The following is a 99,837-nucleotide window of genomic DNA, read 5'->3' as shown; positions in this document are numbered from 1 at the left end:
GCGAGCGTCAGTGCGAGCGCGTCAAGAAGCCAGCCAAGAACACCTTCCCGACCAAGAAGCGTGACACTGCGCAGCCGGCCACCAAGGCCAGCTACAAGATCAAAATCTTGAGAAAGGCGCCTTCACCAGCGCAAATGCCCTAACTCACCGGCATTGCTGGTTACAGGGGGGATTGTCCGGGCTGAGTATCAGATTTCCTGAAGCCCCGAGCAGCCCATGTCCCGAGGGGTCGATTTTGCCAATTGCCACGAGAGTGTCAGCAACTCTCTGCCATGAGACTGTCAGTGACGCCTGTCACATCACGTCTCCGGGTCGAGCAGCAGGGTGTCGTGGAGATCGATGGGGATGTTCAGGCTGAAGGCGACCTCGGGGGTGAGCTGGATCGCGGTGGGTTGGCCGTTGGCATCCATACGGCAGGTGATGTAGCCAGCGGCGACGGCGGCCTCCAGCAGTTCGGGATTGCGGATCAGCAGCTCGCGGATGCGCTGGCGGTCACGGTATCCGGCGCGGTAGGCGATGAGGGCCATTCCGGTCATGGGGCCTTGTTGCTGGTAGGTGAGTTGCTGAAGCCGTGTGCGGGCAGCGGGGGCGAGGATGTCGGACGGGACGATGAGCCGTAGGGCGCGGTCGTCGCCGGCGATGAGACGAAGGCTTTGGTGCCCGGGGAGCCGCTGGGCGAGGTGGTCCGTGGCCGTCTGGGTGCGTTCGAGTGGCCAGTTCAGGATGTGAGCGATCTGGTCCAGGCGCATCGGCTGGCCGAGGGCCAGGGCGAGAACGGCGTGAACGCAGTTAGCGTCGCCGGGAGAGTCGGCGGTGGGTGCGGAGCTGGTCGGGTCGGTGCGGTCGTCGGGCGTGTCGACAGGTTGGAGCCAGTCGGGCCAGGGCAGGCCGAGGTGGCTGGCCATGGCTCGGATCGCTCGTACGGGCAGGTCGTCGAGGTCGGCGGCGGTGGCGAACTGGCGGATGCGGTGAACGGGTAAGCCGAGCAGGTCAGCGAGCTGCTCGCCGGTCATGCCGTGGTTTCGGGCCCGGCGCAGGAGCCAGGTTCCGAGCGGCTCGGGCTGCTTCATGTCCATACGGGGGTGCTCAGGTCCAGGGCGTGTGCGTCGCCGACGAGGTTGCGCAGGGCCAGGCGGCGTTGCCTCATCCAGAGGGTTCCGTGCCCGGCGGGGGGCTCGGCGTCGATGGGGCGGGCGTCGCCGGCGGCGGTGGTGGCTGTCAGAGCCCGTTCGGCCAGGACGCGCAGATCTTGGTGCGGTTTGGTGACGCCGAAGAACGGGTCGGTCGACCGGGCGCCCTGCAGGTGGCGGAAGGTGAGGTGGGCCAGCAGCGCGGGCCGGGCGTGGCGGGGGACGGGCAGGGACTCGCCGTTGATCTTTACGGTGGTTGCGGTGGCGGTGATGTCGTCCACGGTCAGCTCGGCGGGGTGCCAGTACCGTTCGCTGTCGCGCCGGTCGAAGGGGAACAGCAGGTAGAGGGTCGCGGCGGCGGCCTGCGCGGTGGAGATGACCCGGTTGATGGCCGCGACCGCGGCGGGGCTCAGGCGGTGGCCCAGCCCGGGCTCGCTGGGCCAGGCCTGGTGGTGCAGCAGCAGCCCGTCGCGCAAGAAAGCCGCTTGGGTGGCGCGCAGCCGTACCAGGGCTTCACCGGCGGTGGCGGATCGGTAGAGGCGGGCGGCCAGGTGCAGGCTGAGCGGCAGCGCGAGCTGGGTGGGTGCCTGATGGGCCTCCCCGATCCTGCGGTGGCTGCTCAGCCAGGCGCGAGCATTGGTGAAGGTGCGCAGCCACAGCTGGTCGACCCGGTTGGCGATGCTGCGATCCAGCGAGCGGATGCAGGCGGCGCGGAAGGTCAGGAAATTGTCGGCGGGCAGGTCGTCGGGGATCAGGTCGCCCATGGCCGACGCGATGGCGGTAGAGGGTGGCCTGGGGCGCAGCCGGTCCAACTCCTGAGGCCCGGAGACGGTGACCTGGACATCGGCCTCGCCGTGCACTGCGGTGATCACCGAGCTGGCAGTGGTGCGGGAGGCGTCGATGAGCCACAACCTGGTGCGGTTCGCGCGGGGCGGGCCGATCAGCTCGCGCAGGTAGGGAGCGAACTGCGGGGGCACGGTGTGGGGGGCAGACCAAGTACGAGAGAAAGGGATAGTCATGTCGCTGACCAGGGCGATCACACGGCCCCAACCAGCGTGCCGCATGGCTCGCCAGCACGTTGGCCACCGGCGCCAGCGCCTGGCAGATGGTTACCCCCAGACCCGACACAGAGCGCCACCCGCGCCTTACACCGCACCGGGGCAACGACGTTCGGGAACCTGGTGCCCACCGAGCCGTCCCGGCTGGGGACGGTCAAAAGACAACGGGGGTCCACCGACGTCTTGGTCAATGGGTGATCACGATCTTGCCGTTGGCCTTGCCCTGCTCGACGTAGGCGAGGGCGTCGAGGTTTCGTCGAAGTCGAAGGTGCGGTCGAGCACGGGGCGCAGCGTGCCGGCGTCATACAGGGCTGCCAAGGCCTTGAGCTGGGCACCGTCGGCGCGCATGAAGAAGAACGAGTACCGGACGCCCAGTCGCTTCGCCCGGCTGCGGAGCTTGCGGCTCAGCACGGCCATGACCGGCTTGAGGAGCGGCTGGCCGAGCTGCGCGGCGAAGGCCGGGTCGGGTGGGCCGACCACGCTAATGGCCAGTCCGCCGGGCTTCAGGACCGTCAGCGACTTCTTCAGGCTGGCCGGGCCCAAGCGAGTCGAGGACGACGTCGTAGCCGTTGAGGACGTCGGCGAAGTCGGTCGTGGTGTAGTCGATGGCTTCGTCGGCGCCGAGGTCTCGGACCTTGTCGATGTCGCGGGTGTGGGCGGTGGTGGCGACGTACGCGCCGAGGTGCTTGGCGAGTTGGATGGCGGTCGAGCCGAGGCCGCCGGCGCCGGCGTGCACCAGCATCTTCTGTCCGGGGCGGACGTCGGCGAGGTCGACGAGGCTCTGCTGAGCGGCGAGCGCCACCAGGGGTACGGCGGCGGCCTCGGCGAAGGAGAGCGAGGAGGGCTTGATCGCGACGTCGTCGGCGTCGATCGCGATCGACTCGGCGAAGGTGCCGATCCGCAGGTCACGTGGTCGTGCGTAGATCTCGTCGCGAAGTCGGCCCCGCCCTGGTCGCGCGGGAATAAAGATCGTGGCTGTGAGTGAGCCTTACCCGGACGAGCTGGTCGACGCGGTGGACCTGTATGTCGATGTCCAGCAGGTTCTGCTCCTTCCTGCAAACGCGGTCCGAGTTGGCGGAGCGGCGGCCGAAGTACCACCGTCTGCTGCTGCGAGGCGTTCGGCGACTGACCGCGCAGTTCAAGCCCGGCGACCCCGCGCATGCGGTGGAGCAACTCGACTGGAGGCGGGCGCAGTTCTTCGCCAACCGCCCAGACGACCGCCCGGCGGCGCGTAAACCTACGGGCTGTGCCGCCGCGGCGTCGAAGGGGGCCGACCGGATCAGGTGCCTGTGCGGCGAGGCCGGCCGTGCCCTTCTCAGCGGTGGTGCGGGCGGGGCAACAAGGCGAACGCGCTCTCCGCTATCGAGGTCAGGCGGGCGGGGCTGTGGCCGTACGCGCCGACGACATCGGTCCCGCGGATGATGGTCAGCAGAAGGTAGGCGAGGTCGTCGGGATCCGCGTCGGGGTCGATGTCGCCGTTGCGCTGGGCCGCTCGCACACACTCGGCCACCGCCGTCCGGACCACGGAGAAGCACTCCTTGGCCAGGCGTTTCACCTCGGGGTCGGAGGCGCCGACCTCCAAGGCCATCTTAGCGGCGAAGCAGGCCGCCCCCGCCCGGTCAGGGGCGGGGGGTACGTCGGCGGCGAGTGGCACCCCATGGACGGCGCGGAGCAAGTACTGGTGCAGTCGTTCCAGGGCACCCTCGTCCGGTCCGGCGAGCATCTTCCGCGGCCCCTGGCTCAGCCGGGCGAAGTAGCCGGTCATCGCCTCCAGCAGCACGCCGTGCTTGCCGTCGAACGCGGCGTAGAGGCTGCCGCGGCCCAGGCCGGTAGCAGAGCTGATGTCGTCGACGCTCGTGCCGTTGTAGCCAGAGGCGCGGAACTGCCGCTCGGCGGCATGCAGGACGTGGTCGCGGTCGAAGCTTCGTGGTCTCGCCATACACCGAAGGTAATGCCGACCCGCCGTACTTGACAACTCAGTACAGAACCGCCTAGGTTTCTGACTGTTCAGTACACAATCGTCCTGGCGACCCCGCACTGGGCACGACGAAGTCATGCCGCAACCGAAGGAACCACCATGCAGACAGCTCCCCCAGTGGCCCTTGTGACAGGCGCCTCCTCCGGAATCGGGCGGGCGGCAGCGCTCGCCCTCGTGGACGCCGGCTTCGCGGTGGTCGGCACGAGCCGCAACGCGGCGAACGCCGGGCCGCTGGCCGGGGTGACGTTCCTCGATCTCGACGTGGCCAGCGACGAGTCGGTCCGCTCCCTGGTCGAGGAGGTGATCGAGCGGTTCGGTCGGATCGACGTCCTGGTCAACAACGCAGGCGTGGGCGCGGTCGGCGCCGGCGAGGAGAGCTCGATCACCCAGGCCAAGGAGGTCTTCGACATCAACGTCTTCGGTCTGATGCGGATGACAAACGCGGTGCTGCCCCACATGCGCGCCCAGGGCAGTGGCCGCGTGGTCAACGTCTCTTCGGTACTCGGTCTGATCCCAGCGCCCTTCATGGCCGTCTACGCCGCCGCCAAGCATGCGGTCGAGGGCTACTCCGAGTCCGTCGACCACGAGCTTCGCGAGCACGGCGTCCGGATGCTGCTGATCGAGCCGGCCTACACAAGCACGAGTTTCGAGGCGAGCAGCCTGGCACCCGACTCGCCCCTGCCGGTCTACGCCGCACAGCGGGAGATCGCCCGAGACGTGCTGGCCACCGCCGTGCGCACCGCCGACGACCCGGACGTTGTCGCGAAGGTGATCGTCGCGGCCTCCACCGACTCCAAGCCCAAGCTCCGCTACACCGCCGGCTCGATGGCCGCACGCGTCAGCCTCCTGCGCCGGATCGTGCCCTCGCGCGCCTTCGACAACCAAATCCGCAAGCTCAACCGGCTGGCCGGCTGACCCCGCAGGACACCCGGCGCCTGAGCAGACGCCCATGTCCAAAACCAGAGACACCGAAGCCAGCATCAGCACCTGTCGTCCGACCGCTCGTGGAGAAGGCTGACACACATGGAGTTCGAACGCGTCGCCTTCGACCTGCCACACGGCACCTTTCACGCGCTGCAGGGTGGTGATCCCGATGGTCAACCGACGCTCGTCTTGCACGGCTTCCCGGACCATCCGCCGACCGCGACGCCCTTCCTCGCCGAACTCGGCCGCCGCGGACGTCACGTCGTCGCACCCTGGCTTCGCGGTTACGCGCCGTCCCCAACCGCGGGGCCGTTCGACCTCGCAGCCCTCACCAGCGACGTGCTCGCGCTGATCGACCGCTGGTCTCCCGGGCGAGCCGTGGAGTTGATCGGCCACGACTGGGGCGCCGCGATCACATACCATACCTGCGTCACCGCGCCGGAGCGGATCGAACGCGCGGTCACGCTCGCATTCCCCCACCCACTCACGTTCCTGAGCCGGCCGCGCCCCGCTCAGCTACGCCGAAGCTGGTACATGGGGCTCTTTCAACTGCCGGGAAGCGGCTTGATGGTCGCCGCCCGCGATCTCGCCCTCATCGACCGCCTCTGGCGTCAGTGGTCGCCCGGCCTCTCGCTCGATCCAGCTCTGAAGGCGGAGCTACACGAGCACCTACGGGCGAGCATGCCCGCGCCCATCAAGTACTACCGGGCGATGCTGCGACCCGGCATGCTTGGGGCGACGCGCCGCCTGTCTCAGCCGATCACGGTGCCCCTGCTGCAGCTCCACGGTGCCGACGACGGCTGCATCCTCCCCCCGCAGGTCGACGACCGACATCGGTTCGCCGCCCCGCACGCGCTGGAGGTCGTCCCCGACGTCGGTCACTTCCTGCACATCGAGGCCCCCGAGGCGATCGCGGAACGGATCGCGGCATGGGCCCAGTAGCGGATCACTCGACCCTCGCAGCGAGACCACCGGGATCGGCGGCGCGAGAGACTCTGACATGGCGTTGCTGCCGACGGCGGGATGGGGCGGATCGCCGCCCGATGACCAGCGATGCAACCTTCAACCCGCTCGGTCAGAACCGTCAGGTAAACGCTGCTCGTCGATGACGGCGACCATCCGCCGTTGCAGAGGTCGAGCTCCCCGAAGAACGTTGTGGCCGCCTTCAGAATCGCGTCCTCACGCAGCCGACGGTTCTCCTCGTTCTCCTCGATCGTGACACCGGGCGCCTCGCCGCCGTCAATCTCGGCCTGGGCGACCCAGCGCCACAACGACTTCTGCCTACCGCGACCTGCTTGGACACCGCCAGCACCGCCACGGTATGTGGTCGGGTACTCGGCACGGTGCTACAGCACCAGCCGGACAGCTCGGGCCCCAGCTCGGGATCCAACCGCTTCGGCATGACATGCATCCCTTCCAACTCAGAAAGAATGCGGCATCAAACCGGCAAGGCCCCGCGAGGAGCATCGACTGCTCCTGGATGCGATCCGGCGCTGGGGCTCGGTGGACGCCGAGCGCGATTGCGCTCCGGTCACATCCGCCGGACCGGGGTCGAGCTGACCCGGCATCCGGAGCTGTTCAACCATGGCTCGCCGTAAGGCTCGGGTCAGAACGTCCTTCTGCTGGCGAGGTAGGCGTGGACTGCGGAGATGACCACGGATCCCTCGCCGACGGCCGATGCCACCCGCTTGACGGAGTCTGCGCGTACGTCACCGACGGCGAACAGCCCGGGTATCGAGGTGGCGAAGCTGTCGTGGGTGAGCACGAAGCCCTTGGCGTCGAGGTCGACGCCGATGTCGTGCAGCCAGGGCGTGCAGGGGTCCGCGCCGATCATCAGGAACAGTGCGGCCGCGTCGAGTCGTACGTCCCGGTCGCGGGCGCGGTCGTGCCAGGTCAGCCCGCTGAGCCGGCTGCTGCCATGGACGGCGGTCAGTTCGCAGCGAGGGTGCACGGTGATCCGCTCGTGGTGGGTCAGGCGCTGCGCCAGGTAGTTCGACATGGTGTCGCGCAGGTCATCGCGGCGGATCAGGACGTGGACGTGGCCGGCGTTCCGCGCGAGAAACAGGGCCGCCTGGCCGGCGGAGTTGGCGCCCCCGACCACGACGGCGTTCCGCCCGGAGACCTGGTTGGCCTCCAGTTGGCTTGCGGCGTAGTAGACGCCACGGCCCTCCAGGTCGGCCAGGCCAGGCAGGTCCAGGCGCCGGTAGCGCACGCCGCTGGCGATGATCACCGCTGAGGCGAGGACGTCATGCTCGTCGTCGAGCCGCACCCGAAACCCGTCGGGCACCTCCGACAGCCCAGTGACTGAGCGGGGTGATAGAAGCCTGGTCCCGAACTTGACCGCCTGCAGCATCGCGGCCCGTGCCAGTTCAACCCCGGACACGCCGCGGTAGAAGCCGAGGTAGTTCTCGATCCGCGACGAGCTGCCGGCCTGGCCGCCGATGGCGACGTCCTCGACGACGACCACGTCCAGTCCCTCCGACGCCCCGTACACGGCAGCGGCCAGCCCCGCCGGTCCGGCGCCCACCACCAGCAGGTCACACCGGGAATCGTCGGCGATGCCCCACAGGTCGATTCCCAGCGCGGTTGCCAGGTCACGCGTGGTAGGCGCCGTCATGACGCGGCGCTGTGCCGTGACAACGGCCGTACCGGTCTCGGGCAAGGCACAGGTCTGCGCCAGCTCCGACCACGCCGACGGGTTCGAGCGCAGCACCGTCCGGTAGGGAATCTGGTTGCGTTCAGCGAAGTCCTGGAGGCGGTGCAGGTCGCGGTCGTCGTCTCCGGCCAGTACCAGACCACCCTCGCCCTTCCTGCTCAGGAAGCGCCGCCGGGCGTCCAAAGCGGACAGCAGGACATCGCTCAGCTCCCCCGAGATCTCCACCAGCCGGCGCAGTTCCTCCACCCGAACCCGCAGGATCGCGGTGTCTTCCATGGCCACGCCCTGGAAGACGGCGCGTTGTCCCATCAGCATGCCCAGCTCGCCGACGAAGTCACCGGCCTCGATCACGAAGACGACCCGGTCCTCCCGGCGGTCCACGAGGAGCACGCCACCGGTCAGCACGAGGTGCAAGTCGGTGGGATCACCGGCGTCCCACAGCAACTCGCCGGGCGCGGGGTGCAGTTCCTCACCGGATGACCGCAACAGGTCCAGGGCGTGTTGGCTCAACACCGGCCAGGCCACCTCATCGACCTCGCCCAGCCGGCGGGACGAGTAATGGGTCAGCTCGTCCGGCACGGGGATGATGCTCATGCTTCTCCCTTGTCTGGCAGGCGAATCACTCCGGTCACGATTCTTCTCCGCTCGTTTTGCCGGCGTCGGCCCCGACTTCCGTTTCCCTGGGCTCAACTCTCGCCACGGCCATCGCCGCCGTGCCCAACCACCACAGCGAGCGTCCTTCGTGGACCTGACCAGTCTGATCGTATGGCCGACCTGCCGTACTTTGACAAGTCAGTACAGAACCGCATAGGTTTCTGACAGTTCAGTACACAACCGTCCTGGGCTCGCCGGACCGGCTTGGTCCGGGCTTGCGGGACCGTGATGCCGCGAAGGCGGCTTGGAGGTTGAACTCATGACACAGGTGGCCCAGCCGCTCTTCGGCGAGGACTCCGCGAGCGATGCGCTGGCCGAGGGGACCGTCGACGTGGTGGTGATCGGCGGGGGCGCCGCGGGGCTGAACGGTGCGCTGATCCTCACCCGCTCCCGCCGCTCGGTCGTCGTGATCGACAGTGGCTCCCCGCGCAACGCGCCCGCGGAGGCCGTGCACGGCTTCATCGTCTTCGACGGCACTCCGCCGTCGGAGATCCTTCGACGGGGCCGCGAGCAGGTGCGCCAGTACGGCGGACGCGTCGTCCAGGGCGAGGTGGTCTCGGCCGAGCCTGCCGCTCCGTCGGCGGACGGGGACCTGCGGTTCACCGTCACCCTGGCCGACGGCCGCAGCGTCACCGCTCGCCGCATCCTGGTGGCCACCGGCCTCACGGATGTGCTGCCGGAGGTGCCCGGGCTCGCCGAGCACTGGGGGCACAGCGTGGTGCACTGCCCGTTCTGCCACGGCTGGGAGGTGCGCGATGAACCCATCGGTGTCCTCGCCACCGGCCCGGCCTCCATCGGCCACGCATTGCTGTTCCGTCAGCTGACCGAGGACCTGACCTACTTCACCCACGGCACCGACCTGGACGAAGACAGCCGCGCCCGTTTCGCCGCCCGTGGCATCCGCGTCATCGACACCCCGGTCACCGAGGTCGTCAACGACACCGGCGGTGCCCTCGCCGGGGTGCGCCTGGCCGATGGTCAGGTCGTGGCCCGCCGCGTCCTCGCGGTCGGCCCGCGGATGCAGGCCCGCACCCAGGGCCTGGAAGGTCTGGGCCTGCCGGTGCAGGACCTGCCGAACATGGCCCGCGGTTTCGCCTCCGGCGCGGCCGGCATCACCGAGGTGCCGGGTGTGTGGGTGGCCGGCAACGCCACCGATCCGGTCGCCCAGGTCGGAGCCTCCGCAGCGGCCGGCGCGCTGGCCGGCGCCGACATCAACAAGGTGCTGGCCATCGCGGACACCGACGCGGCCCTGCAGGGGATCGTCGAGGTAGGCCCAAAAGGGGCCACAAGATGATCTTGAAGCACTGAGATCTCAGCCCGTCACCCGCTCGCCTCACCTTCGTTGGTGAGGAACCGATCTGTTTTCCCAGGTGGAAACCGATCAGTTTCCAGACGGTTTTCAGCCATGCCCAGCAAGCAAGCAGCAGGAGCGTCCCGCCGAGGTCAACGCCACACTCCTCGGCTTCCTCGCCCGCCTCGACGTCTCCACATCCTCGGCTTCCTCAACGGCCGACCCATCCCAATCAGATGAAAGACACGACAATGACGGAGCGCAATCCCGTGGACAAGAACACGACATCGCGACAGCGGGCCCTGGTGGTCGGCCTCGGGATCAGCGGGATCGCCTCCGCGCTGCGACTGCATCGCGCGGGCTGGGACGTGGTGGTGCTGGAGAAGGCCCCCGAGCGGCGCCGCGGCGGATACTTCATCGCGCTGTTCGGGACCGGGCTCGCCGCCGCGCAGCGGCTGGGCATCGCCGATGCGGTGCCGAATCGCTTCGCTCCGGAAGGCGTGAGCTACGACGTCGACCGCACGGGCCGGCGCCGCCGCGGTGTGGGCTACGCCGATGTGTTCGGCGGGTCTCGAATGGTGATGCGGGGCGACATCGAAGACGCGGCCTTCACCGCCCTGCCCGACGAGGTCGAGATCCGTTACTCGACCGTGCCGATCGCGCTGGACCAGTACCTCGACGGGGTGGACGTCGAGATCCGCGACCTGACGACGGAGACGACGACCGTCGAACGGTTCGACCTGGTGGTCGGGGCAGACGGACTGCGCTCGACGGTGCGCCGGCTTGCGTTCGAGCCCGAGCAGAGCCCGATCCGTCGGCTGAACTACATGATCGCCGTGTACGCCCTGTCCGAGCCAGTACCCGGCTACCGCCCCCAGGACGGGCTGATCATGGCCGAGGCGGGCCGATCGGTGTGGGTGTTCTCGTTCGCCGACCGTCCGCCGTCGGTGTTGTTCTCCTACCGCACCGACGACGTGGACGCCGAGTTCACCCGGCCGGCCATCGACTCGCTGCGCGCCGCCTACGGCCCCGAGCCCACCGGCTCCACGCTCGGTTGGCTGCTCGACCAGTTCGAGAAGGCCCCGGACCACCTGTTCGACTCCGCCGAGCAGGTGCACCTCGACCACTGGCACCGCGGCCGAGTCGTGCTCGTCGGCGACGCCGCGTGGTGCCTGACCGTTTACTCCGCCATGGGGGCATCCACCGGCCTGGCCGGGGCGGACCTGCTCGGCACCATGCTGGAACGCCACCCGCACGACGTGCCACGAGCGCTGCAGGACTGGGAGGACCACCTGCGCCCGTTCATCGACCACCACCTCGGCAGCGGTGTGAGCATGCGCGGTTTCTTCACTCCAGGCAACCGCGCCGAGTTGCTGCTTCGGTCCGTGATGATCCGCCTCGCCCGGCTGCCGATCGCCGGCCGGCTGCTCGCCAAGATGATGACCAACAGGGCGCGGATGAAAAGTCTGGATATCGCCGCCGCTGCAGCGTGAGTGGAGTTGTGCGAATGCGAGCGGGAGAACGAGGTCGTCTGGGCCCGCAACTTCGTCGAACGAATGCTCGGACGCAGGTCGCGGGGATGGCCGGGAGGGTCATGTACCGGAGAATAGGCTGTTATCACGTACATGCCTGGACTCTTCGCGGCAAGTGCTAGGCGGGCGGTGCCTGTCATGTCCGGGCTGTCATCGCGGGGCGGCCAGCCAGCACCAAACGCCTCCATGATCAAGCGGCCAGCTCGACGTCGCTGAAGTCGACCTCCTTCAGCAGCGGATCGAATGGATCGGGCCGGTGACGAAGCTCGTCGGTGGCGTACGCGCCGAAGCGGCTGATGTGGGCCCGCAGGTAGGGGGCGATCTGGCCGAGGTGGTCGGCGGTGATGCTCCAGCCTTCGGCGACAAGCTGCCGCACGACGTCGGAGATGTCCAAGGCGTTGTGGAAGACGACCAGGTTGGCCAGCAGGGTGTTGAACTTGATCAGTTTCTCCTGCTCTTCGGGGTCATTGTCGGCCAGCACCCCGCCGAACCCGAGCCACTTGGAGAATCCGTTGTAGGACTCGACCTTGTTGGTCGCCGCGGTCACCCGCGCCCGCAACGCCGGGTCGGCCAGATACCGCAACAACGCCACTGTGCGCACGCTGCGGCCGACCTCACGGAAGGCCTTGTAGATGCGGTTCTTGCGGGAGTTGGAGCGCAGGCGCCGCATCAGCGTGGCCGAGCTGAGGCGGCCCTCGCTGATGGAGATCGCAACCTGCATCAGGTCGGTCCAGTGCTTGTCGATCAGCTTCCAGTCGATGACGTTGCGGCCGCTCTCCCCGAACAGCTGATCGATGTGCGGATAGGCGATCTTCTCAGAGGCGCGGAAAAAGATCAGGTCCTTGAAATTGCGGATACGCGGCATCAGGTCGAACCCGAACAACGTGGCCAGGGTGAAGACCGGGAAGTTCTGACCCTGGGTGTCGGCATGCACGGTGGAGGGCTGGATGTCTGAGGCATTCGCCAGCAGCCCCTCGATCAGGTGCACCGCCTCCCACACCCCGCACGGGATGAACCGGGAGAACAGCGCAACGTAGGTGTCGGAGATGTAGTGGTAGGCGATGCCGCCGAACCCTCCGTACCGGATGCTGGTTTCGGCCAGCAGATTGTCGATGTAGGTGTCCACCTGGGTGCCGTCGGCGGCCACCGTGCTGCCATCCCCCCATGCCTTGACCACGTCCAGCTCGGCGAAGGCGTTGACCACGTCGGCGATCGCCGCGTTCAGCTTCTTCAGGGTGATGTGCCGGTTGCGGACCATGGACAGCTCGCGGGCGGTGACGCCGGCGATGTGCTTGGCCGCCTCGTACGGGCCGATGTTGATGCCGCCGGTGAACACCGCCAGCGAGTACCGCCCCAGCTTGTCCTTGATCTTGGGGTCGGAGCCGGAGGCGGGGCCGAAGTGGCGATACCAGGTGAGCCAGCGGGCGGTGCGCGCGACGATCGACAGCAGCGAGCGTTCGGGCATGCGCCGCTCGATCTCGGCCGCCAGCCGCTCGGCCTCCGCATCGCTGCCCTTACCGCGGCGGCGCTTGAGGGTGGGCACACCACCCTCGTCGATGACCAGGTCGGCGTTGTCGAGGTAGCCGGCGTCCAAATGCGCGGCCGCGCTCAGATGGGCGTCCTTGAGGTGGGCGACGAAACCGGCGGGGGTGTCGGGCAGGCCGACCTTCTCGCAGAAGGCGGCCAGTTTCGGCTGGCATTCGTCCCAGGGCAGCAGGTGGGCGCTCCAGTCAGCGTACTCGTTCGAGCCGAGCACGGCCACGTCGCCGGTGCGCAGTTCCTCGGCCAGGTAGCAGAACACCATGGCCTCGAAGTGCCGCCGCGCGACCATGCCGGGCCGTCTGCGGTCGGTCACCGCGCGCCGCCAGTTGCCCGAGGCGAACGCGATGCCCAACTCCGGGACGTCCTCCTCCACCGGGGGCGGCAGCGGGATGAAGTCGCGCCGCTTGGGTGAGTGCTCGCGGGCGTGCGCCAGCGCGGCCAGTACCGAATCGTCGCTGGAGGTGGCCTTCAGCCGCAGCTTGCCCGCCAGTTCGAACAGCGCAGGCCGGTCCTTCTTGAAGAACCGGTACACCAGCAGCTCGTGGGCGTCGCCGTGGAAGGCGACGACCTCCTCGATGTCGGCCAGCTGCGCGGCGAACCCGCCGGCCTGCTCCACCGCCGCCCGTACGGTCTGCATGCTGTGGGTCTGCACTACGAGCGCCGACAGCATCTCGCCGAGCGCTTGGACCTGCCCGGCGCCTGCCGCGCAAGAGGTCACCGCCTCCATGGCCCGCGCCACCGCCTCGACTCCGGCGGCCGAGGTCTCGCTGCCGGGGTCGAGACGTTCCAACACCTGGCGGTAGGTGGCGATCAGCCGCTCGCTCATCGCGCGCTGGCGAGCGCGGATCTCCTCCAGCTCCGCCTTGGCCCGCTTGACGTGGGAGGCCATCCGCTTGCACAGCATCTCGGCCAGGTCATCTCGGGCCCGCATCCGGGCGGTGTGCGTCAGGCACGCCAGCAACGCCACCTGCTTGACCGGGTCGTAGCGCGACAGAATGTCGACATCCTGGGCGTCGGCCTCACCAGCGAAGTCGGCGATCTTCGACGGCGCGATGCCGTCCAGCCAGGCGTCAGTGTCGCCGAGCGCGTCCACCTGGTCCAGCCATCTCACCTGCTCGCGGAATCGCGACCAGGTGGCCCGCTGGGCGGGCTTCTTGAGCCGGTTGAACGTCGATTTGCCATCCGGCCCGACGACGAGCAGACCTTCCATCCGGGCCCGGCCGGCCTCGCCCATCCGCTGCAGGATCGTGGCGAAGATGGTGGTGTTCACCTCGGCCCGAATGCTGGTGGCCAGGTCCTCCAGCGTCGTGTATCCGAGTAGTTCCAGCCGGAGCCGGAGTAATTCCTCGATCGCGACGTTGATCAGGTCTGCCGGGTTGTTCTTGGCTTGGGCCGCCTTCCGGATCGCCACTGCGGCAATCGCCCGGGCCCGGCCCGCGTCGTACTTCACGCCCTGACGCTGGCGCACCAGCTTGCGATGCGCCTTTGCGCTGCCGGAGGAGCCATGGTCCGGCCAGACATCGTCGGCCAACTCCAGGCAGCGCCGAACGTGGTCGATCACCACCTCGGGGATCTCGTCCGGGGACGGGAAGCGCGCCATCTTCTGGAAGCACTTCAACGCCAGCACCAGCGCGAAGCACGACTCCGGGCTGCCGGTCCGTTTTTCAGCCCAATCCACCTCTTCCGGCGACGGCGTGAAGAACACATGCAGCACCCGCGCCGACGTCAGCCGCTTGAACTGCGGATAGGCGGTCCGCTCGATCCACGTCATCCAAGGCCGTCCCTCGCCTCAATCCCGGCGTCCAGACGCCGAAACCGTAGCGACGACCAACTCCAGCAGATGCCTTGTTCACCAAACCGCAATCAAGCCCAAGCAGAGGGCCACATCATCCGAGGAACACCCCCTCTGACTAGCCGTTCAGCAGCCCCACTGTCCCTTTCTCCCGTACTTGGTCTGCCCCCCGGTGTGGGCGCGGTCGACCACCAGGTGCGACAGCCGGTAGCCGGTGACCCAGGCCAGGGTCTGCTCCCAGGGACGCAGCGGTGCCGGCAGCCGGGTGGGCAGCGACTTGCCGAGCCCTTCCAGGACACAGAACAGGAAGTCCTTCGTCGAGCTGCTGTAGGGGACGGGGCGCAGCACCACGATGCCGTTGTCGGGGTCGCCCAGCTGGCGGAGCCGCTGGTGGGTGGCGGGCAGGTCGCCGGGGTCGCGGATGACGGTGACTTGCACCGGTCCGGCGGCGGAGTGGTCGTCAGCGGGCAGGTCATCGGCGGGCAATGTCAGGGCCTCCGCCGTGCAGCGCGAACGCGTTGGTGACGATCTCCTCATCGATGGCCGAGCGCCCGGTGCGTTGGGCGAGCAGGTGCGCGGTGGAGGAGAACGACGCCCAGTTGCGCCAGATCCCGTGAGCGAACCGGTCGTCGATGTAGTGCAGCAGTTCGTCGTCGGCCGCCTGGTAGATCGGGTGGTAGCCGCGGATTGCCTCGGGGACGATGTCGCGCTGCAGCGGGGTGATGGCCAGGCGTCGCCAGATGCGTGAGGCCAGCATCGGCTCGCGGGAGAGCACCTCCCAGCAGCCGTGTCCGCCGACGTACAGCAGCCCGAACCGGGTGTCGGGGTCGTCGTGCAGGTGCCGCAGCAGTTCGATCCCGTGCCCGGTCAGCCGTTGCGCCTCATCGACCACAATCAGCCGCGGGATGCGGGCCAGCTCGGCGATCAGCTCGCGGGTAAGGTGGAAACGGCTCTTGGACGATCCGTGGCTGCCGGTCAGCGCCAGCAGCAGCGCGTCCACGATCTGGCGCAGCGTGGGCTGGGGACTGAACGACACCGTGCACACGCTCGGCGCTTCCAGCCGTCCGGTGCCGGCCGCCAGCGCCTGGGCGCAGGTCCGCACGGCGAAGGTCTTGCCGAGTCCGGCGTTGCCGTGGATCACCCCGACCGCCTGGTGGGCGGTGATGTCGGTGACCACGTGCCGGGCCAGCTGTAGCTGCGGGGTGGCGATGATCCGGGCGCCGGGCGGCCCGGCTTCGGGAGCCCTCACCATGGGCGTCCCTCCTCGCCCTGGTCCAGGTGGGCCAGATCGACCGGTTCGATGGGACCGATCGGCCCCAGCCCCAGCAGGCTCGCGCTGGATTCGGCTCGCAGATCGGCCTGCGCCGGGGAAAGCTGGCCGGTGTCGGCCGCCGGGATGCGCCGGGCCGACTCGGCGCTCTCCTGGCCGGCCGACAGGGCCGCCAGCCGGCGGCGCCCGCGCTTGCGGGCTGCGCTGCGTTGTGTGGCGGCCTGTTTCTCCTGGGCGCGGGCGGCGGCGTAGAACTGCTCTTCCTGTTCGCCGGTGAGCGCGTCACGCGGGTGGCAGGTGGCCAGGAACTCCCCGTTGAGGTAGACGTGGATCTGCCGGTCATCATGGGGCATGTACCGGATCACCACCTGTTGCCCGCGCCGTTCGCGGATCAGCCCGCCCGCATCGACCCAGGTCAGGTTACGGAAGCGGATCCCGCGCGGGCCGATGGTGCGAGGAGCGGCGGCCAGCAGCAGATGCCGTAGCTGCTGCTCGGGCACGTCGAAGATCGCGGTAGCGTCTTCGGCCCAGGCCTGCGCCGGCGTGCGGCCGTCCAGCTCGCTGTGGCGGTGCTCGGTGTTGTAGGACCGCACCCAATCACTGAAGATCGCCGCGAAGGTTTCCAGCCCCAGCGGGAGCACTGTCTCCTCCCCGGCCGCGGCTGCCTCGGCATAGGCCTCGCGTGCGCGTGCCCGGTCGTCGACCGGGCCGGCCAGCCGTCCGCTCGCCTCCCGGGCGGCGCCGGTGTAGCCGGGCAGCGTGCACAGCAGCATCTGCTCGACGGTCAGAAACGCGCGCTCGATCTTGCCCTTCTTATTAGGCTGATAGCCAGGCATCCGCTGGCATTCGGTCCCCAGCGCCCCGGTCGCCGTCTGCACGGACGCGGCGGCGAACTCCAGCCCCTGGTCCAGACGCAACAGGCCGGGGACGCCGTGCGCGGGCCCGGTGGCCGGATCCTGAAGCATGCCCATGCGTAACGCCGTCAGCACCGTTCCGGCGTGCGGGGCCAGCGCGATCGCCCACCCGATGATCAGCCGGGTGGCGTCGTCGAGGAACATCGTCACCCACGGGGTGACGGCCTTGCCGCGGGGAGGCAGCACCACGATGGGCAGGCTCTTGTGATCGCCCTCCCACACCTGATTGCGGAAGGTCGCCGGTCGTTGCAGGTAGACCAGCTTGGCCCGCCGGGCCCGCTCCCCGCCGCTCACCCCAGCCACGAACGCCGGCGTGAGCTCCTCGGCGAAGGCACGGTACAACGAGCGCAGCGCCACCGGCGGCGCGCCCGCCCACCCTTGCAGCAGTTCGACGTCGATCGGCACCCCGGCGGCCGTCGTGCGTCCGGCGATCGCTGCCGTACGAGCCCGGTGCACCGCCGCGACGTTCCCGCCGAAATCGGTGAACGCCGCGATGTCGGTCGGCGACAAGGTGAACCGCGGCCGTGACCGTCGCGGGCGGCTCAGCCGGCGCCACACCGTCCGCTCGGCCACGCCCAGCCGGGCCGCCGTCGCTTTGACCTCGGCCGTGACGGACCTGCCCTGATCACTCAGCTGCCGCAGCCGATACAGCGCCGCCTCCCACTGCTCCGGGGTCGGCCGGCTCCCGCTCATGCGCTCTGCTGGGCTTTGACCCGGTCCAGGACCCGGTAGACGGTCGCGCGGCCGACAGTGAAGACCTCCATCAGGTCCGCGATGCTGTACTCGCCGGAGGAGTGCATGCGCACCAGTTCGGCCTGCTGGCGGGCCGACAGCTTGGGCTGCTTGCCTTTGAGCTTGCCCTTGGAGCGGGCGATCGCCATGCCCTCACGCGTGCGCATCTTCAGCAGGTCGGCCTCGAACTCGGCGAAGACCGCCAGCATGTTGAAGAACATCTTCGACATGGGGTCGGCGGGGTCGTAGATGTTGCCGCCAAGCGAGAGGCGGATGCCGCGGGCAAGGAGGGTGTCGCCGATGTCGCGAGCGTCGGGGACCGAGCGGGCGAGGCGGTCGAGTTTGGGGACGACCAGGGTGTCGCCGGCGCGTACGGCTGCCAGGGCCTGGTCGAGGCCGGGCCGGCTGCGGTTGGTCCCGGTCAGGCCCTTGTCGAGGTAGATGCGGTCGTCGGCGACGCCGAGGGAAGCGAGGATCTCGCGCTGGGCGGTGAGGTCTTGCAGGACGGTCGAGCATCGGGCGTAGCCGATCAGTTCTCCCACCCGCCGATCGTACCGTTTAGCCCCCCATCACCGGACAGTTTCACGGACTACCTATCTGAGACGACGTCGCCGCAGGTCGCGTCGCCACCGACCAGTGGTGAGACGTGTCTCGTTGAGCGTTCCCCCAACGGACACCGACCCCAGCCGTGCCACGTGGGTGAGCAACCAACATGTCATGGACCGCCAAACCTCGAAGATCGACCTCTGCGTGAGGGATCATCCGCAGATCTTCCTGTACTCCTCTCCAGGGAGATGCCTCTCCCACTCCGCACGGGTGAGTGAGCGTCCAGCCGCCGCGCACACGGCTGTCACGAGGTTGGGAGGGAAGCCGGTCCGCCACAGGTACACGGTCCTGTCGCTGACGGCCGCGACCGCCGTGCCGCCCGGATCGAACGCCACCGTGGACACGCTGAGCGTGGTGGAGAGCGGCAGGCCGAGCCGTTCCCGTGCCGCGACGTCCCACAGCGTGAGACCGTCGAGGGTGTCGCCGGAGGCCAGCACGGTGCCGTCGGGGTTGAAGGCCAGCGCCTCAATCTTGGTGGTTGCGCCGTCGAGCGGCTCCCCGCGGTGCTTGCCGGTGGCCGTGTCCCAGACCTCGATGAGTTCCCGGTTCCCGTTGTTGGTACCGACGGCGAGGGAACGGGCGCCCGGGCCGAAGGCAGCCGCCGACGCCCGCCCTGCGAAGACCATGCGCCCGCCTGCCGGCTTCCCGCTGCCGAGGTCCCACAGCTGCGCGGACTCCACGCCGCTGACCGCCAGCGTCGTGCCGTCCTCACCGAAGGACAGAGCCAGGGGCAAGACCTCCTCACCCACCTCGAAGGGACCGAACGCGGGTTGGCCCGAGGGCAGCCGCCAGACGGTCACCCTGCCTTCGCGGGTCGCGCCCGCGACAAGGGTGCCGTCCGGGCTCACGGCCACGCTGGTGACACCTTCGGATCCGGCCAGGACCTGTCCCGGATCCTTCGGGGTTGAGAGATCGCGCAGGCGCACGGCATCGCCGGCGGTGATCAGTGTCCGGCCGCCGGGCGCTGCCAGGGCGTCGACCTGCCGGGTATGGCCGTCCAGCACGGTCACGCTCTTCCCCTGGTCCCAGAGGTAGACGTCACCGTCGCGCCCGCCGACGGCCACCGTCTCGCCGTCCTGAGTGAAGGTCGAGGAGATGGCCAGGTAGCCGTAGCCGATCCAGTCGGTGTCGATGCGTGCGGTGGCGTCGGGGGTGACGCTCCGGGCGCTCCACCGCCGGACGAAGCCGTCCTCCCCGCCGGTGACGATCGTTCTGCCGCCGTTCGCGAACCTGACCCCGCGCACGGGGTTGTCCAGGTGTGCCTTGAGGGCGGGGCCGCGCTGCTGGAGGCTGTCGGTCTCCCAGTACCGCACGTCACCCTTAATGTCGGCGACGGCGAGCGTGGCGCCGTCTGGGCTGATGCTGATGTCGAGGGGCAGGGCCGGGGAGTCGACCCGCCGTACGAGCTTGGGTTCTTTTTTCATGTCCCACAGCTCGATGTAGCCGAAGAATTCGTTACCGCTGAGTGCCACGGCGGTCCTGCCGTCGGACTTGAAGGCGAGCCGCGTCAGCCCGTGCTTGTAGGACACCCGTTTCCTGGTGACCTTCCAGGACTCGGGGGCGAAGAAGTGAAGGGCGCTCTTCAGCTCCCCCTGCGGGGTCGCCCCGACCACGAGCGTGCGGCTGTCGGGTGTGAAGGCGACCACGTCGATCGCCGTCCGCTCGGTGACCCGCCGCTCCGTGAGCTTCCAGGTCCGCAGGTTGAGCACGTGGACCCTGCCGTCGAGGTCTCCTGCGGCCATGAGGCGCCCGTCGGCGCTGAACGCGAACGTGTGCGCTCTGCTGATGCGCAGGCACTCGTGCTCAGGTAAGCCGTCGGTGGTGCGCCACGCGCAAACCGTCCCCTTCTGGTCGGCCGCGACGAGGGTCCTCCCGCTGTCGGCGAACCCCAGCGTCCTGATGAAGTCGTCGTTGCCGGTCAGCGTGCGATCGGTGGCGCCGGTGCGGAGATCCCTGAGCTGGACGCTCCGGTCGCCGCCCACCGCCAGCGTCGCGCCGTCCGGGCTGACCTCCAGCGTGCTGACCTTGCTCGCGGCCGGGATGCTCGCCTCGAGGCCCGTTGCCAGCATGGCACGCATGCAGTGCCGGGCGGCGTCAGTAGGGGACGTCTCCCAGGCCGCCGCGGAGAGCAGGCCCGCCAGCACCGGGTCGGTGGCACGTACCTTGCCGGCCTCATCCGTCACTTCGCGGGACAAGGCCAGGCGGGCCTCGTCTTGCGCGCGATCCATGAAGTAGCGAACCCCGGCGAACGCCAGCAGCGTGGAGATTATCGCTGCCGCTGCCACGAGCCGTGCCAGCCTGCGCCTGTCGTACCGGTAGGCCAGCCGGGTCGCTGCGCGCCAGGTGACCGCGGGGACGATGTCGGCTCCCTGGGTGTGCTGCTCGGCCTCGTGCCGGTCACCGATGGGCACGATGACTCGGCCGGCCTTGCTGGCGGCGAGCTTGGCCTGGTAGCCGCCCACCGATGCGAGCTCGTCCTGCGATCCGAGGCGTCCGGTGATGAACGTGTCGGCGCGCAGGCGCCGCACGCGCAGGCCGCCAAGCCGCGTGGTGGCTCGCCGGATCTCGTGGAGGACGGCGGCGAAAGCGGCGCCGAGCGAGGCGTCCCTGACGTGGAGGATAGGCCCGGCCTCACCTTCCAGCGACCACAGGACGGTCCCCGCGACCCGCTGCGCGCCGGTGACGGACCAGGCGCGCCCGAGTGCTGCGGTCGCGAAATCTTCGTCGCCGGAGAACAGGCTCATCCTGGCCGGGTCGGGGACGAGCCCGGGCGGCCCGCCAGGGAGTATCGAGGCCCGTAGCCTCCCGCCCGCGCCGCGGCCGTGCGCGTAGGCGAACAGGACGCCGATCTCCTGCTGGGCCCTGCGTGCGGCGGGCGGTCCTGTCAGGTGCGAGAGGAATGTCGCCGCGGTGAGCTTCACCGCCTCCGGCGTCTGGAGTCCGGTCAGCAGGTCGAGGCAGCGCTGGAGGCGCGGATCGGCGGTGGTCATGGTCCACGGCGGGGGGTCGGCGGGCGGCGAACTGCGCGCCTGCTCCAGCCAGCCGACCGCCGACCGCAGGGCGGCCGCCGCCGATTCCGCCGATTCCGCGATCAGGGCCAGCCCGAGCCCGGCGAGCGCGCGTAACGCGCGCACCGGTGCGCCGTCCGGTGCGCCACGCAGGTCGGCGAACAGGTCGTGCAGCCGGTGATCGCCGCTGTGCAGCAGCGTCAGCTCGCCGACGTCCGACTCCCGCACCAGCGCCGCGACCAGCCCGACGATCTCCTGGCCGGGTCCGGCCAGGCGGCGGATGTCCCCGTGGCGCTCATCGTGCTTCAGCCTCGATCACCTCTTTGACAGGACTGCCGGCCACCAGCAGGCCGGCTAGCGCGAGCCAGGGACGCAAGCCGCTCCTGGTGTGGACCGTCCGGATGGAGCGCGTGACCAGCGCGGGATCGAGCGATCCGGCCTCGGCGGCGCCGATCGGCGGCCCGTCCGTGTCGGCCTCGACGAAGTGGCCGGGCGGTACCGGCACCTCCGCATGCCCGTGGAGGTCGTGCCCGTCGACCTCGAGTGCCACCAGGTAGGTCGTGGACTCCGCCGCCGAAGCGATCCTCAACGGGAGGATCATCACTCCGTAGGTCCGCTCGATGAACGCGAGCTCCTCTGGTTGCGCCTCGGCGGAGACGCTGACCTGCAGCAGGCCGAAGTCGGCGATCCTCAGCCGGAACGTGAACGGGCCCCTGGCGAACCCCAGGCTAGTGGCCTCGTTGTCATTGCCCGAGGCGTAGGCGAGGTCGGTGTCGAGCCGGGGGAGGGAGAACTCGTCGAGCGCGAAGGCGAGGAACCGGTTCCCCCGGCGGATGGCGTCCAGCAGGTCGGCTGGTACGGGGTCCCCGGCGTGCCGTACCAAGGCCGTGTCCGCCACGCGGATCGCCTGCAGGTCGCCCGTACGGCGGGCGGCGCGCGCGCTGTCAGCCAGGACGGCGACGGAAATCTCGGGTCGAACCGGATCGGATTCCGGCGGCAGGAACAGCGGCGCGCCGATCAGCGCGGCCCAGTAGCGCCGCAGGAAGGGACCCGACCGGTCGCGGACCCCGGATCCGGCGGCGACCGTGACGGGTGCGTCGATGAGCCGGCTCCAGTAGCGCCAGCGGTACGAGGTCACGGCTGTTGCTCCAGCTCCGTCGCCTGCTGCTCGGCGTCCGCCACCGAGCGCGCCGCGCCGAACTGCCGGAACAGGGCCGGCGCGGCCGATCCCACCAGGACCGCGGCCAGAGATCCGCTGACTTGCTGGGCGAGGAGCGCGGCCGCTCCGGCGCCCAGGCCGATCCGGCTCAGCGCGACCGCCGTGTCGACCAGCGGGTCGAGGGAGTCACGAAGCCCGGGCAGCTTGCCGCGCTTGCCGAGCTTCTGCGAACGTTTCGCCTGTAAGGCCAGCAGGCGCCCGTGGAAGGCGACGAGCTCGACCAGCAGCCCGCCCAGGGCGCCGAAACCAACGACATGCCAGAACTGCATGGGACCTCGCACAGGCCAGAGAAGTCGATCAAGACTAACGCCGGAAGCGGGTCTTTGTCTCTGGCTCATTCAGGTGGCGTCGACGGTTACGGCGTGGAAGCGGGAAGCTGATTCCCCAGGTCAGGGCCTATATGGCGGCTGGTGCCACGTTGGTCAACGGCACCCCAACGTTGCTGAATGCCCCGCGACGCGGGGGGTGGGCCCCGGCCCCCGCTACTGACACTTTCGTGGCGGAAGACCACTGACATCCTTGCGGCAAAACCCACTGACGCTCTCATGGCACTTGGCAGATTTCGCATCCATCTAGCGCTCAATAAGGTTTATCTGCTCGCTTTCTATTTCATTGCGTACATATTCCACTGTTATCCGTATGTCATTGACGAGGTCACGTCCACGGGGGTGGTGAAGCACGCTCGGTGTCAGCGCAGTGCCGCCGCGAAGACAAGGCGGTTGGCACTGGTGTAGGCGTGTTCGCGTTCGGACCATGCGATGCGGGAGGTGATCTGTTCGGGACTGGCCAGACGGTGGCTGGAGTCGGTCAGGCGTTCTGCCCACCAGCGGGCGTTGCGGGATTGGCGGTCGAGGATCGCATCAAGGACGGCAGTACGGCGCGCGGTGGTGAGTCCGTAGGCGTCGGCGAGTATCCGCACTTGGGCGGCTTGCGCGGTGGTCGGCGGCGCGGTGGTCTTGGAGGAGATGCACCACGTCCAGGCCATGTATCCGATGTCCTCGAGCGGATCGCCCGGGGCAGCGGTGTCGAAGTCGATGAAGGCGACTGGTAGCCCGGCGCGGAACACCGTGTTGTTGGGTCCGGGGTCGTGATGGCAGACGACGGGGTGCTCCGCGGTTAGTCCGCTGTTGCGGGTGGCGTCGTGCAACGAGCGAAGAAGCGCCCCAGCTGAAGCGACTTGAGTGTCGCTCCAGCGCTGGAACCTGGCCGGCACCCAGCCGGGCAGGTAGCTGAAAATGTCGCGATCGGCTTCGTCCCGTCCAAGGTAGCGCGGCGCTCCCGTGAACTGGCGTCGCTGGAGGTGTGTGAGCAGCCGGGCGACGAAAGCCGAGGAGTCTTTGGCAGGTCGTCGAACGGTATCAGCGACGCGGACGACGCCTGAGGTGATGCGTCCTCCGGTCAGGGGGACTTCGGCGGGGGTCGGTCGCATCGGTGGGAGTTCTCCTGTTCGTTGCTTAGGTTGCTGTGGCTCTAGGTCGCAAAAGGTGACGGAAGCGTCACTCACAGGCGTCGCAGCGCTGGCCAGTTCGGCTGCACAACTGGCCGACTGAAATACTCAGTCACAAAGGACCATTGCTTGATCGTTGCATTGCAGTCAACGGGCTGCCTGAAGGCATCCCGGTCCGGGATGGGCATCAGCAGGCTCACCCGCTAACAGACGACTGGATACCGGAGGTGTCGTCGCGCCGCAGGCGCGCCTCAAATGAGAACGCCTGAGCCCCGAACGCGAAGCGCTCCCTGGCGAAGACCATGCGCGCCGCCAGGCGCACCCTAGGAAGAACAGCCCGCGCGAAGCGAGGACCACTCGGGGCGGGTGTCAGCAGGCCCACCATCCAGTAGGGCAACGGGTTGGCGCGCCCTGGCCCACCTACCCCTGGGACAGGCGGAGGACGCCCCAGTGGCTGGTGTCCAGGTAGCTGCGGCCCGTGCTGTCGTTCCAGGTCACCGCGCTCGTGCGGGCGGTGCCCGTCGCGTCGTTGACCTGGACGTCGAAGCCCAGCAGCGTGCCCGCCGCCAGGGTGATCGTGGGCAGATCGACGGCCGCCTCGACGACGTACCCGCCGGGCACCGCCTTGGCCGCCGCCTTCACGTGGTCCTTGACGCCTCCTGCGTCGAACGTCCCGCCGACCGTGACCTTGCCCGTGAAACTGACGCGGTACTGCCCGTCGTCGTCCTCGTAGCCCTTGGTCTTGCCGTTGCCCGGGTCCACGAAGATCTCGACGGAGTCCTGCTCCCAGGGGTTCGGGGATTCCTCGCTCAGCGTCGGGTCGGCGACCTGGGCCAGGACGTACAGCGTGGATCCGTTCCACAGCGACCGTACCTTGGCGGTGGCGCCGGACGTGCCCTGGATCCAGGTCCCGGTGCGGATCTCCGGGGCGGCCGACCAGGCCCGGTCCACGACGCCGTCGAGCACGGGCGTGCGGTGGACGGCCGGGGCCGAGGTGAGCTTGACCGCGGCCACCGGTGTCACCTTCCCGGTCCAGACGGCATCGCCGGAGGAGTCATGCACGGTCACGTTCACGTCCGTGCCCGTCCCGACCTGCGCCTCGACCCGGTACCCGGTCGCGGTCGGGCGCACCACCACCTTCCCTCCGTGCTGCCCGCCCGTGGCGCCGCCAGAGGGACCACCGCCCCGCCCGACGACGTACGGCGTGCCGTCCACGGTGAACGTCACCCGGTCGTCCTTGCCGACGGTCGGATCGGTGACCTCGGCGAGCAGGTAGAGCCCCTTGGCGGACGAGCGTGCCTGGAACCCGGCGGACACGTCGCCCACGCGCGCGACCGGCGAGTCCGGCAGCAGGTCCCACTCGAGGTCGCGCCGCCCGTCCACCTTGGGCGTCCCGGCCGGCGCCGCCAGCCTCCGTACCGACGGCGCCAGCCGGGACGGGTCCACGACGCCCCAGTAAGCGGGCTTGGCCTGCAGCTCGTCGTCGAAGAGCAGCGGGGCGTTCAGCCGCGGGATCGGCCACGACTGCAGCCAGCTCACGTCGTCCGACTCGCCCCACACCGTCACGGAGCTGAGCTTCGCGGCCTGCCGCCGGAAGACGTCGAACAGCTCCTTGTACCGGTACCCCTGCTGGACGAGCAGCTCGGGCGGGATCGTGTCGTACGAGGAGACGAAGTCCGTATAAATGCTGACGTCGAGCTCGGTGACCTGCTGGTCCACGCCGAGCGTGGCGAAGCGCTCGATCGTGGCCTCGACGGAGGAAGCGGGCGGGTGCTCGATGTTCAGGTGGAGCTGGTGGCCCACGCCGTCGATCGGCACCCCTTCGTCTTTGAGCCGCTTGACCAGCGCGTACAGGGCCTCGCGCTTGCGGGGGAACTCGGTGTTGTAGTCGTTGATGAAGAGCTTGGCGTCCGGGTCGGCTTCGTGGGCGACGCGGAAGGCCGTGCGGATGAAGTCGAGTCCGGCGATCTCGTACCACTTGGAGCGGCGCAGGCCGTCGGGCTGGTTCTCGTCGATGACCTCGTTGACCACGTCCCAGGCCGCGATCTTGCCCTTGTACCTGGTCACGAGCGTGCGCACGTGCGTTTCCAGGCGCTTGAGCAGCAGCTCCTTGCCGGCGTTCTGGAAGACCCAGTCAGGGGTCTGGCTGTGCCAGGCGAGCGTGTGGCCGCGGATCTCCATGCCGTGCCGGGTGGCGAAGTCCACCAGATAGTCGCCGTCGGTGAAGGCGAACTCGCCCTCCCTCGGCTCGGTGGCGTCCCATTTGAGCTCGTTGCCGGGCGTGACGCCGTTGAAGTGCCTGGCCAGCAGTTCGCCGTGCACGCCGAGCGTGTCGGGCCTGGTGAACGCCGATCCCATGACGAACGGCACCTTGTCCTTGAGCGCGGGGATGTCGTTCTGGATCGGCTTGGGCCGGACGTAGGTCATGGAGAAGTCGTCCAGGTAGAAGGGGAACGTGCCGCTGTCGGACTCGACGTACAGGCCGAGGAAGTCGACGTCGTACGCGAGCGTGTACGTGCCGGACAGCCGCACCCACTCGCCGGCCGGCACGTCCTTCGGCGAGACGACGCGCTCGTAGCTCGGGGTGCCGCCGCTCCTGCGCTCGATCGACAGGCCGAGCCGGCCCGAGGCGGTGTCCGGTCCGAGCCGCACCCACACCGACAGGGCGTACTTGTCGCCCTTGGCCATGCGGCCGAGCACGTTCAGCGCGGGGCCGTCCCAGGAGGCCGACCGGCCGCTCACCGCCAGCGCGCGGCTGCCCGCGTGGGCGGCCGCCGTGCTCGGCTCGAGGGCGGCGGCGGCCCTGGGCGTCCAGTCCTGCGCGGTGCCGTCCTCGAAGTCGTACGTGAGGTCCGCCGCGGCGTGCGCGGGCATCGCGGGCACGAGGCATAACAGGGCGGCGGCCACCAGGGCTCTGAGGGTGCGCACGATGCTCCCGATGAAAGTTTCAGGGAAACGCCGATAAATATCAGGCGGACTGTAGAGGCGGCGCGCTCCGGCGGTCAAGATCGGCCGGAATCTTGCAATCGATTGTTGCAGCAATAGTGCAATTTCACTGCAGAGTATTGACGGAGTGAGGGTATTGGGCACGCATTTCGTGCAACCGATTGCCGCCATTTACTGGGCGAGGTTGCCATGCGACTGCTGCTGTTGCTCCCCCTGATCGCCCTGACGGCGCCACCCGTGGCGGCCACGGGCCACACCACCACCATCGTGGTCGCGGCCGACGGCTCGGGCGATCATGCGACCGTGCAGGACGCGGTCAACGCCGTCCCGGCAGGCAACACCCGGCCGGTCATCATCCTGGTCCGCAAGGGCACCTACCGGCAGCAGGTCGTCATCCCGGCCGACAAACCGCACATCTCCCTGGTCGGCGACACGCGGGACCCCCGCGAGGTGGTGCTCACGTTCGACGCCTCCGCGGCTACGCAGAAGCCGGACGGCTCGGGACCGTACGGCACCTCCGGCAGCGCCTCGTACACGATCAGCGCCCCCGACTTCACCCCCGAGAAGTACCTGGCGGGCGGCGACGGCTGGAGCCCGGTCCGCCGGCACCGCCCAATCCCGCGCGAGCCCGGCCGCGAGGTGCTCCCGCGCGATGACGGCTGGGCGTCGGCCACCACCGGCACCACCGGCGGCTCGGCCGCCCGCCCCGAGGACGTCCACGTCGTCAGGACCAGGGCCGAGCTCGTGGCCGCGCTCGGGAACCCGGCCGGCAACACCCCGAGATCATCTATGTGAAAGGCGCGCTCCCAACGGGTGCAGCCATCAACGAAGCCCTGGGCTTGGCCGCCTGCCTCGGGCCGGTTGGGCCTTCACCCGCGGGCGAGGACCCGGCGGGCGGCCTCGAGTTGCCGATCCTTGCGGGTCTTGAGTGTCCGAAAATACTCTGCGTGCGTATGAACGGCGTCTTGCTGAATGCGTTTCTCCGTCGCGGCCCAGATGGACACAAGATCACTCTTCTTTTTGCACCACACGTCCGTCTCCGCCGCCATGATTTCCTGACGGGAGGGCCGCTCGGTCTTCATCCACCGCTCATCGGTGATGGCCGCGAGCGGGTCTGGGTACGGAAACCCTTTTTTCTGCACGCATGCGCTCCAGGCACGGAAGGCCCGCACGACATCTCCATCACGCTGGGATCGGTCAAAAGTCTGCCTGATAAGCGTGTTGAACAAGGATGCGTCGGTCTCCGGAGTGTCCTGCAAAAGGTGTGCCTGGGCTTTGTCCGAACACCCTTCCACATCATTGGCGGGGTCGCCGTAAGCGGCACGCCGCGCTGCAGGCGACAGTTCCCTCAACCGGTCGTCCCGTTCCGCGTTGTACCGAGCCACCGATGGCCGGTCGAGCGGGGCATGGTAGCCGAAGAACCGGGCGATTTGCGGCTCGATGACGCCGTAACGGCGGCGGTTCTGCGGTTCGATGTCGTCCTCGGCCGGGAGGGGCAAGAGTTTCCACTTCACCCCCTTGCCGCGCATGCAGTCACGGATGAGGAGATCCTGCGCGGCCTCGATCGTCATGATCTCGGCCGGGGAGAAGTTGTACGCGTCGAACGGGACAACGAGCTTTCGCGCTTCTTCCCCCGCGGGCGGAACGTTCGTGACGGAAGCTGTCCTCGTCCCGCTTTCGGAGGGGGAACCTGCCGTCGCCGCCGAGCAACCATTGGCTGCGACGACGAGAACGAGAACAGCGCTACTCAGCCGAACGGGCACGTTGAGCTCCTGTGAAACATGGGCGGAGTGTGGCGGCGATGCCGCTGAGTGCACACTCCGCCCCTTCTGGCGCGACGACTATCTCATCGAGCTCAGCTTGTTGTCGAAGCCGTTGTTGGTGAAGTCCTTATCGTTGCTGTTGCGCTTGGCGGTGTAGCCCACCGGGCCGGCGCAATTCTTGCGGTCATACAGCCGTACGGATCGGTTCGTATTATTTATCATCGAGCTCGCCATGTTGTTCCTGCTGCTGTGCACGGTCCGGCAGGGGCCTTCTGGCCAAAACACCACCAAACGCCCGCCCCAGAAGTTGAAGTCGTCATGCTCGTATATGCAGAACGCAGGACAGTCGGGTGCGGCCGAGCTGGCATGAGCGGTCGCAGTCGAGCCGATCAGGCTTGTGGCGCTCAGCAACAGCGCGGCGACGGCGAGGGTGGTCTTACGCTTCACGTGTCATGCTCCTATCGATTGTTTTATCCGGGGCCTTACCTCTGCGATTCTCAGCTGAGGCAGAAGACGATCCTCGAACGACCTCGTGCATCACGAGATTGACATGTTGATAACGGCGTCGTAGGCGCGACGACGGTGCGCCGACCGTGACCGCGCACCTTCCTGGGCATGATGCCCAAGCTTGCTCGCCGTGGTGATGGTGCCGGCGAGCCGCAGCACATGCTCGCCAGCCCGGCCATGATGTCGGCACGTCTCTCCTGACCATCAGGAAAGCATCGGCCCGGCGACAGGCATCCCTCGCGCCGTCGGCGCCAAGGGCAACGGTACCCCATAATGGAGCACGCGCTCTATTATTGTCCATGCGAACCGCTCCGGACCGCCGTCGGCCACCAGCTGCTCGGCGACGTCCAGGTACCAATCAAGATCGTGAACTCGAGGGCGAGGCACGTCGGCCACAATAACAGAGCATGCGCTCTAGAATTGTGTATCATGGAAGGCGTCGCTCCGCGCCGAAAGATCAGGAGCCTTGATGTTCCGCAAATCTGCGTCGTCCCCGCCCTGCTGGGCGCGGCCATGACCTTGCAAGCGCTCAACTCCGCGCCGGCGGACGCGGGCGCCGGCGGCACGCACTTGGCCGTTGACAACTGCCGGTTCATCGGTTGGCGGGGGTGAGGCGGCCTTCGGAGACGATGGCGAAGAGGTTGAGCGCGGCTTCCCACAGGATGATCCAGCGCTTGCGACCCTTGCCGGTCGGATCCAGGCTCGTGATCGCCATGTAGACGCATCTGAGAGCGGCCTGCTCGTTCGAGGAGTGGCCGCGGGCCCTGATCGCCCGCCGGATCCGGGTGCCCAAGCATCAGCGGCGGTTGCGTCATCCGGGACGCAAGCGGCTCGATAACCGGATGGCCTTGCAAGGACTTGATCGGCGATGCCAAGGGCATCCCGCTGTCGAATGGGGCGATCTACCACGCGTACAGCATCGGTGTGGGCTTCGGCTCCAAGGTCTACGCCGAGAGCAACGCCTTCGCCGACCTGGTGGCCGCGTACAACGCCGCGTACAACGCCGCGAACGGCACGGCCGTCGGTTCGGGCGCAGGCCGGACTCCGGCGCTGTTCACCCGCGTCCACCCGCCCCGGGCGCTGCGCGCCCTCGTCCCCGCGGGAGCCGGAGCGGGCCGCCTTCGCTGAGGCGGGTGTCAGAAGACGGTGCCGTCGTGGTGAGTGACGTAGATGACCGAGCCGGTCACCACCATCGCCAATCCCACCGCGATGCCGATCAAGTCGCCGGTCAGTGCCGCGAGCAGCAGCCCGGCGCAGGCGATGACGAGCCCGACGAGCCTCATGGCTCCACGCTAACTCCCGGTCGGCCCGATCGCACCTGGCCGAATGTTGGCCGAGGCGCTGTTTCGCCATGCCCATCTACCTGGAGATATACAACTCATGTCCGTTTGGTTCATCACCGGCTGCTCCACCGGCCTGGGCCGCGCGCTGGCCACCGCCGTGCTGGAACGCGGCTGGCGCGCGGCGGTCACCGCCCGCGACCCCCGGCAGGTGGCCGGCCTCGTCGCCGAGCACGGCGACCGGGCCGTGGCCCTCCCGCTCGACGTCACCGACAAGGCCCAGATCGCGGAGGCGGTCAAGCAGGCGGACTCCGCCTTCGGCCGCATCGACGTCCTGGTCAACAACGCAGGTTACGGCTACCTGGCGGCCGTCGAGGAAGGCCAGGACGACGAGGTCCGCGCGTTGTTCGACACCAACGTGTTCGGGCTGATCGACGTCACCAAGGCCGTGCTGCCGGGCATGCGCGCCCGCAGGAGCGGCCACGTCGTGAACATCTCCTCGCTCGGCGGCCTGGCGGCGTTCGGGGCGACCGGGTACTACCACGCCACCAAGTTCGCCGTCGAGGGCATCTCCGAATCGCTGGCGGCCGAGGTCGCGGCGCTGGGCATCAAGGTCACGATCGTCGAGCCGGCGGCCTTCCGTACGAACTGGCCCGGGCCTTCCATGCGCCAGTCCCCGGTCCGCATCGACGACTACGCGGAGACCGCGGGTGTGCGCCGTACCTCCACCCTGGCCACCTACGGCCACCAGCCAGGCGACCCGGAGCGCGCGGCGGAGGCGATCATCGCCGCGGTCCAGGCCGGCGAGCCGCCGCTGCGCCTGCTGCTGGGCCAGGCCGCCTACGACATCGCCTGCGCCCGCCTCGACGCGCTCAGGACCGGGTTCGAGGCGTGGCGCGACGTCACGCTCGGCACCGACTACCAGCGGGGCTGACGGACATGACGCAGATCGTCCTGGTCGCCGGCAGCGGCAGGGGGCGTGCCGTGGGAGCACGCCCCCTGCCGCGGCGTCAGCTGGCGTAGGCCTTGACCTCCAGAAGGCCCACGGAGTTGCTGCCGTTACCGGTGAGCAGCACCCGCAGGCGGGTCGTGCTCGTGGCGGTGAAGGTGAGGCTGTTGTAGGCGTTCTTGTTCAGCGTGTACGCCGACGCGCCCGGCACGTCCACGTACGCGCTGCCGTTCCAGTACTGCAGCTTCCACGACGCCGGCATGTCGATCCCCTCGTCGTCGTCGAAGAAGTACACCTCGGCCCGCTTCAGGGACTGGGCCGAGGACCAGGTGAGGTCCACCCACTGCTGCCCCGTCTCCGGCCAGCAGCCCCAGCGCGGGTTGACGGTGTCGTTGGACGACGGCGGGTCGATCCCGTCGTTGACCGCGGCCACGCTCTCCCACGACGAGGTGTACGACGCCGACGGCGTGGCCGACAGCGCCAGGTTGGGGTTCTGGGGCGGTTGCACGCCGCCCCGGTTGTGGACCTTGACCTCGGTGAGCCCGGTCCTGGCGCCGGAGGCCGCCGTGGCCAGCACCCGCATCCGCTGCGCGTTGATCGCGGAGAACTGGACGACGTTGTAGTTGGCCCGCGGCGCGGCCGGGGTCTTGGCCTGGCCGGGCACGTCCACCCAGGCGCTGCCGTTGTGGTACTGGATGGTGTAGGACGCCGGCGCCCGGTAGGTCGAGCTGGCCGGCCGGCTGTCCTTGAAGTAGAGCCGGACCTCGTTGAACGTGCGGGTCGCGCCGAAGTTCAGCTCGTACCAGTCCTGCCCCGCGGTGGTGCCGCCCCAGAACGGCTCGTTGATCGGGAACCCGTCCTTCGCCCCCGCCGTGGAGCTGCCCGAGGCGGTGGTGGAAGCGGTGACGGTGGCGTCGGCGGCGAGGTTGGTGAGGTTGTCGGTCAGGTCGACGCCCGCCTTGGCCAGCATGTCGACCATGCGGGCGCTGGAGTGGACGACCTGGGTGGGCGACTGGAGCCCGGACACGGCCACGTGGTGCGTGACGGTCCCACTGGTGGTGACGTTGCCGGTGGCCGGGTCCCACGTGAACGGCACCAGCGACGACACCGTGGCCGCCCGGCTGCCGTTGATGAAGATCGAGTAGCCCTCGGGCACGCCCGGGTAGCGCACGACGCCGTCAGCCGGGTCGTCCCAGACGATGGTCAGGTCGGCGTTGCGGTAGCGCAGGTTGTTGACGGTGAAGTGGGACCAGCCGATGTTGATCGGCGAGAGCTCCACCTTGGCGTCGTTGCGCGGCCGCAGCCCGGCGACGTCCTCGATCACGGTCCAGTTGCTGCTGCCCAGGATGTTGTGGTGGATCCACGAGCGGTACGTGATCGACGAGCCGTTCCAGTCCGCCCAGAACTCGTTGGCGTCCGGATACTGGGTGTTGCCGTTGATGTACTGCGCCCAGGCGTTCCAGTAGAGCAGCTTCTTGTACCAGGTCGTGTCGATCCACTCGTTGGAATAGTTCCGCAGCACCGAGGAGAGCAGGCGGAACTGCACGGTGGAGTTGATCGTGGAGAAGTTGTTGCTGCCGGTGCCCGAGGCCGCCTTGTCGGCCTGGTTGGCGGTGTAGAAGGGGAAGATCGGATACTGCGCCGGATCGTCGAAGAGGCGCAGGGCCTGCTTGTAGGCGGCGGTGTTGGGGATCGCACCGACGGCGAACGGGTAGTAGTTGTTGATCTCCTTCCACGGCACCCATTCGTTGGTGGACTTCAGCCGGTGCTCGAACAGCTGCCTGTTCGGGTTCCACAGCACGTTCACGATGGCGTTCTGGATCTGCGTGGCCAGCGTGCGCATCTCGTTGGCCTTGGCCGTGTTGCCGATCGCCTCGTACGCCTGCGCGGCGGCCAGCGCCCCGCTGTACTGGTAGGCGGCCTCGGCGCGGTCCATGCGCCCCGACTTCCAGTGGAAGGACACGGCGTCGGCGTCGTTGCCCGTCAGGGCGCCCCAGTCGTACTCGATGAGCTTGTTGTTGTCGGTGTCGTAGTAGGACAGCTGGCCCTTGACGTCCTGCTCGGCGTAGCGGGCCAGGTTCGCGGCGATGGCGGGCTGGCCGCCGTGGATCTGGTAGCTCTTCCAGGCCGCCTCGCCGATGTACTGCGTGTAGCTGTTCGACCAGTTCTCCGGGTCGCCCGGGTTGTCCACGAAGCGGCCGTTCTTGGAGACCTGGCCGACGCTCAGCCAGTCGCCGTACCCGTAGATCGGGTTACGCAGGTACTTGAGGTCGTCGATGTGCATGGGCTGGGTCAGCACGATCGCGTTGTTGTAGCCCAGCGCGCCCTCGACGGAGGTGGGGAACTGGAACGTCTGCCCGGGGATGTCGGCGTCGAGGTGGTTGAAGCGCATCAGCCACCAGCGGTAGTAGATGTTCTTCTTGATGGCCGGCTCGGGCACGTCGATGTAGGGGATGTTGTCGGCCCACCACTTGTTGTAGGCGCGCACGTGCGTGGCGAACGCGGTGGCGGGCGTGTAGCCGGCGTAGGCGTCGTAGTCGGTGCGGGAGGCCGGGATCTCGTTCGTGACGAACCCCATGACGACCTTGACGGTGACCGTCGCTCCCGCCGCGACCGTCACGGACCTGTTGAGGCCGCCGCTGGAGACCGTGAACCCGTCGCCGGTGAGCCTCGGGTAGAGCGTGGTGAGGTTGTTGTAGGCGTTCACCTGGCCGGTCAGCTCGCTGCCGCTGCCGGTGGTGGCGTACGGCGAGGTGGCCCGCAGCTGCAGCGTCGTCGAGGCGGAGCCGCCGTTGGTGATGGCCAGGTTGGCCACGGCCACGTTGTTCTCGGTGATGAACTTCGTCTGGTCAACGGTGATGGAGCCGCTGGTGTGCCGGCTCTTCCAGTAGCTGGGCGCCTGCCAGCGCGAGTTCACCTGCTCGGTGAAGGTGCCGGGGGTGACGGCGACGGTGAAGGCGTTGTTGTTGCTGATGCTCTCCCAGTACGCCGCCTGACCGGCGAAGCCCAGCGTGCCGGGCGTGTGGGTCTTCATGAACAGCGCACGTCCGCGCGACATGAGCCACGTGCCGGCCGGGTCGTTGCCCGAGCGGGCCAGCAGCCGGTCCATCCAGAAGTCGGTGCCGGAGCTCTCGGCGTTGTAGATGGCCTGCATCATGTTGCCGGTCGTGTACGACCCCGGCGGCGTGGGGACGGCCGGGCCGTTGAACGTCGGGAAGCCGATGGTCTGGTCGGCGTGAGCCGGTAACGCCACCAGACCCATGACGAGGAGCAGGGCGACTAAGACACGCCTCATGAGAAGGCCCTCCATTCGAGCACGCCGGTCGAGTATCCGGACTTGGAGGTGATGTTCAGCCGCAGCCGGGTCGTGTTGACCGAGGTGAACGTCGTGGTGTTGAAGGTGTTGCCCGCCACGCCGCAGGAGGACTGGCCGGGCACGTTGACGTAGGCGCTGCCGTTCCAGTACTGCACCTGGCACGAGGCCGGCAGGTCGATGCCCAGGTCGTCGTCGAACCAGTAGGTCTGGATCCTCGAGATGTTCTGGGCGCTGGACCAGCGGTACTCGATCCACTCGGTGCCCTGGTGGTCCCAGTTGCCGTAGGCGCCGTGGCTGTGGTCGGCCGAGTTCGCCGGGGTGTAGCCGTCGTTGACCGCGGCGAGCGTCTCCCACGGCGAGACGTAGGAGGTGGACGGGGTGGCGCTGGCCGCCAGGTTGCCCGGAGTGGTGGGCCCGCCGGTCTGGACGACCTTCTGCATGGTGCCGTCGGCGTTGAAGTAGAGCTTGTCGATGGTCACCGAGCGGCGGAAGTTGCCCCCGCCCGGGGCGGCGGCGTTGTGGTAGACCATGTACCACTGGCCCTTGTACTCGATGATCGCCGGGTGGTTGGTGGTCGAGCTGACCTGGTCGAGCACGACGCCCCGGTGCGTCCACGGACCGAGCGGGTTGCTCGCGGTGGCGTAGCGGATGCAGGCGTAGCCCGGCGCCGAGCAGGCCGAGTCGTTCGCCGAGTAGGCGAGGTAGTAGACGCCGTTGCGCTTGAACATCCAGGGGGCCTCCCAGAAGTTCGACACGCCGCTCGGCGTGACCACCGAGCCCTGGGTGGAGGTCATGTTGGCGTTGAGCTTGACCGCGCGCAGGCCGTAGTAGGAGCCCCAGTACATGTAGACCTGGCCGTCGTCGTCGGTGAAGACGGTCGGGTCGATGTTGAGCGGGGAGGAGTTGGGGGTGCTGTCGCTGATCAGCGGGCCGCCCTTGGCGTCGCGGAACGGGCCGAGCGGGCTGTCGCCGACGGCCACGCCGATGTCCATCCAGCCGGCGCCGTTGCCGTTGACCGGGACGTACCAGTAGTACTTGCCGTCCGCGCCGCGCTCGACCTCGCCTGCCCAGGCGTCGGCGCCCGCCCAGGAGAAGTTCGAGATCGAGAGCTTGGCGCCCTGGTCGGTGAAGTTGGTGGCGTCGGTCGAGGTGAAGACGTGCCAGTCGCGCATGACGAAGTTCGTGCCGCCCGGCGGGGCCTCGTCGTGGCCGGTGTAGAGGTACAGGGTGTCGCCGACGACCAGCGCGGCCGGGTCGGCCGTGTAGATCGCGGTGGTGATCGGCGCGCCCGCGTTCGCGGGCGTGGCATTGCCGAGGATGAGCACGAGTGCCGCGGTGAGGGCCGCTGCCCAGCGTCGTCTCATGAGTTCGCCCCTTACAATCCAGCGATTGCTAGTGTTAGCGCTAACAGGGATCGAAGCGGTCTACCTAAAAGGTTTTCGGGAACGTAGAACGGCTGACCAGGGACTGTCAATCGCCCGCCGCGACCACGCACATACACTGTGAACTGCGGATCTTTGCGTTCACCTTCGCTGATCAGCTAGGGAGTAGCTCAGTTACAGTTTCATATCGCCGAAAAGGCTTTCGATGAACTCATGAAACGTTCATGCAGCACAAAGGGGACGTCAAGGGCCCGCCCCGTACCGTGAGGTTCCGAAGCAACGGAACACCCCTCAGAAGGAAACACAGTGGGACACGATCACGAAGGCCAGCGGGTCAGCCGTCGGAGGCTGTTCGCGGGTATCAGCTCGCTCGGACTCGGCAGCCTGCTGGCGGCCTGCGCCAGCACCGAGGGCACCGCGACCGTCACCACGTCCACGGGAGCGAGCGTCACGCCCACGGCGACCACGGCCAAGGACCTCACCGCGCTGTTCACCGGGGCCGGCACCTGCAAGCTGACCAGCACCACGACGCAGGGCCCCTACTACTTCGACGCCGACAAGATCCGCAGCGACATCCGCGAGGACAGGCAGGGCGTACGGCTGCGGGTGGCCATCAAGGTCCAGGACAGCGAGACGTGCAAGCCGCTCGGCAACACGGTGGTGGAGATCTGGCACTGCGACGCGGCCGGGCTCTACTCGGGCGCCGAGGCGCAGTCCACGGGCGGGGGCGGCGGCAACCAACCCAGCGGGAACCCGCCCGGCAATCCCCCGAGCGGCGCCCCCACCGGCGCCCCGCCGAGCGGCGGCACGGGCGACGGCGGCGGCGACATGGCGGATCTCACGCCCACCGACGACAAGCGCTACCTGCGCGGCGCCCAGGTCACCAACAGCGACGGCATCGTGGAGTTCACCACGATCTGGCCGGGCTGGTACCGGGGTCGCACGATCCACGTCCACGCCATGGTCCACTTCAGCAACCAGCGCGTGCTGACCACGCAGCTGATGTTCGACGAGTCGCTCAACAGCAAGGTCATGGCGATGTCGCCGTACTCCGGGCACTCGGGACGCGACACGTTCAACGACAACGACAACATCTACGACGACAGCATGCTCATGAAGGTCACCAAGGAGGACGACGGCTACCTCGGCGTCATCGTCTTCTCCGCCGACTCCGACAAGGACGGCGCCTAGACCCTGCGCACCACGTGCAGGAGATACTCCTTCCTGTTGAGCGGGTTGTGATCGGTGCGCGGGCGCTCCGGGGCCGGGCCGCGTACGGGCTGGTAGCGGTGGAAGTCGCACTCCAGCACGCCCTCGCCGCGGGTCAGCCCCGGGAGCTGCCGCTCAAGATCGTGCACCTGCGCCGCCGGGATCTCGCCCTCCACCAGGCCCGGCGTCCGCGTCAGGGGGACGGCGCCCAGGCGGGCCAGCACGGGCAGCAGGGGGCCGAGCGTGTCAGCGGGCAGCTCGAGCCGGAAGCGGTGCATCGGCTCGAACACCCTGGTCCCGGCCCGCTTCAGCGCGCTCATCAGGACCAGCGGGGTGAGGTTGCGGAAGTCGCCGGCGGTGCTGGACATGCTCTTGTCGAACACGCCGCCGGAGTGGCTCTGCTTGGCCCAGTAGCCGGAGCGGGTCAGGGTGACCACGCAGTCCTCGACCTGCCAGCCGTGCAGGCCCTGCCGGAGCGTCTCGCGTACCGTCTCCTCGATCGTCTTCATGAACGAGTACGGCAGCGAGCCCAGCTCGACCTCCAGCCGGAACTCCACTCCGCTGCTCGGCGGCCCTGGCTCGACGCGCAGGCCGACGGTCGCGAGGAACGGGTTGGGGTCCTTGCCGATCAGCTCGACGGCTTCGCCGCTGCCGATGAGGCGTTCGACGCAGATCGTGGTCGTTTCACGGAAGGTGACGTCCAGGCCGAAGTCGTTCATGAGCGTGGCCTGGATGACCTCCTTCTGCACCTCGCCGTAGAGGGAGACGGAGACCTCCTGCCGCAGGTCGTCCTGGCGCAGGCCGATCAGCGGATCCTGCTCGGCGAGCTGGGCGAGCGCGAGGTGGAGCGCGCCCTTGTCGGCGTGGTCGCGCGGGACCACGACCGTCTCCAGGGTCGGCGGCGCGAAGTGGCCCTGCGGCTCGGCCTTCCTGGGCAGGCCGATCGCGTCGCCGATCCGGACGTCGGCCAGGCCCCAGAGGCGGGCGATCCGGCCCGCGGTGACCTCTGACTCGCGCGCCGCCGTACCCCGGTCGAACACGCTGATCGCCGTGACCTTCCCCGCACGCCCGTCCTCGAGCCGCAGGCGGTCGCGGGTGCGTACCGTGCCCGAGAACATCCGCACGTACGCGATCTTCTCCCCGGCATCGCCGCGCTCGACCTTGAAGACGGTGCCCGAGAGCGGCCCGCCGGGGTCGCCCTGGGCGGCGGGGAGCAGCTCCTCGATCCCGGCCATGAGCGCGTCCACGCCCGCGCCCGTGATCGCCGAACCGAAGAACACCGGGTGTGCCAGCGCCTGGCCCGTCTGCGCCACCAGCTCGGCGCGGAGCCTGGCGTCCGAGATCGGCTCCTCGTCGTGCACGTACGCGGCCAGCAGCGCGTCGCTCTGCTCCGCCAGCACCTCCAGGAAGTTCGCCGCCCCCTTGAACGGTGTGAAGGAGGCGGCACTCGTGCCCAGCCCGGCGGTGGCCCCCATGGCGACGGCGGCCACGGGCAGCTTCTCCGAGATTTCACGCAATATCCCGTCATGGCGGGCACCGCGACGGTCGATCTTGTTCACGAAGACGAGCGTGGGGATGCCGAGCCGGCGCAGGGTGCGCATGAGCACGCGGGTCTGGGCCTGCACGCCCTCAACGGCCGAGACGACCAGCACGGCGCCGTCGAGCACGCTCAGCACCCGCTCCACCTCGGCGATGAAGTCGGGGTGGCCCGGCGTGTCGATCAGGTTGACCGTGGTGTCGCCGATGACGAACGAGACCACCGCCGACTTGATCGTGATGCCGCGCTGGCGCTCCAGGGCCAGCGAATCGGTCTGGGTGCTGCCGTCGTCGACGCTGCCGACCTCGTCGATGGCTCCGGCGGCATACAGCAGCCGCTCGGTCAGGCTGGTCTTACCGGCGTCTACATGCGCCAAGATCCCCAAATTGAGCATACGCAACGAACGTCATGTCCTCTAGATAGACGGCTCTTCCTTCCTCGGGGGACATGAGCGTTGCTCGCATTTCCTGCTCCTCGGGTCGTTCTGACTCCAGGTCAGCGCACCAGAGCCCGGTCGGCACGGGCAACCGATTTACCGGCGCGCCGTCCTGCGGCCCTCCCCGCCGAGGCCGGTTCGCGCCGATGTGGCCGGAATCGTCACGCCAGCCGCGTTGTCCTGCGCGACCCCCTAGGGTGGTGTCCGTCCTTTGTCAGAGAGGAAGATCCGGTGAGCGGTACCGGTGGGCCTACGGTCCCGGCGGTCGTGGAGACCCCGACTCGTCCTGCGCCTCCGTCAAACCCCCTGGCCCGCTGGCTGCTGCAGCTTCGTGTGCAGCCGACGGGCCCCGAGACGACCGAGGCGCACGCGGAGCCGCAGGCCTGGTGGAAGGTCATGTGCCTGACCGGCGTCGACTACTTCTCGACGCTGGCCTACCTCCCCGGCATCGCCGCCCTGGCGGCCGGGGCGCTGTCGCCGCTGGCCACGCTGCTCATCGTGGCGCTGACGCTGCTCGGCATGCTGCCGATGTACCGGAGGGTGGCGCGGGAGAGCCCGCACGGGCAGGGGTCCGTGGCGATGCTGGAGCGGCTGCTGCCGTTCTGGCGGGGCAAGGTGTTCGTGCTCGTGCTGCTGGGGTTCGTGGCGACGTCGTGGATCATCACGATCACCCTGTCGGCGGCGGACGCGTCCGTGCACGTCGTGGAGAACCCGTACTTCCCGAGCTTCCTGCACGGTCACGAGGTCATCCTGACCGTGGTGCTGCTGCTGATCCTGGGCGGCGTGTTCCTGCTCGGCTTCAGCGAGGCGGTCGGCGTGGCGATCCCGCTCGTCGCCGTCTTCCTGATCCTGAACGCCGTCGTCGTCGCCGTCGGGCTGACGGAGGTCATCTCGTCCCCTGACGCGATCTCCCGCTGGACCGAGGCGCTGACCAGTGGGACGGGCGGCTTCGGCGGCCTCATCGGCCCCGCCGTGCTGGCCTTCCCGCTGCTGGTGCTGGGGCTGTCGGGGTTCGAGACGGGCGTCAGCATGATGCCGCTGGTGGCCGCCGAGGGCGAGACCCCCGAGCGGCGGCTGGGTTCGCGCATCGCCAACACGCGCAAGCTGCTGACGTCTGCCGCGCTCATCATGAGCGTCTACCTCATCGCGACCAGCTTCGTGACCACGGTGCTCATCCCGGCCGAGCAGTTCAAGCCGGGCGGCGAGGCCAACGGCAGGGCGCTCGCGTATCTCGCGCACGAGCGGCTCGGCGAGGTGTTCGGCACGGTGTACGACATCAGCACGATCCTCATCCTGTGGTTCGCCGGTGCGTCCGCGATGGCCGGTCTGATCAACATCGTGCCGCGCTACCTGCCCTCCTACGGCATGGCGCCGGACTGGGGCCGCGCGGTGCGGCCGGTGGTGCTCGTCTACACGGGCATCTGCGTGGTGCTCACCATCGCGTTCGACGCCGACGTGGACGCCCAGGCCGGCGCGTACGCCACGGGCATCCTGGCCATGATGGTCTCCGGCGCGTTCGCGGTGACGATCTCGGCCATCCGCAAGGGCCAGCGGCCGGCCGTCGCGGGCTTCTCCGTGCTCACCCTGGTGCTGCTCTACGCGCTGGTGGAGAACATCAGGGAGAAGCCGGACGGCATCGCCATCTCGGCGCTGTTCATCCTGGGCATCATCGCCATCTCGCTGGTCTCGCGCGTCTCCCGCACGACCGAGCTGCGGGCGGACCGGATCGAGTTCGACAAGGCGGCGCGGCGGTTCATCGCCGACTCGATCGAGTACGACGGCGCGCTCAACATCATCGCCAACCGCCGCCAGACCGGCGACAAGGCCGAGTACGAGGCCAAGGAGAGCGAGCAGCGCGGCATGAACCCGGTCCCCGGGCGGGCCGACATCCTCTTCATGGAGGTCGACGTCATCGACCCGTCCGACTTCAGCAACGCGCTCCACGTGCGCGGCGTCGAGGTGGACGGGCACCGCGTGCTGCGCGCGGAGAGCCCCGCGGCACCCAACGCCATCGCCGCCGTCCTGCTGGCCCTGCGCGACGCCACCGGCGTCCGGCCGCACTGCTACTTCGAGTGGGCGGAGGGCTCGCCGCTGATGCACCTCTTCCGCTACCTCATCCTCGGGCGCGGCGACACGGCGCCGGTCGTACGCGAGATCATCCGCAAGGGTGAACCCGACCCCGCCAAGCGGCCGGGCATCCACGTCGGCGGCTAGCCGGACTCATCCCCAGCGGGCGCTGCCGGCGCGCCAGCTCCGCGACGAGGGACGGCTTGGCGGAGTCTTTCAGCCGAGCAACTCGACCGTGCCCCGCGCGCCGTCCACCCTGATCCGGTCGCCGTCGTGCAGGCGCATGGTGGCGTTGCCGGTGCCGACCACGGCGGGGATGCCCAGCTCGCGCGCCACGATCGAGGCGTGGGACAGCGGTGCGCCCATGTCGGTCACCACGGCGGCGGCACGCGGGAACATCGGGGTCCAGCCCACGTTCGTCAGCGTCGTGACGAGGATCTCGCCCGGCTTGAGCCGATCGCCCTCCTCCGGCCCTGAGATCACGCGGGCGATGCCCTCCACGATCCCCGGAGCGCCGGGGAAGCCCTCCACGGTGTCGCTCACGGGCACGCCGGGGCCGCGCGCGTCGTAGACGTCGTTCCGCCGGCCGGGGTCGGCGGCCCAGCGCACGGGGTCGAAGTGGCCGACGATCAGCGCGGGGTAGGCCGGCAGTGCGGCGTACTGCTCGTAGGTGGCCCGCCGTACCGGCACCTTCTCCAGCACGGACCGGTCGCCGCGCAGCAGGGCCAGCAGCTCGTCCAGGTAGAGGAAGAACACCTCGTCGCCCTGGCCCGACAGTTCCCCCGCCCGTACGGCGAACGCCCGCAGCACCCAGAACGCCCGCATGTTCTCCGAGCGCGTGGACTCGCGGTCGCGCACGACCGCGTTCCAGCGCTGGACCCTGGCGCGCATCTTGGCCTCCTGGCGCGGATAGCGCTCGGCGAAGCGTGCCCACGCCTCCTCCCTGGCCTTGCCCTGCCGCGCGAGCAGTGCCTCGGTGTCGGCGCGCAGGTCGCGCAGGCCCACGAGCTGGGCGTCGATCCAGCCGGGGTCCTCGCCGGGCCGCGGGATCGACACCTCGAACTCGTGGGGGCCGCGATGCCCGTACGTGCGGGCGAACTCGTCCCTGGTGATCTCCCCGCGGGCGAGCCTGGACAGGCCCGTCACCGGGCCCAGGCTGGCCAGCTCGCCGTCGGCGTTCACGCCGGTCAGCATGGCCTCGGCAGCGACCTCGCCGATCATCTTGCGCAGCCGGTCACGGGTCCAGACCAGGGTGGCGCCGCCCTGGCGGCCGGCGGCCTCGAGCATGCGGCAGGAGGTGACCATGTGGGGCCTGATCTCGCGCTCCCACAGGTCGGCCAGTTCGGGGCCGGAGCCGGTGGCGGCGATCGTGGCGCGCAGCTCCTCGCACCGCCGCTGCGAGGTGGCCAGGAACGCGCGCATGCCCTTGAGGTTGCGGCGTACGCGGCGCTGGAGGCCGATCGCCATGGGCAGGACGCGTTTGATGATCTCCCAGCGCGACACCGGCACCTGCGGCACGTCCAGCGCCGGCGGCAGCTTGCCGAAGACCTGCTCGACCGCGCTCAGCCTGCCGCGCATGCCCAGGGCCCCGGCGATGGAGTGGACGACGCTCAGGTTCATGTAGAAGCGGCCGCCGATGTTGCCGACCAGGTCGAAGCCGGGCAGGGTCGAGGCGGACATCGCCTCGTTGATGAACAGGCGCACGAACGACCACGTGATCGGCGTCATCACGTCGGGGATGGCCTCGCCCAGGTTGCCGCCGGTCCACAGGTATTCGCCCTTGAGGCTGTCGTTCCACTCCTCGACCTGCGGCTTGATGCCGGTGATGGGGCGGGCCTGGACGACGGCGAACGCGCTGCCGCGCCTGGCCCACTCCACGTCCATCGGAGTGCCGTACAGGGCCTGGATGCGCGTGCCGAGCGCGGCGAGCTCCACGGCCTGCGCCGCCTCGAGCACGGCCTTGCCGCGCAGCTCCGCCGGCACGGGCTGCTCGCGGGTGCCGTCGGGGGTGCGGACGGTCATGACCGTCTTGTCGCCGACCTGCGACTGGGTGACGGCGCCGCCGGACACCACGATCGTGTCGGGGGTGACCTGGCCGCCGACGACCGCCTCGCCGAGCCCCCAGGAGGCGTTGATGACGGTCTCGTCGCGGGCGCCGGTGACCGGGTTCGCGGTGAACATGATTCCTGCCGCGTCCGCGTCCACCAGCTCCTGGACCACCACGGCCAGCGCCACGTCGTCGTGGGGGACGCCGTTCTGCTCGCGGTAGGCGATGGCGCGCGGGTTCCACAGCGAGGCCCAGCAGCGCTTGACCGCGTCCAGCAGGGCGTCGCCGCTGATGTTGAGATAGGTGTCCTGCTGGCCGGCGAACGACATGTCCGGCAGGTCCTCGGCGGTGGCCGACGAGCGCACGGCCACCGGCACGTCGTCGCCGAGCGCCTCGTACGCCCGGCGGATGTCCGCGGCGATCTCGGCGGGCATGTCGTGCTCGGCGAACAGCCGCCGCGCGTCCTGAGCGTGCGGGATCTCGTCGCGGAACGCCGACACGAACGCCCGGTAGGCCTCGGTCGTGATGTGGAAACCACCTGGAACGGGCAGCCCGGCCCTGGTCAGCCTGGCCAGCGATGCGCCCTTGCCGCCCACGGTCGCGAGGTCGGCCGCCGCGTCGTCGAGAGGGAGTACGGCCTTCACGTCATACGCTCCTTGAGCTCTTCGAACCGCCCATGGAGGCCGCCAGCCTCCGCTGGGCGATCTCCGCCACGGCGTCGAGGAAGTCGAGGGTGGCCCGGGCGACGGCGTCGGCGTCGTCGCCGGACAGGGGGCGGCCCGTGCTCATGGCCCGCTCGATGGTGTCGGCGACCAGCTCCGCGATCCGGTCGTCGGACGGCCGCGGCTCGTCGGGCCGGCTGTCCGGCAGGAAGAGGAAGCCGTACAGGACGGAGTTGGCCACGCGGACGTGGTCCCCCATCTCCTCGCGCACCGCGCCGCGCTTGACCAGCTCGGCCACGTACGCGTCCAGGGGCTCGTCCAGCCCCGGCGGGCTCCCGGCCTGCTGCTTCTGGCGGGCGAACTTGCCGAGCACCTCGGAGTCGCCCCGCATGAACGCGCTGAGCAGCGGCCGGCCGAGCAGGGCGCGGGCGAGCTCGCCGTACAGCCCGCTCAGCGTGGCCGGGCCGCGGCCGCGCACGTCGGCGAGCATGCGCACGCGCTCGCGGCGCAGCAGCGCGGCGAAGAGGTCGTCGCGTGTCTTCCAGTGCAGGTAGATGGTGCCCTTGGCGACACCTGCCCGCTTGGACACGTCGTCGATCGTGGTCTTGTCGTAGCCCCAGCGCAGAACCAGCTCGGTGGCGGCGTCGAGGATCCGGTGCGCCCGCTCCAGCTGGCGCGCCGGATCCTGTGGGGGCCGTCCTGCCCTGACCATGTCAGTCTCACCTCATTTGTTTGACTAGATGAGACTAGTTGGTCATTTAATTAAGAGCAAGTTCACCCGAGCTTCGCCAGCAACGACTCCGCTGACGGCGCGAACGAGGGGTCGCCGGTCGACACGGCGGTCATCAGCAACTGCCGGGCCCGCTCCAGGTCGCCTCGCTCGTAGCGGATCTCGCCCAGCCGGCAGGCGGCCTCGGCCACCAGGTCGGCCTGCTCGGTCAGCCCCAGCGTCAGCTCGTAGTAGCGCACGGCCCCGTCGCGGTCGCCGAGCCAGTAGCACAGCTCGCCGAGGTGCGCCGCGGCCAGTCCCGACTCCGTGTCCCCCGCATCGATGACCCGCTGGTACCAGGTGAGCGCCTCGGGGAAGTCCCGGTTCCGCTTGGCCAGCGCGCCCAGGTACATCGCCGCGAGCGCGCTGATGTGCCCCTCGCCCTCCTCGACCCCTCGCAGGTACCACGATCGGGCCCGCGCCTCGTCCTCCTCGTGGTACGTCTGCCCGAGCGCGATCATGGCCCGGGCGGCGAGGTCGGCGTCGCCCGCGTCGAGCACCCGCAGGTACGCCTCCCGCCCCTCGTCCACCTTCCCGGCCTCGACCAGCGTCTGCGCGAGCGTGGACAGCGCGATGGGCTCGCCGCCGGCGGCCGCCTCCCTGAGCGTGTCCAGCGACGCCTCCATGTCCCCCCGGTTGCTCTGCAGCATGCCGAGCAGGCTCCCGAACACGCCCCGGATAGGGCTGTCGGCGTCGGCCGCCGCCCGCTGGGCCAGGTCGAAGAACGCGTCGTCGTCCCCTTCGCCGTCGAGCAGGTCCAGGAGCCTGCCACCGGCGACGAACCGTACGTCCGGGTCGTCGTCCCCGCTGAGCCGTTCGTAGATCGCCCGTGCCTCGGCCGGCCTGTCCAGCTCGGCCAGCCGGTCGGCGATCTCCAGCTCGGTGAACGGCCCCCGTCCCGTCAGCTCGTGGTACGCCCGTACGGCCGCCGGGTCCTCGCACTGCCCGGCCAGCTCGCGCGCCACGCCGCCGGCCTCGTCGCCCGCCAACTGAAGGACCTGCACGGCCAGGGCGTGCTCGCCGCGGTCGGCGGCCTGGTGGGCGAGCACGCGCAGGTTGTTCGTCGCCACGTCGGAGCCGGCGCCCGCGGCGGCGGCGAACGCCCGCGCGGCGCCGAGCTGGTCGCCCTCCTCGTGCAGCCAGAGGCCGAGCTGCAGGCCGCCCCGCTCCACCGCGTCCGGCACGCCGGACTCCATGGCCAGCCGCACCTCCCGCTCGGCCCCGGCCGCGTCGCCCAGCTCTCGCATGGCCTTGGCCAGGTCCACCCGGATGCCCGCCTCGGTGGCGGGGAAGCCGGTGTCCACGCCCCGCCCGAACATGCGGGCCGCGTTCTCCAGGTCGCCCCCGGCCTTGTACGCGTCGCCCCACGCCCAGTAGCCCATCGACACGGTCTCGGGGTCGCCGGTCCCGACGGCCTGCTCGGCCTCCTTGGCCACGGCGTCGTAGTCCTGCTCCATGAGCAGGTGGGCGAGCAGGTGGCGCAGGCTCTCGAGGTCACCGGCCGCCGCCCCGGCGGTCAGCGCCTCGCGTACGCCGGCGCTGTCGCCCCGCGTGTTGAGAAGGTCCCCCAGCACGACGGCGGTGGCGGGCATCGCGGCACGCGCGGCCTCGATCGCCCCGTCGAGGTCGCCGCGGCGGTGGCGGACGATGGCGATGTTCTGCCAGGCGTTCGCGGCCGTCTCCGGGTGCTCGGTGGCGGGGAGGGTGGCCAGTTCGGCCTTGCAGTGGTCGTCGCGCTCGGCGTGGATCACGCCGAGGTCCAGCGCGGCCTGCGCGGCGAGGGCGGGCTCGCCCAGCTCGATGACGACCCCGCAGAGTGCCGCGGCCGCACGGTGATCGTCCAGCCCGCGAGCCCGCTCGAGGGTCTCGACGAGGGGTTCCCGCCGGGCCTCCGGGTCCGCGGCGGCGAGCAGGCGGCGCACGCTCCGGGCGTCGTCGGCGTTGAGCGCGAGCAGCACCTCGGCCATCAGCTCCGACCCGGCGAACTCGGTCAGCGCCGCGACCGCGCCCTCCCGGTCCCCGTCGTCGGCCAGCACCCATCCGCGTTCCTTGGCCGAGGCCGTGCCGAGCCGGACCCGGGCGACGGCCGTGAACCATTCGTCGTCGTCCAGGGCGACGACCCGCTCGTAAGCGGAGCGGGCGTACTCGGCGTCGCCCGCCTCGGCCAGCAGCCTGCCGGCCTCGACCAGCGTGCCGGACGCGGACGCCGGGTCGGCGGCCACGGCCCGCTCGTACGCCTCCCGCGCCCCCGCCGCGTCGCCGGTCCTGGCGAGCAGCTCACCGAGCAACTGCGCCTCCCACGCGTCCTGGGATTCCCGTGTGAGCAGGGACAGGGCCGCGGTCAGGTCGCCGTGGTCGCGCAGCACGCACACGAGCTGGAGCCGTCCCGCCTCGCCGAACTCCCCGGCCAGCAGCTCCCCCGCCTCGTCCGTCGCCCCGCGCGCCACGAGCACCTCGGCGAGCCGCACGGTCGCGTCCTTCCTGCGCCTGTCGTCGAGCCCCTCGAGCGCCGCCCGGTAGGCCGCGGCCGCCTCGTCCAGCAGCCCGAGCTCCTGCCGCACCCGCCCGATGTCCCACCGCGTCATGGCGGCCAGCCGCTCGTTGTCGCCGTCCGCGACCTGCTCCCACGCCTCCAGCGCCCCGCGCTTGTCGCCCGCTTCGTTACGCAGCGCGCCGAGGTAGCACCCCGCTTCCTGCCGGTAGCTGGGGTGGCCGGCGGCGAGCACCAGGGAGAGCGCCCCGTCGGCGGCGGCGATCTCGCTGCGCCGCTCCCAGGCGTGCGCGGTGTGCATGGTCAGCATGCTCGACATGAGAACGTTGCCCTCGTCGCCGACCTCCTCGAACGCCGCCGCCGCGCCCTCGAAGTCCCGGTCGAGCAGGCACAGGGCGAATCGCCCCATCCCCTCCGGCTCCGCCCTGGCCAGCTCGAAGGCCGCCCGCGCGGCGGCGAGATCGTCGACTTTGACCCGGTGCAGCCCGAGCAGCCAGGCGTTGCGCCCGCGGCCGTCCTCGGTGTCCTCCTCCTCGATGCGCCTCTCCTGCATCCGGCAAATCGCCAGCAGGTCGCCCTGCCGGTCGTACACCGTGAACAGCTGGCCGGCCGCCTCGATCCACAGCCCGCGGTTGTCGCTCGCCAAAGCCGTCGTGTACGCGGCCCGCGCCTCGGCCAGGTCGTGCTCCATGACAAGGCCGCCCAGCGCGTACCCCACCCACGGCGCCAGCACCGGGTGGCCCTCCGCCCTGGCCCGGCGCAGCAGCGCGACCGCCTCGTCCTCGTCGGACAGCACTTCCTTGCAGATCAGTGCCGTGTACGACAGCGCCAGCGGGTCCCCGGCGTCGGCCGCCGACTGGAACAGCTTGGCCGCCTCCGACAGGTCGTACCCGATCGAGGCCAGCACCTGCGCGAACACGGCGGTGCCGATCGCGGCGACGGCCGGATCCGGGTGTTCCATGGTCGCGTGGTAGCGGACCAGCCCCTCCTCCCTGCCCAGCCGCTGGTGGTCGAGGATGGCCTGCAGCACGGGATGCGGCTGCTCGCCCGACTCGCGCAGCAGGTGCAGCAGGAAGGCCGCGTTGAAGCCCTGCAGCACGTCCTCGCCATCGGCCACGTACGCCAGCAGCTCGTCGGCCTGCTCCCGGTCGCCCTCGCCGATCTCCAGCTGGGCCAGCGTCACCATGGCCCTGAGCGACTGCGTCGGCGCGCCCGAGTCGGCGGCGCCGCGCAGCAGCCGCCTGGCCTCGGCCAAATCGCCGGCCTTCATGCGGGCCAGCCCCTCGTCGGTGTCCTGGAGCGCCTGCTCGTCGACGGGGTCGGCCAGCGGCTGCTGCCTGGCCGCGTGCTCCAGCAGCAGCGCCGCCTTGAACGCGGTGTCGGGGTCCTCATGCTCGGACGCGAACCGCGCCAGCTCCAGGGCCTCGTCGTACGCCTCCGGATGCTGGTCGAGCAGCAGGCCGAGCATCGTGACGCAGATCGGGGCCCACTCGTCCTCCCCCGCCTCCAGCACGGCACGCAGCGCGGCCAGCGCCTCGGCCGGCTCGCCCGCCTCTGTGTGCATCTGGGCCAGGCACGCCTGGGCCTGCACGACGTACTCGCGGTGGCCGCTGGCGATCACCCGGCGGAAGATCGCCTTCGTCTCCTCCTCGTCGCCGAGCGACGCGGTCACCTTGGCCAGCTCGATCAGCGAGGGCAACCGGATCTCCGGCCTGGGGTCCTCGGCGGCCACGCGGTAGGCGGCGGCGGACTCGGCGTACTCGCCCAGGTCCACCAGCACGGCGCCGAGCAGCTTGTGCGCCATGGCCAGGTGGTCGGGGTGCCCGACGGCGATGGCGTGCTCGCACACCTCCCTGGCCTGCTCGAACTCCTCTTCTTCCGCGTAGATCTGGTACAGCCGGAACGCCGACAACGCCACCACATCCGGGTCGCCGCAGGTCAGCAGCGCCCGGTAGTCGTCCTCGTCCTCCGCCTCCTCGTAGAGGTCGCGAGCCGAGGCCGGGTCCTGGTGGAACGCGGGCAGCTCCAGCCGGTCGGCCAGCTCCGCCACGGCGGGACTGTCGCACCTGCGCGCCCGCTCCAGCGCCGCCTGCGCGCCCTCCGCGTCGCCCAGCTGCGTGAGCACCAGCACCAGCGCCGTGTCGGCGAGCGCGGCCACCTCGAAGTCGGCCCCGTCCGACGCGATCGTCAGCACCCGGTGCGCCGCGGGCCACTCCTCGGCGTTGACCAGCATCATCCCCATGGCGATGGCCGAGCGCTGCCCGAACACCGGGTCGCCTGACTGGATCACCGACCTGTGCGCGGCCTCGGCGCCGTCCAGGTCCCCCTGCTCCTGCAGCAGCCCGGCCAGCAGATGGGACGCTTCCGGATCCCCCGTGGCCGCGATCTGCCTGAACAGCGCGGCGGCCGCATCGAGATCTCCCGTTTTCCAGTAGCTCATGGCCGCGTCGAGCTGTTCTGACGCCATCGCTCACTCCAAAGTCATCCAACAATGTGAAAAAGCTACACATCTGCCACCTCTGCCACAGGGCATTCGAAGATCTCGCACGCGTCTATGCCCTCCACTCCGTGGAGGCGGCTCGGTCGCTGGGAAGCCGCGCCCCCTCGCGCCGCAGAGGCATCGAGGCAGGGGAGGCCGTAGCGTAGTCCCCATGGGCAGAGCGTTCTGGATCGATCAAGAGTTCGACAGAGACCGTGACGGGCGCTATGCCGTACACGTCCGCAAGAACCTCGAAGAGTTCGAGTGGGGCGACATCGCGCCCGTCAGGTTCGCGTGCGCGGCGTGGCGGCTGGCCACGCCGCCGTCGCTGACCCCCGGCTACGTGCGGTGGGACCGGCGCATCCTGGACGCGACCTGCCACCGCAACACCTGGGACGGCTCGCTCTACGCTCGGGTCCGGGTGGTCTCTCCGCTGCCCGAGGAGCTGACCCGGTCGCGGGCCTGGTGGCGCGATCGCGGGTGGCTGGGCTGGCAGGAGACCTTCGGCCAGTACGTCGAGCCGACCCAGCAGGACCTGGCCAGGCACCCGTTCCTGCGGGCCGGCCTGCTGCTGGAGGCGCCTGTGCCCCTCGACGACCTGCCGCCCGAGCCCGAGGGGCCGCACGACGAGGTCGAGCAGCGCGCGCACCGGGCGATCGTGGTGCTGACCCGCGAGCTCAACGCGCTGGTGTCACCGGTGCTCGACCAGCTCGGCGGCTAGCATGCGCCGTTGATCCGCGGGTAGCAGAGATCCATGAGGACCCTGCTCGTCGTGGTGCCGGCGCTCGCGCTCGCCGCCGCCGGCTGCGCCCCGGACATGGCCGCTCCGGCGCAGGCGGCCGAGCGCTTCCACGCGGCCGTCTCCGCGCACCGCGAGGACGCCGCGTGCGCGATGCTCACGCGCAAGACGGCCGAGAAGCTCCCCGACCCCGGCCAGACCTGCGCCGAGGCGCTGCGCGAGGTGGGCCTCGGTCCGGGCGGCTCCGTCACCTCCGTCAGCGTGTGGGGCGAGGACGCGCAGGTACGGCTGGCCGGCGACACGCTCTTCCTGCACCGCTTCTCCGACGGCTGGCGGGTCAAGGCCGCCGGATGCGAACCGGTCCCTGACCTTCCCTACAAGTGTGAGGTAGAGGACTGATGCGCGTGATGTTCACGCTGACCATGTTGATCATCGTGGTCGGCCTGGCGTTCTTCTTCGCGGTGGGGTGGTCGCGGCTGTGAGGTGGCTCAAGGAGAACTCTCTGGCCCTCGCATTCATGATCATGTTCTTCCTGGCGCTGGCCGGGCAGGCGGTGGCCGGGATGTCGCAGTACAACGACCAGCAGATGGCCGAGGGCGCCGAGCCGGTCTCGTTCCTGCAGTACGTGACGTCGTCCCCGTTCGCGGTGGACGTGGCGGAGAACTGGCAGTCGGAGTACCTGCAGTTCTTCCTGTTCATCATGCTGACCGTCTGGCTCGTGCAGAAGGGGTCGCCCGAGTCCAAGAAGGTGGACGAGGCGGGGTCGGAGTCCGACGAGAAGCAGCGGATCGGGGCGCATGCCGGCTCCAGGTCTCCCCGGTGGGCCAGGGTCGGCGGGCTGAGGCTGTGGCTGTTCAGCAACTCGCTGGGGCTGGTGATGGGTGCCGTCTTCGTACTGTCGTGGCTGGCACAGTCGGTGGCGGGGCAGGCGTCGTACAACGCGGAGCGGCTCGGTGACCTGCGCGATCCGGTGTCCTGGTGGTCGTACGTGACCTCGCCCGAGTTCTGGGCCCGTACGCTGCAGAACTGGCAGTCGGAGCTGCTGGCGGTCCTGTCGATGGTGGTGCTCTCGATCTACCTGCGGCAGCGGGGCTCGCCCGAGTCGAAGCCGGTCGGTGCGCCTCACACGGCCACGAGCGTGGAGGGCTGACCGGTGATCACAGCGGCGATGCGGGTGCCTTGGGGGAAGGCGCCTTGCCGCGCGAGATCCACGATCCCGTAGAGCATTTTGGCCACATAGATGCCCTCGACCCGATATTTCGCGATAAATGCGTCCAAGGCGGGTGTTGATTTGGCGTATCCGCCGAAGTGGTAATCCAGGCGGATCTCCCAGTTCGACCAGGTGCGTCCGTACGCCTCGCGCTGGAGCCTGGCCACCTCGCCGGCGAGGAACCCCGCCCCCTTCAGCACCGCGAACCCGATCGCCCGCTTGCCCTCCGGCAGCCCGGCCGCGATCCCGGCCAGCGTCCCGCCGGTGCCGACCGGGCAGCAGATGACGTCGTACTCCTCGGCGATCTCCCCCGGCAGTTCGGCGCACCCGCGCACGGCCGCCGCGTTGCTCCCGCCCTCGGGCAGGATCATCACGTCGTCCCCCCACCGCGCCCGCAGCCCGGCCAGCACGGGTTCGGTGTGCTTGAGCCGGTAGGTGGCCCTGTCCATATAAGTGAGGGTCATCCCGCACGCCTTCGCGTGGGCGAGCGACGGGTTCAGCGGCACGTGCTCCTCGCCCCGGATGACCCCGATCGTCTCGATCCCGTGCCGCCGCCCCGCCTCGGCCACGGCCCTGATGTGGTTGGAGTACGCGCCGCCGAAGGTCAGCAGCCGGGAATGGCCCAGGTTGTACTTGAGTTTGCGCGGTTTGTTGTCGTCGTGCACCAGGAACACACGGACCTGCCCGGGCCCTGGATCCAGGAGCTCGTCCATGGCGCTAGTCTACGGTCGGGCCTTTGTTGAGGAGTGTTCGATTATGCGCGTTGTTGAAGCTTTTGCTACCGCCTACGGTACGTCCCCCCAGACCGTCTGGCATGCGCCCGGCCGGGTCAATCTGATCGGCGAGCACACCGACTACAACGACGGCTTCGTACTCCCCTTCGCCGTGCCGTGGGGCATCACGGCCGCGATCACCCCGCGCGCCGACCGGACCATCCGGCTCCTCTCCCTCCAGTCCTCCGGCGAGCCCGTCACCATCGCGAGCCACGAGGAATCGAAGGGCTGGACCCGCTACGTCGTCGGCGTGCTCGCCATGCTGGGCGACCAGGTGCCGGGCGCGGACATCGCCATCGACGGCGACATCCCGGCGGGCGCGGGCCTCAGCTCCAGCGCCGCCCTCGAGGTGGCCGTCGCCTCGGCGCTCAACGACCTGCACGACCTGGGCATGACGCCCATGGAGCTCGCCCTGCTCAGCCAGAAGGCCGAGAACGACTTCGTCGGCATGCCCTGCGGCATCATGGACCAGGCCGCCTCGGCGCTGGGCAAGGAGGGCCACGCGCTGTTCCTCGACTGCCGCTCCCTCGGCTCCAGGAACATCCCGCTCGACCTGGCCTCCCACGGGCTGAGCATGCTCATCATCGACACGCAGGCGCACCACGAGCACGCGGGCGGCGAGTACGCCAAGCGCCGCGCGGAGTGCGAGTCGGCGGCCCGCAAGCTCGGCGTTCCCGCCCTGCGCGACGTCACGGACCTGGCGGCGGCCCTCGACCAGTTGCAGGGGGACGAGCGCAAGCGCACGATGCACGTGGTCACGGAGAACCACCGCGTGGAGGCCCTCATCGGCCTCCTGCGCGCCGGAGCCGTCACCGAGATCGGCGCCATCCTGAACGCCTCCCACCTGTCGCTCCGTGACCAGTACGAGGTGTCGTCGCCGGAGCTGGACGTGGCAGTGGATGCCGCCATCCGGGGCGGGGCGCGGGGCGCCCGGATGACGGGCGGCGGCTTCGGCGGCTCGGCCATCGCCCTGGTGCCGGTGGACCGCCTGTCCAGTGTCGAGGAGTCGGTGTCGAACGCGTTCGCCGAGCACGGCTTCCAGTCCCCCCGCTTCCTCCCCGCCACCCCCGCCCCCGGCGCCCACCGCCTGGCGTGAGCCACCTCGTGACGTGAGGCGCCCCGCAGGACACCCATCGCCCCGAGCCGTCACGTGATCATGCCCTCCGCACCCACCGAGCGCCGCGTCGGCGGCACGGTGTGTGGCGGAGACCGGCGCCCTGGACGGCGTTCAGCCACGTACGGCGCGGAGGATGGGCGATGCCGTCGGACGTCTGGGGCGAGGCGTCAGGGCGCGCGTGCATTTCCTGGTTTGGCGGGACAAAGGAGCGGCCGCGAGTAAAGATGGGGCTATCGGTCATCAGGGGCCGGTAGCCGCGGATAAGTAGTGACGGTGGCGAGGAGAGGGCGCCGCCACCAGGACCGTGCCGCCGACCCGGAATCGGTGGGGCGATCCGATGACGGAGAAGTGCTGGTTGCCGCGTGCGTACCTGGATTACGAACCTGCGTCCTTTCGATGCCCTCGCCGTACAGGCGGTGCTCGAGCGAACCACCGACCTTCGCGAGGCGGAGCGTTTCATCAGGCTCTTCCACGCCGAGAACCCCAAAGCCGGAGGCATGACCGCCCGCCTGCGCGACGTCACCAGGGATGTGGCCCGCCGCGGGACCTACACGCACACGTACGAGGAGCTGGAGTTCGGCGCCCGGGTGGCCTGGCGCAACAGCAACCGGTGCATCGGGCGGCTCTACTGGCGCTCGCTGAAGGTACGTGACCGCCGGCAGGTGACCACGGCGGAGGGGGTGGCCCTCGAGTGCGTCGCCCACCTGCGCGAGGCCACCGGGAACGGCAAGATCAGGCCCACCGTCACCGTCCTGCCCCCCGACACGCCCGCCCGCCCAGGGCCCCGGATACTAAACGACCAGCTCATCCGGTACGCGGGCTACCGCAATCGCGACGGGAGCATCGTCGGCGACCCGCGCAACGTGGAGCTCACCGAGATGGCCAAGGCGCTGGGCTGGTCCGGCAGGTTCGGGCGGTTCGACGTGCTGCCGCTGATCATCCAGCCGAGCATGGGCGATCCGCTCATGTGCAACCTGCCAGGGGACGCCGTGCTGGAGGTGCCGCTGGTTCACCCCGAATACCCGTGGTTCGAGGAGCTGGGCCTGCGCTGGCACGCCGTACCGGCTATTTCGGATATGTGCTTGGAGATCGGCGGCATCTGCTACCCGTGCGCGCCCTTCAACGGCTGGTACATGGGCACCGAGATCGGCGCCCGCAACCTCGCCGACACCGGCAGGTACGACCAGCTCGAGGTGGTCGCCGACCGGCTGGGCCTGGACACCTCCACCGAGCGGACACTGTGGCGCGACCACGCGCTGGTGGAGCTGAACGTGGCGGTGCTGTACTCGTTCGAGCAGGCGGGCGTCACGATGACCGACCACCACACCGAGTCGCGCCGCTTCCTCACCCACCTGGCACGCGAGGAGCAGGCCGGGCGTGTCTGCCCCGCCGACTGGTCGTGGATCGTGCCACCGCTGTCAGGCAGCGCCACCCCGGTCTTCCACCGCTACTACGACACCAGGGTCCTCACCCCCGCCTTCGTCCACCACCGTTGACCGACGCTTGCCTTCCCCGCCTAGAACATGGTTCGGTTAGGGCATGGCAGAACTCGTGCTCTCATCCCTCGACCAGGGCGTACTCACCCTGACCTTCAACCGGCCCGACACACTGAACGCGTGGACGGTCGCCATGGGGCGGCGCTACTTCGACCTGCTGGCGAAGGCGGAGAAGGACCCGGAGGTGCGGGCCGTGGTGGTCACGGGCGCGGGCAAGGGGTTCTGCTCGGGGGCGGACTTCAAGGCGCTGGCCGCGATCCGGAGCGGCTCATATGACGAGGAGCCCGACCCCCGGCCGAACACGTTCCCGACCACCATCGGCAAGCCGGTCATCGCCGCCGTCAACGGGGCCTGCGCCGGGCTGGGCATGGTGCACGCTCTGGTCTGCGACCTCGTCTTCACGGCCGCGGACGCCAAGTGGACCACGGCCTTCCCGCGTCGCGGGCTGATCGCGGAGTACGGGCTGTCCTGGGTGCTGCCCAGGATCATGGGGCAGCAGCGGGCCATGGACATCCTGCTGTCCGGACGGGTGTTCACCGGGGCCGAGGCGTACGAGCTGGGGCTGGTGAACCGGGCGGTGCCGGGCGAGTCGGTGGTTTCGGAGGCTCAGGCGTACGCGCGGGAGCTGGCGGCGTACAGCTCTCCCGCGTCGATGGCGGTGATCAAGCGGCAGGTGTGGCACGACTGGAACGCCACCCTGGAGGCCTCCACCGCGACAGCCGTCCAGGAGATGGTCGCCTCCTTCGGCCGTCCGGACTTCGGGGAGGGCGTCGCGAGCTTCCTGGAGCGCCGCCCGCCGAACTTCCCGCCGCTGTGACGCCGCCGCGCCCCTGGGACGGCCCAGGGGCGCGGCGCTGAGGCCTACCGGCCCACGCGGTCGTCCCACACGCAGGTGAGGTGGACGACGCGGCCGCGGTGCCAGCGCTTGCCCACCTTGACCTTGCGCGGCAGTTCCCTGGCCGGAACGCTGATCGACAGCCGGTCGGCGGGCACGGTCGTCACGCCGTCAACGGTGACGGGCTCGGCGAGCTGACGGTCGATGAAGTCCTCGTCGATGAGCTCGGCCACCTTCGCCTTGGAGAACCTGACGACCTTGCCGTCACTCAGCCGGCAGGTCAGCCTGCCGCCGCGGAAGCCCGGCTCGACGTGCACCCTGACCGGCCCGTCGTCGTGCACCTTGGCCGGCCCGTCGTCGCGCACCTTGAGCGGGCCGTCGTCGGCCAGCGCGGATCCGGCCATCGCGGCCAGCCCGAGCACGGCAGCTGTGACGACCACGGCAGCGCGTCGCTTGAACATGGGGTCTCCTTCCCCGAGTCGATAAGGACAGCCCGAGGGTGGCCCGCCACACCTGAAGCCGGGCTTAAGACAGCCGAAGTGATCTTCAGGTACGGCGTGGGCGGCGGTCTTGACCGTGGCCTTCAGCGTGCGGAGGGTCTGGGAATCACATGGCGTTGGAGAGGGGCGTCTGCCGGCTGGTCGCGTGCAGGTTGGTGATGACGGCGGTGGATTTGCCGACAAGGGCGGCGGCCACGTACCGGTCGATGACCGGGAGCCGGGCGAGTTTGAGGGCTGCCCGCCGGAAGCGAAGCTGGCGAGTGGTGGCGGGGATGAACCAGCGTGTCCCGTCACGGGCTGCCTGCTGCTTGTCGGTGACCACCGGTCGCAGCGCCTGCTCATAGCGTTGCAGCGCGGTCTCGATGGTGTCGGTGCGGGACAGGTGCTCTGCCAGGACATAGGCGCCGGTGATGCCCAAGGACGCGCCCTGGCCGGCCAGCAGGGACACCGCGTGGGCGGCATCGCCGATGAGCACGACGCGGTCCCGGCTCCAGGTCGGCATGTCGATCTGGGCGACCTGGTCGTAGTAGACCTGCTCTGGTGGTGGGCAGGCGGCCAAGGCGCGTGGCGCGGCCCAGCCGAGGGCTGCGTATTCGTGGCGGATCGCCGCGCGTGGATCGGCCGGTAGTGCGGGGTCTGGTGTGCGATGCACGGTGAAGACCGCCACGCGCTGGTCCCGCAGCGCGTAGAAGCCCATCTGCCGGTTGACGGTATCCGTCAGGCAGAACTGTCCGGTTACTTGGGCGTGGATGTCGGCGTCGTCGAACGAGTATGCGGCGGTGTGGAATCCCAGATAGCGCAGGAATTGCGGCTCGGGTCCGAAAACCTGCCTGCGAACGGTGGAGTGGATGCCGTCAGCGCCCACCAGGAGGTCGGCTTCGATTGTGCTGTCGTCGCTGAGCGTGACGGTGACGCCGTCGGTGCGGTTGTCGATGCGGGTGAGCTTGGTGGCGTGGCGCACCTCGACCCGGTCGGAGACGTGTTCGCGCAGAGCGCGTTCCAGGTCGGGGCGCATGATGCTGACCAGCCGGCCGTTCACGATCTTGGCGAACTGGGCGAAGCGCATGCGGGAGCGCCGGCGGCCGTTGTGATCCCGGTAGGTCATTTCCTCGACGTGGTATCCCAGCTCGCGGATGCGCGGCAGCACGCCCATGGCCTCGGCGGCGTCGTAGCCGGGACCGAAGAAGTCGATCATGTAGCCCTGAGTACGCGGGCCTGGCGCCTTTTCCACGACCACGACCTCGGCCCCGAAGGCATCGAGGCGCTGGGCCAGGGCGAGCCCGGCGATGCCTGCCCCGCAGATGACCACTTTCATGGTGTGTCAGCAGTCCTTTCGCGCGCGGATGGGCGTCCGGAACCGGCGGGTGTGATGAGCCGGTCCAGGACGGTTGTCAGGTCCGCGGTGTCCGGACCTGGGCCGAGCGCGCGGTGCAGCATGATGCCGTCGATTGCGGCAGCCAGCACCGCGGCGGTCGCCTCGGGTGCGGCCAGCCCGTGCTCGGCCAGCCGGTCGGCCAACCGCCGCCGGAACTCGGCGACGACTTCACCCAGTGCGCGGCGCAGGCCTTCGTCACGGCCGGCGGCCAGATACGTCTCGGCGAACAGCAGCGAGGTCGGATCCCGGCCGTCATAATCCTTCAGGAAACCCACCATCAGCTTGAGCGCTTCGTCGGGCGTGTGTGCCTGTTCCAGTCCTGCGCCGAGCTGTTCGATCAGAGCGCGCATCACGCCGAGCGCGGCCTCGGCCAGCAAAGCCGGTACCGAGGTGAAGTGATAGTGCACCACGCCGGGGGCCACCCCGGCTCGCTCGGCCAGCATCCGGGTGCTGACCGCCGACCAACCTCGCTCCGCGATCAGCTCGGCCGCCACACCCAGCAGCCGCTGACGCGCCTCGCGTCCCCGTTCCGCCGCCGTCGCACTCATCGCTCACGCTCCTGGTCGATCGCCCTGGGCAAACGTCTTGGACGTTTGACCAGAATCTAGCACGGCATACCCCCGGGCACGCAAAGGCCGCGGACCAGCTCTGCCGGACTGCATCGTCGCCGGGCTGCGCAAGCGTGGCGCCGACTTCCGCTGCGCGGCCTACGAGTGATCAAGAGGAAGGCGGAATCTCGTCAGCACCCGACGCCTGAAACCACGCCAGCCGCCTACGGGCATCCGATCAGGCCCGTCATCGTCCATGAGGCCGAGACCATGGACGCCGTCTTCGGCAACGGCAGACCAATCCGGGTAGCGGGCTCCCGGAACGACTCAGGCCCCCTATCCTTGATCTAGGAAGGGGGCCCGAACCGTGTGTCTTTCAGCTCTACCAGAGCTCCCGCGATAGGACTCGAACCTATAACCTGCCGGTTAACAGCCGGCTGCTCTGCCGTTGAGCTACGCGGGATCGTGCATCTGCGCACTTCGCCGGGGGTTGGCCCCTTCGCCGTGCGCAGGAATAGATTAGCGCACTCCTGGAGTGCGTGTCGCATCGTAAGCGGGGTAGGGCCGGAGACAGCGGAGGTGCAAGATGCGTTATCGGATGACATTCGCTGCTGGTCTGGCGATCGGCTACGTGCTGGGCAGCCGGGCGGGACGCGAACGGTACGAGCAGATCAAGCGGACGGCGCAGCGCGTGGCCGACAACCCGCGGGTCCAGGAGGTCGCCGGGGTGGTGGGCGCGCAGGCGTCGAAGCTGGCGGGGATGGCGAGGTCGAGGGTGGGTGACACGCTGCAGCACCGCATCCCCTTCCTCAGCTCCGACCGGCACAAGCCGGACGCGGGCACGGGATGGCCGGATGAGGACATCGTGGACAGGAAGGCCCGCGAGAGCGGCATCCCGTACTGATCTCACGCGCGGAGCATGGGCGCCTCAGACGCCCATGCTGCGCCGCAGCCCCTCAAGGGCCTGTTCGGCCTGCGCGCGCAGGCCGGGATCCGCGGGGTCGAGGCCGTCGTCGAAGACGAAGGTCCAGCCGAGCACCTCCCCGCCGGGCCGGCGCCTGGCCACCAGCCGCACGCCGCCCCTCCCTGGCAGCTTGACGTGCTTGTTGACCACGATCGTGGAGTTGACGCGCTCCCGCACGGTCTCGGGCACCAGCCGCGGCTCGGAGACCTGCGCGACGTGCCACGCGCCGTCCATGGTGAGCACCCGCACGCCCTGTTCGTCCCACGACGCCTTGTCGATCTCCTCGTACGGCAGTCGCGTCCCGTCCGTCAGGTAGAGGGCGAGGTTCGTGGCGACCACGTAGCCGGAGGCCGCACCGGCGGCGAAGGTCAGCACCCGCTCCCCCGGCTCGGTGTCCAGGGACTTGCGCACATCGGCGGGCAGGCGGCGGAAAAAACTCATTCCACCACGTTATCGGCGAGCAGATCGAGGGTGAGCGCCGCACTCCACGAGAAGTCCCTGCACCCGCGCCCGCTGCCGTCGAAGGGGTCGAAGCACTCGCGGAAGCCGGCCTGCCGCACCAGGCGCAGGGTGCAGTTGGTGAGCTGCTGGCCGAGGTGGTCGAGCGAGTGCACGGCCGCGGCCCTGCGCAGCAGCCAGTTGGTGTTCACCCAGGAGGGGCCGCGCCAGTAGCGCGTACGGTCGAACTGGGCGGCGCGGATCTCGCAGCTCGGCACCGGATAGCCGGTGGCCCCCATGAACCTGGCCGACTCCAGCACCTCCACGGCCGCGTGCAGGCGGTCGCTGGGCAGCCCCGGATCCAGCAGCGGCCCGAAGGCGCCCACCGTGCACACCCGGATCAGCCGGTCGGTCCGCAGGTCGCGGGCGTAGAAGCAGCCGTCCCAGAGGCGGTCGAGCATGGCCTGCCTGATGCGGTCGGCCTGCTCGGCGTGCGGCACGGGGTCGGCGCCCACCAGGGGCGCCAACTCGGCCAGGGCCTGGCAGGAGGCCAGCCAGATCCCGTTGAACATCGGGTCCTCGATCGCGAACGGGTGCTCGTCCCGCAGGTACTCGGCCCTGTATCCGGCGTCCCGGTAACGCATGGCGAGCCAGACATAGCGGTCGTGGTCGCTGTCCGGGTGGCGCTCGTCCAGCTCGACGTTGCGGTAGCCGTACCTGATCACGGGCAGTGCGGCCAGCGCGTCGTCCCAGGAGGGGCTGTCGTCCATGCCCGACTCCCAGGGGTGCACGATCGCGGCCAGGCCCGCGCCGCCGAGGTCGCGGGCCGTGGACAGGTAGGCGTGCTGGGCGACCAGCGCCGGGTAGGTCTTCCTGACGAAGGCGACGTCGCCGGTGTGCCGGTAGAGCCACCACAGGGCCAGCGCGTGCATCGGTGGTGAGGTGAGCCCCGAGGTGAGCACGTGTGGCGCGGCAGCGTGCTCCTGCGAGCGCCACACGGAGGGACCCGGGAAGTATGCCTCTCGCGTGTGGAAGACGATGTGCGGCAACATTCCGGTGGCCCACTGCCCCCGCAACAGGCTGAGCAGCTCGTCGCGGGCCCGGTCGGGCCGGTGCCTGGCCAGGCCGATGACGACGAACGCGGAGTCCCAGCTCCATTGGTGCGGATAGAGACCTGGCGCGGGCACGGTGCCACTGCCCGTCCAGTTCGCCTCGAGCACGGCCAGCGCCTCGCGCCCGAGCGCGGCATCGTCGACCGCCGGCCGCGCCTCCATCACCCAACTATGACCGCGGATGCCGCAGGAAGCTATGTTCTTCTGGCCCACTTCGTCAGGAGCATGACGCCGAACGCCACGGCGCCGATGATGAGGCCCCACTTGAGCAGCGTGAGGGCGAAGCCCAGGAGGGGGCCGAGGAGTACGAGCGCGGCCACGATCGCCGCGACAATCAGCAGAATTCGTCCCATGTCTGCAACGGTAAGAGATCCTTTAAGCGGATTGCAGGCGAGGCAGGGTTGAATCAGGGACAAGTCAGGGGTGACCCCGACCCTTGGAACCAACCGGCCGAATCCCCCGTTTAGCTGGTAGGACCAAGGGGGCATCGGGGGCCCGCTTCACGGGGAGCGTGATGAGCCTGGGACCACCTATGAGCAGGGAGGGCGTCGAGCACGCCCTGCGCGCTCGCGCCGACGAACGCGACCGTATCTCCGGCGACCTGCTCGATCTCGAATCCCACACCACCTACCAGCTGCTCAAGGGAGCCTCCTTACGCGGGGCGACCCAGCGGAGATGGGCCGCGGCGCAGGAGTCGCTGGCCACGCTGTGGTCGCTGAACGACGCGTACCGGGCCGTGTTGCGCGACGCCGAGCAGATCAGGGCCGCCCGCTCCAGGCCGGGCGCGGAGCAGCTGGAGCAGCTGACCGAGCTGCTCGCGGGCACGTCCGTGGTGCTGCGGGCCGCGGCCAAGCCGGTCGAGCAGCGCTCGCTGCTCCCCCAGAAGGACGAGCGGCTGACCCTCGACCAGACCGTGGCGCGGATGGACGCCGCCTTCCGGGAGGTCACCTCCGCCCTCAATGACATCGACGCGGTGTGGAACACCGTGCTGCCCCGCCTCGACGGCGCCGACAACGACCTGCGCCGCATCCGCGACCTCGAACGTGAGCTCGGCGAGAGCGCCGACCTGACGGCGCAGGAGGTCGAGCTGCGGCGCCTGCGCGCCTCGTTCCTCGAAGACCCCCTCGGCGCGCCCGTCGAGCAGGACCTCGACCGGCTGGCCCGGCTGCTGGCCGGCTCCCGGACGGAGCTGGAGCTGGCGCTCACCGTCAAGGCCGAGTACGGCAGGCGCAGGGAGGACCTGGTGGCCGCGCTCGACCGGGTCCGGGCGGCCGAGAGCGAGGCCCGGCTGGCCCACGGCGCGGTCGTCGTCAAGATAGCCCTGCCGCCCCAGGCCCAGCCGCGGAGCCGGGCCGAGCCGCTGGCCGCCGAGCTGGACGCGCTCGACGCCTCCGCCGACACCTGGGTGCTGCGGGCCAAGCGGCTGGCGGGGCTGGAGGACGAGGCCCGCAAGGCCGCCGAGCAGTCGCTGGCCACGGCCAAGGCGCTCTACGGACTGGTCGGCAGGCGTGACGAGCTGCGCGGGCGGCTCGGCGCCTGCCAGGTGATGGCGGTGCGCAAGGGCCTGGCGGAGGACCCCGCGGCGGCCGAGCTGTACGAACGGGCGCGCGTGCTGCTGTGGAGCGCGCCCTGCGACCTGACGAAGGCGGCGGCGGCCGTCGAGACGTACCAGCGCGCGATTCACGGAGGTAAGGGATGACCCGCTGCGCGCAGCCCGGCTGCACGGGCACGATTGAGGACGGTTACTGCGACCTGTGCGGCCACTCGGCGAGCGCGCCCGCACCTGCCTCCCAGCCCTCCGCCCCGATCGCCTCCATGCCGCTCCAGACGCAGCCGGTGAGCAGGTCGGTCACCTCGCCGGTGAGCAGCGGCCGGTCGCGGGCCGGCAGGCTGGCCACCATCGCCGACCTGCCGTCGGTGCCCTACCGCGACCCGACCACGGCCGTCATGCCGAACCCCGCGGTGCCCGAGGACAAGCGGTACTGCGCCAACCCGGCGTGCGGCAAGGAGGTCGGCCGGTCCAGGGAGGGGCGGGCCGGGCTGACGGACGGGTTCTGCCCGCACTGCCGCACCCAGTTCTCCTTCACCCCCAAGCTGGGCAAGGACGACCTGGTGGCGGGCCAGTACCGGGTGCTGGGCTGCCTGGCGCACGGCGGGCTGGGCTGGATCTACCTGGCCTCCGACGAGAACCTCGACGGCATGTGGGTGGTGCTCAAGGGCCTGCTCAACACCAATGACGCCGAGGCGCTGGCGGCGGCGGAGGCGGAGCGGAAGTTCCTCACCACGGTCGACCACCCCAACATCGTCAAGATCCTCAACTTCCAGCGCTCCGGCGGCTTCGGCTACATCGTCATGGAGTACGTGGGCGGCCAGTCGCTGCACGAGCTGCGCCGCCAGGGCCCGCTGCCGCTCCGCGAGACCCTGATGTACGGCCGGGAGATCCTGCAGGCGTTCGCGTACCTGCACGAGCACGGCATGGTCTACTGCGACCTCAAGCCGGCCAACGTGATCAGGGTCGGCAAGCGGCTCAAGCTCATCGACCTGGGCGCGGTGCTGCCCATCGGCTCGCCGCCGGGCTCCGGATGGGCCACGCCCGGCTACCACGGCCCCGAGGTGGAGTCCCATTCCGCCGCGGCCACCGCCGACCTCTACACCGTGGCCAGGACGCTGGCGGTGCTGGCCGTCCCGGGCTTCGTCCCGTACGCCAACGGCGTGGCCACGCCGCTGCCCGACGACTGCGGGCACCCGTCGTTCACCCGGCTGCTGCGCAAGGCGACCGCCGTCAATCCCGCTCACAGGTTCCAGAGCGCGGAGGAGATGGAGGAGCAGCTCATCGGGGTGCTGCGGGAGGTGAGCGCCCTCGAGGACGGCGTGCCGTACCCGGCGCCCTCGCCGATGTTCGGGCCCGAGCGGGCCGCGGTGGGCACGGCGCTGTCGGAGGCGGGCGACAAGGTGTTCGGGCCGCTCGACCCGGCGTCGGTCGCGGGCGCGCTGCCGGTGCCGCTGGTCGATCCGGCCGACCCGGCGGCGGGCGCGCTGGCCGGGCTGCTCGGCCGCGACAGCAAGGAGCTGATCGACCAGCTCGCCGCGATGCCGCAGACGCCCGAGACGAAGCTGATGCGGGCCAGGCTGCTGGCGGAGGAGGGCGCGGCCGAGGCTCCGGTCGCGCTGAGTGAGCTGGAGCAGGAGCTGCCCGGCGACTGGCGGGTGACCTGGTACCGCGGGGTGCTGGCGCTGGCCGCGGGGCAGAGCGACCAGGCCGTGTCGATGTTCGACTGGTGCCTGTCGGCGCTGCCCGGCGAGCTGGCGCCGAAGCTGGCGCTGGCGTTCGCGCTGGAATGCGCGGGCAAGCCGGCGGCCACCTGGTACGGAGGCGTCTGGCGGACCGATCACTCCTACGTGAGCGCGGCGTTCGGGCTGGCCAGGTCGGGCAGGATGAGCGTGCTGGACGAGGTGCCCGCACACTCGATCTACCGGGTGTCGGCGCAGGTGGCGCAGGCGATCTCCGTCGTCCGGCGGCCCGACCTGGCCGCGCTCGTCACGGACGACCTGGTGGGCGCGGCCGACCGGCTGGCCAGGCAGGCCGACCTCGACCCGCGCCGCCGCGACGTGCTCACCGCCGAGCTGCTCACGTCGGCGCTGACCTGGCTCGAGACGGGCTCGCCGCCGAAGGGCGCGCAACTGGCCGGCGCGCCGTTCACCGAGACGGGGCTGCGCAAGCGGCTCGAGTCGATCTACCGCAAGCTGGCGGTCGCGGCCGAGTCACGCCAGGAGCGCCACGCGCTCATCGACCAGGCGAACGCGGTACGACCTAGGACCTGGTTGTGATGGGCGCCATGAACTGCCCTGTGTGTGAGGCGCCCGTGCTGGCGGGCGACACCTACTGTGAGGCGTGCGGCCACACCCTGGGCGCGCCGGCCTGCGCGTCGTGCGGCGCGCACGCCGTGGACGCGGAGGGCTACTGCGAGCGGTGCGGCCTGCGCCAGCCCACCGGCAGGGACCACGCGGAGATCGTGCTCGACGGCGGCGCGGCGGCCCTCACCGACAAGGGGCTGCGCCGCAGCCGCAACGAGGACGCGATGGCCCTGCTCGCGTCCGGAGCTGCGATCGTGACCGTGATCTGCGACGGCGTGGGCAGCTCGCCCAGGGCCGACGAGGCGTCCGCGGTGGCCGTCGAGACCGCCTCCGCCGCGCTGGTCAGGGGGCTGCCGCCGGAGGAGGCGTTCGACCTGGCCGGGCGGGCGGTGGCCAAGCTCGCCACGTCCGTGGACGACGCGCCCGCCAGCACGTACATCGCCGCGGTCGTCGAGGGAGGCCGGATCACGCTCGGCTGGGCCGGCGACACCCGGGCCTACTGGCTGCCGCGCTCCCAGCAGAGACACAGCACCCTGCTGACTGAGGATGACGCCGTCGAGACCGGCGAGATCACCGCCTGGCTCGGCGCCGACGCCGTCGACGTCGCGCTCCACGTACGCACCCTCACCCCGGAGGAGCCCGGCCTGCTGCTCGTCTGCAGCGACGGCCTGTGGCGCTACCTGGACGGCTACGCCTTCCCCAGCACCGGGACCCCCATCGAGATGGCCCGCGAGATGCTCCGCCACGCGCTGGACTCCGGCGGCCAGGACAACGTGACCATCGCCTTGATCCCCCTAGGAGTAACGCATGGGTGACCAGCCCACTTTCACCCTGACCATCGACCAGAACAAGTACCTCCCGACCGACGGCCGCGAGGTGCACGCCATCCTCACGGTCGGCTCCACGGGCGGCGTGACCACGCAGTCCGTGACCGCGGAGGCCGCCGAAGTGATCATCATTGACACGTCCGGCTCGATGAGCGGTGGCAAGATCCGCGAGGCCAGGCAGGCGGCCGTGACCGCCGTGCGGACCCTGCGTGACGGGGTCCACTTCGCGGTGATCGCCGGCACGGAGCGGGCCAAGGTGGTCTACCCGGGTGGCAACGCCAACCTGGTCAAGGCCGGCCCGGCCACCAGGGCCGAGGCCGAGCGGGCGATCAGCCGGTTGTCCGCGCACGGCGGCACCGCCATGGGTGAGTGGCTGAAGCTGGCGGGCCACCTGTTGTCGGCGCACCCGTCGGCGATCAGGCACGCGCTGCTGATGACCGACGGCCAGAACAACGAGCGCACCGACGTGTTCGCGTCCGTGCTGGCGGCCTGGAGCGGCAAGTTCGTGTGCGACTCGCTGGGGATCGGCGAGGACTGGGTGCCCGGGGAGCTGCGGAAGGTCTCCGAGGCGATGCTCGGCACATTTGACTTCGTACGGAACCAAGGGGATCTGTCCGAGTACTTCCGCAGGCTGACGCAGACGTCGATGAGCAAGACCGTGGCCGAGCTGTCGCTGCGGGTGTGGGTGCCGCAGACCGCCACGCTCAAGTTCGTCAAGCAGGTCTCCCCCACGCTGCTCGACCTGACCGGCAAGCGCTCCGACGTGAACCCGCTGACCGGCGACTACCCGACCGGCTCGTGGGGCGCCGAGGAGCGCGAGTACCACATCTGCGTGGAGGTGCCGCCGGGTCAGATCGGCCACGAGATCAGGGCCGGCTGGGTCAAGCTCGTACGCCCCGACACCCAGGAGGTCCTGGCCAGCGGGAACGTGCTCGCCCAGTGGACCGACGACCTGGCGGCGTCCACCCGGATCAACAACAAGGTCGCCCACTACACCGGCCAGGCCGAGCTGCACGAGCTCATCCAGGACGGGCTCAGCGCCAGGGCGATGGGCGACGTCGACACCGCGACAGCCCGCCTGGCCAAGGCCAAGGAGCTGGCCGCCCACTCGGGGCGCGAGGACACCGCCAGGCTGCTGGAGAAGGTGGTCGAGGTCGATCCGGCCACCGGCACGGCCAGGCTACGCAGGAACGTGGAGAAGGCGGACGAGCTCGAGCTCGACACCGGCTCCGTCCGTACCAGCCGGTTGCGCAAGGAAGGAAGCTGATGGCCACCTGCCCGCAGGGGCACGCGTCGGGTGCCGACGACTACTGCGACGTCTGCGGCGCCCAGATGACCGGCGCGCCCGCACCTCAACCCCAGGCCCAGGCCGCGGTCCCGGCGGCCGAGTCGTGCCCGGTCTGCCAGGCGCCGCGCGCCGGGCAGTTCTGCGAGGTGTGCGGCCACGACTACACCGGCGGCGGCGCCCCCGTCTCCGTCCCCCTGAGCGGGGCCCAGTGGGAGGCCGTCACCGCCGCCGACCGCACGTACTACGAGAAGGTCGTCGCCGAGGGCGGCCCCGACGCCGCCGCGATGGCCTTCCCGCCGTACTGCCCGGAGCGCTCGTTCGCGCTGGTCGGCGAGCAGGTACGCATCGGACGGCGCAGCAGGGCCAGGAACCTGGCCCCCGAGATCGACCTGACCGGGCCGCCCGAGGACCCGGGCGTCTCCCACCTGCACGCCGTGCTGCTGGCCCAGCCGGACGGCTCGTGGACGCTGGTCGACCCCGGCTCCTCCAACGGCACCCAGGTGAACGGCAAGGCCGTCAAGGTGAACGTGCCGGTCAGGATCGGCCCCGGCGACAAGATCCACCTGGGCGCGTGGACCGTCATCACCATCAGGGAGGGCACGCCGTGACCCTGGTGCAGCCCCAGCCCAAGGCGCCCGTCGCGCAGGCCGCTCCGGCTCCCGTGCGCCGGAGCGTGCCCGGCAGGATCCGGGTCATCACCGGCGTCACCGTCGCCTCGCTGGCCCTGCTCTTCGCGGCGCTCGCGGTCGGCAGCATGAGCGCCCGCGACGGCCTGCAGGTCATCGGGCGCGACGCGGGACCGCAGGTGGTCGCCACCGCCGATCTCTACCTGGGGCTGAGCGACATGGACGCGCAGGTGGCCAACGTGCTGGTGATGGGCGACCAGTACGCGCCGCAGCGCAAGCAGGCGCTCGACCGCTACGACCAGCAGCGGTCCAAGGCCAATGGGGCACTGATGCAGGCGCTCTCTCTGGCCGACACCAAGGCCGAGCGGGAGACCGTGCGGTCGGTGCTCGACAAGCTGGGCCGCTACGAACGGCTGGCCGGCCAGGCGCTGCTGCTCGACGAGCGGTCCAAGCACGCGCCCGGGCCGCCTCCCCAGGAGGTGGTGCTGACCTACCGCGAGGCCACCAAGCTGATGCGGGTCGAGCTGCTGCCCCAGGCGTACAACCTGACCCTGGAGACCGGCACGATCGTGCGCGCGACCTATGACGAGAAGGCGGTCATGGTGCCGCTCCTGCGGGTTGCGGTGGTGCTGGCCGGGCTCCTGGCACTGGGCTGCCTGGTCTGGCTGCAGATCTTCCTGGCGCATCGCTTCCGCCGGGTCTTCGGGCCGGCGCTGCTGGTCGCCACCGTGACGACCGCGGTCGCGCTGATCTCCGGAATGAACGTGCTCAGCACGGACGAGGCCGCGCTGCGTGAGGCCAAGTCGGCCGGGTTCGACTCGGTGCTGACGCTCGCCAAGGCGCGCTCGATCAGCAACAGCATGCAGGGCGACCAGAGCCGCTACCTGCTGGACAAGGAGTGGGCCGACACCTACGAGCACACGTTCCTGGACAAGGCGATGTCGGTCGTCTACTTCAAGGCGGGCAACCTGCGGACCTACCACGACCAGGTCGCCACGGGCTCCAGGCGCTTCCTCGGCATGCTGGGACCCGAGCTCGTCGGCAAGGAGGGCACCGACGCGCTGGAGGCGTACCGGGCCTTCCAGGCCTCAGACACGAAGTTCCGGGAGCTGGTGGCGAGCGGCAAGACCAATGAGGCGGTCGCCGAGCGGCTCGGCCCGGTGACCACGGCGTTCGACGCGTACGACCGCGCGCTCCTGTCGCTGTCCGCCAGGCACCAGGCCCAGTTCACGCGGGCGATCGCGAGCGGCGAGAGCGCGCTGGACAACCTGTGGCGGCTGCTGCCGTTCGCCATCGGCGGGATCGGCCTGCTGGTCATGGCGGGCGTGTGGCCACGACTCAAGGAGTACCGGTGAAGCGGGCGCTGATGGTGGTGCTGGCCCTGGTCGCGACGGTGGCCGCGGGCTGCGGGACGGACGGGCAGGAATCGGTCCTGGACAAGGAGAAGATCGTCGTGGCGGTACGCCCCGACCTGCCGTCGGTCGGGTTCCGCCGGCCCGACGGCAGGTTCGAGGGCTTCGACGTGGACGTGGCCGCCTACATCGCCCGCAAGCTGGGCAAGGAGGCCACCTATATCCCCGTGCTGGCCGCCGACCGGCAGAAGGTCATCACCGACGGCAGGGCCGACCTGGTGCTGGCCACGTTCACGATCGACCAGGAGCGCAAGAAGGAGGTGCTCTTCGCGGGGCCGTACCACATCTCCTACCAGGACATCCTGCAGCGGCCCGACGAGACGATCAAGAACGTGCGCGACCTCAAGGGCCGCAGGATCTGCAACGTCAAGGGCTCGAACGCGGCCGACCGGGTCGTGAAGGAGCGGGAGGTGGCGGCGCAGCTCGTGCCGTTCGACGACTACAAGACGTGCCTGGCGGCGCTGAAGAGCAACCGGGTGGACGCGGTCACCACCAACGACGTCATCCTGGCGGGGCTGGCCAACCAGGACGGCACGGGGCTGAAGCTGGCCAACGCGCAGTTCAACGAGCAGCGCACCGGCGTGGGCATGCGCAGAAGCGACGTGCCGGGGTGCGAGGCGGTCAACCGGGCGATCACCGACATGTACCAGGACGGGACGGCGAGCAGGCTGCTGCACCGGTGGTTCGGCACGTCAGGGCTGGACCTGTCGACCATCGCGGTGCCGCAGTTCGAGGGCTGCTCCTGAGGTTCGAGGGCTGCTGCTGAGCATGGGACAGGCCCGGGCGGCACTCGCCCGGGCCCGTTTCCTCGGATCAGTCCAGGTAGTCCCTGAGCATCTGCGCGCGCGTCGGGTGGCGGAGCTTGGCCAGGGTCTTCGACTCGATCTGCCGGATGCGCTCCCGCGTGACGCCGAACTCCCTGCCCACCTCCTCCAGCGTGCGCGGATGCCCGTCGGCCAGGCCGAAGCGGAGCTGGATGATGCGCTGCTCGCGATCGGAGAGCGTGGCCAGGATGTCGTCGAGCTGGTCCTGCAGCATGATGAAGGCCGCGGCCTCCATGGGCACGACAGCGTCGGCGTCCTCGATGAAGTCGCCGAGGTCGGAGTCCTCCTCACCGATCGGCGACTGCAGCGACACGGGCTCCTGGGCGATGCGCTGGATCTCCACCACGCGATCGACAGGGAGGTCCATCTCCTTGGCGATCTCCTCGGGGATCGGCTCGCGGCCGAGGTCCTGGTGGAGCTGGCGTTGCACGCGTACGAGCTTGTTGATCGTCTCCACCATGTGCACGGGGATGCGGATCGTCCGAGCCTGGTCGGCGATGGCCCTGGTGATCGCCTGCCTGATCCACCAGGTCGCGTAGGTGGAGAACTTGTAGCCCTTTGTGTAGTCGAACTTCTCGACCGCCCTGATGAGCCCGAGGTTGCCCTCCTGGATCAGGTCCAGGAACAACATGCCGCGGCCCACGTATCGCTTGGCGATCGACACCACGAGCCTGAGGTTGGCTTCGATGAGCCGCTGTTTGGCCCGGGTGCCCTGCCAGACCAGCTCCCTGAACTCCGGGAAGGCCAGACGCGAGACCCCGTTGGCCAGCTTGTCCTCGGCGAACAGGCCGGCTTCGATCGACTTGGCGAGCTCCACCTCCTCCTCGGCGGTCAGCAGCGGCACACGGCCGATCTCCCGTAGATATATACGGACCAGATCGCTGGTCGGCGCCCGCTTGCCAACGTCTTCTTCATCGGCGCGGGTGGACTCCTCGTCGCCCTGGGGCTCGAGGACCTCCACGCCGTTCTCGGCGAGCATCCGCACGACGCGTTCCAGCGCGTCGGACGGCAGCTCGGACCGGTCAAGCGCGGCGGCGACGTCATCGACGGTTACGCTCCCGCGCTCCCTTCCCTTCGCGACGAGGTCCGCCACCTGGTCTACCGATGGCGGACTGCTTGGCAGCACCGATGCACCCACGGGAGACAGTCTGCAGTATTGGTTCCATCAAATGGCAGACCCATTTTTGTCACCGAAGGTAAGGCGATCGTGCTTACCGAATTGAGATCGCTTTTAGGTTTGGCCGGAGTTTGATCAGGAAAGTAAAGTCAATTACGCGGTCTGGATTCAGGCGCCCGGCGACACCCCCCGGCCGGACGCAACTCTTTCGCTGCCCTGACGTCGTTCTTCAGCGCCTTTGTCACGTAGTGGACCGCGCCAAGTTCCCCGGTCGACCCCCCTGGTATGCCGCCTGCGACCGCGGCCAAACTGTTATCAACCACCGGCGTGATACGCCCGGCTCTCGGGGGTCCGGTACGCGTCCGCGACCTCGCTCGCGCCGGTGTCCACGTCGATTCTGAGGCGCTGTGTCCGTTTCCCGTCGTCCACGCGGAGCGTCACCTCACGGTCTCCCGTCCAGGTGGCGGCGGCGGGCCGCTGTTTCAGCGGGAGCCGCCGGCCGGCCTTCCGGGTCGCCAGGTCGTACACCACCAGGCCCGGGGCCTCGCCCGGCACGTAGACGACGATCCTGCGCCCGTCGGCCGCCAGCGCCGCGACCTTGCCCTCGCTGTCGTCCTCGGGCAGGTTGTGGCCCACGATCTGGGGCGGCGTGCCGCGGCGGAGCACGCGGCCGCGCAGGTCCGTGACGATGACGTCGGTGGTCGGGCCGCTGTTCTTGACCAGCAGCACCTCGCCGCCGTCGCCGCTGAACCCGGCGGCCCACAGGTGGAAGGGGGCCGGGAGCGTGCCGATGCTCTTGCCCGTGCCGGTGTCGAAGACCCGCGCCCAATGGGTCCCGTCGTTGTCGAAATACGCCAGCCGCCTGCCGTCCGGCGACAACATCAGCCGCGTCTCGTCCACGCCGACCTTGTTCCTGGGCTGTCTGAACGACCCGATGCGCCTGCCCGCGGGGTAGGTGACGAGCGCTCTGTCCTTGGGCCTGAAGTACGCCGCCCGGGTCCCGTCCGCGCTCACCGCGACCGGTGTCGTGCCTTCTCCCAGCGCCTTGAGCGTCCGCGTGGCCCCGCTCCGCAGCACCACCCGCAACTTTCCGGACTTGAGCGGTACGGCGTACCGGATCGGGTCACTCTTGGCCTGGGCGGCTGGAATGATCGCGAACGGCAGCAAAAGCCCGGCCGCAACGGCAATGCGCATCCTCATCGCTTTTTCGGCACCCCCGCGAAGATCGTGTATTTGTCCAGCTGCTTGATGGCGCCCGTGGCGGCGTCAAGGGCGTAGACCCAGGTGGTCCACCGGCCCTCCTCGTCGGAGCCGTCGCCCCGATACAGCTCCAGCCGCCCGCGCGGCCCCCAGCCCAGGCCCTGCGTGGCCGGCTTGAGCTTGATCGCCTTGGCCTTCCCCGCCCAGCCGCGGGCCTGGAGGTCATAGGCGCGCACCTGCTCGGGCCGCTTGTCCGTCGTCGGCAACAGCACCAGCACTGTGTGACCGTCCGCCGCCAGCGCGAGGCTGGCGTGGATGGAGACCACCACCTGGGGCGGCGTGTCGGCGACGGGCTCGCCGCCGAGTGAATGGGCGATCAGCTCGACCGTGTTGTCGGACTTCTGCCTCGTCGCGAGCACCTCGTCGCCGTCGGCGCTGAACCCCATGGGCACGTCGCCCGCCGGGATCGTCGCCAGCGTCGTGCCGTCGGCCGCGTCCACCACCAGCCCCGGCCGCTTCTTGGCCGCCTCGGGGTAGGCGACCAGCAGGCGGCTGCCGTCGGGCGACAGCTGCAGCTCGATGTACTTGGTGCCCACGCCCTTGCCGTAGGCGGGCAGGACGGTCGCCTTGCCGCCGGGCCACCGCTTGACGACCACCCGGCCGTCGCGGGCCCTGACGTAGGCGATCGTGCTGCCGTCCCCGCTGACCTGGAACGGAGCCGGACCGTCCTCGACCTCGTCGGCCCTGCTGCCGTCGGCCTCGGTGGCGTACCTGGCGGCGTCGGGGAACTTCACCCAGCGGCCGTCGCGGAGGTAGAGGTGCCAGGGGGCGCCCTTGCAGGGCATGAAGTAGTCGCCCCCGCAGTTGGGCAGGTGCGCGGTCCTGATGACCGGGTCCTTCGCCGCGCCTGCCGCGGCGGGCGCGGCCCCGGCCACCGCCAGCGCCGCCAGGGCGGTGATGATCTTGACTCTCACGCCCGGTTAGACCACCCCGCCGCCGCAAAGGTTGATCACGAACGGATCACAACAGCCTGGGTCAGCTCCCGGCGGCGCGGTCGCGGAGCACGCGGCGCTGCTGCTCCAGGGCCACCAGCTCCCCGAACAGCTTGTTGTACTCCTGCTGCTCCTCCACCGGATTGAGCCGCTGGATCCGCGACTTCACCTGCGCGATCGCCCGGTCCACCGCGATGGCCTCGATCGCCGCCAGCATGGCCCCGGCATAGCGCTCCTCGGCGTGCGCGTCGGCCTGGATCGGCTCCACCGCGAAGCGGGTCACCAGCGCCCGGGCGCCCTCCGCGTGCGCGTGCTCGAGCAGCAGGTCGACCCACTCGCGACCGCCGTAGGCACCCGCGGCCACACCCCCTGCGGCCACGATGACCTTGTGCAGCGTCACATGGTCGGGAGCCGTGAACGCCTGCGGGTCGAGCGCGTCGAAGCGCGGCCCGAGCAGCGCGGGACGCTGCACGGCCAGCTTGAGCAGCTCGCCCTCCACCCGCACGCTCGGATCGACGGGCGCGGCCTTGGGCGCGCGCTGCGGGCGGCCCTGCTGCGCGCCCGCCGCCTCGGCGATGCGCTGCATGACGAACCGCTCGTCCATGAACCCCAGCCACCGGTCGAGGTCGATGGCGTACCGCTTACGCAGCCCCACGTCCTTGATCCCGGCCACGATCGGCGCGGCGGCGTCCAGAGCGGCGATCTTGCCTTCGTTGCTGCGCAGGTCGTAACGCGAGATCGTGCTCCTGATCGCGAACTGGAAGAGCGGCTCCCTGCTCGCGATCAGATCCCGCACGGCCGCGTCGCCCTGCTTGACGCGCAGGTCGCACGGGTCGAGCCCGTCGCCCTGCACCGCGACGTAGGTCTGCGTGACGAACTTCTGCTCGTCGGCGAACGCCCGCAGCGCCGCCTTCTGCCCCGCCGCGTCACCGTCGAAGGTGAAGATCACCTCACCCCGGAACTCGGCCTGGTCGAGCAGGAACCTGCGCAGGATCTTGATGTGCTCCTCGCCGAACGACGTGCCGCACGTGGCCACCGCCGTCGGCACTCCGGCCAGATGGCAGGCCATCACATCGGTATAGCCCTCGACGATCACCGCCTGAGCCCGCTTGGAGATCTCTCGTTTGGCGAGATCAATCCCATAAAGCACCTGGCTCTTCTTGTAAAGCGGCGAGTCAGGCGTATTGAGATATTTCGGACCGTCATCGGAATCGAGCAACTTTCGCGCCCCAAATCCGATCACATCCCCGGTGGCGTCCCTGATCGGCCAGATCAGCCGCCCCCTGAACCGGTCCATGGGCCCCCGCCGCCCCTCCTTGGCCAGCCCGCCCTTGACCAGTTCCTCGGCGGTGAACCCGCGCCCCAGGAGATGCCGCGTGAGCGCCTCCCACTCGGCGGGCGCGTACCCCACCCCGAACAGCTCGGCGTCGGCCCGCTCGAACCCCCGCTCCGACAGGAACCGCCGCCCGGCCGCCGCATCGGGACCGAACAACTTCTCCGCGTAGAACTCGGCCGCCGCCTTGTGCGCCTCGATCAGCCTGGCCCGCTCGCCGTGGTCGCGCCGCGGCACGTAGCCGCCCTGCTCGTACTGCAGCTGGATCCCGGCCCGCTGCGCCAGCCGCTCGACCGCCTCGCCGAACGACAGGTGCTCGATCTTCTCGACGAACGTGATCACGTCGCCGCCCTCGGAGCAGCCGAAACAGAAGAACATCCCGCGCTCGGGGGTGACGTTGAAGGACGGGCTCTTCTCGTCGTGGAAGGGGCACAGGCCCTTGAGATTGCCGCCCCCCGCGTTGCGCAACTGGATGTGCTCGCCGATCACGTCGGCGATGGGTGAACGCTCGCGTACGAGCGCGATGTCGACATCACGGATCCGGCCAGCCACGCCGGTGAGTCTATTCCGCCCCACCGACGCTTCCGGCCACTACGGGTGCGGTACGGGATAGGTGGGCATTACCTGTGGGTCGCGATAGGGGGAAAGCGGCTCTGCGAGGCTCTCTCGTCGGCTACAAAGGTAAAGGTTGTCGGTGGAAACGGTGACACGGGTGGAGATCATGCGATCGGGGCATCTCGGACGATGGGCGGCCGTCACGGGCGCCGTGCTGCTGACGGCTGCCTGCTCCCAGGCCACCGGGCTGGCCGGGGTCAGCGCCCAGTCGCCCGCCACCGCCCCGCCCTCCGCCGCCCCGGCCGCGGCCTCGACGAGCCCGGCGGCCTCCGCGACCCCCAGCCAGACCGCGGAGCACCAGGCGGCCGAGCAGCCGCCCAAGGGTGACGACCCGGTCAGGGTGCCGCCGCCGAAGTTGTCGAAGTACGAGTACACGTTCCCGGTCAAGGGCTGCAAGACGACCTATCAGCGCAAGCTGCTCGTGCTGCCCAAGACGACGATCTGGGCCCAGCAGGGGTGCGCGTTCGTGGCGCCGATCGGCGGCGTCGTGGACGAGGTGAACATCCAGAACAAGTGGCGCCCGACCACGGATGCGGGGGCCGACCGCGAGGGCCGGTTCGTCACGATCATCGGTGACGACGGCGTGCGTTACCTCGGCGGCCACCTCGACTCGGTCGCCGAGGGCATCAAGCCGGGCGTCCGCGTCAAGGCGGGCCAGCTGCTCGGGCGGGTGGGCAAGTCGGGCAACGCCCGCGACACCGGGGCCAATCTCTACTTCGCGATCTCGTGGAAGACGGGCCCGGCCTTCTGGTGGGTGCGCAGGGGCATGGTCAAGCCGTGGGACTACCTCGACGCCTGGCAGTCCGGCAACCGCACGTACTCGCCCAGGGAGGAGACGCTGGCGCTGCGCGGCAAGCTGGGCGAGACGCCGCGCTGCGCCGTGCAGTGCGCGTCGAAGAAGGCCCCGCAGGCCGGGAAGACGCAGGGCCCGAAGCGCGACGACGGCACGGTCACCGTGACCCCGTCGATAGCTCCTTTTGGTCAATGATGACGCCTGACCTGATGAGCTCCTGGATCTCGGCCACGACGTCCCAGGTGTTGACGTTCATGCCGGCGATCACCCGGCCGCCGCGCAGCCAGTACGCGATGAACTCCAGGCTCTCGGGCTCGCCGCGGTAGACGATCTCGTCGTAGCCCTCGATGTCGCCGGAGAACTCCATGCTCAGCTCGTACTGGTCGGTGTAGAAGTACGGGATCCGGTCGTAGACCACGTCCTGGCCGAGCATGGATCTGGCGGCCGCCGGGCCGCCGTGCAGGGCGTTGGCCCAGTGCTCGACGCGCAGGCGGCGCCCGTAGCGGGGGTGGAAGGGCTCGGCCACGTCGCCGGCGGCGAACACGTCGGGGTGCGAGGTGCGCAGGGCCGCGTCGGTGAGTATGCCCTGGCCGACGTCGAGCCCGGCCTCGCGGGCGAGCCCGATCTCGGGCACGGCGCCGATGCCGACCACGACGAAGTCGGCGGCGAGCCGCTCGCCCGAGCTGAGCCGCACGCCGGTGTCGGTGATCTCGGCGGCGGCGGTGCCGAAGCGCAGGTCCACGCCCTTGCCGGCGTGCAGGCGGGCGAACAGGTCGCCGAGCTCGTTACCGAGCGTGCGGTTGAGCGCGGTGGGCTCCGGCTCGACGACGGTGACCTCGCAGCCCGCCGCGCGGGCGGCCGCCGCGGTCTCCAGCCCGATCCAGGACGCGCCGACGATGAGCACGCTGCCGGCGGTGGCGAAGCGCTCCTTCAGCGCCTCGCTGTCCTGGACGGTACGCAGGTAGTGAGCGGGCCCAGGCAGGCGTCTCGGGGTGGCGCCGGTCGCGATGAGCAGTTTGTCGTACGGCTGGCGCACCCCACCGTCGAGCCTGACCAGGTGGTGCTCGGGCTCGATGCGTGTGACGCGGGTGCCGAGCCGCAGATCGACGCCGTTGTCCGCGTACCACTCAGGGGCGTGGACGAAGATCTTCTCTTGTTCACTCTTGCCCTGGAGGTACTCCTTGGACAGGGGCGGTCGCTCGTAGGGCCGTTCGGGCTCGGCGCCGATCAGCACGATCTCGCCGTCGAAGCCTTCCTCGCGCAGTGTCTCCGCGGCCTTGGCTCCCGCGAGTCCGGCGCCGACGATCACAAATGTGGCCATGGGCGCAGTATCCGCCGACTGGGGTCATGGGAAAAGGCTGGTGGCCAGGCTCATGGATAAAGCTTGGTCAGCGGGAGAGCCTACGGTGCCAGGCCACCGCCGAGGTGTCGGTGAGTGAGGCGATCTGGTCGATCACCACGCGGACGCGGGCCGCGTCGTCGGGCGCTTCCAGGTACGCGGGCCGGAAGGCGGGCTCCAGCGTGCCCGGCGCGCCCAGCGTGATCTGGGCGGCCAGTTCGCTGATGAGCTCGCGCTGCCTGGCCTGGTTGACGTTGTGGTCCCTGGTGGTCATGACGTAGTGGGCGGTCACGCCTTTGAGCAGGGCGCACTCCAGCCGGGTGGCATGGGGGACGACGAGGTCGGCGCGGTGGCGGGAGCCGTACACCTCCTTGGTGGCCGTCTGGGCGGAGCGGCAGAAGCGGCCGATGAGCCCGCTCGTGAGGGACTTGAGGCCGGCCAGGTCGGCGAGCGTGGCCTCGAAGCGGCGCGGCCAGAGCGGGTCGGTGATCAGCCTGGCGAAGGTCTCTTCCAGCTCGTTGAGGTCGGCGTACGGGGCGTACCAGGTCCGGGTGGTCTCGCACACCTGCGTGCGCTCGACGGGCGACCGGAGCGCCTCGGGCGTGACGTGGCCGGAGTGGAGGGCGTCCTCGAGGTCGTGCACGGAGTAGGCGACGTCGTCGGCCCAGTCCATGATCTGGGCTTCGAAGCTCACCCGCCCTTCCGGCGCGCCGTCCCTGATCCACCGGAACACGGGCAGATCATCGTCATAGACACCGAATTTTGGGGATTTGACGGATGTCCAGGGATATTTGATGGAAGCGTCGAGGGCTGCCCGCGTCAGGTTGAGCCCGGCGCTGCGGCCGTCCTCGGTGAGCACCTTGGCCTCCAGCCTGGTCAGCAGGCGCAGGCTCTGCGCGTTGCCCTCGAAGCCGCCACACGAGGCCGCCAGCGCGTTGAGCGCCACCTCCCCGTTGTGCCCGAACGGCGGGTGCCCCAGGTCGTGCGCCAGACAGGCGGTCTCCACCAGGTCGGGATCGACGCCGAGCGTGGCGCCCATCTCCCTGCCGACCTGGCCGCATTCGAGGGAGTGCGTGAGCCTGGTGCGCGGGATGTGCTGACCGCCGCCGAGCGTCTCGCCAGGGCCCACGACCTGCGTTTTCGCGGCCAGCCTGCGGAGCGCGGCACTGTGCAGCACCCGTGCCCGATCACGCTCGAACGCGGAGCGCTCAGGATTGCCGGGAGGTTCCGGAATCCAACGCTCTTGGTCGTGCTGGTCGTAGTACGGCATTGCTTCGATGATTTTATCCAGTTTCCGGACTCCGCTAATGTCGAGCCTCGCCAGAACCCATTCCCCGGGAGCCCTCCTCCATGACGACAGCGTTCCGAGCAGTACTGGCCTTCACCCTGCTCGCCGGCTTCTACGTTCTGGTCGGCCTCATCCTGGCGGCGGCCATCTTCTTCGACGTCCTGCTCCTCGTGGACTTCCACGCCAACACCCTCAAGGTCGCGATCGTCCTCACCCTGGCCGCGGGCGCGCTCGTCCGGGCGCTGTTCATGGTGAGCCGCCGCCAGGGGGGCGAGCAGCCAGGGTTGGCGGTCAGCCGCGAGCACGAGCCGATGCTGTGGCAGACGGTCGAGGAGCTCGCGCAGCGCGTGCGCACGGCTCCGCCGGACGAGATCCGGCTGGTGGCGGAGGTGAACGCGGCCGTCTCCGAGGACACGCGCTGGCTGGGCATGAGGGCGACGCGGCGGCGGATGTTCATCGGCCTGCCGCTGCTGCAGACGCTCACGGTGGACGAGATGCGCGCGGTGCTCGGGCACGAGCTGGGCCACTACAGCGGCGCCCACACGCGCCTCGGCGCGCCGGTCTACCGGGGGCGGGTCTCGCTCCTCGCCACCATCCAGGGGCTGGGCAACCACCCGTTCATCCAGCGCCTGTTCACCTGGTACGCCAAGCTCTACTTCCGGGTCTCGCAGGCCGTCTCGCGCAAGCAGGAGCTGGAGGCGGACCAGTTCGCGGTCGCGATCAGCGGCCGGCAGGCCATGGCGGGCGCCCTACGCAAGATCCACGCCACCGCGACGGGCTGGGACCTGTACGTCAACGACTACCTGTCGCTGACCGGCGCGGGCGGCACCAGGCCGGCCTCGGTGTTCGGGGGCTTCCACGCGCTCATGAGCGACCCCGACCGGCAGTCCGAGATCGCCAAGCTGGGCGAGGAGCCGGAGGAGGTCTCGCCGTACGACTCCCATCCCAGCCTGGCCGAGCGCCTGGCCGCCATCGAGCACCTGCCGGAGCCGCCGCACGTGCCGGATCCCCGCTCCGCGCTGACGCTGCTGCGCGACGCGAACGTGGCGGTGCAGGCGGTGGAGCAGTCCATGTGGACGCCGGAGGCGCTGACGGGGCTGCGGCCGGTGCCGTGGGAGGAGCTGGTGTCGCACGGCATGTACGCGGGCCGCAACGCCGAGGCCCTGCGCGACCTGGCGGTGGCCGGGCAGCGGGTGATGGGGGCCGCGCGGCCGTACCTGGACGCCGCCTTCGAGGCGATCGCGCGGGGACGGCAGGCGGAGCTCGAGGCCGCCCTGCGCGAGCTGGGCTGGAGCCCGTCGGACACCCTGCTGGCAGGGGTGCTGGGGCAGGCGCTGGAGGCGGTGCTGATCCAGCTCGGGCAGGCCAAGTGGACCCTGTCGTGGTCGGGGCCGGCGCGGCTGCTGTACGACGACGGCGAGGAGGTGGCGCTGTCGGAGTACGCCGCACAGGTGGCGGCCGACCCGGCAGCCGTGCCCGGCCTCCGGCAGTGGCTGGGCGACCACGGCATGCGCGCCGACTACGTCCCCGTCGAGGACCCCTCCCCCGCCTCGCCCGCCTCCCCCGGGGCTCCGATCTCCACGGGACAGAACACCTAGCGCAGCGCCCGCTCGAACTCGGCGCGGTGCTCGGCGACCCACTCGTGGCAGGCGCGCACCTGCGCCACCACGCCGCCCGCGCGCAGCCTGATCGCGTGCGGCATCCCGGCCGCCGCGTCGGCCTCGATGCCGCGCCGGCACCGGTCCTGCCACCACAGGACCGCCTCGACCACCTCGCCGCGCTCCTGTAGCCCGTAGGCGTCGCAGATCAGCCGCACCCGCCGGGCCGCGCCGGCCGGGTCCTCGACCGCGGGGCCCAGGCCCGCGTACTGCCAGCAGACGTGTGCCACGTCGTGGATGCGCCGGCCCGGCCCGGCGAGGTCCCAGTCGATGAACGCGACCGGCCGCAGCCGCTCGCCCCGGTAGACGGTGTTCTTCGGCGACAGGTCGTTGTGGCAGACGACCTCCTCCTCGCCGGCCAGCGGCGTGCCGGCGGTCAGGTCGTGGCACTCCCGCACCAGCTCGGCGGCGCGGGCCAGGCTCTCGTCCGAGGCGACGCCGTCCGGCTGGGCGTCCGCCCAGGCCACGTGGCCGTCCATGAAGCTCAGGATCTCGCGGCCCTGCTCGTCGAGGCCCAGGAACCGGGGCGCGCCCGCCCACCCGCGCCGCTCGAAGTGGCGCAGCAGCTCGTGCACGTACGCGGCCCGCTGCCCGGGCATGCGCCGGACGGTGTCGCCGACGCGGACGACGGTGTTGACGAAACCCCCGGGAAGGTGTGTCTCGGACATGGCCCCCAGCCTGCCAGACGCATCCGCGCTTTGAAGCTTTCGTGCGGCCTACCGCCCGAACACAACGGAAAGTCTCACAGGGTGGTTCAATGAAACACTCGAAGGTATGACCGAGAACGAGATCATTGCATTCGTGTCCGGCTACCCCGGAGTCGTGGCCATGACCATCACCGAGGACAGCGGAGCGCCGGAGATCGCCTGGGGAGACACGTTCTTCTACTACGACCCGGAGGGCACTCTGGAGGCCCGACCCCGTCAGCCGTTCGCGACCATCGTCACCAAGGACTACGACGGCTACGACACCGCCTCCGACCTGAACAGGCCGGGCGTGTTCCGGCTGAACATCGCCGTCGGGAGCGGCGAGTTCCAGCGGCTCGTCGGCTACCCGCCGAAGGAGCACGCCGAGCACCACGCCGGCACCGACTACACGGTCGAGGACCGCGTCATCCCGCACCCCGTGTACGCGCGTCAGGGCTGGATCGCGATCCTGAACCCGGGCGAGCAGGCCCGCCCCCTCCTGACCGAGGCCCGCGCCCGCGCCGTGGCCCACCACCGCCCCCTCAGGGCCTCATGACGCGACTGCCGTGAGGCGTCAGTCGTCGTGCCAGTCCGGGGGTGTGACCGTGCCGGAGAGCCAGTCGCGGCGGAGGATCGCGTAGCCGACGGCGTCATGGGGCCTGCCGTCCTGGCCTGGCCACGACTCGCGGTAGTGCGCCTCCTTGGCGTACCCGCTCTTGCGGAAGACCGCTCGCATCGCGTGGTTGTCCTGGCGGGTCGTGCCCTCGATCCGGTTGATGTGCGGCAGCTCGGTGAACAGGTGGCCGGTCAGCCAGGTGACCGCCTTCGTGCCGAGGCCCCGGCCCCGGCACTCCTGCCCGATCCGCAGGTCGAACAGGGGTGTGTCGTCGGCGAGGTCCTGCAGCCTGATCAGGCCGGCGCGCTGCCCGTCGGCGAGCACCCAGAACGTCCTGGTCTCCTCGTTGTCGTAAAGGCCGTCGGCGGCGCGGCTCTTGACGGCCTCGGGGTCCTGGGTGCCCGCGTGGAAGGGCCAGTCCTGCCGGGTCAGGAAGTCGACGAGCAGGTCGGTGTCGTCGAGGGAGAATCTCGCGAACTCGATGCGCATCCCCGCATCCTGCTCATCGGCTCCTCCTCCTGGCAAACGAATTACTCCCCGATCACGTGCTCGGGGCTGTCCAGCCAGATCCACTGCCCCTCGGGCGTGACCGTCAAGCCGAACCGCTCCCGCTCCGGCTCGCCCCACTTCGTCCACGTCAGGTGGGCCGCACGCCGCTCTCCGAGGACGTCCACGGCCAGGGCCGCGCCCGGCGGGTCGTCCTGCCGGGTGCACATCGTCGTGAGCCGCGCGAACCGGCCGCTCGCCGTGCCGTCCGGCCCCGCCACCAGCCGCAGGGCGTGATCGTCGCCGAACCCGCAGACGATCACCGCCCCGGGTCGGGCCTGCGCGATCCAGGCGTACGGCACGGTGCGCACGGCGTACGTCACATGCACCCCGTCATACGGAGCCCGCTCGGCGCAGCCCGCCGCGCCGTCCCCCACGACCAGGTGCGGCAGGGCGCCGGCGGCCGCCAGGTTCTTGGCGGCCTGCTCGGCCACGGCGGCGTCCGCCTCGACCGAGGTCACGCTCCCCAGCTGGCCGACCAGGCGGCCGAGCAGCGCGGCGGTCCACCCCGTGCCCGTGCCCACCTCCAGGATCCGCTGCCCGGGCACGGGCCCGAACAGCTCGAGCAGGTCGGCGACCGCGCCGGGCGCGGGGCACGAGCACCCGTTGCCGGCCAGGATCGGCCGGCCCGCGTAGACGGCGTCCCACCAGGCCGGCGGGTCGGTGTCCCGGTCGATCGGCACGCGACGCCCGTCGCGCTCGAGGGACTCGCCCGCGGGTGGCACGAACCAGTGGCGGGGAACCGCCCGCAACGCCTGCTCGATCGGGCGGGTGAGGGGTGGGCGGTGCTCGGTGATGGCCGCGATCATGGCGTCCAGCCGCCATGCGAGGTGCGGCAACATCACGTCTCTCCGTTCCCGAGAGGATGCCCGTAGTCGTGCCAGCCCACAGCTCACCTCCGCACCCGTGAAAACGCTATCCGTGACGGTACGACTACGATCCGGATGCGGCAAGGGTTTCCATGGAACTGAGCGGCGGCTCAGCCGCCGGCTCATACGGCGTCTCCACCCCTGTCTCCACCGTCCAGTGGTCCCGCTCCACCCGGCCCGATCCCTAACGTGCCATGACATGAAGGAAAACGACCTGCTCAAGCTCATGCTCGGCAAGGCCATGGAATCGGTTCAAGGAGGAAAGATGGGCGGCAAGGGTTGGATCGCGGCGGTGGTGCTCGGGGTCATCGTGGTGGCCGGGTTCATCGCGTACCGGCTGATGGTCGTCGAGCTCATCACCCGCATGCGTTGATCTGCTGAAATAAGCACATGTCCGAGACTGGGGGAAGGTGGTCGCTGCCCGACACCATCGCGCCCGGCTGGCTGGTCGTGCAGGTGTTCGGCACGGTCATCGTGGTCGCCACCCTGCTCACCGCGCGGGAGGGGGCGCCGCTGGTCTGGGCCCTGTACGGGGTCGCGACCGCCTGCTGGCTGGCCTTCGTGGCGCTCGACCCGCGGCGCCCGATGCCCGCGGCGGTGTGCCTGGCGGCGGCCGCGCTGGGGTCGGCGGCGGCTCTCGGACCGGCCGCCGACAGCTCCGCGATCATCCTGGCCGCGATCTTCCTCGGCCGGTTCGCCGCGCTGACGGCGCCGTCCGTGACCGCGATCATGGCGACGAGCATGGCCGCCATCGCGCTGGGCTGGCTCTTCGGCCGCGACTCCGCGTCCGACACGTTCGGCCACGCGGCGCTGCTGCTGGCGGTGGCGTTCATCGGGATCAACCATCGCCAGCACGTCGTGCAGGCGCGGCAGGCGGAGCTGCTGCTCGAGCAGACCCGCCGCACGCTGGCCGAGCAGGCGCGCGCGGCGGCGCTGGACGAGCGCACCCGGATCGCCCGCGAGATCCACGACGTGCTCGCCCATTCGCTCGGCGCGCTGGGCGTCCAGCTGGAGCTGGCGCAGGCCGTGCTCGAGGAGCGCCGCGACGTCCCCGACGCGCTGGCCACGATCGCCCGTGCCCGCAGGCTGGCCGGCGACGGGCTGACCGAGGCCCGCAACGCGGTCGCGGCGCTGCGCCAGGACGTCCCCACCCTGACCGACGCCCTCACCGGGCTCGCGGAGGCTCATGTGAGCGACCACCGCTCCCCCGTACGCTTCGAGCGGAGCGGCCCGCCTCGTTCCCTGTCGTCGGCCGCGACCGTCTCGCTGCTGGCGACCGCGAGAGAGGCGCTCACGAACGCGGCCAAACACGCGCCCGGCGCGCCCGTCTCGCTGACGCTGGCTTTCACCGATGACCGGGTACGGCTACGCGTCACCAACCCGCTGGCCGGCGGCCCCGCCGAGAGCCCCGGGTTCGGCCTGACCGGGATGCGCGAGCGCCTGGCGCTGGCGGGCGGCACGCTCACCTGCGGGCCGGACGGGGAGCAGTGGCTGGTGACGGCGGAGGTGCCGGCATGATCGCGGTGGCCGTGGTGGACGACCAGCAGTTGATCCGCGAAGGGCTGGCGGCCCTGCTCGGGTTGCTCGACGACGTGGAGGTGGTGGGCACCGCGGCGGACGGCCGCCAGGCGCTCGACCTGCTCGCCGCCCACCACGCGGACGTCGTCCTGATGGACCTGCGCATGCCCGTGCTGGACGGGGTCGAGGCCACCCGCAGGATCACGCGGGAGCACCCCGGCACGGCGGTCGTCGTCCTGACCACGTACACCGACGACGAGTCCATCGTCCAGGCGCTGAAGGCGGGCGCCCGCGGCTACCTCACCAAGGACGCCGGGCGGGCCGAGATAGCGGCGGCGCTCCGCTCGGCCGCCGCGGGCCAGTCCACCTTCGACGCCAAGGTGTCCGACCGCCTGGTGTCCGCCCTGGACGGGCTGCCCACGCGCCGTCCCGCCGTACTGCCCGACGGGCTGACGGGCCGCGAGGCCGAGGTGCTCGGCCTGATCGCCCACGGCCTGAGCAACCAGGAGATCGCCCGCACCCTGTTCATCGGCGAGGCCACGGTGAAGACGCACATCAACAACGCGTTCGCCAAGATCAACGTCCGCAACCGCGTCGAGGCCGCCCGCTACGCCGGCGAACACGGCCTCTGACCGCCCGGGACCGGTCCAGGCCGTGTTGACTCCCCGGCCGAGCAGGTGTGGAGGAAGGCGTCAAAACTGTAATCAAAACTCTGTGTATTTCCTTCCTCACGCAGTAGATTCGGAGCGCGCGGTGTTCCGTTGACCGGTGAGGGGGAAGCGCGGTGCGCCAGGGCACGACGGTCGGTGGGCGTTACCAGTTGGTCAAGTGCCTGGTCAGCAGCACCACGACCGAGGTCTGGCTCGCCCTCGAGCTCCCGCTGAACCGGAAGGTGGTCCTCAAGCGCCTGCTGGCCGACGGCGCCGAGTCCAGCCGGTTGCTCGCCGAGGCACGCGCCCTCGCCTCGTTCAACCACCCGCACGTCGTCACTCTCTACGGCACCGAGGGCGACTGGCTCGTGATGGAGCACGTGGCCCACGGGAGCCTGGCCGACCGGCTCGACATGTCGCCGCGGCAGGCGGCACACGTCGGGACGCAGATCGCCGGCGCGCTGGCCGCCCTGCACGCCAAGGGCATCGTGCACCTCGACGTGAAGCCGGCCAACATCGTCGACACCGGCGACGGCGACGTGAAGCTGGCCGACTTCGGCGCCGCGTACCGGGTCGGGGACCGGGACACGCTGACGGTCAACGGCGCCATCAGCTACACCGTCGCCTACGCCGCTCCCGAGATCGTCCTGGGGCAGCCGGATCCGAAGTCGGACGTGTTCTCCCTTGGGGCCACCCTCTACGCACTGGTCGCCGGCCGTCCGCCGGGCCGGGGGGCCGCGGACGGGGAGTCGGATGCGGACGTCACGGCGTGGGAGGCCGCCTGGGCGGAGGTCGAGCTGACGGCGGACGTGGGGCCGCTGGACGGGCTGCTGCGGGAGATGCTGCGGCGCGATCCCCGGGAGCGGCCGGGGATCGGGCAGGTCCAGGCGCGGCTGGCGGAGATCGCCGGCCTGTCCCCCGCCGGCGAGGCCGTCCCGCCGCGAGCCGAAGCCATCCCGGCCGGAGCCGCCGGCGCCCGGTGGCGGGCACTGGCTTTCCTGCGGAGGAGGTGGCCCTTGGCGCTCGTCATGGCGGGAGCGGCGTCAGCGGCCGTCGCCGTCCCCATCGTGCTGTCCACGCTGAGAGACCAGCCGGTCGACGAGCGCCTCAGCGCGTCCACGCCCGGCTCCTCCCAGGCGTCGGCATCGCCGGCGTCCCCCGTGATCGGCGATCCCCGTACGGCCGATCCCTGCGCGTTGCTCAGCCCCACCGCGCTCGGCCGGTTCGGCAGGACGGAGCTCGACATCGACTACGGCAACTTCGAGCGGTGCGACGTCATCCTGTTCCCGCCCGGTGGCGGCGTGGTGGACGTCCAGGCGGCCTTCGCCCGCGAGGAGCCGCCCGAACTCGCCAAGCTCAAGACCGTCGGCAAGGTCTCGGTCGTCGAGCACCCGGCGGAGAGCCGGAGCTGCGATCGCACCATCGTGCTGCCCGGCGTGGCCGACACCGTCGTGTACGTCGACACGGAATGGGAAGAGCCCGGCAAAGCCGACCTGTGCGAGATCGGCGACGCCGCCACCGCCGTCGCCGCGAAGGTGCTCAGCCAGGGCCCGCTCGCCCGCCGCTCCCCGCCCCTTCCGGCGAACTCGCTGGCGCACAAGGACGCGTGCACCCTGCTCTCCGCGAAGGCCCTGGAAGTCGTCCCGGGAATCGACGCCACCGACCCGGGCATCGAGTTCGGCCACTGGGAGTGCTCGTGGCGCAGCACCACCAGCAAGACGTACGTGCGACTGAGGTTCGACCGCGGCCAGCGGCCGAACGCGGAGGACGACGGAACGGTGACCATGCTCAACGGCTACCGCGCCTTCGTGCAGCCGAAGGAGGACAACGAATGGTCCTGCCTGGTCCAGGTGGTGTATCGCGCGTACACCGACCAGGACGGGCGCACGGCGGTCGAGACGGTGCGCGTCGTGGTCGAGGGCTCGCGTCCCATGCGCCAGAAGTGCCAGATGGCCACCGGCCTCGCCCGCTCCGCCACCACCCGGCTACGCGGCCCGTGACCCTTCGCCGAGCGGGCCGGGGAGGGTCCCGGAGAGGTTGGGGCACCATACGAGGGCGCGCGTACGACTAGCACGAAGGAGGCGAGTAGATGAGCGTCGCCAACAGCCTCGCGCACGGAGTGGAGGCGGCCGTTCCCGGCACACTCCACGCCCGCACCATCACCGGGGGCATCAGGGTCCGGCCACAGCCAGGCCGCCAAGTCCGCTTCGGCCGGGAAAAGCGGCCGAACGTCGACCTGACGGTGGGGGGCGACGACCAGTCGGTGAGCCGCCTGCACGCCGAGGTGAAGTACGAGGACAACTATTGGTGGCTGCGCAACCTGGGCCAGCAGCTCATGCGCCTGCCACACGGCCAGCTGATGCACCAGTCATCAGACCCCATCCCGCTGGCGGCGGGCTACACCCCGCTGTTCATCAGGGGCTCGGGCTACCGGCAGCACCTGGTGGAGCTCTTCGTCACCGGCCCCTACGGCGACACCCAGACAGACCGGCACGAGGCCGAGACCATCCCGCCCAAGATCTGGGAGATCAACGAGACAGAGCGGCTGCTTCTGGTGGTCCTGGGCGAACGCTACCTGCTGTACGAGGAGGCCCCTCGGCCGCTGACCTACAAGCAGGCGGCGGCCCGGCTGGCCTACCTCCGCCCGGAGGACGACTGGCGGGCGAACCTCATCGAGGACCGGGTCGAGTCCGTCCGCTACCGTCTCCACGCCGCCGGGTTCCCGTATCCGCTGCGCCACGACAAGGCGGAAGGCCGCCCCTACGACAACAACCTCCTGCACAACCTCCTCAGAGGCCTGGTGGAGTCGACGACCCTCGTCCCCCCGGACCTGGACCTCCTGGAGTCCAAGATCACCGATGCAGGGGAGGCCGACTAGCCAGAGGGGTGAGACCGAAAAATCGTGTAAAGGCGGGAGTTACGCGGGTTTTCGCGGTCCCTTGATGACATGCGTCCCAGGCCGCTAAGAAGGCCGACCCGATGGGACGAGGGGACCAATGCGTACATCACGTTTCGCTCTTGTGCTGCTGGCCGCGGGCGCCGTGCTCATGACAGGCAGCGCCGCGTTCGCCGATCCCGAGCCGACCGCGCTGGAGCTGCGGGTGGTCGTGGACGACTGCGAGCACAAGGTCGTGCAGCCATGACGGAACCCGCACTGCTCGAACGCGCGTTGTTCGAGGTCAAGCGGGTGATCGTCGGCCAGGATCACATGGTAGAGCGGCTGCTCGTGGCGGTGCTCGCCAAGGGCCACTGCCTGTTGGAAGGCGTGCCGGGCATCGCCAAGACGCTGGCCGCCGAGACCATGGCCACCGTGGTCGGCGGTACGTTCGCCCGCATCCAGTTCACGCCCGACCTGGTGCCGTCCGACATCGTCGGCACCAGGATCTACCGGCCGTCGACCGAGAGCTTCGACATCGAGCTCGGCCCCGTCATGGTCAACTTGCTGCTCGCCGACGAGATCAACAGGGCGCCGGCGAAGGTGCAGTCGGCGCTGCTGGAGATCATGGCCGAGCGGCAGGTCAGCATCGGCGGCGTCTCGCATGACGTGCCGAGGCCGTTCCTGGCGCTGGCCACGCAGAACCCGATCGAGTCCGAAGGCGTCTACCACCTGCCCGAGGCGCAGCGCGACCGCTTCCTCATGAAGATCGACGTGGACTATCCCAGCGAATCGGAGGAGCTGGCGATCGTCTACCGCATGAGCGTGGACCCGCCCGCGCCCCGGGCCGTTCTGGACCCCGCTCAGGTCGTCGCGCTCCAGCGGCGGGCCGAGCAGGTGTTCGTGCACCACTCGGTCGCCGAGTACGCGGTCCGCCTCGTGTACGCCACCCGCGACCCGGAGCGGTTCGGGGTGGCGGACGTGCGGCGGCTGCTGGCGTTCGGCGCGAGCCCGAGGGCGACGCTCGGCCTGCTGGCGGCCGGCCGGGCGCTGGCGCTCATGCGGGGGCGCGACTACGTGCTGCCGGAGGACGTACGGGACCTGGCGCACGACGTCATGGCGCACCGGCTGGTGCTCTCCTTCGACGCGCTGGCCGACGGGGTGGCGCCCAGGCAGATCGTGGACAGGGTGCTGGCGGCCGTGCCGCTGCCCGCCATCGCTCCCCAGCAGCAAGCACCGCAGAACGAGGCCGTGGCATGAGGCCGTACCTGATCGCCGAGCCCGCGCTGCGCAGGCTGGAGCTGACGATCACCAGGAGACTGGATGGACTGTTGCAGGGGGAACACCTGGGACTGGTCCCGGGTCCCGGGAGCGAACCGGCGGAGACCAGGCCGTACCAGGTGGGCGACGACGTGCGGCGGATGGACTGGAACGTCACGGCCCGCACCAACGAGCCGCACGTCCGGGACCTGGTCGCCGACCGGGAGCTGGAGATCTGGGCGCTGCTCGACGCCACCGCCAGCATGGACTTCGGCACCGCGGCGATGGAGAAGCGGGAGCTGGCCCTGTCCGCGCTGGCGGCGGCCGGTTTCCTCACACAGCGCACCGGCAACAGGATCGGCGTCCACCTGCTGCACGGCGGCGGCGTCAGGACGCTGCCCGCCAGGACGGGCCGGCCGCACCTGATGGCGCTGCTGCAGGCGGCGTTCGCGCTGCCCCGCACCCCGCCGGGGGTGGCGGAGCCGCTGCTGGGCGTGGCGGCCGAGCAGCTCGGCCGGGTGGTACGGCGCCGCGGCCTGGTCGTGGTCGTGTCGGACTTCCTCGACCCGCCCGAGACCTGGGAGCTGCCGCTACGCAAGCTCACCGCCAGGCACCAGGTGCTGGCCGTGGAGGTGGTCGACCCACGTGAGCTGACGCTGCCCGACGTGGGGATCCTGACGCTGGTCGACCCCGAGACGGGGCGGCGGCGCGAGGTCGCCACAGGGAGCGCGCGACTGCGCCGCAGGTACGCGGAGGCGGCCGCCGGGCAGCGCGCGACGATCGGGCAGGCGCTGCGCCGGGCCGGGGTCACCCACCTGCGGCTGCGTACGGACCGGGACTGGGTACGCGACCTGGTCCAGCACGTCATGAGACAGCGCCGCCTGGCCGCCCTGGCCGGCCCGGTCCGCCCCCCCGGGGGAGGAGGTGATGCGGCGTGACGCTGATCGCGCCCCTGTGGTTGCTGCTGCTCGTCCCCGTGGCCCTGCTCGCCGTCACGTACGTGGTCATGGCATTGCGGAGCAGAACCGCGTACGCCGTCAGGTTCACCAACCTCGACCTGCTCGACAAGGTCGCGCCAAGGCGGCCGGGCTGGCGCAGGCACGTTCCCGCGGCGGCGCTGCTGCTGATGTTCGCGCTGCTCGTGATCGGCTTCGCCAGGCCGACGGCCGAGGTTCAGGTGCCGAGGGAGCGGGCGACGATCATGGTGGCGTTCGACGTGTCCGCGTCCATGGGCGCCACCGACGTCCAGCCCAACCGCTTCGAGGCGGCCAAGCAGGCGGCCAGGCAGTTCGTGGCGGGCCTGCCGGAGCGGTTCAACCTGGGCCTGGTGTCGTTCTCCTCGACGGCGTCCGTGGCCGTGCCGCCCACCACCGACCGGCAGGCGGTGCTGAGCGCGCTCGACCGGCTCAGCACCGCCTCGGGCACCGCCATCGGCGAGGCCGTCTACTCCTCGCTGGAGGCCATCGCCGCGCTCGACACGCAGGAGGAGGCGCCGCCCGCGCACATCGTGCTGCTCTCCGACGGCTCCAGCACCACGGGCCGCACGGTGAACGACGCGGCCAGGCAGGCGTCCGCCCGCGGCGTCCCGGTCACGACCATCGCGTACGGCACGCCGGACGGCACGATCGACATCTCCGGGCGCGAGGTGCCGGTGCCGGTGGACGGCCCGGCGCTGCGCGGCCTGGCCGAGACGGCAGGAGGCGGCTTCTACGAGGCGGCCAGCGGCGACGAACTGCAGGCGGTCTACGAGGACATCGGCACGTCGGTCGGGTACCGGACCGAGCGGCAGGAGGTATGGCAGTGGTTCGTGGCGGCGGGGCTGGTCTTCGCGCTGATCGCGGCGGTGACGTCGATGTTGTGGTTCTCGAGGCTGCCATGAGGGGCCTGGGCAGCCCGCGCGGCCCCGAGTTCGTCACGCCGCCGCTCGGCGCCACTGACCCGGCCGCGCAGGCCGTGCAGCCGAGGACCGTACATGCGCCGCGGAAAGCACCGAAGGCACGCCTGCTGGTGACCGCCGCGCTCGTCGCGGCGCTCACCGGGGCGGCCGCGGGCGTGGCGGCGGCACGGCTCCACGAAGGGCCGGCCCCCGCCACCGCCCTGCCCCAGGTGGCGCCCGCGCCGCCGGCGGGCCTCACCGGGCTCAGCGCGACGGCGGCCCGCGTGCTGCCCAGCGTGGTCTCGGTGGAGACGGACCGCGGGAGCGGCTCGGGGTTCGTGGTGGACGGCCGCGGCCACATCCTCACCAACGCGCACGTCATCAGCGGCAACGGCCAGGTGACCGTGGTGCTGAACGACGGGCGCAGGATCAGCGCCCGCGTGATCGGCGAGGACGACGGCGAGGATCTGGCCGTGCTGGAGGTCGACTACCCTGGGGAGCTGACCCCCGCCACCCTCGGCAGGTCCGGCGACCTGGCCGTCGGCGACCAGGTGCTGGCGATCGGCTCGCCGCTCGGCCTGTCGGGCACGGTCACCGCCGGCATCGTCAGCGCCCTGGACCGGGAGGTGCGCCTGGGCGGGTCGAGGCGTACGGCCGTGCAGACGGACGCGTCCATCAATCCCGGCAACTCGGGCGGCCCGCTGGTCAATGCCCGGGGCGAGGTCGTGGGGGTGAACACCGCGATCGCGGCGGGCCGGGGCGGCGGCAACATCGGCATCGGCTTCGCCATCCCCATCGACAGGGCCGCGCCGATCGCGGAACGAATCATCCGGAACTAGGGTCCCAAATTAGGGTGCAGGGCATGCGACTGCTTGTGGTGGAGGACGAGGAGGACCTGGTCGACGCGTTGCGCGTGGGCCTCGTTCGCGCGGGGTACGCGGTGGACGTCGCGTTCGACGCGCCTTCCGCGCACGAGAAGTTGCAGGTCAACGCGTACGACTTGGTTCTGCTCGACCTGAACCTGCCCGGCGGGGACGGCTTCCAGCTGTGCCGCAGCGTGCGGGCCGCCGGGCAGGGCGTGCGGATCATCATGGTGACCGCCCGCGACCGGCTGGACGACCGGGTGCGCGGGCTCGACGAGGGGGCCGACGACTACCTGGTCAAGCCGTTCGCGTTCCCCGAGCTGCTGGCGAGGGTGCGGGCGCTGCTGCGCAGGGACTCCGGCAGCGGCACGTCCGTGCTCGAGGTGGGCGGGCTGCGGATCGACACGGCCAGGCTGGAGGTGTCGCTGCACGGCAGGTCACTGGCGCTCACCCCCAAGGAGTACGGCGTGCTGCACTACCTCATGCGCCGCCCCGGCCACGTGGTCTCCTCCGAGGAGCTGCTCGAGCACGTCTGGGACGAGCACGCCGACCCGTTCACCAGCACCGTACGCGTCACGGTCGGCAACCTGCGCCGCAAGCTCCAGGAGGAGGGCCTGATCGAGACCGTGATCAGCCGGGGTTACCGGCTCAAGGAGCCGACGTGATCCACACCATCCGCTTCCGGCTCACGGTGCTCTACTCGGGCCTGCTCTTCGTCCTGGCCGCGCTCGTGCTCGGCGGCATCTACTTCGCCGTCTCGAAGACCACCGAGCAGCGCCCGATCACCACGGAGTACGCCAAGACCTACAGCGGCACCACGTACCTCGGCAAACGCGAGGTGGTCTTCGCCGAGGAGGTCGAGAACGCGGTCAACGTCCGGACGATGGCGACGCTGCGCGACTACTCGTTGATCACGCTGGCCGGCCTCTACGTGGCCAGCCTGGGCATCGGCTGGGTGCTCGCGGGCCGCGTGCTGCGCCCAGTGAGGTCGATCACACGTACGACGGAGGAGATCCAGGCCACCGACCTCAAGCGGCGCATCAAGCTGAACGGCCCGCGCGACGAGCTCAAGGACCTGGCCGACACCGTCGACACCATGCTGGACCGGCTGGAGGAGGCGTTCAGCGCGCAGCGGCAGCTCATCGACGACGCCTCGCACGAGCTGCGCAGCCCGCTGACGATCATCCGGGCGAACGTGGACGCCGTGCTCGCCGCCCCCGAGGCCAGCGACGAGGAGCGGGCCAGGGCCGTGGCCATCGTGGACCGCGCGACCACCCGCATGACCAGGCTCGTCGAGGACCTGCTGGCCAGCGCCAGGCGGCAGGGCGGCGCGTTCGCCGACGCCGACCTCGACCTGGCCAGGGTGGTGCGTGAGGCGTGCGAGGAGTACGCGACCCCGGCCGCCGCCCGCGACCTGACGATCACCCGTGCTCTGGGGCCGGGCCTGGAGATGACCGGCGACGCCGACGCGCTGCGCCGCTCCGTGGCCAATCTGCTCTCCAACGCCGTACGCCTCTCGCCGCCCGGCGGCACGATCCGGGTCGCGGCAGGCAGGTCGGAGGGCTGGTTGTGGGCGGCGGTCGGCGACGACGGCCCCGGGATCGAGGCGGCCGACCAGGCGCGGGTGTTCGACCGCTTCTGGCGCGGCGAGTCCAGCCGCCGCGACCGCCACACGGGCCTCGGCCTGGCCATCGTGCGCCAGATCGTGGAGTCGCACGGGGGCCGGGTGGCGGTGTTCTCGCGCCTGGGCGAGGGGGCCACGTTCGTGCTCTGGCTGCCGCCGCGGGACGGCGTGCCCGGCTCGCCGCCCGAGACCAACCCCCTGTGAGGGCGCGGTTCAGCCGGCGCGTCTGCGGCAGACGGCACGGGCGACGAGGAACGCCGGCACCGGCAGCCCGGCCACGATCGCCAGCACGAACACCGTGGCCGACCAGTGGTGGAGCTGCCGCATCAGCAGCCCGCCCCGCACGTCGAGGCTGATCTCCACAGTGGAGGCGAAGGCCAGGCCGGGCTGGGGCTTGTAGAACAGCGTGCGGAACGTGCCCGTGAGCACCAGCAGCGCGAACGAGTAGAGCGCCAGCTCGCCCAGCAGGAACGTCCAGTGGCTGAGGAACAGCCGGCGGCCAAGCGGGGGCGCCGCTTGGGCTTGGTAGGAGTGGCCATGGGCGCCTCCTGAGGGGGTGATCTGATTCTGCACCCGCCATCCGCTTTTCTCAAGAATTGGTGTAAACCAATTGGTCTAATCCAATTTTGCCACTTCCAGAACTATAATTGGATTAGACCTCTCCCAGGCCGTTTACCTGCACAAACGACAACTTATCCGAGGAGTGCAGTTTCATCATCAATTTCGCCGGTAGAGTCCGGGCAGAGGCGTTGATTGGAGCGTGTGGTGGCCAAGTACGTTTACGACTTCACCGAGGGCAACAGGAATCTCAAGGATCTTCTCGGCGGCAAGGGTGCGAATCTTGCCGAAATGACCAACCTCGGGCTGCCCGTTCCCCCCGGATTCACGATCACCACCGACGCCTGCCGCCACTACCTGGCGGCGGGCGTCGTACCGGACGGCCTGGATCACGAGGTCACCGAGCACCTCGAGGCGCTCGAGAAGCGGATGGGCCGGCGGCTCGGGCAGGCCGACGACCCGCTGCTCGTGAGCGTGCGGTCCGGGGCGAAGTTCTCCATGCCGGGCATGATGGAGACCGTCCTCAACATCGGGCTCAACGACGAGTCGGTGCGCGGCCTGGCCAAGCAGGCGGGCGGCAACGACCGCTTCGCGTGGGACTCGTACCGCAGGCTCATCCAGATGTTCGGCAAGACGGTGCTCGGGATCGACGGCGAGCTGTTCGAGCACGCGCTCGACGAGCTGAAGGGCAGGCGCCAGGACACCGACCTCGACGCGGGCGAGCTGCAGCGGCTCGTGGAGACGTTCAAGGGCATCGTGCGCGAGCAGACCGGCAAGGACTTCCCCACCGACCCGCGCGAGCAGATGCGCCTGGCCGTCATGGCGGTCTTCGACTCGTGGAACGCTCCCCGGGCCATCCTCTACCGCCGCCAGGAACGCATCCCCGCCGACCTCGGCACCGCCGTCAACATCGTGGCCATGGTCTTCGGCAACGTCGGCAACGACTCCGGCACCGGCGTCGCCTTCACCCGCGACCCGGGCACCGGCAGGCAGGGCATCTACGGCGACTACCTGCAGAACGCCCAGGGCGAGGACGTGGTGGCCGGCATCCGCAACACGATCCCGCTGGAGGAGCTCGAGCGCCTCGACAAGAGCTCGTACGACGAGCTGCTCGGGATCATGGAGACCCTCGAGAACCACTACAAGGACTTGTGCGACATCGAGTTCACGATCGAGCGCGGCAAGCTCTGGATGCTGCAGACGCGGGTCGGCAAGCGCACGGCGGCGGCCGCGTTCTGCATCGCCACGCAGCTCGTCGACCAGGGCCTGATCACGCTCGAGGAGGCCGTCACCCGGGTCACCGGGCATCAGCTGGCCCAGCTCATGTTCCCCCGCTTCGACGGCGGCGCCGACAAGAAGAAGATCGCCAAGGGCATGAACGCCTCCCCCGGCGCCGCCGTGGGCAAGGCCGTCTTCTCGTCCGAGCGGGCGGTGGAGCTGTCGGCGCAGGGCGAGGACGTCATCCTGGTCCGCCGCGAGACCAACCCCGACGACCTGGCCGGCATGATCGCCGCCAAGGGCATCCTGACCAGCCGTGGCGGCAAGACCTCCCACGCCGCCGTGGTGGCCAGGGGGATGGGCAAGACGTGCGTGTGCGGGGCGGAGGAGCTGGAGGTCTCCACCCGCGAGCGCCGCTTCACCGCGCCCGGCGGGGTGGCCGTGTCCGAGGGCGACGTCATCTCCATCGACGGGACCTCCGGGGAGATCTTCCTCGGTGAGGTGCCGGTCGTGGACTCGGCGGTGGTCGAGTACTTCGAGGGCGCGCCGCCGGAGGACGAGCTGGTCAAGGCCGTGGACCGGATCATGCGCCACGCGGACTCGATGCGGCGGCTGGGTGTGCGGGCGAACGCCGACACCCCGGAGGACGCGGCCCGCGCCCGCCGCTTCGGCGCGGAGGGCATCGGGCTGTGCCGCACTGAGCACATGTTCCTGGGCGAGCGCAGGCAGCTGGTGGAGGACCTGGTCCTGGCCTCGACGGACGAGGAGCGCCAGACGGCGCTGGACGCGCTGGAGCCGCTCCAGAAGGCCGACTTCGTCCAGATATTTCAGGCGATGGACGGCGCTCCCGTCACGATCCGCCTCATCGACCCGCCCCTCCATGAATTCCTCCCCGACATCGTGGACCTCTCGGTCAAGGTCGCCACGGACGCGGCCACCGACAAGGACCGCCGGCTCCTGGCCGCGGTGAAGCGCCTCCACGAGCAGAACCCGATGCTGGGCCTCAGGGGCGTGCGCCTGGGCCTGGTGATCCCGGGCCTGTTCGCGATGCAGGTGAGGGCGATCGCCCAGGCGGCCAAGGAGGTGCCCGGCGCCCGCCCGGAGATCATGATCCCGCTGGTGGCGGCCGTACAGGAGCTGGAGTCGGTACGCGAGGAGGCGGAGAAGATCCTCGCGGAGACCGGCGTGGCAGCTCTGATCGGCACCATGATCGAGGTCCCGCGGGCAGCCCTGACGGCGGCCCAGATAGCGGAGGCGGCGGAGTTCTTCTCGTTCGGCACCAACGACCTCACCCAGATGGCGTGGGGCTTCTCCCGGGACGACGTGGAGTCGGCGTTCTTCTCGCGCTACCTGGATCTGGGCATCTTCGGCGTCTCCCCGTTCGAGACCCTGGACAGAGAGGGCGTGGGCCGCCTGATCAGGATCGCGGTGGAGGAGGGCAGGTCGGCCCGGCCGGACCTGCACCTGGGTATCTGCGGGGAGCACGGCGGAGACCCGGACTCGGTGCACTTCTGCCACGAGGTCGGCCTGGACTACGTCTCCTGCTCACCCTTCCGCATCCCGGTCGCCCGCCTGGAGGCCGGCCGCGCCGCCCTGACCGAGACCGACTCCGACACCCGCTGACCCAGAACTCCCCGAGCCCCATGGGCTCCCGGGGCGCCGAGAGGCTCCCCGGGGGACTCGGGGGGCTCCGCCCCGATCCCCGGGCGAGGGGGCCTGCCTGCCCCCTCGCGCTCCCCCGGCCGTGGAGCGGCGTTCCGCACGGGTGGGCCGTATGCCGTGAAGCCACAGCTCAAAGGCAAAGAGACCGCATAGGACACCACCAGTGGCAGTCGAATCGGGAGGGATAGGCGCGGGCCCGTTGGGACTGAGCGTCCTTCCTGTTTGGCGATAGAGATCGCCATGCTAGGCGGCGTGGGCTTCGAACCAGACCGATCCGAGATCATGGCCAGCGGTGAGGCGGACGTCGGCATCCAGAGCGGCGGCCAAGTGACGCAGCAGCGCAACGGTTGGCGCGGTCCCGCCTTCCTCAATGCACTCGATCTCGTCCTCGGTCATGCCCGCTCGCTCGGCGACTTCAGCCGCGCTAAGCCCGAGAGCGACGCGCCGATCGTACAGGGCCTTTCCGAACGCCAGCGCCTCGCGAATGGCGATCCGTTCGGGATCTTCGACCTGCTCGGCAGGGCGTACCCAGCGAGTGTGGTACCCGGACATTACACGTGCCTTTCGAAGATCTTGGTTATCGGACCCCAATGATCGCGCTCACAGATCTTCTGCGCTCGAACCGCGCGTTCAATCTGCCTTTGATCATGTTGCTTGGTCTTGCGGAAAACCGTGAGCAACACGATCGTCCTGTTCGCAGTACACCAGTACGTTACCCCGCAGGGCGCCAGGCGGCGCGACGATCATCTCAGAGCCGGGCCCCACCGGAAGCGCGGGTTTGACGGTCAGCAGCCCTAAAAGTCGGACCGCTGCGATTCAGGCCTCATTCCACTTGTCAAGGATGATGACGGGTGCCACTTCCGCATCCAGCCATTCGGCTTCAAGGCCCATGCCGGTGGACGCCTCGATGAAGGCAAACGCCGCGCTGCGCTTGCCGCGGTAATCCTCCGGGTCGAGGCTGTCGAGCATGGCGCGGAAATCGGCCAGGACGCTCGGCTCACCCTCCTGGATGGTGTGCTCGGCGAAGATGAAGTCGCGCATCCGCGACCTGATCTTGCCGTCCGCCGCGTAGAGCATTGTGTATCCCCCGTTGAAGTGCCAGGTCGTCATCCACACGCGTGACTCCTTGCTGAGTTCTGTGAGGATGTGGTCCGGCGTGGCGAAACCGTAGGAGAACTCGAGGAAACCCCAGGCTCCTTCCCCCTCATAGACGAAGAGCACGGGCAAGTCCTCGATGTGGGCCTCCTCCGTGGGATACGCCATGGTGCGTTCCTCGGGATCACGTCCTCCGTTCAGCCGCCACAGGAGATCCCCCACTGTGATCCCTTCGTCGAGGGGCTGCACTACGGTCCAGCAGAGCCCGTCCTCAAACCACTGCTGCTGGTTGAAGAGATTGCGGTAGTGATCGATCACATGATGATTGTCGCTGAAACTGCCAGGAACGAGACGGGGCAGGCGTGCGGCGATCCGCCGTGACTCTCGCGCTGAGCTGTCCATCCGGGCCGCCCAGATGCACGGCATGGGCTTTTGCACCGCGGAGAAGGCTTTGGCCTCGATCTGGCCGAGCCGCGCAAGCCGCTGCCGCCTCAGCCGTCCCGGCTGGATCGTTTCAGACCGCCGATCGATCAGACGCTGCGGGTGGATCTGAACGCGCCACCCAGTCCACCGCTGCGAGCGTTTCCGGGGAGGGCCTGGCGCGCCTCACATAGCGGTATCGGGGCTCTACCTCCGGCGAGCTTCGAGCGCATCCAGAATCAGGTCCAGGCCGTAGCCGAACTCGCTCGTGTGGTCGTAGCCCGGCCGCAGGGCGTGATCCACGATCATCTCTCTGAGGTACGGCAACTCGTCCACCGGCAGATGCTCGAGGATGCTGCCGGCCACTTCCTCGACATCGTCCGGCGTCGTCACCGGCAGGCTCGCCTCCTGGAGGACGAACCCGGCGATGTAGCTGTCGATGAGCGAGACAGCGTGCGCGGCCATCGGCAGCGTGAATCCCGCCTCCCGGAGGACACCGAGGACGGCGTCGTGGTGGCGTAGCGTCGCCGGCCCCGGGTTGCGGCGGGAGTCCATGAGGCCGAGAGCCCAGCTGTGCTGCGACAGGACCGCACGCGCGGAGGAGGCGCGTGCGCGGATCGCGTCGCGCCAATCATCGCATCCGGCACTGGGTAGCTTGATCGCCGCGAACACCACGTCGACCACGCCGTCGAGGATCGCGTCCTTGTTTGGTACGTGGTGGTAGAGCGACATCGCCTCCACGCCCAGTTCCTGCGCCACCCGTCGCATCGTGATCGCTTCCACGCCGCCGCGGTCCGCGACCCGGACCGCGGCTTCCAGCACGAGACCTCTGCTTAGGGGTTGCGGTGGTGGTGACACGACGGCTCCAGGCGCTTGACAACCTTACTAGCGTAAGCCAGCCTTACAGGCGTAAGCCACCTTACAGACGTAAGTCTCCCGGTTGGCATCAGCTGGGAGCTCGGCGAATGTCTGACCTACGACGCGCCCCGCCGGGGCGAGAGAAGGAGATCCCGATGCCGATGCCAAGGTGGTGGGGACACGTGAACAAGCGGGTATTCAATCCTCGTGCGATCGCGGGCGGGAAGTGGCCGGTGCTGACTCACGTCGGTCGCATCTCTGGCGTGACGTACCGCACGCCTCTCGATGCGCATCGTGTCGACGGCGGCTACCTGTTCGTTCTGGTGTATGGATCGCGTTCGGACTGGGTGCAGAACGTCCTGGCAGCCGACGGTGCGCGGCTCCGGGTCGACGGGAGGGAGGTGGAGCTCGCCGCCCCACGCCTCGTCGGGGAAGACGAGGCGTTCCTGGCTCTCTCTGATGAGGTGGCACGCCCGCCGACGTTGCTCCGCATCACCGAGTTCCTCCGTATGGACCTGGTCGCAGGCTGACGGTCGACGTCCTAGGTCACCCTCGTGGTGCACGAGCGCAAGCGGGCGGTCGCGGCATCGAGCTCGCCGATTCGGCGGGCGGGCGGCGGGGAAGCAGCAGCGGGGTCGCCAGCAGGAGCACGCCCGCCAAGCCGATGGCCGTGCGCGGGCCGAGCAGGCCACCCAGCACGCCCCAGAGGGCCGTCAGGATCGCGGTCGAGGCCTTGGTCGTCACCGCCCAGGCGGACAGCACGCGGGCGACCCGGT

84 protein-coding genes, 1 tRNA gene and 3 pseudogenes are annotated in these 99,837 nt (G+C 70.0%); 41 read left to right on the top strand and 47 right to left on the bottom strand.

Features of this window, described 5'->3' with window-relative positions; all coding sequences use genetic code 11:
- Positions 1–299: 299 nt before the first annotated feature.
- The 4 genes and pseudogenes from ABN273_RS45365 to ABN273_RS45345 all read right to left on the bottom strand — a co-directional run bounded on the left by ABN273_RS45365 (position 300) and on the right by ABN273_RS45345 (position 4,127).
- Positions 300–1,070, bottom strand: a complete 771-nt coding sequence (locus ABN273_RS45365) for a hypothetical protein (protein ID WP_349455786.1) — start codon at positions 1,068–1,070, stop codon at positions 300–302.
- Positions 1,067–2,107, bottom strand: a complete 1,041-nt coding sequence (locus tag ABN273_RS45360; RefSeq protein ID WP_349455785.1) for a hypothetical protein — start codon at positions 2,105–2,107, stop codon at positions 1,067–1,069. The genes ABN273_RS45365 and ABN273_RS45360 overlap by 4 nt, the downstream gene beginning before the upstream one ends.
- Positions 2,108–2,386: 279 nt before the next feature.
- Positions 2,387–2,930: pseudogene (locus ABN273_RS59880) on the bottom strand (zinc-binding dehydrogenase).
- 573 nt (positions 2,931–3,503) lie between these two features.
- Positions 3,504–4,127 carry a TetR/AcrR family transcriptional regulator gene (locus tag ABN273_RS45345; protein ID WP_219530540.1) on the bottom strand — a complete coding sequence of 208 codons (624 nt, stop codon included), beginning with the start codon at positions 4,125–4,127 and terminating at the stop codon, positions 3,504–3,506.
- 138 nt (positions 4,128–4,265) lie between these two features.
- On the opposite strand from ABN273_RS45345, the gene ABN273_RS45340 reads away from it, so the two are divergent.
- On the top strand, positions 4,266–5,081 hold the full coding sequence (locus ABN273_RS45340; RefSeq protein ID WP_349455783.1) for an oxidoreductase: 816 nt from the start codon (positions 4,266–4,268) through the stop codon (positions 5,079–5,081).
- A gap of 108 nt (positions 5,082–5,189) precedes the next feature.
- Positions 5,190–6,032, top strand: a complete 843-nt coding sequence (locus ABN273_RS45335; RefSeq protein ID WP_349455782.1) for an alpha/beta fold hydrolase — start codon at positions 5,190–5,192, stop codon at positions 6,030–6,032.
- Positions 6,033–6,696: 664 nt separating this feature from the next.
- Here the strand turns inward: ABN273_RS45335 and ABN273_RS45330 are convergent.
- Positions 6,697–8,340, bottom strand: a complete 1,644-nt coding sequence (locus ABN273_RS45330) for an FAD-dependent oxidoreductase (RefSeq protein ID WP_349455781.1) — start codon at positions 8,338–8,340, stop codon at positions 6,697–6,699.
- A 319-nt stretch (positions 8,341–8,659) separates the two neighbouring features.
- On the opposite strand from ABN273_RS45330, the gene ABN273_RS45325 reads away from it, so the two are divergent.
- Both ABN273_RS45325 and ABN273_RS45320 read left to right on the top strand, forming a co-directional pair.
- The gene (locus ABN273_RS45325) at positions 8,660–9,694 is read left to right on the top strand and encodes an NAD(P)/FAD-dependent oxidoreductase (protein WP_349455780.1); all 1,035 of its coding nucleotides are present in this window, start codon (positions 8,660–8,662) and stop codon (positions 9,692–9,694) included.
- Positions 9,695–9,927: 233 nt separating this feature from the next.
- Positions 9,928–11,184, top strand: coding sequence for an FAD-dependent monooxygenase (locus ABN273_RS45320; protein ID WP_349455779.1), 1,257 nt, complete (start codon positions 9,928–9,930; stop codon positions 11,182–11,184).
- A 229-nt stretch (positions 11,185–11,413) separates the two neighbouring features.
- Here the strand turns inward: ABN273_RS45320 and ABN273_RS45315 are convergent, their stop codons facing one another.
- The 10 genes from ABN273_RS45315 to ABN273_RS45270 all read right to left on the bottom strand — a co-directional run bounded on the left by ABN273_RS45315 (position 11,414) and on the right by ABN273_RS45270 (position 26,681).
- Positions 11,414–14,536: a Tn3 family transposase gene (locus ABN273_RS45315; protein ID WP_349455778.1), complete on the bottom strand. Its 3,123-nt coding sequence runs from the start codon at positions 14,534–14,536 to the stop codon at positions 11,414–11,416.
- A gap of 147 nt (positions 14,537–14,683) precedes the next feature.
- Positions 14,684–15,043: a hypothetical protein gene (locus ABN273_RS45310; protein ID WP_349455777.1), complete on the bottom strand. Its 360-nt coding sequence runs from the start codon at positions 15,041–15,043 to the stop codon at positions 14,684–14,686.
- Positions 15,030–15,809: an AAA family ATPase gene (locus ABN273_RS45305; protein WP_349455776.1), complete on the bottom strand. Its 780-nt coding sequence runs from the start codon at positions 15,807–15,809 to the stop codon at positions 15,030–15,032. Before ABN273_RS45305 ends, ABN273_RS45310 begins: the two co-directional genes overlap by 14 nt.
- Positions 15,803–17,434 (bottom strand): TnsB C-terminal domain-containing protein, encoded by a 1,632-nt coding sequence (locus tag ABN273_RS45300; protein WP_349455775.1) that lies wholly within the window; start codon positions 17,432–17,434, stop codon positions 15,803–15,805. Before ABN273_RS45300 ends, ABN273_RS45305 begins: the two co-directional genes overlap by 7 nt.
- Positions 17,431–18,015, bottom strand: coding sequence for a recombinase family protein (locus tag ABN273_RS45295; protein WP_349455774.1), 585 nt, complete (start codon positions 18,013–18,015; stop codon positions 17,431–17,433). Before ABN273_RS45295 ends, ABN273_RS45300 begins: the two co-directional genes overlap by 4 nt.
- 216 nt (positions 18,016–18,231) lie before the next feature.
- Positions 18,232–21,315, bottom strand: a complete 3,084-nt coding sequence (locus tag ABN273_RS45290; RefSeq protein WP_349455773.1) for a WD40 repeat domain-containing protein — start codon at positions 21,313–21,315, stop codon at positions 18,232–18,234.
- A gap of 67 nt (positions 21,316–21,382) precedes the next feature.
- A complete protein-coding gene (locus ABN273_RS45285) occupies positions 21,383–22,225 on the bottom strand; it encodes a hypothetical protein (protein WP_349455772.1) in 843 nt (280 codons plus the stop codon).
- Positions 22,222–22,575: a hypothetical protein gene (locus ABN273_RS45280; RefSeq protein WP_349455771.1), complete on the bottom strand. Its 354-nt coding sequence runs from the start codon at positions 22,573–22,575 to the stop codon at positions 22,222–22,224. The genes ABN273_RS45285 and ABN273_RS45280 overlap by 4 nt, the downstream gene beginning before the upstream one ends.
- Positions 22,576–22,994: 419 nt before the next feature.
- A complete protein-coding gene (locus ABN273_RS45275; protein ID WP_349455770.1) occupies positions 22,995–23,735 on the bottom strand; it encodes an aminoglycoside phosphotransferase family protein in 741 nt (246 codons plus the stop codon).
- 438 nt (positions 23,736–24,173) lie between these two features.
- Positions 24,174–26,681, bottom strand: a complete 2,508-nt coding sequence (locus tag ABN273_RS45270; RefSeq protein ID WP_349455769.1) for an endo-1,4-beta-xylanase — start codon at positions 26,679–26,681, stop codon at positions 24,174–24,176.
- A gap of 207 nt (positions 26,682–26,888) precedes the next feature.
- On the opposite strand from ABN273_RS45270, the gene ABN273_RS45265 reads away from it, so the two are divergent.
- On the top strand, positions 26,889–27,494 hold the full coding sequence (locus tag ABN273_RS45265) for a pectinesterase family protein (RefSeq protein WP_349455768.1): 606 nt from the start codon (positions 26,889–26,891) through the stop codon (positions 27,492–27,494).
- Positions 27,495–27,568: 74 nt separating this feature from the next.
- Here the strand turns inward: ABN273_RS45265 and ABN273_RS45260 are convergent, their stop codons facing one another.
- Positions 27,569–28,462 carry a hypothetical protein gene (locus tag ABN273_RS45260; RefSeq protein WP_349455767.1) on the bottom strand — a complete coding sequence of 298 codons (894 nt, stop codon included), beginning with the start codon at positions 28,460–28,462 and terminating at the stop codon, positions 27,569–27,571.
- A gap of 78 nt (positions 28,463–28,540) precedes the next feature.
- Complete coding sequence (locus ABN273_RS45255; RefSeq protein WP_349455766.1) at positions 28,541–28,909, bottom strand: peptidase inhibitor family I36 protein; 369 nt, start codon at positions 28,907–28,909, stop codon at positions 28,541–28,543.
- A 489-nt stretch (positions 28,910–29,398) separates the two neighbouring features.
- On the opposite strand from ABN273_RS45255, the gene ABN273_RS45250 reads away from it, so the two are divergent.
- Entirely contained in the window at positions 29,399–29,581 is a 183-nt protein-coding gene (locus ABN273_RS45250; protein WP_349455765.1) for a hypothetical protein, read from the top strand.
- On the opposite strand, the pseudogene ABN273_RS45245 reads toward ABN273_RS45250, so the two are convergent.
- A pseudogene (locus ABN273_RS45245) lies at positions 29,562–29,762 on the bottom strand (IS256 family transposase); the annotation flags it as partial. The gene ABN273_RS45250 and the pseudogene ABN273_RS45245 overlap by 20 nt on opposite strands.
- A gap of 65 nt (positions 29,763–29,827) precedes the next feature.
- Here ABN273_RS45245 and ABN273_RS45240 point away from each other — a divergent pair.
- Positions 29,828–30,097 carry a hypothetical protein gene (locus ABN273_RS45240; protein WP_349455764.1) on the top strand — a complete coding sequence of 90 codons (270 nt, stop codon included), beginning with the start codon at positions 29,828–29,830 and terminating at the stop codon, positions 30,095–30,097.
- 8 nt (positions 30,098–30,105) lie between these two features.
- Here ABN273_RS45240 and ABN273_RS45235 read toward each other — a convergent pair whose 3' ends face one another.
- Positions 30,106–30,252: a hypothetical protein gene (locus ABN273_RS45235; RefSeq protein WP_349455763.1), complete on the bottom strand. Its 147-nt coding sequence runs from the start codon at positions 30,250–30,252 to the stop codon at positions 30,106–30,108.
- A 97-nt stretch (positions 30,253–30,349) separates the two neighbouring features.
- Here ABN273_RS45235 and ABN273_RS45230 point away from each other — a divergent pair, with 97 nt between their 5' ends.
- A complete protein-coding gene (locus ABN273_RS45230) occupies positions 30,350–31,183 on the top strand; it encodes an oxidoreductase (protein ID WP_349455762.1) in 834 nt (277 codons plus the stop codon).
- Positions 31,184–31,259: 76 nt separating this feature from the next.
- Here ABN273_RS45230 and ABN273_RS45225 read toward each other — a convergent pair whose 3' ends face one another.
- Together ABN273_RS45225 and ABN273_RS45220 are read right to left on the bottom strand one after the other, a co-directional pair.
- Positions 31,260–34,493, bottom strand: a complete 3,234-nt coding sequence (locus ABN273_RS45225) for a discoidin domain-containing protein (protein ID WP_349455761.1) — start codon at positions 34,491–34,493, stop codon at positions 31,260–31,262.
- A complete protein-coding gene (locus ABN273_RS45220; protein WP_349455760.1) occupies positions 34,490–35,878 on the bottom strand; it encodes a glycoside hydrolase family 43 protein in 1,389 nt (462 codons plus the stop codon). The genes ABN273_RS45225 and ABN273_RS45220 overlap by 4 nt, the downstream gene beginning before the upstream one ends.
- A 324-nt stretch (positions 35,879–36,202) precedes the next feature.
- Here ABN273_RS45220 and ABN273_RS45215 point away from each other — a divergent pair, with 324 nt between their 5' ends.
- Positions 36,203–37,087, top strand: coding sequence for a peptidase associated/transthyretin-like domain-containing protein (locus ABN273_RS45215; protein ID WP_349455759.1), 885 nt, complete (start codon positions 36,203–36,205; stop codon positions 37,085–37,087).
- On the opposite strand, the gene ABN273_RS45210 is transcribed toward ABN273_RS45215, so the two are convergent.
- On the bottom strand, positions 37,084–39,036 hold the full coding sequence (locus ABN273_RS45210; RefSeq protein ID WP_349455758.1) for a GTP-binding protein: 1,953 nt from the start codon (positions 39,034–39,036) through the stop codon (positions 37,084–37,086). The genes ABN273_RS45215 and ABN273_RS45210 overlap by 4 nt on opposite strands.
- A 273-nt stretch (positions 39,037–39,309) precedes the next feature.
- Here ABN273_RS45210 and ABN273_RS45205 point away from each other — a divergent pair, with 273 nt between their 5' ends.
- Positions 39,310–41,292 carry an APC family permease gene (locus ABN273_RS45205; protein WP_349455757.1) on the top strand — a complete coding sequence of 661 codons (1,983 nt, stop codon included), beginning with the start codon at positions 39,310–39,312 and terminating at the stop codon, positions 41,290–41,292.
- A 69-nt stretch (positions 41,293–41,361) separates the two neighbouring features.
- Here the strand turns inward: ABN273_RS45205 and ABN273_RS45200 are convergent, their stop codons facing one another.
- The 3 genes from ABN273_RS45200 to ABN273_RS45190 all read right to left on the bottom strand — a co-directional run bounded on the left by ABN273_RS45200 (position 41,362) and on the right by ABN273_RS45190 (position 49,581).
- Positions 41,362–43,836: a PEP/pyruvate-binding domain-containing protein gene (locus ABN273_RS45200; RefSeq protein WP_349455756.1), complete on the bottom strand. Its 2,475-nt coding sequence runs from the start codon at positions 43,834–43,836 to the stop codon at positions 41,362–41,364.
- A 1-nt stretch (position 43,837) separates the two neighbouring features.
- Positions 43,838–44,566 (bottom strand): TetR/AcrR family transcriptional regulator, encoded by a 729-nt coding sequence (locus ABN273_RS45195; protein ID WP_349455755.1) that lies wholly within the window; start codon positions 44,564–44,566, stop codon positions 43,838–43,840.
- A gap of 62 nt (positions 44,567–44,628) precedes the next feature.
- The gene (locus ABN273_RS45190; protein ID WP_349455754.1) at positions 44,629–49,581 is read right to left on the bottom strand and encodes a tetratricopeptide repeat protein; all 4,953 of its coding nucleotides are present in this window, start codon (positions 49,579–49,581) and stop codon (positions 44,629–44,631) included.
- A 184-nt stretch (positions 49,582–49,765) separates the two neighbouring features.
- On the opposite strand from ABN273_RS45190, the gene ABN273_RS45185 reads away from it, so the two are divergent.
- The 3 genes from ABN273_RS45185 (at position 49,766) to ABN273_RS45175 (ending at position 51,482) form a co-directional block, all read left to right on the top strand.
- Positions 49,766–50,314, top strand: coding sequence for a hypothetical protein (locus tag ABN273_RS45185; protein ID WP_349455753.1), 549 nt, complete (start codon positions 49,766–49,768; stop codon positions 50,312–50,314).
- 33 nt (positions 50,315–50,347) lie between these two features.
- Positions 50,348–50,731 carry a hypothetical protein gene (locus ABN273_RS45180; RefSeq protein ID WP_349455752.1) on the top strand — a complete coding sequence of 128 codons (384 nt, stop codon included), beginning with the start codon at positions 50,348–50,350 and terminating at the stop codon, positions 50,729–50,731.
- 79 nt (positions 50,732–50,810) lie between these two features.
- Complete coding sequence (locus ABN273_RS45175) at positions 50,811–51,482, top strand: DUF6766 family protein (RefSeq protein WP_349455751.1); 672 nt, start codon at positions 50,811–50,813, stop codon at positions 51,480–51,482.
- On the opposite strand, the gene ABN273_RS45170 is transcribed toward ABN273_RS45175, so the two are convergent.
- Positions 51,455–52,255, bottom strand: coding sequence for a 1-aminocyclopropane-1-carboxylate deaminase/D-cysteine desulfhydrase (locus ABN273_RS45170; RefSeq protein WP_349455750.1), 801 nt, complete (start codon positions 52,253–52,255; stop codon positions 51,455–51,457). The genes ABN273_RS45175 and ABN273_RS45170 overlap by 28 nt on opposite strands.
- 43 nt (positions 52,256–52,298) lie before the next feature.
- On the opposite strand from ABN273_RS45170, the gene galK reads away from it, so the two are divergent.
- From galK to ABN273_RS45155, 3 genes are all read left to right on the top strand, one after another.
- Positions 52,299–53,411, top strand: coding sequence for a galactokinase (galK, locus tag ABN273_RS45165; protein ID WP_349455749.1), 1,113 nt, complete (start codon positions 52,299–52,301; stop codon positions 53,409–53,411).
- Between the two features lie 383 nt (positions 53,412–53,794).
- Positions 53,795–54,928 (top strand): nitric oxide synthase oxygenase, encoded by a 1,134-nt coding sequence (locus ABN273_RS45160; protein ID WP_349455748.1) that lies wholly within the window; start codon positions 53,795–53,797, stop codon positions 54,926–54,928.
- Between the two features lie 43 nt (positions 54,929–54,971).
- Positions 54,972–55,745, top strand: a complete 774-nt coding sequence (locus ABN273_RS45155; RefSeq protein WP_349455747.1) for an enoyl-CoA hydratase-related protein — start codon at positions 54,972–54,974, stop codon at positions 55,743–55,745.
- A gap of 44 nt (positions 55,746–55,789) precedes the next feature.
- On the opposite strand, the gene ABN273_RS45150 is transcribed toward ABN273_RS45155, so the two are convergent.
- From ABN273_RS45150 to ABN273_RS45135, 4 genes are all read right to left on the bottom strand, one after another.
- On the bottom strand, positions 55,790–56,224 hold the full coding sequence (locus ABN273_RS45150) for a hypothetical protein (RefSeq protein WP_349455746.1): 435 nt from the start codon (positions 56,222–56,224) through the stop codon (positions 55,790–55,792).
- A 145-nt stretch (positions 56,225–56,369) separates the two neighbouring features.
- Complete coding sequence (locus ABN273_RS45145; RefSeq protein ID WP_349455745.1) at positions 56,370–57,578, bottom strand: FAD-dependent monooxygenase; 1,209 nt, start codon at positions 57,576–57,578, stop codon at positions 56,370–56,372.
- Entirely contained in the window at positions 57,575–58,186 is a 612-nt protein-coding gene (locus ABN273_RS45140) for a TetR/AcrR family transcriptional regulator (protein ID WP_349455744.1), read from the bottom strand. Before ABN273_RS45140 ends, ABN273_RS45145 begins: the two co-directional genes overlap by 4 nt.
- A 391-nt stretch (positions 58,187–58,577) precedes the next feature.
- Positions 58,578–58,649, bottom strand: a tRNA-Asn gene (locus ABN273_RS45135).
- Positions 58,650–58,772: 123 nt separating this feature from the next.
- Between ABN273_RS45135 and ABN273_RS45130 the strand changes: the two genes are divergently transcribed.
- On the top strand, positions 58,773–59,090 hold the full coding sequence (locus ABN273_RS45130; protein WP_349455743.1) for a YtxH domain-containing protein: 318 nt from the start codon (positions 58,773–58,775) through the stop codon (positions 59,088–59,090).
- 24 nt (positions 59,091–59,114) lie between these two features.
- On the opposite strand, the gene ABN273_RS45125 is transcribed toward ABN273_RS45130, so the two are convergent.
- From ABN273_RS45125 to ABN273_RS45115, 3 genes are read right to left on the bottom strand one after another with little or no spacing between them, the layout of a single operon-like run.
- The gene (locus tag ABN273_RS45125) at positions 59,115–59,591 is read right to left on the bottom strand and encodes a hypothetical protein (protein ID WP_349455742.1); all 477 of its coding nucleotides are present in this window, start codon (positions 59,589–59,591) and stop codon (positions 59,115–59,117) included.
- Positions 59,588–60,862, bottom strand: a complete 1,275-nt coding sequence (locus ABN273_RS45120; RefSeq protein ID WP_349455741.1) for an amylo-alpha-1,6-glucosidase — start codon at positions 60,860–60,862, stop codon at positions 59,588–59,590. Before ABN273_RS45120 ends, ABN273_RS45125 begins: the two co-directional genes overlap by 4 nt.
- 32 nt (positions 60,863–60,894) lie before the next feature.
- On the bottom strand, positions 60,895–61,053 hold the full coding sequence (locus ABN273_RS45115; protein ID WP_349455740.1) for a hypothetical protein: 159 nt from the start codon (positions 61,051–61,053) through the stop codon (positions 60,895–60,897).
- 179 nt (positions 61,054–61,232) lie between these two features.
- Here ABN273_RS45115 and ABN273_RS45110 point away from each other — a divergent pair, with 179 nt between their 5' ends.
- From ABN273_RS45110 to ABN273_RS45080, 7 genes are read left to right on the top strand one after another with little or no spacing between them, the layout of a single operon-like run.
- Positions 61,233–62,399, top strand: a complete 1,167-nt coding sequence (locus ABN273_RS45110; protein WP_349455739.1) for a hypothetical protein — start codon at positions 61,233–61,235, stop codon at positions 62,397–62,399.
- Positions 62,396–64,528, top strand: coding sequence for a tetratricopeptide repeat protein (locus ABN273_RS45105; protein ID WP_349455738.1), 2,133 nt, complete (start codon positions 62,396–62,398; stop codon positions 64,526–64,528). The genes ABN273_RS45110 and ABN273_RS45105 overlap by 4 nt, the downstream gene beginning before the upstream one ends.
- 8 nt (positions 64,529–64,536) lie before the next feature.
- Positions 64,537–65,370, top strand: coding sequence for a PP2C family protein-serine/threonine phosphatase (locus tag ABN273_RS45100; RefSeq protein WP_349455737.1), 834 nt, complete (start codon positions 64,537–64,539; stop codon positions 65,368–65,370).
- Positions 65,363–66,649: a vWA domain-containing protein gene (locus ABN273_RS45095; protein WP_349455736.1), complete on the top strand. Its 1,287-nt coding sequence runs from the start codon at positions 65,363–65,365 to the stop codon at positions 66,647–66,649. Before ABN273_RS45100 ends, ABN273_RS45095 begins: the two co-directional genes overlap by 8 nt.
- Positions 66,649–67,278 (top strand): FHA domain-containing protein, encoded by a 630-nt coding sequence (locus ABN273_RS45090; protein ID WP_349455735.1) that lies wholly within the window; start codon positions 66,649–66,651, stop codon positions 67,276–67,278. The genes ABN273_RS45095 and ABN273_RS45090 overlap by 1 nt, the downstream gene beginning before the upstream one ends.
- Positions 67,275–68,651: a GlnX family signal transduction membrane protein gene (locus ABN273_RS45085; RefSeq protein ID WP_349455734.1), complete on the top strand. Its 1,377-nt coding sequence runs from the start codon at positions 67,275–67,277 to the stop codon at positions 68,649–68,651. The genes ABN273_RS45090 and ABN273_RS45085 overlap by 4 nt, the downstream gene beginning before the upstream one ends.
- Positions 68,648–69,454, top strand: coding sequence for a transporter substrate-binding domain-containing protein (locus ABN273_RS45080; protein WP_349455733.1), 807 nt, complete (start codon positions 68,648–68,650; stop codon positions 69,452–69,454). The genes ABN273_RS45085 and ABN273_RS45080 overlap by 4 nt, the downstream gene beginning before the upstream one ends.
- Before the next feature lie 67 nt (positions 69,455–69,521).
- On the opposite strand, the gene rpoD is transcribed toward ABN273_RS45080, so the two are convergent.
- The 4 genes from rpoD to dnaG all read right to left on the bottom strand — a co-directional run bounded on the left by rpoD (position 69,522) and on the right by dnaG (position 74,726).
- A complete protein-coding gene (gene rpoD, locus ABN273_RS45075) occupies positions 69,522–70,625 on the bottom strand; it encodes an RNA polymerase sigma factor RpoD (protein WP_241563834.1) in 1,104 nt (367 codons plus the stop codon).
- Between the two features lie 339 nt (positions 70,626–70,964).
- Positions 70,965–71,843, bottom strand: a complete 879-nt coding sequence (locus ABN273_RS45070; RefSeq protein ID WP_349455732.1) for a WD40 repeat domain-containing protein — start codon at positions 71,841–71,843, stop codon at positions 70,965–70,967.
- Positions 71,844–71,845: 2 nt separating this feature from the next.
- On the bottom strand, positions 71,846–72,823 hold the full coding sequence (locus ABN273_RS45065; RefSeq protein WP_349455731.1) for a TolB-like translocation protein: 978 nt from the start codon (positions 72,821–72,823) through the stop codon (positions 71,846–71,848).
- A 61-nt stretch (positions 72,824–72,884) separates the two neighbouring features.
- Positions 72,885–74,726: a DNA primase gene (dnaG, locus tag ABN273_RS45060; RefSeq protein WP_349455730.1), complete on the bottom strand. Its 1,842-nt coding sequence runs from the start codon at positions 74,724–74,726 to the stop codon at positions 72,885–72,887.
- A 142-nt stretch (positions 74,727–74,868) separates the two neighbouring features.
- Between dnaG and ABN273_RS45055 the strand changes: the two genes are divergently transcribed.
- Positions 74,869–75,777, top strand: coding sequence for a M23 family metallopeptidase (locus ABN273_RS45055; RefSeq protein WP_349455729.1), 909 nt, complete (start codon positions 74,869–74,871; stop codon positions 75,775–75,777).
- On the opposite strand, the gene ABN273_RS45050 is transcribed toward ABN273_RS45055, so the two are convergent.
- On the bottom strand, positions 75,740–76,903 hold the full coding sequence (locus ABN273_RS45050) for an NAD(P)/FAD-dependent oxidoreductase (RefSeq protein WP_349455728.1): 1,164 nt from the start codon (positions 76,901–76,903) through the stop codon (positions 75,740–75,742). The two genes, ABN273_RS45055 and ABN273_RS45050, sit on opposite strands and share 38 nt — an antisense overlap.
- 67 nt (positions 76,904–76,970) lie before the next feature.
- Positions 76,971–78,191, bottom strand: a complete 1,221-nt coding sequence (locus ABN273_RS45045; protein WP_349455727.1) for a deoxyguanosinetriphosphate triphosphohydrolase — start codon at positions 78,189–78,191, stop codon at positions 76,971–76,973.
- 80 nt (positions 78,192–78,271) lie between these two features.
- Between ABN273_RS45045 and ABN273_RS45040 the strand changes: the two genes are divergently transcribed.
- A complete protein-coding gene (locus ABN273_RS45040; protein WP_349455726.1) occupies positions 78,272–79,807 on the top strand; it encodes a M48 family metallopeptidase in 1,536 nt (511 codons plus the stop codon).
- On the opposite strand, the gene ABN273_RS45035 is transcribed toward ABN273_RS45040, so the two are convergent.
- Positions 79,804–80,535: a phosphotransferase gene (locus ABN273_RS45035; protein ID WP_349455725.1), complete on the bottom strand. Its 732-nt coding sequence runs from the start codon at positions 80,533–80,535 to the stop codon at positions 79,804–79,806. The two genes, ABN273_RS45040 and ABN273_RS45035, sit on opposite strands and share 4 nt — an antisense overlap.
- 106 nt (positions 80,536–80,641) lie before the next feature.
- Between ABN273_RS45035 and ABN273_RS45030 the strand changes: the two genes are divergently transcribed.
- Positions 80,642–81,109: a DUF6194 family protein gene (locus ABN273_RS45030; protein WP_349455724.1), complete on the top strand. Its 468-nt coding sequence runs from the start codon at positions 80,642–80,644 to the stop codon at positions 81,107–81,109.
- An 18-nt stretch (positions 81,110–81,127) separates the two neighbouring features.
- Here the strand turns inward: ABN273_RS45030 and ABN273_RS45025 are convergent, their stop codons facing one another.
- Together ABN273_RS45025 and ABN273_RS45020 are read right to left on the bottom strand one after the other, a co-directional pair.
- Positions 81,128–81,658 (bottom strand): GNAT family N-acetyltransferase, encoded by a 531-nt coding sequence (locus ABN273_RS45025; RefSeq protein ID WP_349455723.1) that lies wholly within the window; start codon positions 81,656–81,658, stop codon positions 81,128–81,130.
- A gap of 41 nt (positions 81,659–81,699) precedes the next feature.
- On the bottom strand, positions 81,700–82,557 hold the full coding sequence (locus ABN273_RS45020; protein WP_349455722.1) for a protein-L-isoaspartate O-methyltransferase family protein: 858 nt from the start codon (positions 82,555–82,557) through the stop codon (positions 81,700–81,702).
- A gap of 226 nt (positions 82,558–82,783) precedes the next feature.
- On the opposite strand from ABN273_RS45020, the gene ABN273_RS45015 reads away from it, so the two are divergent.
- From ABN273_RS45015 to ABN273_RS44960, 12 genes are all read left to right on the top strand, one after another.
- Positions 82,784–82,957: a hypothetical protein gene (locus ABN273_RS45015; protein ID WP_349455721.1), complete on the top strand. Its 174-nt coding sequence runs from the start codon at positions 82,784–82,786 to the stop codon at positions 82,955–82,957.
- A gap of 17 nt (positions 82,958–82,974) precedes the next feature.
- Positions 82,975–84,102 carry a sensor histidine kinase gene (locus tag ABN273_RS45010; RefSeq protein ID WP_349455720.1) on the top strand — a complete coding sequence of 376 codons (1,128 nt, stop codon included), beginning with the start codon at positions 82,975–82,977 and terminating at the stop codon, positions 84,100–84,102.
- The gene (locus ABN273_RS45005; protein ID WP_349455719.1) at positions 84,099–84,734 is read left to right on the top strand and encodes a response regulator; all 636 of its coding nucleotides are present in this window, start codon (positions 84,099–84,101) and stop codon (positions 84,732–84,734) included. The genes ABN273_RS45010 and ABN273_RS45005 overlap by 4 nt, the downstream gene beginning before the upstream one ends.
- Positions 84,735–84,886: 152 nt before the next feature.
- Positions 84,887–86,752, top strand: coding sequence for a serine/threonine-protein kinase (locus ABN273_RS45000; protein ID WP_349455718.1), 1,866 nt, complete (start codon positions 84,887–84,889; stop codon positions 86,750–86,752).
- A gap of 89 nt (positions 86,753–86,841) precedes the next feature.
- On the top strand, positions 86,842–87,630 hold the full coding sequence (locus tag ABN273_RS44995; RefSeq protein WP_349455717.1) for an FHA domain-containing protein: 789 nt from the start codon (positions 86,842–86,844) through the stop codon (positions 87,628–87,630).
- A gap of 118 nt (positions 87,631–87,748) precedes the next feature.
- Positions 87,749–87,895: a hypothetical protein gene (locus ABN273_RS44990; RefSeq protein ID WP_349455716.1), complete on the top strand. Its 147-nt coding sequence runs from the start codon at positions 87,749–87,751 to the stop codon at positions 87,893–87,895.
- Positions 87,892–88,887, top strand: a complete 996-nt coding sequence (locus ABN273_RS44985) for an AAA family ATPase (RefSeq protein ID WP_349455715.1) — start codon at positions 87,892–87,894, stop codon at positions 88,885–88,887. Before ABN273_RS44990 ends, ABN273_RS44985 begins: the two co-directional genes overlap by 4 nt.
- Entirely contained in the window at positions 88,884–89,825 is a 942-nt protein-coding gene (locus tag ABN273_RS44980; RefSeq protein WP_349455714.1) for a DUF58 domain-containing protein, read from the top strand. Before ABN273_RS44985 ends, ABN273_RS44980 begins: the two co-directional genes overlap by 4 nt.
- On the top strand, positions 89,822–90,766 hold the full coding sequence (locus tag ABN273_RS44975; protein ID WP_349455713.1) for a VWA domain-containing protein: 945 nt from the start codon (positions 89,822–89,824) through the stop codon (positions 90,764–90,766). The genes ABN273_RS44980 and ABN273_RS44975 overlap by 4 nt, the downstream gene beginning before the upstream one ends.
- On the top strand, positions 90,745–91,602 hold the full coding sequence (locus tag ABN273_RS44970) for a S1C family serine protease (RefSeq protein WP_349455712.1): 858 nt from the start codon (positions 90,745–90,747) through the stop codon (positions 91,600–91,602). Before ABN273_RS44975 ends, ABN273_RS44970 begins: the two co-directional genes overlap by 22 nt.
- 23 nt (positions 91,603–91,625) lie before the next feature.
- A complete protein-coding gene (locus ABN273_RS44965; protein ID WP_349455711.1) occupies positions 91,626–92,291 on the top strand; it encodes a response regulator transcription factor in 666 nt (221 codons plus the stop codon).
- Positions 92,288–93,454, top strand: a complete 1,167-nt coding sequence (locus tag ABN273_RS44960; protein WP_349455710.1) for a HAMP domain-containing sensor histidine kinase — start codon at positions 92,288–92,290, stop codon at positions 93,452–93,454. Before ABN273_RS44965 ends, ABN273_RS44960 begins: the two co-directional genes overlap by 4 nt.
- Before the next feature lie 9 nt (positions 93,455–93,463).
- On the opposite strand, the gene ABN273_RS44955 is transcribed toward ABN273_RS44960, so the two are convergent.
- Positions 93,464–93,823 (bottom strand): hypothetical protein, encoded by a 360-nt coding sequence (locus ABN273_RS44955; protein ID WP_349455709.1) that lies wholly within the window; start codon positions 93,821–93,823, stop codon positions 93,464–93,466.
- Positions 93,824–94,015: 192 nt separating this feature from the next.
- Between ABN273_RS44955 and ppdK the strand changes: the two genes are divergently transcribed.
- The gene (gene ppdK, locus ABN273_RS44950) at positions 94,016–96,649 is read left to right on the top strand and encodes a pyruvate, phosphate dikinase (protein ID WP_349455708.1); all 2,634 of its coding nucleotides are present in this window, start codon (positions 94,016–94,018) and stop codon (positions 96,647–96,649) included.
- A gap of 282 nt (positions 96,650–96,931) precedes the next feature.
- On the opposite strand, the gene ABN273_RS44945 is transcribed toward ppdK, so the two are convergent.
- The 3 genes from ABN273_RS44945 to ABN273_RS44935 form a co-directional block, all read right to left on the bottom strand.
- Positions 96,932–97,240, bottom strand: coding sequence for a helix-turn-helix domain-containing protein (locus ABN273_RS44945; protein ID WP_349455707.1), 309 nt, complete (start codon positions 97,238–97,240; stop codon positions 96,932–96,934).
- Positions 97,241–97,504: 264 nt separating this feature from the next.
- Positions 97,505–98,101 (bottom strand): hypothetical protein, encoded by a 597-nt coding sequence (locus ABN273_RS44940; RefSeq protein WP_349455706.1) that lies wholly within the window; start codon positions 98,099–98,101, stop codon positions 97,505–97,507.
- Positions 98,102–98,410: 309 nt separating this feature from the next.
- Positions 98,411–99,025, bottom strand: coding sequence for a TetR/AcrR family transcriptional regulator (locus ABN273_RS44935; RefSeq protein WP_349455705.1), 615 nt, complete (start codon positions 99,023–99,025; stop codon positions 98,411–98,413).
- A 143-nt stretch (positions 99,026–99,168) separates the two neighbouring features.
- Here ABN273_RS44935 and ABN273_RS44930 point away from each other — a divergent pair, with 143 nt between their 5' ends.
- Positions 99,169–99,591: a nitroreductase family deazaflavin-dependent oxidoreductase gene (locus ABN273_RS44930; RefSeq protein ID WP_349455704.1), complete on the top strand. Its 423-nt coding sequence runs from the start codon at positions 99,169–99,171 to the stop codon at positions 99,589–99,591.
- A 16-nt stretch (positions 99,592–99,607) separates the two neighbouring features.
- On the opposite strand, the pseudogene ABN273_RS44925 reads toward ABN273_RS44930, so the two are convergent.
- Positions 99,608–99,837 (bottom strand): annotated as a pseudogene (locus ABN273_RS44925) (hypothetical protein); the annotation flags it as partial.

The sequence above is a fragment of the Nonomuraea sp. B19D2 genome (genome assembly GCF_040137845.1).
Classification (GTDB): Bacteria; Actinomycetota; Actinomycetes; order Streptosporangiales; family Streptosporangiaceae; genus Nonomuraea.
This window is presented reverse-complemented; position numbering and strand designations above follow the sequence as displayed.

Excerpts from the sequence above, each read along its gene's own strand:
- ABN273_RS45180 (WP_349455752.1), top strand. The coding sequence starts at position 50,348 with ATGAGGACCCTGCTCGTCGTGGTGCCGGCGCTCGCGCTCGCCGCCGCC.
- ABN273_RS45220 (WP_349455760.1), bottom strand. The coding sequence starts at position 35,878 with ATGAGACGACGCTGGGCAGCGGCCCTCACCGCGGCACTCGTGCTCATC.
- ABN273_RS45110 (WP_349455739.1), top strand. The coding sequence starts at position 61,233 with ATGAGCAGGGAGGGCGTCGAGCACGCCCTGCGCGCTCGCGCCGACGAA.
- ABN273_RS44980 (WP_349455714.1), top strand. The coding sequence starts at position 88,884 with ATGAGGCCGTACCTGATCGCCGAGCCCGCGCTGCGCAGGCTGGAGCTG.
- ABN273_RS45020 (WP_349455722.1), bottom strand. The coding sequence starts at position 82,557 with ATGTTGCCGCACCTCGCATGGCGGCTGGACGCCATGATCGCGGCCATC.
- ABN273_RS45195 (WP_349455755.1), bottom strand. The coding sequence starts at position 44,566 with ATGGTCAGGGCAGGACGGCCCCCACAGGATCCGGCGCGCCAGCTGGAG.
- ABN273_RS45235 (WP_349455763.1), bottom strand. The coding sequence starts at position 30,252 with ATGAGGCTCGTCGGGCTCGTCATCGCCTGCGCCGGGCTGCTGCTCGCG.
- ABN273_RS45225 (WP_349455761.1), bottom strand. The coding sequence starts at position 34,493 with ATGAGGCGTGTCTTAGTCGCCCTGCTCCTCGTCATGGGTCTGGTGGCG.
- ABN273_RS45050 (WP_349455728.1), bottom strand. The coding sequence starts at position 76,903 with ATGGCCACATTTGTGATCGTCGGCGCCGGACTCGCGGGAGCCAAGGCC.
- ABN273_RS45330 (WP_349455781.1), bottom strand. The coding sequence starts at position 8,340 with ATGAGCATCATCCCCGTGCCGGACGAGCTGACCCATTACTCGTCCCGC.
- ABN273_RS45250 (WP_349455765.1), top strand. The coding sequence starts at position 29,399 with ATGGAAGGCGTCGCTCCGCGCCGAAAGATCAGGAGCCTTGATGTTCCG.
- ABN273_RS44985 (WP_349455715.1), top strand. The coding sequence starts at position 87,892 with ATGACGGAACCCGCACTGCTCGAACGCGCGTTGTTCGAGGTCAAGCGG.
- ABN273_RS44990 (WP_349455716.1), top strand. The coding sequence starts at position 87,749 with ATGCGTACATCACGTTTCGCTCTTGTGCTGCTGGCCGCGGGCGCCGTG.
- ABN273_RS45120 (WP_349455741.1), bottom strand. The coding sequence starts at position 60,862 with ATGGAGGCGCGGCCGGCGGTCGACGATGCCGCGCTCGGGCGCGAGGCG.
- ABN273_RS45280 (WP_349455771.1), bottom strand. The coding sequence starts at position 22,575 with ATGCAGTTCTGGCATGTCGTTGGTTTCGGCGCCCTGGGCGGGCTGCTG.
- ABN273_RS45325 (WP_349455780.1), top strand. The coding sequence starts at position 8,660 with ATGACACAGGTGGCCCAGCCGCTCTTCGGCGAGGACTCCGCGAGCGAT.
- ABN273_RS45305 (WP_349455776.1), bottom strand. The coding sequence starts at position 15,809 with ATGGTGAGGGCTCCCGAAGCCGGGCCGCCCGGCGCCCGGATCATCGCC.
- ABN273_RS44930 (WP_349455704.1), top strand. The coding sequence starts at position 99,169 with ATGTCTGACCTACGACGCGCCCCGCCGGGGCGAGAGAAGGAGATCCCG.
- ABN273_RS45100 (WP_349455737.1), top strand. The coding sequence starts at position 64,537 with ATGAACTGCCCTGTGTGTGAGGCGCCCGTGCTGGCGGGCGACACCTAC.
- ABN273_RS45155 (WP_349455747.1), top strand. The coding sequence starts at position 54,972 with ATGGCAGAACTCGTGCTCTCATCCCTCGACCAGGGCGTACTCACCCTG.
- ABN273_RS45105 (WP_349455738.1), top strand. The coding sequence starts at position 62,396 with ATGACCCGCTGCGCGCAGCCCGGCTGCACGGGCACGATTGAGGACGGT.
- ABN273_RS45230 (WP_349455762.1), top strand. The coding sequence starts at position 30,350 with ATGTCCGTTTGGTTCATCACCGGCTGCTCCACCGGCCTGGGCCGCGCG.
- ABN273_RS45035 (WP_349455725.1), bottom strand. The coding sequence starts at position 80,535 with ATGTCCGAGACACACCTTCCCGGGGGTTTCGTCAACACCGTCGTCCGC.
- ABN273_RS45345 (WP_219530540.1), bottom strand. The coding sequence starts at position 4,127 with ATGGCGAGACCACGAAGCTTCGACCGCGACCACGTCCTGCATGCCGCC.
- ABN273_RS45030 (WP_349455724.1), top strand. The coding sequence starts at position 80,642 with ATGACCGAGAACGAGATCATTGCATTCGTGTCCGGCTACCCCGGAGTC.
- ABN273_RS45265 (WP_349455768.1), top strand. The coding sequence starts at position 26,889 with ATGCGACTGCTGCTGTTGCTCCCCCTGATCGCCCTGACGGCGCCACCC.
- galK (WP_349455749.1), top strand. The coding sequence starts at position 52,299 with ATGCGCGTTGTTGAAGCTTTTGCTACCGCCTACGGTACGTCCCCCCAG.
- ABN273_RS45145 (WP_349455745.1), bottom strand. The coding sequence starts at position 57,578 with ATGAAAGTGGTCATCTGCGGGGCAGGCATCGCCGGGCTCGCCCTGGCC.
- ABN273_RS45125 (WP_349455742.1), bottom strand. The coding sequence starts at position 59,591 with ATGAGTTTTTTCCGCCGCCTGCCCGCCGATGTGCGCAAGTCCCTGGAC.
- ABN273_RS45095 (WP_349455736.1), top strand. The coding sequence starts at position 65,363 with ATGGGTGACCAGCCCACTTTCACCCTGACCATCGACCAGAACAAGTAC.
- ABN273_RS45140 (WP_349455744.1), bottom strand. The coding sequence starts at position 58,186 with ATGAGTGCGACGGCGGCGGAACGGGGACGCGAGGCGCGTCAGCGGCTG.
- ABN273_RS45130 (WP_349455743.1), top strand. The coding sequence starts at position 58,773 with ATGCGTTATCGGATGACATTCGCTGCTGGTCTGGCGATCGGCTACGTG.
- ABN273_RS45010 (WP_349455720.1), top strand. The coding sequence starts at position 82,975 with ATGTCCGAGACTGGGGGAAGGTGGTCGCTGCCCGACACCATCGCGCCC.
- ABN273_RS44945 (WP_349455707.1), bottom strand. The coding sequence starts at position 97,240 with ATGTCCGGGTACCACACTCGCTGGGTACGCCCTGCCGAGCAGGTCGAA.
- ABN273_RS44995 (WP_349455717.1), top strand. The coding sequence starts at position 86,842 with ATGAGCGTCGCCAACAGCCTCGCGCACGGAGTGGAGGCGGCCGTTCCC.
- ABN273_RS45090 (WP_349455735.1), top strand. The coding sequence starts at position 66,649 with ATGGCCACCTGCCCGCAGGGGCACGCGTCGGGTGCCGACGACTACTGC.
- ABN273_RS45070 (WP_349455732.1), bottom strand. The coding sequence starts at position 71,843 with ATGCGCATTGCCGTTGCGGCCGGGCTTTTGCTGCCGTTCGCGATCATT.
- ABN273_RS45025 (WP_349455723.1), bottom strand. The coding sequence starts at position 81,658 with ATGCGCATCGAGTTCGCGAGATTCTCCCTCGACGACACCGACCTGCTC.
- ABN273_RS45190 (WP_349455754.1), bottom strand. The coding sequence starts at position 49,581 with ATGGCGTCAGAACAGCTCGACGCGGCCATGAGCTACTGGAAAACGGGA.
- ABN273_RS45340 (WP_349455783.1), top strand. The coding sequence starts at position 4,266 with ATGCAGACAGCTCCCCCAGTGGCCCTTGTGACAGGCGCCTCCTCCGGA.
- ABN273_RS44965 (WP_349455711.1), top strand. The coding sequence starts at position 91,626 with ATGCGACTGCTTGTGGTGGAGGACGAGGAGGACCTGGTCGACGCGTTG.
- ABN273_RS45320 (WP_349455779.1), top strand. The coding sequence starts at position 9,928 with ATGAAAGACACGACAATGACGGAGCGCAATCCCGTGGACAAGAACACG.
- ABN273_RS45365 (WP_349455786.1), bottom strand. The coding sequence starts at position 1,070 with ATGAAGCAGCCCGAGCCGCTCGGAACCTGGCTCCTGCGCCGGGCCCGA.
- ABN273_RS45170 (WP_349455750.1), bottom strand. The coding sequence starts at position 52,255 with ATGGACGAGCTCCTGGATCCAGGGCCCGGGCAGGTCCGTGTGTTCCTG.
- ABN273_RS45040 (WP_349455726.1), top strand. The coding sequence starts at position 78,272 with ATGACGACAGCGTTCCGAGCAGTACTGGCCTTCACCCTGCTCGCCGGC.
- ABN273_RS45015 (WP_349455721.1), top strand. The coding sequence starts at position 82,784 with ATGAAGGAAAACGACCTGCTCAAGCTCATGCTCGGCAAGGCCATGGAA.
- ABN273_RS45045 (WP_349455727.1), bottom strand. The coding sequence starts at position 78,191 with ATGCCGTACTACGACCAGCACGACCAAGAGCGTTGGATTCCGGAACCT.
- ABN273_RS45115 (WP_349455740.1), bottom strand. The coding sequence starts at position 61,053 with ATGGGACGAATTCTGCTGATTGTCGCGGCGATCGTGGCCGCGCTCGTA.
- ABN273_RS45005 (WP_349455719.1), top strand. The coding sequence starts at position 84,099 with ATGATCGCGGTGGCCGTGGTGGACGACCAGCAGTTGATCCGCGAAGGG.
- ABN273_RS45150 (WP_349455746.1), bottom strand. The coding sequence starts at position 56,224 with ATGTTCAAGCGACGCGCTGCCGTGGTCGTCACAGCTGCCGTGCTCGGG.
- ABN273_RS45315 (WP_349455778.1), bottom strand. The coding sequence starts at position 14,536 with ATGACGTGGATCGAGCGGACCGCCTATCCGCAGTTCAAGCGGCTGACG.
- ABN273_RS45210 (WP_349455758.1), bottom strand. The coding sequence starts at position 39,036 with ATGCTCAATTTGGGGATCTTGGCGCATGTAGACGCCGGTAAGACCAGC.
- ABN273_RS45275 (WP_349455770.1), bottom strand. The coding sequence starts at position 23,735 with ATGCGACCGACCCCCGCCGAAGTCCCCCTGACCGGAGGACGCATCACC.
- ABN273_RS45335 (WP_349455782.1), top strand. The coding sequence starts at position 5,190 with ATGGAGTTCGAACGCGTCGCCTTCGACCTGCCACACGGCACCTTTCAC.
- ABN273_RS45185 (WP_349455753.1), top strand. The coding sequence starts at position 49,766 with ATGGGCAGAGCGTTCTGGATCGATCAAGAGTTCGACAGAGACCGTGAC.
- ABN273_RS45300 (WP_349455775.1), bottom strand. The coding sequence starts at position 17,434 with ATGAGCGGGAGCCGGCCGACCCCGGAGCAGTGGGAGGCGGCGCTGTAT.